Source organism: Halorhabdus tiamatea SARL4B (genome assembly GCF_000470655.1).
GTDB lineage: Archaea > Halobacteriota > Halobacteria > Halobacteriales > Haloarculaceae > Halorhabdus > Halorhabdus tiamatea.
Genome location: NC_021921.1, coordinates 1232908 through 1342814 on the forward strand (window position 1 = coordinate 1232908; position 109907 = coordinate 1342814).

117 protein-coding genes, 1 tRNA gene and 2 pseudogenes (2 of these 120 only partly in view) are annotated in these 109907 nt (G+C 64.1%); 47 read left to right on the forward strand and 73 right to left on the reverse strand.

Annotated features, from left to right (window positions below; genetic code table 11):
* Positions 1–260, forward strand: the final stretch of a protein-coding gene (locus HTIA_RS06160) for a GH36-type glycosyl hydrolase domain-containing protein (RefSeq protein ID WP_008525529.1). Its footprint begins 2188 nt before the window's first position; 260 of the gene's 2448 nt are visible here — the last part of the coding sequence; the start codon falls outside the window, past its left edge; its stop codon occupies positions 258–260.
* A gap of 64 nt (positions 261–324) precedes the next feature.
* Positions 325–2682 (forward strand): GH36-type glycosyl hydrolase domain-containing protein, encoded by a 2358-nt coding sequence (locus HTIA_RS06165; protein ID WP_008525527.1) that lies wholly within the window; start codon positions 325–327, stop codon positions 2680–2682.
* Positions 2683–2704: 22 nt separating this feature from the next.
* Here HTIA_RS06165 and HTIA_RS06170 read toward each other — a convergent pair whose 3' ends face one another.
* From HTIA_RS06170 to HTIA_RS06180, 3 genes are all read right to left on the reverse strand, one after another.
* The gene (locus HTIA_RS06170; protein WP_008525526.1) at positions 2705–3115 is read right to left on the reverse strand and encodes a type II toxin-antitoxin system VapC family toxin; all 411 of its coding nucleotides are present in this window, start codon (positions 3113–3115) and stop codon (positions 2705–2707) included.
* Positions 3112–3333, reverse strand: coding sequence for a DUF7557 family protein (locus tag HTIA_RS06175; protein ID WP_008525525.1), 222 nt, complete (start codon positions 3331–3333; stop codon positions 3112–3114). Before HTIA_RS06175 ends, HTIA_RS06170 begins: the two co-directional genes overlap by 4 nt.
* A 116-nt stretch (positions 3334–3449) precedes the next feature.
* Positions 3450–4172 (reverse strand): hypothetical protein, encoded by a 723-nt coding sequence (locus HTIA_RS06180; RefSeq protein WP_044950975.1) that lies wholly within the window; start codon positions 4170–4172, stop codon positions 3450–3452.
* Between the two features lie 183 nt (positions 4173–4355).
* Here HTIA_RS06180 and HTIA_RS06185 point away from each other — a divergent pair, with 183 nt between their 5' ends.
* On the forward strand, positions 4356–6587 hold the full coding sequence (locus HTIA_RS06185) for a glycoside hydrolase family 3 N-terminal domain-containing protein (protein WP_008525523.1): 2232 nt from the start codon (positions 4356–4358) through the stop codon (positions 6585–6587).
* Between the two features lie 155 nt (positions 6588–6742).
* On the opposite strand, the gene HTIA_RS06190 is transcribed toward HTIA_RS06185, so the two are convergent.
* The 3 genes from HTIA_RS06190 to proB all read right to left on the reverse strand — a co-directional run bounded on the left by HTIA_RS06190 (position 6743) and on the right by proB (position 9610).
* Complete coding sequence (locus HTIA_RS06190) at positions 6743–7204, reverse strand: hypothetical protein (RefSeq protein ID WP_008525522.1); 462 nt, start codon at positions 7202–7204, stop codon at positions 6743–6745.
* A gap of 248 nt (positions 7205–7452) precedes the next feature.
* Positions 7453–8784 (reverse strand): glutamate-5-semialdehyde dehydrogenase, encoded by a 1332-nt coding sequence (locus tag HTIA_RS06195; protein ID WP_008525521.1) that lies wholly within the window; start codon positions 8782–8784, stop codon positions 7453–7455.
* Positions 8777–9610 (reverse strand): glutamate 5-kinase, encoded by an 834-nt coding sequence (proB, locus tag HTIA_RS06200; protein WP_008525520.1) that lies wholly within the window; start codon positions 9608–9610, stop codon positions 8777–8779. Before proB ends, HTIA_RS06195 begins: the two co-directional genes overlap by 8 nt.
* Before the next feature lie 1350 nt (positions 9611–10960).
* Here proB and HTIA_RS06205 point away from each other — a divergent pair.
* Together HTIA_RS06205 and HTIA_RS06210 are read left to right on the forward strand one after the other, a co-directional pair.
* The gene (locus tag HTIA_RS06205) at positions 10961–11686 is read left to right on the forward strand and encodes a hypothetical protein (RefSeq protein ID WP_021029754.1); all 726 of its coding nucleotides are present in this window, start codon (positions 10961–10963) and stop codon (positions 11684–11686) included.
* A 37-nt stretch (positions 11687–11723) separates the two neighbouring features.
* On the forward strand, positions 11724–12005 hold the full coding sequence (locus tag HTIA_RS06210) for a hypothetical protein (RefSeq protein WP_021029753.1): 282 nt from the start codon (positions 11724–11726) through the stop codon (positions 12003–12005).
* Positions 12006–12047: 42 nt separating this feature from the next.
* On the opposite strand, the gene HTIA_RS06215 is transcribed toward HTIA_RS06210, so the two are convergent.
* Positions 12048–12818, reverse strand: coding sequence for a pyrroline-5-carboxylate reductase family protein (locus HTIA_RS06215; protein WP_008525518.1), 771 nt, complete (start codon positions 12816–12818; stop codon positions 12048–12050).
* Positions 12819–12956: 138 nt separating this feature from the next.
* On the opposite strand from HTIA_RS06215, the gene HTIA_RS06220 reads away from it, so the two are divergent.
* Positions 12957–14381: an IS4-like element ISHti4 family transposase gene (locus HTIA_RS06220; protein WP_020935938.1), complete on the forward strand. Its 1425-nt coding sequence runs from the start codon at positions 12957–12959 to the stop codon at positions 14379–14381.
* A gap of 154 nt (positions 14382–14535) precedes the next feature.
* Here the strand turns inward: HTIA_RS06220 and HTIA_RS17120 are convergent, their stop codons facing one another.
* Positions 14536–15810, reverse strand: a complete 1275-nt coding sequence (locus HTIA_RS17120; RefSeq protein WP_020936148.1) for an RNA-guided endonuclease InsQ/TnpB family protein — start codon at positions 15808–15810, stop codon at positions 14536–14538.
* 583 nt (positions 15811–16393) lie between these two features.
* On the opposite strand from HTIA_RS17120, the gene HTIA_RS06230 reads away from it, so the two are divergent.
* A complete protein-coding gene (locus HTIA_RS06230; protein WP_148290935.1) occupies positions 16394–16999 on the forward strand; it encodes a hypothetical protein in 606 nt (201 codons plus the stop codon).
* A 42-nt stretch (positions 17000–17041) separates the two neighbouring features.
* Here HTIA_RS06230 and HTIA_RS06235 read toward each other — a convergent pair whose 3' ends face one another.
* Positions 17042–17719 (reverse strand): TetR/AcrR family transcriptional regulator, encoded by a 678-nt coding sequence (locus HTIA_RS06235; RefSeq protein WP_008527487.1) that lies wholly within the window; start codon positions 17717–17719, stop codon positions 17042–17044.
* 93 nt (positions 17720–17812) lie between these two features.
* On the opposite strand from HTIA_RS06235, the gene HTIA_RS06240 reads away from it, so the two are divergent.
* Complete coding sequence (locus tag HTIA_RS06240) at positions 17813–19768, forward strand: ABC transporter ATP-binding protein (RefSeq protein WP_008527488.1); 1956 nt, start codon at positions 17813–17815, stop codon at positions 19766–19768.
* Positions 19769–19791: 23 nt separating this feature from the next.
* Here HTIA_RS06240 and HTIA_RS06245 read toward each other — a convergent pair whose 3' ends face one another.
* The 4 genes from HTIA_RS06245 to HTIA_RS06255 all read right to left on the reverse strand — a co-directional run bounded on the left by HTIA_RS06245 (position 19792) and on the right by HTIA_RS06255 (position 23165).
* Positions 19792–20145, reverse strand: coding sequence for a DUF7113 family protein (locus HTIA_RS06245; protein WP_008527490.1), 354 nt, complete (start codon positions 20143–20145; stop codon positions 19792–19794).
* Between the two features lie 110 nt (positions 20146–20255).
* Entirely contained in the window at positions 20256–20384 is a 129-nt protein-coding gene (locus HTIA_RS17285; RefSeq protein ID WP_008527491.1) for a hypothetical protein, read from the reverse strand.
* Between the two features lie 115 nt (positions 20385–20499).
* On the reverse strand, positions 20500–21303 hold the full coding sequence (locus tag HTIA_RS06250; RefSeq protein WP_008527492.1) for an endonuclease/exonuclease/phosphatase family protein: 804 nt from the start codon (positions 21301–21303) through the stop codon (positions 20500–20502).
* A gap of 110 nt (positions 21304–21413) precedes the next feature.
* Positions 21414–23165, reverse strand: coding sequence for an MBL fold metallo-hydrolase (locus tag HTIA_RS06255; RefSeq protein WP_008527493.1), 1752 nt, complete (start codon positions 23163–23165; stop codon positions 21414–21416).
* 107 nt (positions 23166–23272) lie between these two features.
* Between HTIA_RS06255 and HTIA_RS06260 the strand changes: the two genes are divergently transcribed.
* Both HTIA_RS06260 and HTIA_RS06265 read left to right on the forward strand, forming a co-directional pair.
* Positions 23273–25084 carry an ATP-binding protein gene (locus HTIA_RS06260; RefSeq protein ID WP_008527494.1) on the forward strand — a complete coding sequence of 604 codons (1812 nt, stop codon included), beginning with the start codon at positions 23273–23275 and terminating at the stop codon, positions 25082–25084.
* 165 nt (positions 25085–25249) lie between these two features.
* Positions 25250–26440 (forward strand): hypothetical protein, encoded by a 1191-nt coding sequence (locus HTIA_RS06265; RefSeq protein ID WP_021029289.1) that lies wholly within the window; start codon positions 25250–25252, stop codon positions 26438–26440.
* 20 nt (positions 26441–26460) lie between these two features.
* Here the strand turns inward: HTIA_RS06265 and HTIA_RS06270 are convergent, their stop codons facing one another.
* Complete coding sequence (locus tag HTIA_RS06270; RefSeq protein WP_044950729.1) at positions 26461–27453, reverse strand: IS5-like element ISHti8 family transposase; 993 nt, start codon at positions 27451–27453, stop codon at positions 26461–26463.
* Between the two features lie 252 nt (positions 27454–27705).
* Between HTIA_RS06270 and HTIA_RS15775 the strand changes: the two genes are divergently transcribed.
* The 6 genes and pseudogenes from HTIA_RS15775 to HTIA_RS06290 all read left to right on the forward strand — a co-directional run bounded on the left by HTIA_RS15775 (position 27706) and on the right by HTIA_RS06290 (position 33380).
* Positions 27706–28773, forward strand: coding sequence for an outer membrane protein assembly factor BamB family protein (locus HTIA_RS15775; RefSeq protein WP_021029292.1), 1068 nt, complete (start codon positions 27706–27708; stop codon positions 28771–28773).
* Complete coding sequence (locus HTIA_RS17410) at positions 28770–29285, forward strand: VWA domain-containing protein (protein WP_079980313.1); 516 nt, start codon at positions 28770–28772, stop codon at positions 29283–29285. The genes HTIA_RS15775 and HTIA_RS17410 overlap by 4 nt, the downstream gene beginning before the upstream one ends.
* 37 nt (positions 29286–29322) lie before the next feature.
* Positions 29323–30632: pseudogene (locus HTIA_RS06275) on the forward strand (RNA-guided endonuclease InsQ/TnpB family protein).
* A 469-nt stretch (positions 30633–31101) separates the two neighbouring features.
* Positions 31102–31242 (forward strand): annotated as a pseudogene (locus tag HTIA_RS17125) (outer membrane protein assembly factor BamB family protein); the annotation flags it as partial.
* Between the two features lie 58 nt (positions 31243–31300).
* Positions 31301–32893, forward strand: coding sequence for an FG-GAP repeat protein (locus tag HTIA_RS15790; RefSeq protein WP_242401909.1), 1593 nt, complete (start codon positions 31301–31303; stop codon positions 32891–32893).
* A 58-nt stretch (positions 32894–32951) separates the two neighbouring features.
* A complete protein-coding gene (locus HTIA_RS06290) occupies positions 32952–33380 on the forward strand; it encodes a universal stress protein (RefSeq protein WP_008523623.1) in 429 nt (142 codons plus the stop codon).
* A gap of 22 nt (positions 33381–33402) precedes the next feature.
* Here HTIA_RS06290 and HTIA_RS06295 read toward each other — a convergent pair whose 3' ends face one another.
* Both HTIA_RS06295 and HTIA_RS06300 read right to left on the reverse strand, forming a co-directional pair.
* Positions 33403–34767 carry a phosphopentomutase/phosphoglucosamine mutase gene (locus HTIA_RS06295; RefSeq protein ID WP_020936154.1) on the reverse strand — a complete coding sequence of 455 codons (1365 nt, stop codon included), beginning with the start codon at positions 34765–34767 and terminating at the stop codon, positions 33403–33405.
* A 10-nt stretch (positions 34768–34777) separates the two neighbouring features.
* On the reverse strand, positions 34778–35602 hold the full coding sequence (locus HTIA_RS06300) for a nucleoside phosphorylase (RefSeq protein ID WP_008523622.1): 825 nt from the start codon (positions 35600–35602) through the stop codon (positions 34778–34780).
* 353 nt (positions 35603–35955) lie between these two features.
* On the opposite strand from HTIA_RS06300, the gene HTIA_RS06305 reads away from it, so the two are divergent.
* The 4 genes from HTIA_RS06305 (at position 35956) to HTIA_RS06320 (ending at position 41024) form a co-directional block, all read left to right on the forward strand.
* Positions 35956–37068, forward strand: a complete 1113-nt coding sequence (locus HTIA_RS06305; RefSeq protein ID WP_020936156.1) for a BMP family lipoprotein — start codon at positions 35956–35958, stop codon at positions 37066–37068.
* Between the two features lie 41 nt (positions 37069–37109).
* Complete coding sequence (locus HTIA_RS06310) at positions 37110–38699, forward strand: ABC transporter ATP-binding protein (protein WP_020936157.1); 1590 nt, start codon at positions 37110–37112, stop codon at positions 38697–38699.
* Entirely contained in the window at positions 38696–39913 is a 1218-nt protein-coding gene (locus HTIA_RS06315; RefSeq protein WP_008523619.1) for an ABC transporter permease, read from the forward strand. Before HTIA_RS06310 ends, HTIA_RS06315 begins: the two co-directional genes overlap by 4 nt.
* A 127-nt stretch (positions 39914–40040) precedes the next feature.
* Positions 40041–41024 carry an ABC transporter permease gene (locus HTIA_RS06320; RefSeq protein WP_148290979.1) on the forward strand — a complete coding sequence of 328 codons (984 nt, stop codon included), beginning with the start codon at positions 40041–40043 and terminating at the stop codon, positions 41022–41024.
* A gap of 140 nt (positions 41025–41164) precedes the next feature.
* Here the strand turns inward: HTIA_RS06320 and cdd are convergent, their stop codons facing one another.
* Positions 41165–41563, reverse strand: coding sequence for a cytidine deaminase (cdd, locus tag HTIA_RS06325; protein WP_008528655.1), 399 nt, complete (start codon positions 41561–41563; stop codon positions 41165–41167).
* Positions 41564–41657: 94 nt separating this feature from the next.
* Between cdd and HTIA_RS06330 the strand changes: the two genes are divergently transcribed.
* Positions 41658–43112, forward strand: coding sequence for a methyl-accepting chemotaxis protein (locus HTIA_RS06330; protein WP_049816593.1), 1455 nt, complete (start codon positions 41658–41660; stop codon positions 43110–43112).
* Between the two features lie 156 nt (positions 43113–43268).
* Here HTIA_RS06330 and HTIA_RS06335 read toward each other — a convergent pair whose 3' ends face one another.
* Positions 43269–43463, reverse strand: coding sequence for a XapX domain-containing protein (locus tag HTIA_RS06335; protein WP_008528648.1), 195 nt, complete (start codon positions 43461–43463; stop codon positions 43269–43271).
* A 235-nt stretch (positions 43464–43698) separates the two neighbouring features.
* Positions 43699–44424: a nucleoside phosphorylase gene (locus HTIA_RS06340; RefSeq protein WP_008528647.1), complete on the reverse strand. Its 726-nt coding sequence runs from the start codon at positions 44422–44424 to the stop codon at positions 43699–43701.
* A gap of 397 nt (positions 44425–44821) precedes the next feature.
* Between HTIA_RS06340 and HTIA_RS06345 the strand changes: the two genes are divergently transcribed.
* Positions 44822–46162, forward strand: a complete 1341-nt coding sequence (locus HTIA_RS06345) for an IS200/IS605 family transposase (RefSeq protein ID WP_020936160.1) — start codon at positions 44822–44824, stop codon at positions 46160–46162.
* A 151-nt stretch (positions 46163–46313) separates the two neighbouring features.
* On the opposite strand, the gene mtnP is transcribed toward HTIA_RS06345, so the two are convergent.
* Complete coding sequence (mtnP, locus tag HTIA_RS06350; protein ID WP_008526305.1) at positions 46314–47177, reverse strand: S-methyl-5'-thioadenosine phosphorylase; 864 nt, start codon at positions 47175–47177, stop codon at positions 46314–46316.
* Positions 47178–47300: 123 nt separating this feature from the next.
* Here mtnP and HTIA_RS06355 point away from each other — a divergent pair, with 123 nt between their 5' ends.
* Positions 47301–48245 carry a ribose 1,5-bisphosphate isomerase gene (locus HTIA_RS06355; protein WP_008526304.1) on the forward strand — a complete coding sequence of 315 codons (945 nt, stop codon included), beginning with the start codon at positions 47301–47303 and terminating at the stop codon, positions 48243–48245.
* Between the two features lie 68 nt (positions 48246–48313).
* Complete coding sequence (gene deoC, locus HTIA_RS06360; protein ID WP_008526303.1) at positions 48314–48955, forward strand: deoxyribose-phosphate aldolase; 642 nt, start codon at positions 48314–48316, stop codon at positions 48953–48955.
* Positions 48956–49129: 174 nt separating this feature from the next.
* On the opposite strand, the gene HTIA_RS06365 is transcribed toward deoC, so the two are convergent.
* Positions 49130–50257, reverse strand: coding sequence for a KaiC domain-containing protein (locus HTIA_RS06365; protein ID WP_008526302.1), 1128 nt, complete (start codon positions 50255–50257; stop codon positions 49130–49132).
* Positions 50258–50373: 116 nt separating this feature from the next.
* Here HTIA_RS06365 and HTIA_RS06370 point away from each other — a divergent pair, with 116 nt between their 5' ends.
* Positions 50374–51249: an NAD(+)/NADH kinase gene (locus HTIA_RS06370; RefSeq protein WP_008526301.1), complete on the forward strand. Its 876-nt coding sequence runs from the start codon at positions 50374–50376 to the stop codon at positions 51247–51249.
* Positions 51250–51287: 38 nt separating this feature from the next.
* Here the strand turns inward: HTIA_RS06370 and HTIA_RS06375 are convergent, their stop codons facing one another.
* The 3 genes from HTIA_RS06375 to HTIA_RS06385 form a co-directional block, all read right to left on the reverse strand.
* Complete coding sequence (locus tag HTIA_RS06375; protein WP_008526299.1) at positions 51288–51596, reverse strand: hypothetical protein; 309 nt, start codon at positions 51594–51596, stop codon at positions 51288–51290.
* 84 nt (positions 51597–51680) lie between these two features.
* Positions 51681–51869, reverse strand: a complete 189-nt coding sequence (locus HTIA_RS06380) for a hypothetical protein (RefSeq protein WP_008526298.1) — start codon at positions 51867–51869, stop codon at positions 51681–51683.
* Between the two features lie 83 nt (positions 51870–51952).
* Positions 51953–52177, reverse strand: coding sequence for a DUF7573 domain-containing protein (locus tag HTIA_RS06385; RefSeq protein ID WP_008526296.1), 225 nt, complete (start codon positions 52175–52177; stop codon positions 51953–51955).
* Between the two features lie 119 nt (positions 52178–52296).
* Between HTIA_RS06385 and HTIA_RS06390 the strand changes: the two genes are divergently transcribed.
* A complete protein-coding gene (locus tag HTIA_RS06390; RefSeq protein ID WP_008526295.1) occupies positions 52297–52500 on the forward strand; it encodes a hypothetical protein in 204 nt (67 codons plus the stop codon).
* Between the two features lie 20 nt (positions 52501–52520).
* On the opposite strand, the gene HTIA_RS06395 is transcribed toward HTIA_RS06390, so the two are convergent.
* The 3 genes from HTIA_RS06395 to HTIA_RS06405 form a co-directional block, all read right to left on the reverse strand.
* Positions 52521–53501, reverse strand: a complete 981-nt coding sequence (locus HTIA_RS06395) for a 5,10-methylenetetrahydromethanopterin reductase (RefSeq protein WP_008526292.1) — start codon at positions 53499–53501, stop codon at positions 52521–52523.
* Between the two features lie 105 nt (positions 53502–53606).
* Complete coding sequence (locus HTIA_RS06400) at positions 53607–54362, reverse strand: coenzyme F420-0:L-glutamate ligase (RefSeq protein WP_020936163.1); 756 nt, start codon at positions 54360–54362, stop codon at positions 53607–53609.
* Between the two features lie 88 nt (positions 54363–54450).
* Positions 54451–54957, reverse strand: coding sequence for a metallophosphoesterase family protein (locus HTIA_RS06405; RefSeq protein WP_008526290.1), 507 nt, complete (start codon positions 54955–54957; stop codon positions 54451–54453).
* Positions 54958–55040: 83 nt separating this feature from the next.
* On the opposite strand from HTIA_RS06405, the gene HTIA_RS06410 reads away from it, so the two are divergent.
* From HTIA_RS06410 to HTIA_RS06415, 3 genes are all read left to right on the forward strand, one after another.
* On the forward strand, positions 55041–56297 hold the full coding sequence (locus tag HTIA_RS06410; RefSeq protein WP_008526289.1) for an NUDIX domain-containing protein: 1257 nt from the start codon (positions 55041–55043) through the stop codon (positions 56295–56297).
* Positions 56298–56385: 88 nt separating this feature from the next.
* Positions 56386–56523, forward strand: a complete 138-nt coding sequence (locus tag HTIA_RS16800; protein ID WP_008526288.1) for a hypothetical protein — start codon at positions 56386–56388, stop codon at positions 56521–56523.
* A gap of 207 nt (positions 56524–56730) precedes the next feature.
* Positions 56731–58257 (forward strand): glycoside hydrolase family 43 protein, encoded by a 1527-nt coding sequence (locus HTIA_RS06415; RefSeq protein ID WP_008526287.1) that lies wholly within the window; start codon positions 56731–56733, stop codon positions 58255–58257.
* A gap of 27 nt (positions 58258–58284) precedes the next feature.
* On the opposite strand, the gene HTIA_RS06420 is transcribed toward HTIA_RS06415, so the two are convergent.
* The 8 genes from HTIA_RS06420 to HTIA_RS06455 form a co-directional block, all read right to left on the reverse strand.
* Positions 58285–58608: a rhodanese-like domain-containing protein gene (locus HTIA_RS06420; RefSeq protein ID WP_008526286.1), complete on the reverse strand. Its 324-nt coding sequence runs from the start codon at positions 58606–58608 to the stop codon at positions 58285–58287.
* Positions 58609–58713: 105 nt separating this feature from the next.
* Positions 58714–59259 carry an NUDIX hydrolase gene (locus HTIA_RS06425; RefSeq protein WP_008526284.1) on the reverse strand — a complete coding sequence of 182 codons (546 nt, stop codon included), beginning with the start codon at positions 59257–59259 and terminating at the stop codon, positions 58714–58716.
* A gap of 76 nt (positions 59260–59335) precedes the next feature.
* Entirely contained in the window at positions 59336–59728 is a 393-nt protein-coding gene (locus HTIA_RS06430; protein WP_008526282.1) for a hypothetical protein, read from the reverse strand.
* Complete coding sequence (locus HTIA_RS06435; protein ID WP_008526280.1) at positions 59729–60208, reverse strand: DUF5809 family protein; 480 nt, start codon at positions 60206–60208, stop codon at positions 59729–59731.
* 24 nt (positions 60209–60232) lie between these two features.
* Complete coding sequence (locus tag HTIA_RS15565; RefSeq protein ID WP_008526278.1) at positions 60233–60715, reverse strand: DUF5810 domain-containing protein; 483 nt, start codon at positions 60713–60715, stop codon at positions 60233–60235.
* A 60-nt stretch (positions 60716–60775) separates the two neighbouring features.
* Positions 60776–61261, reverse strand: coding sequence for a ribosomal protein S18-alanine N-acetyltransferase (rimI, locus tag HTIA_RS06445; protein ID WP_008526277.1), 486 nt, complete (start codon positions 61259–61261; stop codon positions 60776–60778).
* A gap of 223 nt (positions 61262–61484) precedes the next feature.
* A complete protein-coding gene (locus HTIA_RS06450) occupies positions 61485–61730 on the reverse strand; it encodes a DUF7533 family protein (RefSeq protein WP_008526276.1) in 246 nt (81 codons plus the stop codon).
* Positions 61731–61753: 23 nt separating this feature from the next.
* Positions 61754–62797 (reverse strand): PrsW family intramembrane metalloprotease, encoded by a 1044-nt coding sequence (locus HTIA_RS06455; RefSeq protein ID WP_008526275.1) that lies wholly within the window; start codon positions 62795–62797, stop codon positions 61754–61756.
* A 121-nt stretch (positions 62798–62918) separates the two neighbouring features.
* Between HTIA_RS06455 and pdxT the strand changes: the two genes are divergently transcribed.
* The 4 genes from pdxT (at position 62919) to hisE (ending at position 66461) form a co-directional block, all read left to right on the forward strand.
* Positions 62919–63512 carry a pyridoxal 5'-phosphate synthase glutaminase subunit PdxT gene (gene pdxT / locus HTIA_RS06460; RefSeq protein ID WP_021029304.1) on the forward strand — a complete coding sequence of 198 codons (594 nt, stop codon included), beginning with the start codon at positions 62919–62921 and terminating at the stop codon, positions 63510–63512.
* A gap of 116 nt (positions 63513–63628) precedes the next feature.
* Entirely contained in the window at positions 63629–65098 is a 1470-nt protein-coding gene (locus tag HTIA_RS06465; protein ID WP_008526273.1) for a cytochrome ubiquinol oxidase subunit I, read from the forward strand.
* A complete protein-coding gene (locus HTIA_RS06470) occupies positions 65091–66095 on the forward strand; it encodes a cytochrome d ubiquinol oxidase subunit II (RefSeq protein ID WP_008526272.1) in 1005 nt (334 codons plus the stop codon). Before HTIA_RS06465 ends, HTIA_RS06470 begins: the two co-directional genes overlap by 8 nt.
* 75 nt (positions 66096–66170) lie before the next feature.
* Positions 66171–66461 carry a phosphoribosyl-ATP diphosphatase gene (gene hisE / locus HTIA_RS06475; RefSeq protein ID WP_020936167.1) on the forward strand — a complete coding sequence of 97 codons (291 nt, stop codon included), beginning with the start codon at positions 66171–66173 and terminating at the stop codon, positions 66459–66461.
* 278 nt (positions 66462–66739) lie between these two features.
* Here hisE and HTIA_RS06480 read toward each other — a convergent pair whose 3' ends face one another.
* The 7 genes from HTIA_RS06480 to HTIA_RS06510 form a co-directional block, all read right to left on the reverse strand.
* A complete protein-coding gene (locus HTIA_RS06480) occupies positions 66740–67429 on the reverse strand; it encodes a nucleotidyltransferase domain-containing protein (RefSeq protein WP_008526269.1) in 690 nt (229 codons plus the stop codon).
* 183 nt (positions 67430–67612) lie between these two features.
* Complete coding sequence (gene msrA, locus HTIA_RS06485) at positions 67613–68140, reverse strand: peptide-methionine (S)-S-oxide reductase MsrA (protein ID WP_008526268.1); 528 nt, start codon at positions 68138–68140, stop codon at positions 67613–67615.
* A 108-nt stretch (positions 68141–68248) separates the two neighbouring features.
* Positions 68249–69301: an NAD(P)/FAD-dependent oxidoreductase gene (locus tag HTIA_RS06490; RefSeq protein WP_008526266.1), complete on the reverse strand. Its 1053-nt coding sequence runs from the start codon at positions 69299–69301 to the stop codon at positions 68249–68251.
* 90 nt (positions 69302–69391) lie between these two features.
* Entirely contained in the window at positions 69392–70081 is a 690-nt protein-coding gene (locus tag HTIA_RS06495; RefSeq protein WP_008526264.1) for a DUF1641 domain-containing protein, read from the reverse strand.
* 1 nt (position 70082) lies between these two features.
* Entirely contained in the window at positions 70083–71225 is a 1143-nt protein-coding gene (locus HTIA_RS06500) for an NAD(P)/FAD-dependent oxidoreductase (RefSeq protein ID WP_008526263.1), read from the reverse strand.
* Positions 71222–71461, reverse strand: coding sequence for a sulfurtransferase TusA family protein (locus HTIA_RS06505; RefSeq protein ID WP_008526262.1), 240 nt, complete (start codon positions 71459–71461; stop codon positions 71222–71224). The genes HTIA_RS06500 and HTIA_RS06505 overlap by 4 nt, the downstream gene beginning before the upstream one ends.
* A 10-nt stretch (positions 71462–71471) precedes the next feature.
* Positions 71472–71873: a DsrE/DsrF/DrsH-like family protein gene (locus HTIA_RS06510; protein WP_008526261.1), complete on the reverse strand. Its 402-nt coding sequence runs from the start codon at positions 71871–71873 to the stop codon at positions 71472–71474.
* Positions 71874–72023: 150 nt separating this feature from the next.
* Between HTIA_RS06510 and HTIA_RS06515 the strand changes: the two genes are divergently transcribed.
* Complete coding sequence (locus tag HTIA_RS06515; RefSeq protein ID WP_008526260.1) at positions 72024–72599, forward strand: magnesium transporter; 576 nt, start codon at positions 72024–72026, stop codon at positions 72597–72599.
* A gap of 45 nt (positions 72600–72644) precedes the next feature.
* Positions 72645–73163 (forward strand): magnesium transporter, encoded by a 519-nt coding sequence (locus HTIA_RS06520; RefSeq protein ID WP_021029302.1) that lies wholly within the window; start codon positions 72645–72647, stop codon positions 73161–73163.
* 13 nt (positions 73164–73176) lie between these two features.
* Here the strand turns inward: HTIA_RS06520 and HTIA_RS06525 are convergent, their stop codons facing one another.
* From HTIA_RS06525 to HTIA_RS06535, 3 genes are all read right to left on the reverse strand, one after another.
* Positions 73177–73797 carry an HAD family hydrolase gene (locus HTIA_RS06525; protein WP_008526258.1) on the reverse strand — a complete coding sequence of 207 codons (621 nt, stop codon included), beginning with the start codon at positions 73795–73797 and terminating at the stop codon, positions 73177–73179.
* 186 nt (positions 73798–73983) lie between these two features.
* The gene (locus tag HTIA_RS06530) at positions 73984–74754 is read right to left on the reverse strand and encodes a 23S rRNA (uridine(2552)-2'-O)-methyltransferase (RefSeq protein WP_008526257.1); all 771 of its coding nucleotides are present in this window, start codon (positions 74752–74754) and stop codon (positions 73984–73986) included.
* A gap of 171 nt (positions 74755–74925) precedes the next feature.
* Entirely contained in the window at positions 74926–76197 is a 1272-nt protein-coding gene (locus HTIA_RS06535; RefSeq protein WP_008526256.1) for a tRNA(Ile)(2)-agmatinylcytidine synthase, read from the reverse strand.
* 180 nt (positions 76198–76377) lie between these two features.
* Between HTIA_RS06535 and HTIA_RS06540 the strand changes: the two genes are divergently transcribed.
* The 3 genes from HTIA_RS06540 to HTIA_RS06550 all read left to right on the forward strand — a co-directional run bounded on the left by HTIA_RS06540 (position 76378) and on the right by HTIA_RS06550 (position 79670).
* Positions 76378–77337, forward strand: a complete 960-nt coding sequence (locus tag HTIA_RS06540) for a transcriptional regulator (protein WP_008526254.1) — start codon at positions 76378–76380, stop codon at positions 77335–77337.
* Between the two features lie 75 nt (positions 77338–77412).
* Positions 77413–78789, forward strand: coding sequence for a UDP-N-acetyl glucosamine 2-epimerase (locus HTIA_RS06545; protein ID WP_008526253.1), 1377 nt, complete (start codon positions 77413–77415; stop codon positions 78787–78789).
* Between the two features lie 86 nt (positions 78790–78875).
* A complete protein-coding gene (locus HTIA_RS06550; RefSeq protein ID WP_008526251.1) occupies positions 78876–79670 on the forward strand; it encodes an HpcH/HpaI aldolase family protein in 795 nt (264 codons plus the stop codon).
* A 42-nt stretch (positions 79671–79712) separates the two neighbouring features.
* Here HTIA_RS06550 and HTIA_RS06555 read toward each other — a convergent pair whose 3' ends face one another.
* The 10 genes from HTIA_RS06555 to HTIA_RS06600 form a co-directional block, all read right to left on the reverse strand.
* Complete coding sequence (locus tag HTIA_RS06555) at positions 79713–79967, reverse strand: glutaredoxin family protein (protein ID WP_008526250.1); 255 nt, start codon at positions 79965–79967, stop codon at positions 79713–79715.
* A gap of 92 nt (positions 79968–80059) precedes the next feature.
* Entirely contained in the window at positions 80060–81502 is a 1443-nt protein-coding gene (locus tag HTIA_RS06560) for an NCS2 family permease (RefSeq protein ID WP_008526249.1), read from the reverse strand.
* Positions 81503–81570: 68 nt separating this feature from the next.
* Complete coding sequence (locus tag HTIA_RS06565) at positions 81571–82317, reverse strand: phosphoribosyltransferase family protein (protein ID WP_008526248.1); 747 nt, start codon at positions 82315–82317, stop codon at positions 81571–81573.
* Positions 82318–82472: 155 nt separating this feature from the next.
* Positions 82473–83006, reverse strand: coding sequence for an orotate phosphoribosyltransferase (gene pyrE / locus HTIA_RS06570; protein ID WP_008526247.1), 534 nt, complete (start codon positions 83004–83006; stop codon positions 82473–82475).
* A gap of 75 nt (positions 83007–83081) precedes the next feature.
* Positions 83082–83657: a PH domain-containing protein gene (locus HTIA_RS06575; RefSeq protein ID WP_008526246.1), complete on the reverse strand. Its 576-nt coding sequence runs from the start codon at positions 83655–83657 to the stop codon at positions 83082–83084.
* A gap of 50 nt (positions 83658–83707) precedes the next feature.
* Complete coding sequence (locus HTIA_RS06580; protein WP_008526245.1) at positions 83708–84874, reverse strand: DUF7118 family protein; 1167 nt, start codon at positions 84872–84874, stop codon at positions 83708–83710.
* 7 nt (positions 84875–84881) lie between these two features.
* Entirely contained in the window at positions 84882–85271 is a 390-nt protein-coding gene (gene hisI / locus HTIA_RS06585; RefSeq protein WP_021029301.1) for a phosphoribosyl-AMP cyclohydrolase, read from the reverse strand.
* Positions 85272–85358: 87 nt separating this feature from the next.
* Positions 85359–86384 (reverse strand): A24 family peptidase, encoded by a 1026-nt coding sequence (locus HTIA_RS06590; protein ID WP_020936173.1) that lies wholly within the window; start codon positions 86382–86384, stop codon positions 85359–85361.
* 111 nt (positions 86385–86495) lie between these two features.
* Entirely contained in the window at positions 86496–86885 is a 390-nt protein-coding gene (gene fer / locus HTIA_RS06595; protein ID WP_008526239.1) for a ferredoxin Fer, read from the reverse strand.
* 417 nt (positions 86886–87302) lie between these two features.
* Positions 87303–87384, reverse strand: a tRNA-Ser gene (locus HTIA_RS06600).
* A gap of 230 nt (positions 87385–87614) precedes the next feature.
* Here HTIA_RS06600 and HTIA_RS06605 point away from each other — a divergent pair.
* On the forward strand, positions 87615–88865 hold the full coding sequence (locus HTIA_RS06605) for a hypothetical protein (protein ID WP_008526237.1): 1251 nt from the start codon (positions 87615–87617) through the stop codon (positions 88863–88865).
* A 101-nt stretch (positions 88866–88966) separates the two neighbouring features.
* On the opposite strand, the gene HTIA_RS06610 is transcribed toward HTIA_RS06605, so the two are convergent.
* Positions 88967–89344, reverse strand: a complete 378-nt coding sequence (locus HTIA_RS06610) for a Rid family detoxifying hydrolase (protein ID WP_008526235.1) — start codon at positions 89342–89344, stop codon at positions 88967–88969.
* Positions 89345–89427: 83 nt separating this feature from the next.
* On the opposite strand from HTIA_RS06610, the gene HTIA_RS06615 reads away from it, so the two are divergent.
* On the forward strand, positions 89428–89718 hold the full coding sequence (locus HTIA_RS06615; protein WP_008526233.1) for a hypothetical protein: 291 nt from the start codon (positions 89428–89430) through the stop codon (positions 89716–89718).
* An 11-nt stretch (positions 89719–89729) separates the two neighbouring features.
* Here the strand turns inward: HTIA_RS06615 and hisH are convergent, their stop codons facing one another.
* The 5 genes from hisH to HTIA_RS06640 form a co-directional block, all read right to left on the reverse strand.
* Positions 89730–90380, reverse strand: a complete 651-nt coding sequence (gene hisH / locus HTIA_RS06620) for an imidazole glycerol phosphate synthase subunit HisH (RefSeq protein ID WP_008526231.1) — start codon at positions 90378–90380, stop codon at positions 89730–89732.
* A 67-nt stretch (positions 90381–90447) separates the two neighbouring features.
* On the reverse strand, positions 90448–91173 hold the full coding sequence (locus HTIA_RS06625) for a hypothetical protein (protein WP_008526229.1): 726 nt from the start codon (positions 91171–91173) through the stop codon (positions 90448–90450).
* Positions 91174–91323: 150 nt separating this feature from the next.
* Positions 91324–91908, reverse strand: coding sequence for a uracil-DNA glycosylase (locus HTIA_RS06630; protein WP_008526227.1), 585 nt, complete (start codon positions 91906–91908; stop codon positions 91324–91326).
* A gap of 35 nt (positions 91909–91943) precedes the next feature.
* Positions 91944–92507, reverse strand: a complete 564-nt coding sequence (locus tag HTIA_RS06635) for an endonuclease dU (RefSeq protein ID WP_008526225.1) — start codon at positions 92505–92507, stop codon at positions 91944–91946.
* Position 92508: 1 nt separating this feature from the next.
* Positions 92509–92688: a DUF5786 family protein gene (locus tag HTIA_RS06640; protein ID WP_008526224.1), complete on the reverse strand. Its 180-nt coding sequence runs from the start codon at positions 92686–92688 to the stop codon at positions 92509–92511.
* Positions 92689–92786: 98 nt separating this feature from the next.
* Between HTIA_RS06640 and HTIA_RS06645 the strand changes: the two genes are divergently transcribed.
* Positions 92787–93392, forward strand: coding sequence for an MBL fold metallo-hydrolase (locus HTIA_RS06645; protein ID WP_008526223.1), 606 nt, complete (start codon positions 92787–92789; stop codon positions 93390–93392).
* 16 nt (positions 93393–93408) lie between these two features.
* On the opposite strand, the gene hepT is transcribed toward HTIA_RS06645, so the two are convergent.
* Together hepT and HTIA_RS06655 are read right to left on the reverse strand one after the other, a co-directional pair.
* Entirely contained in the window at positions 93409–93837 is a 429-nt protein-coding gene (hepT, locus tag HTIA_RS06650; protein ID WP_008526222.1) for a type VII toxin-antitoxin system HepT family RNase toxin, read from the reverse strand.
* Complete coding sequence (locus HTIA_RS06655) at positions 93830–94261, reverse strand: nucleotidyltransferase domain-containing protein (protein ID WP_008526221.1); 432 nt, start codon at positions 94259–94261, stop codon at positions 93830–93832. Before HTIA_RS06655 ends, hepT begins: the two co-directional genes overlap by 8 nt.
* Before the next feature lie 224 nt (positions 94262–94485).
* Here HTIA_RS06655 and serS point away from each other — a divergent pair, with 224 nt between their 5' ends.
* The gene (gene serS, locus HTIA_RS06660) at positions 94486–95841 is read left to right on the forward strand and encodes a serine--tRNA ligase (protein ID WP_008526220.1); all 1356 of its coding nucleotides are present in this window, start codon (positions 94486–94488) and stop codon (positions 95839–95841) included.
* A 24-nt stretch (positions 95842–95865) separates the two neighbouring features.
* On the opposite strand, the gene HTIA_RS06665 is transcribed toward serS, so the two are convergent.
* The 7 genes from HTIA_RS06665 to HTIA_RS06695 all read right to left on the reverse strand — a co-directional run bounded on the left by HTIA_RS06665 (position 95866) and on the right by HTIA_RS06695 (position 102134).
* On the reverse strand, positions 95866–96231 hold the full coding sequence (locus tag HTIA_RS06665; protein ID WP_008526218.1) for a ferredoxin: 366 nt from the start codon (positions 96229–96231) through the stop codon (positions 95866–95868).
* A gap of 1 nt (position 96232) precedes the next feature.
* Entirely contained in the window at positions 96233–97249 is a 1017-nt protein-coding gene (locus tag HTIA_RS06670) for an anthranilate phosphoribosyltransferase (RefSeq protein ID WP_044950995.1), read from the reverse strand.
* Positions 97250–97284: 35 nt separating this feature from the next.
* Positions 97285–98121, reverse strand: coding sequence for a uroporphyrinogen-III C-methyltransferase (cobA, locus tag HTIA_RS06675; protein WP_008526215.1), 837 nt, complete (start codon positions 98119–98121; stop codon positions 97285–97287).
* Positions 98121–99635: a CbiX/SirB N-terminal domain-containing protein gene (locus tag HTIA_RS06680; protein ID WP_008526213.1), complete on the reverse strand. Its 1515-nt coding sequence runs from the start codon at positions 99633–99635 to the stop codon at positions 98121–98123. The genes cobA and HTIA_RS06680 overlap by 1 nt, the downstream gene beginning before the upstream one ends.
* Entirely contained in the window at positions 99632–99922 is a 291-nt protein-coding gene (locus HTIA_RS06685; RefSeq protein ID WP_008526211.1) for a DUF6360 family protein, read from the reverse strand. The genes HTIA_RS06680 and HTIA_RS06685 overlap by 4 nt, the downstream gene beginning before the upstream one ends.
* 1 nt (position 99923) lies before the next feature.
* A complete protein-coding gene (locus tag HTIA_RS06690) occupies positions 99924–101699 on the reverse strand; it encodes a nitrite/sulfite reductase (protein ID WP_008526209.1) in 1776 nt (591 codons plus the stop codon).
* A 126-nt stretch (positions 101700–101825) separates the two neighbouring features.
* Complete coding sequence (locus tag HTIA_RS06695; RefSeq protein ID WP_008526207.1) at positions 101826–102134, reverse strand: hypothetical protein; 309 nt, start codon at positions 102132–102134, stop codon at positions 101826–101828.
* A gap of 225 nt (positions 102135–102359) precedes the next feature.
* Between HTIA_RS06695 and HTIA_RS16805 the strand changes: the two genes are divergently transcribed.
* Together HTIA_RS16805 and HTIA_RS06700 are read left to right on the forward strand one after the other, a co-directional pair.
* Positions 102360–102512, forward strand: a complete 153-nt coding sequence (locus HTIA_RS16805) for a hypothetical protein (protein WP_008526205.1) — start codon at positions 102360–102362, stop codon at positions 102510–102512.
* Between the two features lie 24 nt (positions 102513–102536).
* A complete protein-coding gene (locus HTIA_RS06700; protein WP_008526204.1) occupies positions 102537–103187 on the forward strand; it encodes a precorrin-2 dehydrogenase/sirohydrochlorin ferrochelatase family protein in 651 nt (216 codons plus the stop codon).
* Positions 103188–103212: 25 nt separating this feature from the next.
* Here the strand turns inward: HTIA_RS06700 and HTIA_RS06705 are convergent, their stop codons facing one another.
* Positions 103213–105822, reverse strand: a complete 2610-nt coding sequence (locus HTIA_RS06705; protein WP_020936179.1) for a heavy metal translocating P-type ATPase — start codon at positions 105820–105822, stop codon at positions 103213–103215.
* A 93-nt stretch (positions 105823–105915) separates the two neighbouring features.
* Entirely contained in the window at positions 105916–106506 is a 591-nt protein-coding gene (locus HTIA_RS06710; RefSeq protein ID WP_008526201.1) for an AsnC family transcriptional regulator, read from the reverse strand.
* Between the two features lie 133 nt (positions 106507–106639).
* On the opposite strand from HTIA_RS06710, the gene HTIA_RS06715 reads away from it, so the two are divergent.
* A complete protein-coding gene (locus tag HTIA_RS06715) occupies positions 106640–106837 on the forward strand; it encodes a heavy-metal-associated domain-containing protein (protein WP_008526200.1) in 198 nt (65 codons plus the stop codon).
* Positions 106838–107093: 256 nt separating this feature from the next.
* Here the strand turns inward: HTIA_RS06715 and HTIA_RS06720 are convergent, their stop codons facing one another.
* A complete protein-coding gene (locus tag HTIA_RS06720; protein WP_008526199.1) occupies positions 107094–108065 on the reverse strand; it encodes a PD-(D/E)XK nuclease family protein in 972 nt (323 codons plus the stop codon).
* A 184-nt stretch (positions 108066–108249) separates the two neighbouring features.
* Here HTIA_RS06720 and HTIA_RS06725 point away from each other — a divergent pair, with 184 nt between their 5' ends.
* A complete protein-coding gene (locus HTIA_RS06725; protein WP_008526198.1) occupies positions 108250–109152 on the forward strand; it encodes a Zn-binding domain-containing protein in 903 nt (300 codons plus the stop codon).
* Between the two features lie 22 nt (positions 109153–109174).
* A protein-coding gene (locus HTIA_RS06730) for an SWIM zinc finger family protein (RefSeq protein WP_008526197.1) crosses the window boundary here: on the forward strand, positions 109175–109907 show its 5' portion. The gene runs 68 nt beyond the window's last position; only the first 733 of its 801 coding nucleotides appear in the window; it begins with the start codon at positions 109175–109177; its stop codon lies off the right edge, out of view.

Genomic DNA, 109907 nt, shown 5'->3' on the forward strand with positions numbered 1-109907 from the left:
TCGCGATCACCCAGTACATCCTCGGCGTCCGGCCCGACCACGACGGTCTCGTGGTCGATCCGTCGATCCCGGCCGAGTGGGACGAGTTCTCGGTCCACCGCGAGTTCCGCGGCGCGACCTACGAGATTACTGTCGAGAATCCCGACGGCGTCGAATCGGGCGTCGATCGGGTCGAAATCGACGGCGACACCATCGACAGCCAGACGATCCCCGACCTCGGTGACGGGGAAGTCCACGACGTGCGCGTCGTGATGGGCTGAGCCAGTTGCCCCCTGTTTTGCATCGTTCGCTAACCGAACCCACACCACCAACCCACGACAGACAATGACATACGGACACGTCGACCAGGAGACAGGCGAATACGTCATCGACCGACCCGACACGCCGACGCCGTGGATCAACTACCTCGGCGAGGGCGTCTACGGCGGCATCGTCTCGAACACCGGTGGCGGGTACAGCTTCTACAAAGATCCGAAGAACCAGCGCGTGACGCGCTACCGGTACAACGCCGTGCCGGACGACCAGCCCGGCCGGTACGTCTACCTGCAGGATCGGGAGAGCGGTGAGTACTGGTCGCCGACCTGGCAGCCAGTCAAGGACGAGCTCGCCGACTACGAGTGTCGCCACGGGCCGGGCTACACCACGATCGAGAGCGTCTACGACGACATTGCGGCCGAGATGACGTATTTCGTCCCGCTCGGCGAGGACTGCGAGCTGTGGGTGCTGGACATCGAAAACGAGGGTGAAGAGACTCGCACCCTCGGCGCGTTCTCCTACGTCGAGTTCTCGTTCCCGGACGCCGCGGCCGACCAGATGAACCTCGACTGGACGGGCCAGATCATGCGTTCCCGCGTCGACGAGGACGCCGGCGTCATCGAGGCGTACTCCTCGGCCGAGGAGATCAGCTACACCCACGCCACCAGCGCCGAGGTCGCGGGCTTCGACACCCAGCGTCGCGAGTTCGTCGGCCAGTACGGAACGCTGGAGGAACCCGCGGTGCTGGATGCCGGTGCGGCCACGGACTCGACGGCCACCCACGACAACGTCATCGGCTCGTTCGAGCACGACATCGAACTCGACCCGGGCGAGCGCGAACGGATCGTCTTCCTGACCGCGCCGGAGCGCGACGACGATCTCATCGAGAAGTACGAGGACCCGTCGGTCGTCGACGAGGAACTCGACGCCCTCCAAGCGGAGTGGGACGAGTACCTCTCGACGTTGCAGGTCGAGACTCCTGACGAGGAGATGAACACGATGCTCAACGTCTGGAACCCGGTGCAGTGTCGCTCGACGCTTTACTGGTCCCGAACGGCCTCGCGCTACCAGGCCGGGTTGGGCCGCGGGATGGGCACCCGCGATTCGAGTCAGGACACCCTCTCGATCGTCCACGCCGTGCCCGAGCAGGTCCGGGAGACCCTGGAGAGCCTCTGGGAGATCCAGTTCCCCGACGGGCACGCCTGGCACCAGTTCTACCCACTCAGCGGCGAGGGAGACGCCGGTCTGGCCAAGGAAGACCCGTCCAAGCCGCAGTGGTTCTCCGACGACCACCTCTTTCTGGTCCTCGGGACGGTCCAGTATCTCAAGGAGACCGGCGACGACGACTTCCTCGAAGCGGAGATCCCCTTCGAGGACGGCTCGACGGGCACCGTGCGCGAGCACATCGAGCGCGCCATCGCGTTCACCGACGAGCACCGGGGCAAACACGGCCTCCCGCGGATGGGCTACGCCGACTGGAACGACTCGCTGAACCCCGACGACGGCAGTGGCGAGGCCGCGAGCGTCATGGTCGCCATGATGTACTGCCGGGTTCTCCGGGAAGTCGCTGATCTCTATGAGTTCCTCGGCGACGAAGACCTGGCAGCCGAACGTCGCACCCAGCGTGCCGAGGAGATCGGCCGCATCGACGACCACGCCTGGGACGGCGCGTGGTACACCCGCGCCTACGACGACGACGGCGACGTCATCGGGTCGGCCAGTGAGGACTACCAGCAGATCTCGTTGAACACCCAGACCTGGGCGGTGCTGGGCGGCGTCGACGACGAGCGCGCCGAGCGGGCGATGGAATCGGCTCACGAGCGTCTGAACACGAAATATGGCTTCGCGCTGCTCGACCCACCCTGGGAGGGTGAAGGCACGATCGACCGGATCGGCGGAACGACGACCTACCCACCCGGAGCCAAGGAGAACGGCGGCATCTTCTGTCACGCCCACACGTGGTCGGTCGTCGCCGCCGGCCTGCTGGGCGACGGCGAACGCGCCCACCAGTACTACCGGCAGCTGAACCCGATGACACACGAGGACGAAGCAGAACTGCGGCGGACGGAGCCATACGTGTACGTCCAGAACGTTCTCGGCCCCGCCCACGAGGACTTCGGTGTCGCGAAGAACTCCTGGCTCACGGGCACGGCCTCCTGGGCGTACGTCGGCGCGACGCAGTACCTGCTTGGCATCCGGCCGACCTTCGACGGCCTCGTGATCGACCCGACGATCCCGGCCGAATGGGACGGCTTCGAGATGACCCGCGAGTTCCGCGGCGCGACCTACGAGATCACGGTGGAAAATCCCGAGGGCGTGGAGAGTGGGGTTGAAAGTGTCGAGGTCGACGGCGAGGTGATCGTGGGCGATGTGGTGCCTGCATTCGAGGACGGCACGAGCCACGAGGTTCGGGTCGAAATGGGTTGAAACTGCGAGTTCCGTCTCCGGATCAAGAATCCGTCACCACCACGTCGAGGTCGACGAGATCGTACAGCGGTGGCTTGTCGAAGTCCGTGGCATTGTGCGTGACGAACGTGCCACCCGCAGCGTGGGCGGTCGCGAGATTGAGCAGATCGGCGGGATCCAGCCGGATCCCCTGTGCGCGAAGCTGTTCGTCGAGATACGCGGCTTCGAGGGCACAATCGTCGGTGAAATCCAGCACGCGATCGAACTGCTCGTCGAGGACGCGCTGGGTCCTGAGCATCTCCGTCCGGCCCGACCCGGCCTTGTAGGACTCCCAGGCGACGACGGCGGGGATCGTCCACTCCTCTCTGCGGTACTGCCCGAGGTGTGACAGGATCGCCTCGTCCGGATCGCGGCCGGCGATCTTCGCGAGGACGTCACGATCGAGAACGATCATCGCCGATGGGACAGTGACTCGTTTAATTCGTCGTGAGCCGCCCGCATCTCCGCTTCCAATGCCCCGTCCTCGTCGAGGAAGGCGAGACTGCCAGCTATCTCTTCGATGTCCTTCTCCCGGCGGCTCAGCCGATCCAGTAGTTCGTCGAAGGACTCGTCGTCACGCTTCAGGGCACGCAGGCGTTCCTTGACCTCGTCGGAAACGCGAATCGTACTCATATGTATACGGTGTGTACGAGGGTGAATAGGTGTTACGCCGGTCAGAGAGCGTCACAGATCCAACCGGATCGACGAAGCGTTTGTCCCAACGAGTGTGCCAGGCCACCGCCAGCAGGTCAGAACGGAAAACCTCCGTATCGCAGGTAGACCATGTCGAGGATCAACAAAAGCTGGAACAGCCCCTGCACACCACCGAGCATCGCGTTCTGTTTGCCGATCGCGGCGATGACGCCGGAGTCCGGACTCGCCGACGTCATCTCCCGGTAGATCCGCAACTCGCCGGGCATCAGGAACCCGAAACCCTGGACCGAGAGGATCGTCACGATCGCCAGCGCGACCGCGATCGCGGGCTCGATCGCCGGGAGATCACCGATCGTCGTTGCGACCCAGGCGAGCGAACCGACGGTCGCGATGCCGAAGGGGACCTGCCAGCGCCAGTCCCGCCAGGCGTCGAGTCGCCAGCCCAACAGCAGGAGGATCGGAATCAGGTTCGCCGCGGTGAACACCGCGAGCCAGCCCTCGCGGTCGGCCAGATAGCCCAGTTCGAGCGCGAGGGCGATCCCCGAGGCGATGGTCACCGTCGCCAGCGACGGGAGGAGAAAGGCGGTTTTGGGCGTGAGTCGCTGGAACACCGCCGCGCTCTCTTCCTCGTCGAGGCCGCCGATCACCGGCCCGAGCACCGCGCCGATGAACACGTCGATGCCCGTCCAGAGGACGCCCGCCATCACGTGGACGTAGGTGTGCCCCTGAAGCGATGCGACTGTGAGCGCGTAGCCCAGCGCCGCCAGCGGGATCGCGACCACCGCGACTGCAAACGCCGGATTCGCCCGTTGTGCCATGCCTGCGATGGTCTCCCGTACCGTCGTTGCCATACGGGACGGCGAACCGGCGACCTGATGTTAATGGTACGTCTCCCTGCAACGGAGACCGGTTCTCGCGTTGCCGGACGGACCGGACCCCCGCCGTGATGGGACGCTTCCCACCAATCTTTTCTCCCGTGACGACGCGTCTTCTGGGAGACAATGGCCCAGGACGACCCACCCTATCGCCGGACCGACCAGCCGACGGAACGCCGCGTCGAAGACCTGCTCTCCCGGATGACACTCGAAGAGAAAGCCGGGCAAGTGGTCGGAACCTGGGCCGGAGAGCGTGGCGAGACGCACGATATTCCCGCGGTCAGGAATGGGATCGTCGAGCACGGCTTCGGGAGCGTCGCCGCCTTCGGCTGGGCAGGGGCAGCGGTTTCGGAGCCGCGCGAGGTTGTCGAGGCCGTCAACGACCTCCAGGGGACGGCGATCGAGGAGACCCGGCTCGGCATCCCGCTACTCGTCAACGTCGATGCCGTCCACGGCCACGCCTACGTCGAGGACGCGACTGTGTTCCCGAACGGGCTAGGCGCGGCGGCGACCTGGGACCCGGCGCTGATCGAACGCTCCGCAGCCGCGACGGCGCGGGAAGTTCGCGCCACGGGCGCACACCAGAACTACGCGCCGACGTGCGACGTCGCACGGGAGCCACGCTGGGGCCGCGTCCAGGAGACCCACGGCGAGAGCCCGCGACTCGCCGCCGACTTCGCTGGGGCGAAGGTACGCGGTCTCCAGGGGGAAGAGATCGACGACCCCGAGTCGGTCCTCGCGACGGCCAAGCACTTCCCCGCCTACAGCGATCCCGAGCGCGGCCAGGACGGCGCACCGGTCGAAGTCTCCGAGTGCGTCCTGAGGAACACGTTCTTACCCCCGTTCGAGGCCGCGATCGACGCGGGCGTCGAGTCGGTCATGCCGGCCTACAGTGCGACGAACGGCGAACCGGCCCATAGCTCCCGGTACTTGCTGACCGAACGACTCCGGGACGAACTCGGGTTCGACGGTCACGTCGTCGCCGACTGGAGCGGGGTCAAGCAACTCCACCAGTCCCACGGCGTAACCACGGGCTGGCGCGAGTCCGTCCGTCGCACTCGCGAAGCGGGCCTGGACGTGGGATCGGTCGATCACACAGTCCACGTCGAGAAACTCGTCGAACTCGTCGAAGACGGACAACTCGACGAGGCGATTCTCGACGACAGCGTCCGACGAGTCCTCCGGGTAAAATTCGAGCTGGGGCTGTTCGAAGACCCGTACGTCGATGTCGAGGAGACTGTCTCGACGCTGGGCTGCGACGAGCACCGTGAACTCGCCCGAAAGACCGCCCGGCAGTCGATGACACTGCTCGAAAACGACGGGATCCTCCCCCTATCTGGCGACGAGACGGTCTTCGTCGGCGGGCCCAACGCCGACGATCTCGTCCACCAGGTCGGTGGGTGGAGCCACCACGAGGCTGACGGGCTGGCAGGAGTCACTGTCCGGGAAGCCATCGAGGCGCGGGCGGCAGGCGAGGTGCTCTACGAGCAGGGAGCGACGCTCACCGAGGAGCGAGACGTCGATGACGCAGTCGAGAAAGCCAGTCAGGCGGACGTCGCCGTCCTGGGACTCGGTGAAGGCTGGTACATCCACGAGTTCGGCCCCCAGGACATGCTCGGCACTGACACCGGGGAGTGGCCGACGCGCTCGGAGTTGCGCCTCCCACCAGCCCAGCGACGGCTGGCCGAGGAGATCCACGAAACCGGGACGCCAGTTGTCGGCGTCCTCCTCACTGGCCGGCCGCTGATCGTCGACTGGCTGGCCGACCACGCCGACGCCCTGCTGCTGGCGTACTTCCCTGGCACGGAAGGCGGCCAGGCCGTCGCGGAGACGCTGTTCGGCGATTGCGATCCCGGCGGGCGACTCCCGATCTCGATCGCCCGGTCGCACGGCGATCTCCCACAACTGCACGATCACGCCCGCCATCCACTCACGCTCGGCGCGGACGAACATCCAGATTCCTACGACCCGCTGTATCCGTTCGGCCACGGGCTGAACTATACGACGTTCGAACGTCGCGATCTCGAACTCGACGAGACGACCGTCAGACCTGACGGGACGGTCTCCGTCGCGATGACCGTCGAGAACGTCGGCTCGCGACCGGGCGAGGACGTGATCCAGGTCTACGGTGGACAGAAGACGCCATCCAGAGTGCGTCCCGAACGGGAGCTGGTCGGCTACGATCGCGTCGCACTCGATCCCGGCGAAGCGAGGACCATCGAGGTCGAGATCCCCGTCGAGCACTTCGGATTCTACAAACCAGGGGAGGGCCACGTCGTGGAGTCTGATACGTACGCCGTGACGGTCGCGGACATGGAAGCAGCGTTCACGGTCGAAAGAGTGGGTAACCGAGATTGAAACGAACCAGCGGCGACCCGGAGACGTGGATCTGGCCGTCGAATGCGAGGTCCGCGGTCCAGAAGATAGGGTTTCAGCCGACATCGCCGTGCTGGTACCGGGTTACCCAGAACGATACAGTTCGGTTTCGTGATTGTCCACTGTAGGAGTTGCAATCACTCGGCTATCTCCCAGTGGGTTCGACCGACGGTTATGACCCACCGTAGTGTGTACCCGAGAACGAAGGCAGGGACGGCAAAAACGATCGCCTCCACGGCGATGTACGTCAACATGTCGAGCCGAAAGAGACACGCGACCGCGTCGAGAAGTGAGCCATCGGGGTCTCGGAAGACTGCCCAGTCCGCTTGATATCCGAGCAGCGACATGTGGGTGATAAGCCAGCCGAAGACGAGTCCAGCGCGATAGTATCCGATCAGTAGTGCGCCTATCACCCCAGCGAGTGCCCCATATGGATGAATGAGTATGACCCCAGATCCGGTAGGATAGATGCCGAATGCATAGGCGGCGAACGTGAAAGCGAATGCACCACAAGCCAGCAAAAGGAGGCTGAGATACTCGCGAAGACCCGTCTGATCAGTTCCAAACAGGATGGCAAGCAGTTTGGGGATCAAATTCATGATGGGAAAATGTTTCCCCAGAATGCTAAAGTAACTATTGGAAGAGCTCCGTTTTCGGGGCGACCGACCACAAATCCAATAATGCGGCCGCGCAGTGAGGATCCGGTGTCGATCGTACTACAGAAGTCCGGTGCTCGTCCTAGACTGTGACGAACTCACGGCCGACTCTGCGTTTCTGCGATTCCGACCCGCCCTACCAGGAGGCGAAGCGGCCGTCACCCCCGAAAAGACACTGCGCTACCGACGCCTTACCATTCGCCGTCGAACCCCTCGTGGGAGAAGGGGAGCGCGTCCTCGCCGGCGTAGGAGGCAACCAGGTGGCCGTCGCCTTCGAGGTAGTACTTGTAGGTCGTCAGCCCATCCAGGCCGACGGGCCCGCGGGCGTGGATCTTCCCCGTCGAGATGCCGACCTCCGCGCCCAGGCCGTAGCGATACCCGTCCGCGAAGCGCGTCGAGGCGTTGTGGAAGACGCTCGCGGCGTCGACGCCCGTCATGAATGTCCGGGCCTTGGCGTCGTCCTCGGTCAGGATCGACTCGGTGTGTTTCGAGCCGTTTTCGTTGACGTGGTCGATGGCGTCCACCAGCGAATCGACGACCTTGATCGAGAGGATCAGGTCGCCGTATTCGGTGCGCCAGTCCTCGTCGGTCGCTTCGTTTACATCGACATCCGCGTCAACGAGAATCTCCCGGGTGCGCTCGTCGCCACGCAACTCGACGCCGGCCGCGGCATAGCGATCGGCCATCTCGGGCAGGAAGTCCTCGGCGACGGCCTCGTGGACCAGCAGCGTCTCGACGGCGTTGCAGACCGCGGGGTACTGGACTTTCGCGTCGAAGGCGACGTCCTCGGCCTCCGCGAGGTCGGCCTCGCTGTCGACGAAGACGTGACAGACGCCCTCAGTGTGGCCCAGGACGGGGATCTGGGTGTTGTCCTGGACGTAGCTGACGAACGCCGAGGAGCCACGGGGCATCAGCAGGTCGATGTGTTCGTCCATTTCGAGGACGGTGTCGACGGCCTCGCGCGCCTCGATCAACTGGACCCAGCCCTCGGGGATGGCGTCGATCTCCTGAGCAGCCTCGCGGATGAGCTCGAAGAGTTCGCGGTTGGACTCGCTGGCCTCGCTGCCGCCTTTGAGGATGACCGCGTTGCCCGACTTCAGCGCGAGGGCGGCGATCTGGACCAAGGCGTCGGGCCGGGACTCGAAGACTGTCCCGATCACGCCGATGGGGACCGCGACCTTGTAGAGGTCCAGGTCGTCGTCGAGGTGGCGCGCTTCGAGGGTCTCGCCGAGGGGGTCGTCCATCGCCGCGACGCTCTCGACCATCTCGACGATGGAGTCGACCTTCGCGTCGTCGACCTTCAGGCGGTCGACTAAGGCCTGGGTGTACTCGCCGGCTTCGAGCAGCTCCTCGGCCGCTTCGACGTCCTCGTCGTTGACCGCGATGACGTCCTCGCGGTGGTCGTCGATAGCGTCGGCGATCGCTTCCAAGGCGGCGCTCCGGTCGGCGGCCTCGACGTTCGCGAGTTCGAGGGCCGCGCTCTCGGCGGCCTCGACCTTGGTTTCGGTATCCGTATCAGTCATCGTATGCTCCATTGACAGGCAAGAATATTGTGCCCACCGGTTCGGCCTCGGCGATGCGCTCGAGGACGTCCGGTTCGGCCGAGCCGGCGATCACCGCCGGGATCCCGTGCTCGTTGGCCGTCCGTGCGCCCTCGACTTTGGTCGTGATCCCGCCGAACCCCTCGGTCGTGCTCTGGGCGACGATCTCCTGGATCGCCCCGTAGTTGCTCCCGACGGCCTCGATCTTCGTGGCGTCAGGGTCGTCCTTGGGGTTGCCCGTGTAGACGCCGTCGACGTCGGTCAGCGTCACCAGCAGATCGGCGTCGATCCCGACCGCGATCGAGGACGAAAGCATGTCGTTGTCGCCGATCTGGATCTCCTCGATCGCGACGGCGTCGTTCTCGTTGACGATCGGAACGACCCCCCACGAGAGGAGCGTCTCGACGGTGTTGTGGAAGTTGGTGAACCGCTCGGGATCGTCGAGATCGGCCTGGGTGACGAGGATCTGGGCGACCTTCCGGTCGTAGCGCTCGAAACTTTCGGTGTACCGGCGCATCAGGTGGCTCTGTCCGACGGTCGAGAGCGCCTGGGACGCCTCGACCGTGTCGGTCTCGGCGTCGACGCGCCCCCGGCCGGCCCCGATCGCGGCCGAGGAGACCAGCAACACCTCCTTGCCGTGATCCAGCAGGTCGGCCACGTCGTCGACGAGTTTGTCGAGTTTCTCGTCGTCGAGGTTCGAGTCGGCGTCGGTCAGGGAGTTCGTCCCCGCCTTGACGACGACGCGCTCGGCGTCGGCAGCGAGTTCGCGCGTCCGCTCGATCTCGGCGGGGTCGACGGCGTCACTCATCGTCGACCTCGCTGGTGATCTCCACAGAATGACGCTCGATGGTTGCAGTGGTCAGTGCCATCCCGTGTGTTGGATGTCCGCGTACGGTGGCGACCGATGGGAGTACCGGATCTCATTGTAGTGGGTGAAATGGGCGACGGACAAACCTACTACGGTTCGCAACGAGTTGCCAGTCAGTACGCTACAACACCCTCCAGCGTTGGGTATCGTTTACCGCCCTAGCGGAGACTATTGTTGATGGGACGCACTCTTACGATTCTGGTTTATCAGGGCGAAACGTGAATTGTGCCAGAGAGACGTTCAAATCAGGGCTCGTCGGTTGCCTGCAGAATGTGGTGCCGTCATCAACAATAGTCTTCAAGATAACTTTCTCTATTGCATTTCCTAAAACCATAATATATATATATATATATACTTCGTAGTGAAAATCCATTTTGGACGCAAGTATGACTGATTCGAACCCATCGCGGCGATCCGTATTGAAGTCAATCAGTACAGGCACGGCTATGCTTGGTACCTCCGGCCTAGTTGCCGGAAAGCCAAACAATGGGAAAGGGCATGGGTCAGGTAACGGAAATAAGAAGAAGGAGCTAGATGATAAGGAACTAGAACGAATTGCCATTGAGACGGCCGCGAACCCAGTTCGGCCAGTTATCGCCTTCACAACCACGGTGTTTGGCGACGGACTAGAACTCTATGTCGCCAAGGGAATCGAAGATCCAAGCGAGGTTCCCAAATCAATAACTCGGTTAACCAATTCAGAAGCAGGGGTCCATGGACCCTCTTGGGAGTCGCCCTCTCGGCTTCGTTACTCCCAGGATGGCCAGACCCTTGAGCGGACATCGATGGGTGCTTCGCAGGGCGGTGGAAATGTGAAAGTCGTCCACGACAACCCGTTGCCAGTTCGTCAAGACCAGGCCACAATCTTAAGTGGCTTCGTCTTCTGCTCGAATCTTCCGTTCGTTACGGACTATTGTATCCGGCTGGACGGTTCAGATTCGGGTCACTCACCCCAGTGTGCCAGTCACAGTCCACCCACGATGACCCACGGCCACTTCGCAATTTATCAGAAGGGCAACTATCGAAGCGGTATCAACATTTGGGTTGGACATAACGGTAACTGCTTTTGGGTCGGCGAAGAACACTATACAGAGTGGTGTACTCGAATCTGTGGCCCCGAAGGAGGAACTCCAAACCTCTCAGACTTGAAAAACGCCTTCGAAGAGGCGATAAATCGAGCTGCCAATGCGGCTGGCATCGCGATCCCAGGGATAGTCGTGACAGCGTTGGCGTATTACTTAGCAGCGAGTACGCTCGCGCCACCAACGGGCGTCCCAGGCGTGTGATCGTATGAATATCGCTCCGGACGAAGCGCAGCCGAGCCACATATTGGTGTTCGGACCGATCGAAGAGACGAGTACCGAAATCGCTGTCGCGAATGCGGCCCTACAGCCGGCGCTGGATCGAGGCGTCGAAGCCTCGGTCCGCCTAAATGGCGAGCAGCTATCGACCGCGTATCCGGAGCACTTCGGCGTCTTCGAGGGCTGTTGTGACCGCGAGAGCGAGGGGCTGTATCACTGTTCGCTAGACGCATGTTCGGATCCGCTTGCTGGGCTACTGTCGATCGAAACCTGGCATCGGTTCGTCGCGATCGAGTCGCTCCGTATCGATGGGCCGTCGTGGTCGCTGTGGTACGTCCCCGACCACCGAACGTTCGAGCTGTTCGGCGGTGAAGATATCGCGACAGCGATCCGAACGGCGATCGAAGAGCAGCCGGCAGCGCTCCTCGCAGCCAGCGAACACATATCCTGGACGCAGGAAGGCCACCGATATGCGCTTGAGCTACCGTCACTGTGCGTCGAAAACCGGTGTTACGCGCTCTCAAAACTGCAGAAGATAGACATCGACCGTGAGACACAGTCGATCACCCTCTCGTGGGACGATTCGAACGGACTCGTCGGCCGCGTAATCGGACACCTGCGGACGTCCCCGCCGAAGCACCTCTCGATCGCGGATACGGAAACGTTCGAGCGAGTTGCCGGATACTTTGAACAACTTCGCTCGGCATGGGAGTGATCTAACATATTAATAGATTCGGGAAATAAAGAGGCATATGGACTATAGAGTATCAAATGGGGTTGTCATTGGACTCTCCGTGGCCATTATCGGGTGGACCCTCCTGTGGCTTCAGCAACCAATATTCGGAATTGCAGTCGTCTCTGGTTTGACGACGTCATATACCACATGGCGACACGAAAAGCCCGGAGAGGCAGGGTTGCTCATAGCCCTCTGGAATTTGATTGCGGTTGCTGCTTGGACAGCCAATCTACTATTCATCGCCGGATCAGTCGTCATAGCGGGAATTGTCTACTTCGCGTGGACAGTGAGAAAATAGGTGAGTAGTGTACAACGTCAGTGAGTCCACAGGATATCGCACTCACTCATCGCCGATTTCTGCAGTGATCTCCGCCGACCGTTCTTCCGTGGCCGCCACTGCCTCGCCGAGGACGTCCGCGACGTCGCTGTCCCACAGCACCTCCATGCCCTCGATCGTCGTCCCGCCCTCCGTCGCGACGGCATCGATCATTTCTTCGACACTCTCGTCGCTCTTGAGAACGATCTCGGCCGCCCCTTTGAACGTCTGGGCGGCGAGTGCGGCGGCGTCATCCGAGTCGAGGCCACCGTCAACTCCGGCGTCTTGCATCGCGCCGATCAGATGGAAGACGAACGCCGGCCCGCTGCCGTTGATCGCCGTCGCGAGGTCCATCTGGCCCTCCTCGATCGTGACGACAGTCCCCAGATCGTCGAGCACTGTCGCGACGTCGCCCGTGGGTTCGGGCGTGACTGCGGCGGCCATCTCGCCGTACTCGGCGGCGAGGTTCGGCATCATCCGGACGACGGCAGCGTCGGTCTTCGATTCGAGCATCGGCGTCGAGACGCCCGCGGCGACGGACACGACGGTCTGGTCGGCGTCGAGTTCCAGGTCTTCGAGTACGTCGCCGACGGCGTCCGGCCCGACCGCCAGCACGACGATCGGCGCTCCTGTCGCCGCTTCGAGGGCAGTGGTCGTCTCGTCGGCGACGCCCGCCAGGTCTTCGAGTGCCGATTCGTCGACGTCGCAGGCCGTCACCCGGTGGCCGGCCGACGAGAGCCCACGGACGAGTGCCCCGCCCATGTGTCCGCAGCCGAGAACGCTGACGTGAACCATTGGTTGGTTCCGTCTCCGAGGCGTTCGGATTTACCAACTGCGATATTGGGCGGGTGGGGACAGTCAGCTACCCACCGCTGAAGCGCTGTCTCTTACCCACAAGTCCTAATCGAGGAGCTGACGAACCAAGACTGGTAGATGGGACGCCGCTCACGGAGTTGGAAGCCAGAACTCGATGAGGATGGACAGCTGTGTGACATGGATGTTTCCGGGTGGATTCGAGCGGAGTTTCGGTCAGCTGAGTTTGGAGACAAGCGCCTGACTGACCGATTGGTTCAACTTGGGGATGAACTCGGCAGCTCACCTGCCGAGTCCATCCCCGCTGCCTGCGGAGACTGGGCCTCCACAAAAGCTACATACCGATTTTGCGATAATGACAGTGTGGACCCCAACGAGGTTCTCTCTGCTCACAAGCAGCAACAGCAATCAAGAGTGAGTCGGTCAGACGAACTCTTGATTGTCTCCGATACCACCGAACTCGTGTTTCCGAGACATCCCTCCAAAGAGGGCCTCGGCGACATTGGCAATTCTGAAATGGATCTCGAAGGCGTCAAGCTACACTCCACGATCGGAATCAATCCACGCACCCATCGGATGACTGGAGTCATCGATCAGCAGGCGCTGATCGAGGACCAGCAGGCTGGTGAGAAGTACGATGCCAACGGCAAAGCAGAGCCGATTCAACTTGACAATGAGCATGAGAAGTGGAGCCGTGGCGACAGGCAAGCCAGAGACTGGCTTGCCGACGATATCCGCCCGCTGTTCATTCATGACCGAGGCGCAGATTCATTCGCGTTCTACGAAGAAGTCACCGGAGAGATGGAAAGTGCTGGCTTTATCGTCCGAGCGAATCAAAACCGGCGGATTTGGACTGATGATGGTGAACCTGAAAAACTCTTTGACTGGAGCAGCGACCTTGCCGAGCAAGGTCGCAAAACAATCGAGATTCAACAGGGAGGTGGGCGCGAAGCGAGAACGGTGGAGTTGTCGATAGCCACTGGAACGTGTGAGTTGCGCGCACCAAGGAATAATCCTGAGCAAGAGGGTTCAATCGAGGCGAATGTCGTGAGAGTCGACGAGGTCGGTGAAAATGACGACCCGATTCAGTGGGTGTTGCTCACCACTGAATCGGTCGAAGAGTTTGAAGAGACACTGACACTCATCGACTATTACGGCCTCCGCTGGCGAATTGAAGACTGGCATAAAGTGCTCAAGAGTGGCTGTAACATCGAAGAACGGCAACTGCAGACTTGGGAGCGGATGGAAGTTCTGTTGAGCATGTATTCAGTAATCGCGTGGAAAGTTCTGGAGTTACGAGAACTTGCCCGTGGTGATAGTTCAGTATCTCCGGCGGTCCTGCTGAGTGAGGCAGAGTGCACAATTCTGGAAACGAAATTTCCAGAATTGAGCGACCAAGATGGAAAATCATACGCAGTGAGCGTCGCTAAACTCGGCGGTTATCTTGATCGTGGTTCAGATCCGCCACCAGGGTGGGAGACGATGTGGAAAGGACTCCAGAAGCTACGCATGTGGGCTGAAGGATACGAACTCGGTGCTGAATGAGCGCGCTTCGCGGCTCATTCAGCGGAACCCGTCGAAATAACGAGTTCAACTGAGCTTTTCACGCGGCTTCATCGAGACCTCTCTAATCTTGGGCAGATACTGATAGAGATTTGATTGATTTCTTCTTCTCATGCCTGATCTGGTTGAACTTACGCTATAGTATCGAGTTATGGGTAAGAGACAGCGCTGAAGCGGTGGGCTTGTCGGTGGACTCCCGTTCAAACTCCAAGCTGGAGTGGACGTTGGACACGTCGCTCACGTTCAATGTCCCCGACTTCAGGGCAAGCTGACCGTTGCCCAACCCACCGGGACGTTTGCCCGATGGTAAAGCTAACAGACGGAGGCCGACGTTTTTCGCCGCGTTGTAGTCGCCGTCTACTTCGTACCCACACTCGTTGCACGCGAACCAGCCCGTTGCGCCGTCGCGGTTCGTACTGGACTGGTGGCCGCACTTCGAGCAGGTCTGCGAAGAAAAGGCAGGGTTGACCGACTCAACGCGGATACCGTACTCGGCGGCCTTGTACGCAATTTGCTCTTGAAGTTCGCGGAACGCCCAGTTGTGCATCTGCCGCTTCAGGCGCTCGTTGTGGGCGTCCATTCGCTCGCGGATGTGGGTCAAGTCTTCGACGGCGATGTACGAACAGTCGTGGCGCAGGGCTTCCTCCACGATTCCACGCGAGATGTTGTGCAGGCGGTTCAGGACGAAGCGGTTTTCCCGTCCCGACAGTCGCCGTAACGCCTGCCGAGCGGAACGGGTGCCTTTGTCCTGAAGGCTCCGTCTCACGCGGAAATAGTGGTTCTGCCCCCACAGCAGTTCACCACCGTCGAAGAACCGTCCCGTGCTGGTCACGGCGACGTTCTTCAGGTTCAAGTCCACACCAAGCACACGGTCGCCATCACGCTGGTCTACCTCCTTCTGAATGACGATGTGGAGGTAGAACGTATCCTCGTCGGGACGGTAGTGGAGCGTCCCCATCCGCTTCTCGTAGTCGTCGTCTTCGAGGTACGACCGCTGGTACTCGCCAAGCACGAAGGCGGCTTCGACGCGCCCGTTGACCGTCGAGAGCGTGGCGTACTCGTCTTTGATGGTTAGCGTGCGCTTGTCGTAGACTGCGGATGGTTCATCGAACGAGGGGAGTGGGCGGCTGTTGCCCTTTTCCCACTCCGTGACGGTGCTTTTCATCGCTTCGACGGCCTTCGAGTAGGCCCGCACCACGAGGTTTGCGGGGAGGTCGGTTTCGTCCCGGAGGTCGTGGTACACTTCGTCGTGGATGGTGGACTTGTTGAGAATCAGGTCGCCGTCGTCGCCTTTACCGTGGTCGATAGTGTAGTTGGCGGCGGTGTTGAACTGCTGGATGGTCTGCTGGAGGTCGTCGCGCCGCTCCTCGGGCACATCGAGTTTGACGGGAACGGTGCGTTTGACCTCCATCACACTCTCACATACGGACGCCTTGTTTATATATTCTGTGTCAGCGTTGGGGAGTCAGCCCTGCCATCGTCGGTGGTTTGCCCCACGGAGCTTACGCGCTTCCTCCCACCCGTGAACGGGTGGGCTTCCGCGCTGTACCGCTGTGATCTGGCCCGTCTGTGGGGGTGGCTTCGCCTGGTCGAGCCAACTCATACTGCCGGCTGTAACAGACTGAAGGAATTCGCCACCCCGGTGTGGCGAATATCTTTACGAACTTACAGCCGGCAGTATCAGCGCTGGTCTCGAACGCCCGCAGTCCGGACAGACTGTTCAGGGCCGGGACGGTCGTATTCGACGGTGTCGATCCTGCCGAAACCAGTTTGTGACAGATCGCTGCGTCGTGGGAAGGCCTCCGGCGGCTTTTTACAAAGAGCCGGAGAACATGGGGTCCATGAGAGTGCGTCGTGGTCTTCGACTCAGCGTGATCGGATCTCTGCTCCTCGTGATGATCGTCGGGGCGGCCGGCGTTGGGGCGGCACAATCAGCCACGTCATCGGCGGAATCGGAGATACAGTCGACAATGGTGGCGTCCGGTTCCGATGGCATGGTGGTACCAGCCCAACCGGAGGAGTGGGTCGGCCCAACCCGCCCCACGGCACAGATCGAAGAACCGATTGCAGACGAAGATGAGAACGAAGCGGATACCGAAGACGAAACTGAGGGGGGGAGCATGCTCCTCGGCGAGTGGTGGGGTCTCGGTGGCGAAGCGAACGAGGCACCGTATATCGGTCTCGTCGAGATCGGTGTCGTGATACTGACACTCGGACTTGGCGGCTACATGCTCGGCAAACGAACATCGCTCGTGCCGATTCAGTACCGTCGGTATCTGTTGCCAGCACACGAGTGGTCGATGCTGCTCGGGACAGTGCTGACGGTGCCACACTTCCTCGCCGTCGAGGAGTGGGAAGGGCTGGGGCTCGCCGTCGGCGTGTTGCTCGCTGTCGAAGTCGTCAGTGGCGTCTACGGGCGACACCTCCATCGACACGTGATCCGCCTCGGCCGCGGGGACGAATCCCCGTCGATTTTCGGTGCCGTCATCGAGACGTCCAACGAAACCCTCTTCTCACGGTGGCGATGGATCCACCGATCGCTCACGGTCGTCACCGCCATCGTCCTCGTGGCTCACATCGTGACGGCCATCGGTGATTAGGGCGCACGCACCTGAGAAGAGTCGGCGATCGAATCCCCATCCTCATCCGGCGTACTCGGCGACGTCCCGATCCGCGACGAGCAGATCCGTCGCGACGAACTCGGCGATGGCGTCGCGCATCCGCCGGGTGGCGTCCTCGGCACCGAGGGTAACCTGATAGGTCCGGGCACCGACCATGGCGGTGTAGATCGCCTCACCGACGCGCTCGGGGTCGACGTCGCGAAACACGCCCGCCTCGATCCCGTCGGCGAGAATTTCGGCGACGGTTTCGACGTTGCGTTCGTAGTGCGAACGGAGTTTCTCGCGGAACTGGGGGTGGTGAACGGCCTGGACGCGCAGTTCGATAATCGCCAGGGCAAACGTCTGGCGGTCAGACTCGCCCGGTTCGATAACGAACCGATCGACGTACTCTTCGAGACGGGGGAGGGGGTCCTCGGTCTCCGTCTCGGCCAACCGATCCCCGATCCACCCCACCATCTGCTCGACGAACGCGAGCAGCAGGTCCTCCTTCGTGTCGTAGTGATAGTGCAACAGCGACCGGCTCTTGTCGAATTCGTCCGCGATGTCCTGCATCGTCAGGTTGGCGTAGCCGTGCTCACACAGCGCGCGATAGGTCGCACCCATGATCGCGTCCTGCGTGTCGGAAGCGGCGTCGCCCTCCCCAGCGCGGTTCCCGGGGTCATCCTCAGTGCTGTTCCCGGCGTCACCCTCCGTGTCCATGTTCCCCCGGTCGAGGGGCAATCGGTAAAACCTTCCCAAATCCTGACTGACGCGACAGTCAGGCTTTTGTGCACTCCTACGTTACCAGGGGCCATGTCCTGGGGCTTTTCGGGTGGCAACGACGACGCGGACACCTTCGAACACCTCCGGGAGGGTGTCGACCGCCCGATGTGGCGGCTCCTCAGCAGCTATGGCCGGGGGTACGTCCCGGAGTTCGTCCTGGGCGGGGTCGCGAGTGTCGTCGCGCGATTTCTCGAACTCATCCCGGCACTGGTCCTCGGGGTCGCGATCGACGCGCTGTTCGTGCCGACCCGTGATTTTTCGCTCCCGCTCGTCCCACAATCGGTCATTCCGGGGGACGAGCCAGGGCAGTTCTGGTTCGCCGTCGGGCTCGTCGGGGCCGTCTACATACTCACGGCTGCGCTGAACTGGATCAACGGATGGGCGTGGAACCGCTTCGCCCAACACCTCCAACACGAGGTCCGGGTTGACACCTACGACGTCGTCCAGCGGATGCGCATGGGCTTTTTCGACGACAAACAGACCGGCGAGGTCATGTCGATCCTCAACAACGACGTCAACCAACTCGAGAGTTTCCTCACCAACGACCTCAACGCCGGCATCCGGATCTCCGTGCTCGTCGTCGGTGTCGCGAGCGTGATGGTCTGGCTCAACTGGCAACTCGCCGTCGTCGCGCTACTGTCGGTGCCGGTGCTCGCATTCGCGAGTTACCTCTTCGTCCAGCGCATCGGCCCCAAGTACGGCCGCGTCCGGCGGTCGGTCGGGGCGCTCAACTCCCGACTCGAGAACAACATCGGCGGGATCGAGGTCGTCAAGTCCTACGGCCGGGAGTCCTTCGAGCGCGACCGCGTCGAGGAGGCCTCTGAGGAGTACCTCGATGCCAACTGGGACGCGATTACGACCCGGATCAAGTTCTTCCCGACGCTGCGGATCATCACCGGAATGGGGTACGTGTTCACGTTCCTCGTCGGTGGCTACTGGCTGCTCTTTGGCCCGCCACAGGTCGGCCTCGCCGGGACGACCGTCGGGTTCACGGGCGGGATGACGCTTGGCGTGCTCACGCCGATGTTGCTGTACGCCCGGCGGTTCCTCTGGCCGATGCGTCAGTTCGGCAACGTGGTCAACAACTACCGCTACGCCTTCGCCGCGGCCGAACGCATCGTCGGCCTCATGGACTACCCGGGCACCGTCGACGATCCTGACGACGCGATCGGCCTCGATGGCGTCGACGGGCAAGTCGATTACGAGGACGTGACCTTCCGATATGTCGGAACCGACGAGCCATCAGTCGACGACGTGAGCTTCAGCGCCGAATCAGGGGACTTCGTCGGCCTCGTCGGGCCGACCGGCGCGGGCAAGACCACACTGCTCAAGCTCCTGGTGCGGCTGTACGACCCTGCGGACGGGACGATCCGCGTCGACGGCCACGACGTGCGGGACGTCTCACTCGCGAGCCTCCGGGCGCACGTGGGCTACGTCAGCCAGGAGCCGTACCTCTTCCACGGCACCGTCGCCGAGAACGTCGCCTACGGCATCGACGCCGGCGACGACGAGATCCGCGAGGCGCTCTCGATGGCCGGGGCCATGGAGTTCGTGTCCGAGTTGCCAGAGGGTATCGACACGATGGTCGGCGAGCGCGGCGTGAAGCTCTCGGGCGGGCAGCGCCAGCGCGTCGCCATCGCCAGGGCGATCCTCGAGGATCCGGAGATCCTGATCCTCGACGAGGCGACCTCCCACGTCGACAACGAGACCGAGGTCCTGATCCAGCGCTCCCTGGAGACGCTGACGGCCGATCGGACGACCTTCGCGATCGCCCACCGGCTCTCGACGGTCCGGGACGCCGACACGATCCTCGTCATGGACGAGGGGCGAGTCGTCGAGCGTGGGGCACACGAGGACCTGCTCGCGGCGGACGGGCTCTACGCCAACCTCTGGAGCGTTCAGGTCGGCGAGATGGAGGCCCTCCCCGAGGAGTTCATCGAGCGCACGGCCGAGCGCGAGCGAGCGGGGACTGGCGACGACGACTGAGACGAGCTATCGCCGGTCGACACCTACTCGCCGGTGGCCGACTCCGCAGGAACGACCGTCTCGTGTTCGATCTCGACGGCCGATTCCGCGAGACCGAGACGGCCGAACTGGGTTCGGACGTGCTCCTCGGCGGCCGCGATTGCCCGGTCGCGATCGGCGAACCCGCGCGGCGCGGGCGACTCGAAGGCCACGTTGATCGCGTCGCCGTCGACGTGCTGGACGGTTCCGCCGCTCTCGACCGCGTAGAAGGCATCACACACCCAGACGAACGGCGCGTCGGCGTCAGGCGCACCCTCGTAGCTCGGAGGCTCCTCGCCAGGTTCGTACAGCGTCCCCGTCAGCGCCGTCCCGCCGGCCCGTCCACGGATGAGTCGCATACGGAGTGTTGGTGACCGGCAAGTAAAAACAAGTCGGCCGGCGGGAGGAGAAACGACACCGTCGCAGAAAGGCAGTCTCTGTCGTCCAGCGCGATCGGGTACCGCGCTCGTCAGTGCTCGAGGAACACGAGGTGGTCATGTTCATCCTCGTGGACGCGCTTTGCATGTTCGGCCATGTCGCGCTTGGGCATCGGTCGTTCCCACTCGCAGTCCTGGCAGACAGCCACGTACTCGGCCATACCGATACTACTGGTCCCACCAGTATAATTCTGGTTTCAATCCTTGACAGCCGCCCATGGCTGACTCCCACTTTTCGGTTTCTGTGACCCCTCCCGTCAGGCGCGATTCGATCCGCTACCCCTCACCCGGACCGAGTTCGACCAGCACCGGCAGATGATCGGAGGGGAACCGACCGTCGTCGTAGACATCGCTGCAGACGCCGTGGGCTCCGACGGACACGTCGGGCGTCGTGAAGACGTGGTCGATCTTGCGATTCGGCACCAGGTTCTCGAAGTCCGTCACGGAGGTCGGCGGGCCGTGTGCGGGTTCGGACGATCGATCGCGCTCGTCACTGAGGGCGAGCGGGCTGTCCTCGCCGGTCAGAATCTCGTAGGGCTCTTCGCCCGCCACGCAGTTGAAATCGCCCGTGAGAACCACGGGGTCGTCCTCTCGCAAGTCCGCGAGCCGGTCGAGCAACAGACGGGCACTCTTCTGGCGTGCGCGCGGGCCGTCGTGCGAGAAGTGTGTGTTGGCGAAAAGGAGGGAATCACCAGTCCGCTGGTCGCGCAGGCGCGCCCAGGTCACGATCCGGGGGTGGCGGGCGTCCCAGCCGACAGAGCCAGGCTCGTCAGGGGTCTCCGAGAGCCAGAAGGTGTCGCTATCAACGCACTCGAACCGGTCGGTCCGGTAGCCGATCGGGGTGTGTTCGCCCTCGCTCTCGCCGTCGACGCGGCCACAGCCGATCCACTCGAAACCAGGGAGAGCGTCGGCGACGTCGACCAGTTGGTGATCGAGTGGTTCCTGGAGGCCGACAACGTCGGGCGCGTGAAACCGGATCGTGCTCGCGACAGCCTCACGACGGTTCGCCCAGCGGTGCTCGCCGTCCTCGGCGTTGTCGTAGCGGACATTGTACGTCATGGCGCGAAGCCACGCGGTCATCGGGAGTGGCTTGGGATGCCAGGGTAAGGACGTTTGGGGTCAGCGTTCCGAGGCGGAGTCTTCGACGTGGGGTCTTCGGAGTAAATAGTCCAGAGAGGCAGTGGATTTCGTCAATCCGACCCGGTTTCATCACTCGCGTCCCGCTCTGGCGCGGTCTGAATGTCGAGTTCGACAAGCTGGCCATGCGTGAGGTCCTCGGCGACTGACTCGTTGGTTAGCCGAAGTAACGTTACCCCGTCTCCCGCATCGACGACAGTCCCAGTGGTTCGGGTCCCGGTGACAGCGTCTTCGATCCGATCCAGTCGATCGAGGACCTCCGCAAACGAGTCGGTGCCGCTCTCGTCGTCAGCCTCTGCCGTGGAACCGTCGGGACACTGCTCGTTCTCGGGACTGTCGGACCGGGACATCTCCTCTGCGGGGTCGGAAACCGACGCACCGTCCGCGAACGCGACGCTCTCGTCCGTGCGTTCCTCGGAGATGGCGACTGGCGACTCCTCGAGGACAGCGGGGTCGAGACCGAGATCCTCGGCCAGCCGAGCTGTATCGATGCCTTCGGCGACCAGATCGACGTCGTCGTGGCGCTCCACCGTCGGTAGCGGGATGTCGGCGGTGTCGAACGATCCGCCGATGTCCGATCCGGCGTCCGTGTATCGTCTGGAGCGAACGCGTCGACGCGTGGCCTCGGTAACCCACGGGGGCCCGGACCAGCCATCGTCGTAGAGAGTGTACTGCGTGGCGTCGTCGGTCGCCCAGACGAAGCTGTCGTACTTGTCCTTGTACTGGTCAGCGACGTAGCCCCGTTGATGCGTGACGACGACGTGGATCGGCTCCAGTGCTTCGACGACTGAATCGACCGTTTCTTCGGTCGGATGATTGCTCAGCTGATAGTCGTGGACCATACAGCCCGCGGACCGCTTCGGGTCGAACGCCCCGCTCGTCACCTGCACGAGCGTCGCCCCCGCGTCGTCCTCGATCGCGTCGAACAGACGTTCGCTGCTTCCAGCAATGGGAACCTCCGGCCCGGCAATCGTGATTCGGCCCGGCCCGAGGACCGCGTCCGGATCCTCGAACGTCGGGACGCATTCGACGCCTGGATGGTCGTACTCCAGGGCCTCCCAGAGGGTTGCCACCCGACCGGCGACTGTCACGGGATGCGTCAGGTCGGTAGCGCCAGCGACGTGCGCCAGCAGGTATGCGAGGTGGACACCGGTCGAACCACTGCTCGTCGTCAGTACCGTCGAGCCGGCGCTCGCTCGCTTGAGGACAGTCCCGACCGCGCCGGTCAGCTGGTCCCGGAAGTCCGTGTTCGTCGCTGCCGTGAGGAGCACCGCGTCGACCGGTAAATCCGTCCCGAGACCCGGATACCCAGCGGCCCGGCGTGTGGTAAAGTCACCCGTTGCGAGCAGATGATGGTGATCGTCGCCGTCGGCGAAGCGCACGACGAACCCGCAGCCACCAGGTGCATGCCCGGCTGGTACGGGATGGATCTGAACGTCGCTCGTGATCGTCGTCCAGTCCGTGATCGGTTCGATCGCCGCCGCCACGTCGCCCGGATTAGCCAGATCTGCGTGTTCGGCGTCGGTGTCGAGTCGCGTCGTGATCGCCGCCGCCGTCTCCGAGGTGGCGTAGATCGGTGCGCCGTCCCGAAGATTCGAGCCGAGCGTCCGGTAGTGGTCGAGGTGAGCGTGCGTCAGCAAGATCGCAGAGAGGTATTCGTCCTCTTCGAGGAGGTCATCGACATCGACTCCCGATCCGGCGTCGACGAGGATGCAAGTCGTCTGGTCGTGAATCTCGTCGTGGAATCTGAGGAGGTGTGATTCTCGACCGTTGTAGGGATTCGCGTGCTGATAACTAACCTGCATCCATCAGTCAAGCGTAGTGTTACACCGCCAACAAAATATAGTTTCGGAGAGATCACGGCCACCAGGGTTGGGAAACAGGTTTGTCCGTCGGCCCACACTGACGTGATATGTCCGACCTCGGGGATTTCACGGAGTTCGACAACGACGCCGGCGAGCAAGCCTCCGAGGGGAGTGACGCCCCCGAACGAGCGACGAGCGACGACTTCGAGCGGGTCGAAACCACGCCGACGGGCGAGGAACGCGGCATCGGCGTCCTCTCGGCCGCGGAGGGCCTGACCATCAGCGAGGACGGCGAGGACACCCGGCTGCGAGCGTACGTCACCGTCGGGAACCGCGCCGACGTCCGGATCGGCACCTATCTCCTCGCGCCCTATCCCGACAGCGCGACCGACGAGCGTCTCTTCTGTCGGATCACCGCCCTCGAATACGCCCGGGAGTTCCGGGCCGACGACGCGACCGAGATCCACGCCCGGCGGGCGATGCGCGCCGAGGGCATCGACGAACAGGACTTCAAGTTCATGGCGACGCTGGAACCCGTCGCCATTCTATATCAGGATGACGGCGAGCTCCAGCGCCGGATGACCGACCGCGTCCCCAAGCCCGAGACGCCCGTCAGCCACGCCGACGAGCGATCGGCGATCAAGACCGGACTGAAGATTCCCGAAGACGGCGTCTTCCTCGGCCACCTCTCGGTCGGGGGCGAGAAGGTCCGAACGGCGGCCCAGCCCCCCACCATCGACTACCGGCTGAAGGACGCCTACGACGCCGGCGACCCGCTGGTCTTCCGGCACACGCTCGTCGCCGGCGGGACGGGATCGGGCAAGACCCACCTCGCGAAGAACGTCCTCCGGCAGTTCCTCGCGTCGGAACGGTCCTACCCCGTCGAGACCGGCAGCGACCGGACAGTCCGGCCCGCCGTCGTGCAGTTCGACCCCCAGGACGAGTACGCTCAGATGCACGACGACGGCGACCTTTCGGCTGACTTCCGGCGGCGATGCGAACGCGAGGGCATCGCGTGTGGCGGTCACGACGATACGGTTGCCTTCGTCCCCGAAGTCGGCGGCGCGACGTACGCCGCCGAGCACCACCGCGCCGAGCAGGTCGCCTTCACCATCCCGTTCTCGTTGGTCTACGACAACCCGTGGCTGATCGCCGGCAGCGGCCTCAACGACAACCAGTACGGGGCGCTGGTGAACGTCCTCCTTCCGCTGTTCCGTGATCAGTACGGCCGCGAAGGGACCTACGACCAGTTCACCTCGTTCCTCGACGATCCCGCGCTGAAGGAGGAACTCGACGAGACCGGCCGGGTCCACGAGGCGACCTACGACGCCGTCCGCCGGCGGGCGCGTGGGTTCGGGAACATCTTCGATCAGGACGCCCGGCCGATTACCGATCTGATCCACGAGTTCGTCCGCCCGGGCGGGCTGACGGTCGTCCCGACCTACCACATCAACGACTCGCGGGCGACCGAGACGGTCGTGCTCGCGCTGTCGTCGCTGCTCGTCGACGAGAAACTCTCGAACGACCCGACGTTCGATCGCATCGGGGAGACGCCGCTGGTCGTCGGCATGGACGAGGCCCACAACTTCCTGACCGACGCCGACAGCGTCCAGGCCCGGAAGGTCATCGGGAAGTTCACCGACGCCGCAAAGCAGGGCCGCAAGGAGCGCCTCGGCCTCTTTCTCATCACCCAGGACCCCCAGGACATCGCCGACCCCGTCTTCAAGCAGATCAACACCACCGTCGTCCTGAATCTCGGCGACGAAGACGCCATCTCGGCGGTGAATATTCCGAGTCATCTGGAGGCGAAAGTCCCCTACATGGAACAGGGCCAGCTGGTGGTCTACTCGCCGGACAATTCCGAGCCCGTCGAGCTGATCGGGCTGCCGGAGTGCGTGACGAGACACGGGCGGGAGTGAGCGCGCAGGGCGGGCGCTACTGGTTGGCCATCCGGACTGCATGCAGCCGACGCCGGTCGGCGAAAACCAGACACGCCTCCCGCTGATGAATGACGACTCGTTATCCACCTCCAATATGATTTTATACCAAAACGTATATTCAATTGGTACGTATATGTGGCAAATATGTCCGCGAGTGGTGGGCGGCGGGAATTGTTCGCGATTGTATTATCAATCCTCATGATCGTCTCGATGTTGCCGGCGGGAACGGTGTCTGCCGAGACGGTTTCCGAAACCGCGGGGAATACAGCGCCGGCTGACACTGTCCCCGAGGTATCCATGGACGGGCCGCCGGTAATACTGAAAGCCCAGGCCATGGAGCGCATCGAGAATTTCTCGGCTCCCTCGAATCAGCTCGAAGCAGCCAAAGAGCGCGCCCGCTCGCGGCTGAACGATTCCTTCGCGTATTACCAGGATCAGACACGCATCGGCGACCAGCACGCGTTCATTCGCGATTCGGAAGTGCTCCGGGCGCTGACTGACTTCGCTGGGACCGACCAAGACGAGCGACTCGATCAGGTCGTCGAGTTGGTGACACGGGCGGACAATCAGTCTGCCCGGCAGGTAATTCGTGACGCTGAGAATGCCTTCACAGCGACTGAAGAGACCCTCGGCCAGGGGAGGACGGATAGCGTCAAGGCTCACATCGATAACGCCCGGCGACAGCTCGACCGTGCCGAGCAGATCCGGGACCGCGCAGAGGACAGATCGGGAGCGCAGTCGATTCGGACGACTGCGCGGGCGGTCCGGACGTACGGCTCGGCGGTCAACCAGGCTCACACTGCCTTGGGAATGATCGATGGCGAGGTCGGTCCGGAGGTGTCGTTGACACGGCGGACGGATCCGATCCGTAATGGAAGCGAACGGGCACAGTATACGCTCGTCGGGAACGTGACGAATCCGACCGGGCTGGACGCCGTGAACGTCACCACGACGGTCAACGACGACCGCACGGTCGATCTCCCGCTTCGCGGTGACTACGCAAACGCCACCTTCGCAAAAACGATCAACCTCACCGACCGTGTGAATACGATCGAAATTACGGCTGGCGAAAGTGACGACGGCCAGGAGGCGGACAATGGCAAGCAGAAGGGCAACAACGGCAACAGTGGTGCGTCGTCCGGACAGAACCAGACGAGCACAGTCGTCCTTCGCTTGGACGGTGACGGCCTACCCGATACCTACGAGGAGAATGTGACGGGTACGGATCCGCTGGATCCCGATAGTGATTCGAGCCTGACTGATGCTGATGACAGCGATGACGGGGTTATCGACGGTATAGAAGACTTCGATGACGACAATCTGGTAGCATACTAGAGCGTGTCATAGAATCCATCTCATAACTTCTCACAGCCCGGTCCGTTTCCTCGCTCGTAGTTGGTGATGGCGACGACGATCCGGAGACACAGCGCAAGAAATACTTCTGTTCGTGCGTGGACGCGGCCTCGGGCGCGGACGTGCCCGAGGCCGCAGTCCTTGACTGCATCGTTGGTTCGTTCGACTCCTGTCCGGTCGTTGTACGTCTCATCTAGGATGGACTGTTTCAGCCGGATGTCCTCGCTATGTTTCTTGATGCGGTCTTCGACTCTGTACTTGATGTCTTTCGGGTCGTCGGTGTTTCGCGGATTGTACGGAGCGATTGGCACGACCCCTGCGGCCAGCAGGAGGTCGTGCCAATCGAGGATGTCGTAGGCGCTGTCTCCAAGCATCCAGATCGGTGTATCGACGGCGAGCGCGTCACGGGTGACGCGCATCGCCGTCTCTTTGTTTGCTTGTTTGGCCTGTGTGAACTCCGCTGCTATCGGGATCTTTGCGCCGGTCGAGACGATCGTACAGCCGAAGCCGTAGTAGTACTCCTCAGCCGTTGGATCGTAGTTCCATGACGCTGCATCGTTGTATTGAATCGCTTCAACGTGTGTCGAATCGATAGAGTACGTGGAGTCGAGCAGGCCGCGGGCGGCGGCCTGCTCGACGAGGCTGTCGAAGACATCGTCGATAACGTGTTCGAGATCAGTGAGAAAGCGATCAACCGTGTCTCTTGATGGCGGTTTGTCGAGCCCGCAATAGTACCAGACGAGGCCGTGCTGAAGTTCTCGTGCAACCGGGCGTGTCCCGTAGACATCCTTGTAGTAGCAGTGCAGAAAGCCGCGAAAGAGGTCTGGTGGCTGATGCACTCGTGTTCGCCCCCTCGAAGCGGGGGCGAACACGTCATACTCCAGCAGAAACTCGAACTCAAGATGCTCGAACAGCGGTACTGTCTCGGTAGCCGCCGCATTCAAGAAGTCGTCTACCGAAGTTACGTCTTGCAGGGTGCTGGCGCTCGTAGACACAGTTCCAACACCCTGCTGCCTTCCCTGAGAATGTTTCTATGACACGCTCATTACACTCAAAGAGTGGGCCAAAGGTGAACTAAATCCGGTACCAACTGATGTTCCGGGAGGTATAGTAGCAGCGGAAGTACAAGCGATTCGAATGTTCGCAGACAAGGTTACTGCCGAGATGCATAATTCGGAGTTGAAAGCTATCGCTGGTGAAGATACAATTGTCATAATGATGGGACCAACTATTGTCAGAGCAAACTGATGACACGATATATCTCACGGCGGGCAGTAATCGCTGGCTGTGTCGGGATCGGAGGGTCACTCGCAGGCTGTTCGGTTATCCAACCGAATACGCCGACTGTCCGCTGGAGATACAATGCGTTGGGTGCAATCGGTTCGCCCGCAATCGGTGACGGGACAGTGTATACCGGCTCAACGCATACGAGTTGCTACGCGATAGATCTCGAAAGCGGCGAGAAAGAGTGGGAGTTCGAATCGTTAGATTCGGGCCTCAACGGCGTGACCGTTCGACAGGACCTCATCATCGGCGGGAATGACCGCGGATCAGTATATGGAATCGGAGTAGACGGGAGAAAACGATGGCAGACGACGCTCGAAGGTGCCGTCCAGTGCCAACAGCCCCTGGTTATTGGGGAAACAGTCCTCATCAATGCGCGAAACGGGACTGTCTATGGCATCGATCTGAAGGATGGTTCGATCAAATGGGAAACACCTGTCGTGGAGTCGATCCCGGATGAATGGGAAGATCTCTCTGCCCGGCCAATATCGGCTGATGGGTTGGCAGTCGTCGCTTCGTACGACGATCGCGTCCGCGCGATCGATCCATCGGATGGTGAGATAAAATGGGACGTAACGTTGAACGGAAACATCGGCACAACCGTTGCCCAGGGTCAAAAGCTCGTTGCGGGATCGACAGACGGCGATGTCGTCGGAATCGATCCGCCTTCGGGCGAGGTGTTGTGGCGAAAATCACTTTCATCCGGAGTCTCCACCGATCCAGCCTGTACAGATGGACAAGCATATGTCCCAACCGCAGATGATGGGTTGTTCGCTCTTGACGTGAACAACGGCAGTACTATCTGGAAGAAAGAGACCCCAGTGCTCGGAGACGTATCCGCAAATGCGGGCCTCGTTGTCTTCGGGACAGCGAACGAACGACGGCTCCAAGCGCTTGGCACGGATGGATCTCCCCGCTGGCAATATAGTGACTCCTTCCGAGCCGGTGTCTCTCCACCACGGATCACGGAAAACGAAGTTATCGTCGCAGGATTTGATGGATATATTCATGTACTTGAATATTCGAAATGAATGCTAAAGTCGGTGGAAAGTGTAGATTCGTCCGGCGAGACGGGTATGGGGGAGGACTACGACGTGCAAACAGCCATTTCGCGTCAAACAGCAACGATTCTCGTGCCCAGTATACGGTGCTCCTCACAGACGGACAAGGTGGGGGCGGAATCACGGAAGCGAACACTGCGGCTGACCGTGGGACAACCATCTATACCATCGGCTTCGGCGATGCAGATGAGGACAAACTACAGCAGATTGCAGATATCACGTCGGGTGGATACTCGTCTGTTGACGATGCCAGTGACTTGCCGGACGTCTTCTCACGTGTTGCGGAGGATATTGGCCCAACGCACTCGGATGACGATGGCTTCTCTGACTCGCTGGAGAATGATGGGATTCCCATTTCGCCATTTATACGCGGAGCAGGCGCAATACCACGGTCTTCAGGCCGTGGATACGCGCCGTCACTTAGTGACATATTCTACCGATATCGACAGCCCCGGATATTCCCCGTCAAACATCGCATTTAATACACTCTGATTCATAATGTGTTATGAAGTTAGTACGATGCTGGAGACAACCCGTACTTACGTCGCACGCATCACGAACCACAGTCAGGTTCGTGACGATCTCGACCAGTGCGGGTTCTCCGCCTCGAAACTGTGGAACGTCGGACGCTACTATATCCAAGGCCGATGGGATGAGGACGATGAGATACCCGACGAAGCCGAACTGAAATCGGAGTTGAAAGACCACGAACGCTACAGTGACCTGCATTCTCAGTCAAGTTCGTTCGAGAGACTTCGTCTCTCGTGATGCCAAAAATCTCCGATTTTTGAGCACAGCGAGTTCTCGAAGAGCTTGCTGAGGCGTTCAACGGGTGGTACAACTCTGACGACGGCAACAACCCGCCGGGCTACCGGAAACGTGGCGACCGACACCCACGCTCCACTGTGACGTGGAAACAAAAAGGCATCAAACACGACGACAAGCACGGTCAACTCCGCCTCTCGAAAGGATGGAACCTGAAAGACGGGAGGTCTGACTTCATCCTCGCGGAGTACGAAACCCGCCCCGACGTACAGGTAGAGAATATCCAGCAAGTACGTGCCGTCTACAACGGCGACCGCTGGGAACTCCACCTCGTCTGTGAGAAACAGATTCCCGTTGAGGACGCTCCCGGTGAACAGACGGCGGGTATTGATCTCGGCATCAGCAACTACCTCGCCATCGACTACGAGAATGGCCCTTCGGAGTTGTATCCGGGGAACGTGCTGAAAGAAGACAAGCACTACTTCACCCGCGAAGAGTACCAGACCGAAGGCGAGCACGGGCCGTCCAAGCGGACATTAAAGGCTCGGCGGAAACTCTCCCGACGCAAAGACCACTTCTTCCACACCCTCTCGAAACACATCGTTCAACGCTGTGTCGAAGAGGGCGTGGCGGAGATAGCAGTTGGAGACCTCAGTGACATCCGCGAAGACGAGAACGGCGACTCGCGGAACTGGGGGCCGTCGGGCAACAAGAAACTCCACGGATGGGCGTTTGACCGCTTCACAAACCTGCTCGAATACAAAGCCGAGGAACACGGCATCCTCGTTGATCGTGTAGACGAGGAGAACACGAGCAAGACCTGTTCGTGTTGCGGACAGATTCGGGATAGCAACCGTGTGGAGCGTGGTCTGTACGTCTGTTCGTCGTGCGAGACGACGATGAACGCGGACGTGAATGGTGCAGTGAACATCCGCAGAAAGATAACTCAGAGTCCCCCGACAGGGGATATGAGTAACGGCTGGTTGGCACAGCCCGGAGTCTTCCTGTTCGACCGCGAGAGCGGACGGTTCACACCGAGAGAACAGGGAGTCTGCAAACCCTAATATCCCAACGCTGAGCAAATCGGAGATTTGCGATGTACGCGAATCTTCGATTCGCTTGACTCGGGATTCCTCCGCCTTCAGGCGGAGGAGGATGTCAACGAGTGAACAGTGATCCAACGGATCCGAACTCCGACGACACTGGACTGAACGACTCGGCGGAGATCGAACGTGGTTCGAATCCACTCATGCGAGAGAACCTCATGGTGTCAGTTAAGTTGCCAAATACTCTCGAAGCGAATGAAACAGGTGACTTCGATGTAGCTGAGCGTCTTAATGATAGACGCCTCCTCGCGTTCGCTGACAAATATGAACCCAGTTCTGATCACTTCAGCAACCCACCAGCATGGTTGAGCAGCTACAATATAGAGTCCGACAGCAAACACGCCTACAATCAGGCGTCTACACGGGTCCAATTTTGCTTCAATGATATGTTGGTGAGGCCCACTGGCAGTTCAACACTGGTGCGTATGTGTTTTCCTCACCAACGATAGCTGACGGAACTGTCTTCGTCGGATCTGGGGACAATAACGTCTACTCGCTGGATGGCGAAACAGGCAAGGAAAACTGGCATTTCGAAACCGGCGGTTGGGTCCGGTCGTCACCGATTGTGGTCGATGGAACAGTGTTCGTGGGGAGTCGAGACTCGAAGGTCTACGCGCTGGAAGCAGATGTCTCTGGTTCGAGCGAGGGATCACGCACAAGGCTGGGGACGCTCAATCATCACGACGACTGGCGGTACGCCGATCAATCGATCGAACCCAAAGAAGAAGACCAAAGACAAGAAGACGGACTGCTCCCCTGGCTCGGTGCTGGTGGAACAGCTGCCGGGCTTGGCGGGGCAGCATACCTTTATCGGCGTCACAAGAGATCAACGGATGGGCATGAATCCACAGAGTAGTCGCAGTGTGTCACGCTATTCTCGGCGCGAAGTTTGCCTCCTCGCATGTTCGACAGCTCTTGCTCCACTCACCGGCTGTGCGTTTTCGCCCCCGACAGCAAGGGACGATCAAAGCGGTATAGAAACGCTCGTCGCTACAGACGGAGAAACCCGTGACAGATTTGGGTATTCACTCGACATCACGAACGACGGACGGACCCTGCTCGTCGGAAGTAATCTCGATACGAACTCGAACGGTCGAATGGCTGGCGGAGTCTACGTGTTTCGTCGTGACCAAGACGGCTGGCACCAATCGGCGAAACTCATGGCAGATGATGGGGATCGCCATGATTGGTTTGGGTCCACTATCTCGATTTCGGATACTGGTGACACCGCACTCGTCGGAGCAGTAGCTGAAGAAGATCCGAATGGAGCAGAAGGGGGCGCTGCCTATGTCTATCAAAAAGAGAATCAAGAGTGGCATCAGCAAAGTAAACTCAGTGCTCCTGACGATGCATTTGACCAGTTCTCTCGATCCCAAATATTGACTTCGAATGGAGACACCGCCTATATTGGGGCACCATTCAAAGAAGATTCGAGTGGTATCGAGGCGGGAGCCGTCTACGAATATTCGCGTGAGCCTGACGGCTGGAATTTGGTAAATACCCTTCCTAATGATAGTTCTCCGATTCGATCATTCGGGTATGCAATGGACGTATCGAAGGGTGGCCAGATCCTCATTGTCTCAAGTATGGTCGTCTCGGATTCAGAAACAGCTGCAGTAAACGTCTTCGAGAAGTCGGGCGGTGAGTGGGTCCGACAGGCCACACTCACTGCCAGCGATAGAGATAGAAACGATTACTTCGGGGAGACTGTCCCCGTCTCGGAGGACGGACAAACCGTTCTCGTCGGTGCGTCGAACGACGAAAATCCAAACGGCGAACACGGTGGTTCGGTCTATCTCTTCGAGAACCAAGATGGTGAGTGGCACCAAGCACAGAAACTCACGCCCGCTGATCCCGGGCAGTACGAACGATTCGGCCTGTCGCTCGCCATGACGAGCGACCCGAAATCAATTCTCATCGGGGCCCCGGGCGAATCGTCCGACACGGGTGAGCAGAGCCGGATTTGCGTCTTCAAGTGGGATGACGACCACTGGCAACAAGATCGTGTCATCTCTGCCCCCGAAAAAGACCCGACCGATCACTTTGGGACCCGAGTCACGGTGTCGGGGGAGACAGGTATTGCTGCCGTGAGTGCTCCGGAAGCGGACGGAAATAAAGAATCGACTGGTGCAGTGTACGTGTCTGATTGTGAGGCATCGAATGAGGCGAGACGATTATCAAGACACCAGTTTCATCACTTAGATCCTGACACGATCTAGATAGAGACACTAGCTAGCATACCGTAAGATTAAGACGGAGGCACTCGAAGACGCAGATATGGGCAAGCGCATTCTGGTGCCGGTCGACGGCAGCGAGCAGGCCCGGGAGGCAGTCGACTTCGCACTCGCGGAGTTCCCGGACGCCGAGATGCACCTGCTGCACGTCATCAACCCGGCCGATGCGGGCTACAGCGTCCAGGCGTCGATGCCGACGTTCTCCGAGGAGTGGTACGACCGCCAGAAGGAACAGGCCGAAAACCTCTTCAGCGAGGTCGAATCCGGGGCGACCGACTTCGCGGGCACTTTTGAGGAGTTCGTCGAGGTCGGCAAGCCCACCCACACGATCGTCCAGCACGCCGAAGAGCACGACGTCGATCAGATCGTGATGGGGAGCCACGGCCGTTCGGGCGTCACACGCATCCTGCTCGGCAGCGTCGCCGAGACCGTCGTCCGGCGCTCGCCCGTCCCGATCACGGTCGTTCGCTGACGCGTCGCGGCTGTTGTCGCTATCAGGCGACGGCGTCGACGGCTTCTTTGACGGTCTCGCGGACCTCTTCGAGCAGCGCCGTCGCGTCGTCGCTCTCGGCGTAGACGCGGATGTACGGCTCGGTGCCACTCGGCCGGACGAGGAACCACGACGCGTCGGGAAGTTCGATCCGGACGCCATACTCCAGGGAGACGTCGCCGTCGGGGAACTGTTCAGGCAGCGCACTTTCTAGGCGTTCCATCGCCGCGTCCTTCGCCTCCTCCGGGCAGTCGACCGGCTTTTTCTCCAGCGGGCGCTCGGTGACGGGTTCGAGCAGCGAATCGAGTCCGTCGGCGGCGATGAGTCGCGTCAGCACGGCGGCGCTCGCGATGCCGTCTGTCCAGATACCCATGTCGGGGTGGATGCACTTCCAGGGTTCGCCCGCGAAGGCGACCGTCGTCTCGTCGTCGCCGGCGTCGAGGACGTCGGCGATGCCCTCGTGGAGCAGGCCAAGCGCGGTCCGTTCGACACGGCCGCCGGCCGCCCGGACTGCCTCGTCGACGCGACCCGAGACGTTCGGCGTTGTCACGACGACGGGGTCCGCGGCGTCGCTCTCCTCGACGAAGTACGACGAGAGCACCGCCAGGATCGTGTCCTCGTGGACGATCGTGCCGTCTTCGTCGACGACGACGATCCGGTCGGCGTCGCCGTCGTGGGCGATCCCGAGGTCGACGGCGTCGCGCTCGCGGACGTACTGGGTCAGATCGGTGATGTTCTCGGGGGTGGGCTTGCTCGGCCGACCCGGGAAGTGGCCGGTGACGTTCGCGTGTAAGGTGTGGACGCTCGCACCGAGTCGCCGGAGGACTTCGGGCGTGCCCAGCGCGGCGACGCCGTTACCGGCGTCGACCGCGATCGTCATGCCGTCGAGTGGGTTACCGTGCTCGCGGGCGTACGCGACGACAGCGTCGAGGTAGGCGTCGAGCGGTTCCTCGCTCGTCTGTCGGCCCCACTCGTCCCAGGTTGCCGGCTCGGCGTCGCTGGCGACCCGTTCCTCGATGCGCTCCTCGTCGGCGGTGGTGTACTCCTCGCCGTCGACGAAGAACTTGATGCCGTTGTCGGGCGAGGGGTTGTGGCTCGCGGTGATCATGACGCCGTGACGGCCGTCGGAAGCAAACCCGAGCGCCGGGGTCGGCAACATGCCAGCCCGCACGACGTCCGCGCCGGCGCTTTCGAGTCCCGCTTCGAGCGCGGCGGCGATGGCGACGCCGGTCTCCCGCCCGTCGCGGGCGATCACGAACTCCTCGCCGTACTTACCGGCCGCGCGGCCGACCGACAGCGCGAGTTCGGGGGTGACTTTCGTCGCGACCGGCCCGCGGATTCCCGTCGTCCCGAATAGATCCTTGCTCATGGTTTCCTCGTTAGTAGTCGAGTTCCAGGCCCGGATGCCAGTGATCGACGCCGGCCTCGGCCTTGATCTGATCCATGCGCGCGAGCAGCTTCGTCGCCAGCGAGGCGACTTCGGAGGCGCGCTGGTCGCTCTCGGTCCGGAACTCGCCGGTCACCCGGTTGGCGTAGACGGCACAGATCGCGCCGGCCCGCAGATCGTAGACGTTGGCGATCGTCAGGATGGCGCTTGCCTCCATCTCGATGTTGGTGACGTTGACCTCCTGGAGGTCCTCGACGAGTGTGTCACTGTCGGGAGCCTCGAAGTCCTCGAAGCCGGGTCGACCCTGACCGGGGTAGAAGCTGTCGGCGCTCAGGGTCGTCCCGAGGTGGTAGTCGTAGTCGAGGCGTTCGGCCGCGGCCACCAGCGCGGAGACGACCTCGTGGTCGGCGGTCGCGGGGTAGTCCTCGCGGACGTACTCCTTGCTGGTGCCCTCCTGGCGGACCGCACCGGTCGTGATGACGAGGTCGCCGACCGAGACTTCCTCGCGGATCGACCCGGTCGAACCCACACGGATGAACGTGTCCGCGCCCACGCGGGCGAGTTCCTCGACGGCGATCGACGCGCCGGGCCCGCCGATCCCGGTCGAGGTCACCGAGATGGGCGTCCCGTCGTACTCGCCGGTGACCGTCCGGTACTCGCGATGGTGGGCCTTCTCCTCTGCGCCGTCCCAGAAGCGAGTGATCTTCTCGATGCGCTCCGGATTCCCCGGGAGCAACACGGTATCGGCCACGTCCTCGGGCGACACGGCGAGGTGATACTGTTCGTCTTCGTTGGGATCCTCACTGTCTCCGGGCATGCTACTACCCTTTTTAAGCTGGAATTTTATATAATATTCGCCATCGGGACGGGGAGCCATCACGAGCCGCCACCCAGTGGCAGGACAAATATAGCCCATAGAGACCACGAATCGCGCAATTTCCTCAGTATCGACAGAGAGAGTCGGCGGTCGACTGTGCCGGCACACCGATCCGTATCGGATCGTAACACGAACAGAGCACGACGCCAGCGATCGGGATTGAGACGATCTAAATACGGTATTATGGCGGTGTAGGGTGGTTCACCCCCGGGGACTCTTTTAAGTGAACAGACGGTATTAAAAAGCGGAAAGCAACATAACTATTATCACTATTCGATCCACAAGCCAAATGTATGCCTCGGAGTTACGACCGGCGATCAGTCATCAAGGGTATCGCTGTCAGTGGACTCGGCGTCTCGCTGGCAGGCTGTTCAGGCGACGGAACCGAGACGACAGAGCCGTCGGGCAACGGTGACGAGAACGGTGACACCGGTGGCGAGCCCCACCAGGTCGGGATGGTGTACTCGACGGGTGGCCTCGGTGACAACTCGTTCAACGACATGGCCCACCAGGGAATCCAGGCGGCTGCAGAACAGTACAACGTCGAGTTCCAGAACGCCGAACCGGAGTCCCCGAGCGAGTTCAGCACGTTCCAGCGGCAGTTCGCGACCTCGTCGAACCCCGAGTACGACCAGATCTTCGCGATCGGGCTCTCCCAGAAGAGTGCCCTCCAGGAAGTCGCGCCGGACTTCCCGGACATGAAGTTCACGTTCATCGACGCGACGACCGAGTTGGACAACGTCGCGAACTACGTCTTCAAGGAACACGAGGGGTCCTTCCAGGCAGGCATTCTGGCCGGTATGCTGACGAGCAAAGAGTTCTCAGCCGGTCCGAGTCAGACGAACACCGACGCGAACACCATCGGGTTCGTCGGTGGGAAGGAGACGAACCTGATCAAGAAGTTCGAAGCCGGCTACCGATTCGGTGCACAGCGAGTCAACGAAGACGTCGAGATCCGCTCGGCGTACGCGGGGGCCTGGAGCGAACCGAGCACGGGCCAGTCGATCGCCAATTCGATGATCGACAACGGCGCGGACGTCCTCTATCACGCCGCAGGCGGGACGGGCGTCGGCGTCCTGCAGGCAGCCTACGAGCGGGGCGTCTTCGGGATCGGTGTCGACGCGCGCCAGTCCGAGACGCTCACTGAATACAACGGGGCGATCCTCGGGAGCATGGTCAAACAGGTCGACGAGGCAGTCGTCGAGTCTGTCGGGAAGGCGATCGACGGCGAGTTCAACGGCGGCGAGACAACTACGCTCGGACTCGCCGAAGAGGGCGTCGCAATGCTTTACGGTACGGAGATCGGCGACCAGATCCCCCAGGAGATCAAAGACGAGATCGAGGCCCAGAGCCAGACGGTCGTCGACGGCGACCTGACGGTGCCGTCCCATCCCGACGACATCTGATCGGCCCCAGTCGCACCGGTTATCGAACCTAATTTGATACGATGGCACAAACGACACAACCACCGGAAGACGATACCGGAGGGAGTACAGACCCGGGTCCGGCGGTCAGGATGGAGAACATCACCAAGCGGTTTCCGGGCGTCGTCGCGAACGACCAGGTGACCCTCGAGGTAGAGCGCGGTTCGGTCCACACGTTACTCGGCGAGAACGGCGCGGGGAAGTCAACGCTGATGAACGTTCTCTACGGGCTCTACCAGCAGGAGGAGGGGACGGTCTACCTCAACGGCGAGGAGATGAACTTCCAGACGCCCCAGGATGCGATCGACGCCGGGATCGGGATGATCCACCAGCACTTCATGCTGGTCGATACGATGACCGTCGCCGAGAACGTCACGCTCGGTAACGAACCACGCAAGTGGAACGGACTCGCCTACGACGCAAAGCGCGCCCGCGAGGCCGTCCGGGAACTGAGTGAGACGTACAACTTCGATCTCGATCCGACCGCCAGGATCGAGGACATCAGCGTCGGGGAGAAACAGCGCGTCGAGATCCTCAAGACGCTGTATCGTGGGGCCGACGTGTTGATCTTCGACGAGCCGACGGCCGTGCTCACCCCACAGGAGGTCGACGAACTGTTCCGGATCGTCGAGGAGTTGACCGAACAAGGCAAGACACTGATCTTCATCACCCACAAGCTCGGCGAGGCGATGGAGATCTCAGACGACATCACCGTCCTCCGGGACGGGGAAAACGTCGGGACAGCCGACCCCGCGACCGCGACGCGGGAAAGTCTCGCGGAACTGATGGTCGGCCGGGAAGTGATGCTCGACGTCGAGAAAGACGACGTCGAGGCCGGCAAGCCGTCGCTCTCGGTCTCCGATCTCGTCGTCGAGGACGACGACGGTGTCCGGCAGGTCGACGAGGTCGATCTGACAGTCCACGAGGGCGAGATCCTCGGGATCGCCGGCGTCGACGGCAACGGCCAGTCACAGCTCGTCGACTCGGTCGTCGGTCTCGAGGTGCCGGACGAGGGCACCGTCGAGCTCTACGGCGAGGACGTGACCGACGTCTCCAGGCGTGAACACATCGCGCGCGGGATGTCCTTCGTGCCCGAGGACCGCCAGGCACGCGGGCTGGTGATGGACTTCGACCTCGTCGAGAACGCGCTGCTGGGCAACCAGTACGACCCGGCATACACGAACGGGCCCCGGGTCGACTGGGGGACGACTCGCGAGCACGCCGAGGACATCATCGACAAGTACGACGTCCGGACGCCGAACGCCGGGACGGCCTCCGAATCGCTCTCCGGCGGGAACCAGCAGAAGTTCATCGTCGGTCGCGAGATCCTTCGGGACTCCGACGTGATCGTCGCCTCGCACCCGACTCGTGGGGTCGACGTCGGGAGCATCGAGTTCATCCACGACCAGATGCTCGAACTTCGCGAGGAGGGCAAAGGCGTCTTGCTCGTCTCCTCGAAACTCGACGAGGTACAGCAACTCTCGGACCGGATCGCCGTCATCTACGAGGGCGAGATCGTCGACGTGGTTGATCCCGACGAAGTGACCGATCGGGACATCGGCCTGCTGATGGCCGGCGAGATGCCTGATGAGTACGGAGGTGAGAGCGAATGAGCGAGCGCCGATATCCCGAACCGATCCAGCGCTTCCTTCGGTTTTTCGTCGGGAACTCGGTCGGCGAACGGATCCTGATCAGCGTCGCCGCGCTGGTGACGGCCGTCATCGTCAGCAGCCTCATCGTCCTCGTCGCCGGGTATCTCTCCGGGGAGGCCTACAACCCACTCGAGATCTTCGCCGTGCTGGTCAACGGGGCCTTCGGCTCACCCTTCGATCTCGACTCGGCCCGGCTGTTCACCGAAGGCTGGTCGCCGATCAACTTCTCGATGGGCACGACCCTGAAGGAGACGACGCTGCTGATCTTCGCCGGCCTCGCTGTCGCCGTCGCGTTCCGGGGCGACCTGTTCAACATCGGCGTCCAGGGCCAGTTGGTCCTGGGTGGGCTCGCGGCCGCGCTCGCGCTGGTCTGGGTCGCACCGTTCGTCCCGGACGGGATCGTCGGGACAGTCCTGTTGGTCCCGTTCGGGCTGCTGGTCGGCGCGATCGTCGGCGGACTCTACGGCGCGATACCGGGGGCGTTGAAGGCTTACTTCGACGCCAACGAGGTGATCACGACGATCATGCTCAACACCATCGCGACCGGGTCGGCGTTCTTCCTCGTCTCGTCGTACTTCGCCGATCCGACGCTCCAGAGTGTCAAGACCCGGTCGATCCCCGAGTTCGCCCGGCTCAACGGAATCGTCTTCCCGCAGGGCGGCCAGTTCTCGCTGGTCGCGCTCGCACTCGCACTCGTCGCGGCCGTCGGGATCTACTACGTCCTGCGATACACGAGCTTCGGGTACGACCTGCGCGTCTCGGGAAAACAGGCGAAAGCAGCGCTGTACGGCGGTGCCAACGCCGAACGGATGGTCGTCTCGACGATGACGCTGTCGGGCGCACTCGGTGGTATCGCCGGGGCGATGTGGTCGATGATGGTCATCGGTGCGTGGCGACAGGGCGTCCCCTCGATCGGCTTCGACGGCATCACCGTCTCGGTGCTCGCCGGGAACAACCCGATCGGCGTCATCCCCGCCAGCCTGCTCTTTGGCGTCCTGAAAGGCGGTTCGAACGCCATCAACTTCCAGCTCGGCGTCCCGCCGGAGCTGGTCGCGGTCCTCCGCGGGATGATCATCCTGTTCATCGCGATGCCGGAGGCGTTCCGGATGCTCGGCAACTGGCTGGGTGTCAAACCGGACCCGGCTGCGGCAACTGGAGGTGACAACAATGAGTAGCGCACCGGCCGCCAGTGGCGGACTCGAAACGATTTACGAGTGGTATGAAAAGGTTGGACGAATCCCGCGACTCGTCATCGGGTCGTTGCTCGTCGCCGCAGTCTTCGGGGCGGTGATCAACGTCACGATGCCGGGAACGCGCGCCTCGACTGTCGTTGGCATCTTCGACACCAGCTTCGTCGAGTCGACACTCCGGATCGCCGTCCCGATCGTCTTCGCGGGGCTTGGCGGTATCTTCGCCGAGAAGAGCGGCGTCATCAACATCGGCCTCGAAGGACTCCTAATCATCTCGGCGTTCACCGCCGTCGCGGTCACTCACCTCGTCTCGGGAGGTTCCGCCGCGTCTCAGTCGACGGTCTGGATCGGCCTGTTTGCCGGCGTGCTCGCGAGTACGCTCCTCGCGCTGGTGTTCGCCGTGCTCGTCATCGAGTTCCGGGCCGACCAGATCATCGCCGGCCTCGCCGTCTGGCTGGTCGGACTCGGCCTCGGGCCGTTCCTCAGCATCGTGATCTGGGGGTCGGTCAACAGCGCGAGCATCTCGACGCTGAACACGGTGACGGTCCCGGGACTGTCGCAAATCCCGGTCCTCGGGCCGATCGTCTTCGACGCCAGCCCGATCGTCATCCTGATGCTCGTGACGATCGTCGCCTCGTGGTTCGTCCTCAACCACACGAGCTTCGGCCGGTGGATCGAGGCCAGCGGGGAGAACCCCTCGGCGCTCGACACCGCCGGCGTCGACGTCCACCGCGTCCGGTACGTCGGTGTCATCCTCTCGGGCGTCCTTTCGGGCTTCGGCGGTGCCGGCCTGGTCGTCGGTCGCGCCGGTCGCTTCATCGGGAGTGGCCAGACGATGATCGCCGGGGACGGGTTCATCGCGATCACGACCTACCTCTTTGGCAACTACAACCCGATCGGGACCGCCGCAGCAGGGATCCTCTTTGCGGGACTGGACGCCCTGCAGATCCGCCTCCAGCAGATCGCGTTCATCCCGGCACCGACCGAGCTGATCCGGCTTGTGCCGTACGTCTCGGTCATCATCGTGCTCGCGTTCGTCGGCTACACGCGGGTTCCGAGCGAGGCCGGCGAACACTACGAGTCCGGAGAAGAGTAGCCGCGTCGTCGTCGTTTCTGTTTTTGCCGTCTCGAGATCATCTACGCCAGGACAGCCGTCCGGCTGGACACTTGACGGCATAGAGAACCGACGTACCAATACCAGTCCACGCTGTCACCGACCAGAAACGTAAGAACGGTTCAGCGGTCCTGGAGGTTCCCGGGCTTCATCGCGTCGGGGAGCAGTCCGCCGAGCGTGTACTCCTTGATTTCTCCGTGGTCTTCGGTGTAAATCTCGAAAGAATCGTCACAGAACTCGGCGAAGGTCTGGCGACACATTCCACAGGGCGTGACGCCGTCGTGCTCGGCCGAGACGACCGCGACCCGCTCGAAATCGGTGTGGCCGTCGCGGATCGCGCCCATGACGGCGAGTTCCTCGGCGTGGAAGCTGTTGGAGTAGTTGACGATCTCGACGTTGAATCCCCGGTAGACCTCGCCGCTCGCCGTCTCGAGGGCCGCACCGACCGGATACTCGGAGTACGGGACGTAGGCCTCTTTGCGAGCCTCGTGGGCTTGCTCGATGAGTGCTTCGGGTTCCATGTGTTGACTGACGGGTGGAGCCCACTATAAAGTACCGCTTTATAAGTCTATGCCCATATAATACTTTTTCCGTGCCAGCGTGCGAAGCTCGCCCATGGAAGACGACGCTACCGGCGCGACAAGCGGACTCGAGATCCGGACAGTACTAAATGCCATGCCGATTCCGGCGTATATACTCGATAGCGACCACACGGTGATCCATTGGAGCGACGGACTGGAGCCGCTGCTGGGCTTGTCCCGGGAGGAAATGCTGGGGACCGACGAGTACTTCGGCCGAGACGAAGACGGAAACCAGATCAAAGTACTCGCAAATCGGGTGATCGAGGACCCCTTTGAAGCAGACAAGCAGGAGCGAACCGAGCGAGTTGACTCGGAGTATACTGACGCTCCGGTCTATGAATCCGTCCACTGGTTGGAAAACGACGCGGGTGAAGAACGGTACATCCGGTTCAATGCGATGCCGATCTTCGAGGACGAGGAGCTCTCGGCGGTCATCCAGCTCTGTCGGGACGAGACCGATCGCCAGCGCAGACAGGAAACAACCGAGGCGCTCGTCGAGGAAGTCATCGAGACGATGGCGGCGTTGAGCAACGGCTCTCTCGGTGCGCGAGCGAGCTTCGAGGAGACCGGTCACGTCCCGGAGCACCTACTGGACATTCTCGAGCAGGTCAACGAGACCGCGAGACGGCTCGAAGACATTGTCGAGCGAGTCGAAACGCAGGCCGCGGATCTAACCGAGTCAGCGACCGAGACCGCCACTGAGGCAGACCACATCACCGACCTCGTCGACGATCAGGCCCGCGAACTCGAGGAGGCAGTGACCGAACTCGAGAACTTCAGCGCCCGGATGGAAGAGGTCGCCGCCAACTCCGACCAGATCGCGACCGCCGCCGACCGGAGCCAGGAGACCGCGGAAGACGGGATCGAGTCCGGGAACCGCGCCCGGGAGAGCGCGTCGGAACTCGCAAACACCGGCGACGAACTCGTCGAGACGGTCGAGGCACTGGAAGACCGGACGGCCGAAATCGAGACGATCGTCGAGGTAATCCAGGACGTCGCCGACCAGACGAACATGCTCGCGTTGAACGCCTCGATCGAGGCTGCTCGCGCCGGCGAGGCTGGGGAAGGGTTCGAGGTCGTCGCCGAGGAGGTCAAGGCCCTGGCCGAAGAGACGGGCGAACACGCCGAAGACATCGCCGATCAGGTCGAGACCGTAGAGGCCCAGACGGACCGAACCGCCGCGGCCATCGAACGCGCCACGGCGGAGATCGACGCGACCGCCAAGGAGGTCGAGGCAGTCCAGGACGCCTTCACCGAGATTGAAACCGAGATCGAGGAGGTCTCCACGGGCATCGCCGAGATCGCCGACGCGAACGACGACCAGGCGGCCGCCATCGAGGAAGTGACGACGACTCTTGAGGGCGTGCGCGATCGCGCACGAGAGGCCAGCGAGGCGAGCCAGTCGATCAACGAACGCACCGACGCCCAGCGGGAGTCGATCGAACGACTCGCAGAACTCGTCGCGGAACTCGACGGCGAGCAAGACTGAGCGTCGTCTCTCAGGACCATCAACCGAACAACTGCGGAGTCTTCTATAGTAATAGCACCCCTATCGGACGGCAGCGAGAACGCAAGCGGAGAAAGCGCCCGACGAACGGTCACTCGAAGGTGAGAACGCACGGCCCGACCGACCAGTCCATGACGATTACAGGCCGAGCGCGTCGAGCAGGTCGATCCCGTACGGGAGGGAACTCATCAGCCGGTACCCCAGGAAGATGCCGACGATCCCCATCACGCCGGCCAGACTCGGCGGAGCCGGGATCGGCACGTCGAAGAACCCGAAGACGATCCCGGTCAGCAGGCCGGTCAGCGTCGCGAGCGCGACCAGCGTGACGTTCATAGTGCCACCCCGGGCGCGGGCCGCGTCTGATTCGAACGCTGGCGGTCCAGCGGGACGGGCTCTGCTGACGAACCGATCCGGGGCTCGCCCGACCAGGCGTCACCTGGCGAGCCGACACGCCCCCGGCGACTGTCGCGTGGCAATGTGCTCATAGACAGGTGGTTTTAGTCGGATTTCACTGATAAATACTGCGATCCATTATAAGGATATTCAGTATATAAAAGAACGGCGGCGTTCAAAGCTGCGTCGCCGCGTCGAGGGCGATCTCGATCGCCCGGCCGATGTTGTTCTTGGCTTTGTCGGGGAGTTCGCGCTTGTCGGTCGCGCCCTTCTGGGTTCCTTCGACGAGGTTGCCGTCGACAGTACAGATCGCACCGGCGCGGATCCCACGGCGGCGAGCGAGCGTGAACAGCGCCGAGGCCTCCATCTCGACGGCGAGGATCCCAGCGTCCTCCCAGTCGGCGACGATCTCCTCGGTCTCGTTGTAGAAGGCGTCGTCGGTGGCGATCGGGCCGACGTGGACGTCCTCGTCGTTTTCCTCGGCCGTCTCGACCAGAGACGTGAGGACGTCGTAATCGGCGACAGCGGGGTATTCGGTCGACTCGTAGCGGTCGCTCGTCCCCTCGTTTTTCGCGGCGGCGGTCGCGACCACCATGTCCCCGATCTCGATGCCGTCCTGAAGACCGCCCGTCGAGCCGACCCGGATGATCGTCTCGACGCCGACGTTTGCGAGTTCCTCGATCGCGATGGCGGCCGAGGGCGCGCCGATCCCGGTCGAGGCGATCGTGAGGTCCGTCCCCTCGTAGGTCGCGTTGAGGACGTTGTACTCGCGGTTCTGGGCGACCTGTTCGACGTCGGTGCAGTAGGTGGCGATCCGGTCGACGCGGTCGGGGTCTCCCGGGAGCAAGGCGATGTCGGCCAGTTGGTCCATCTCGATCTGGAGGTGGGACTGTTTCAGCATGGCATACCCTATCGGAGGGAACGTTAAAATACTATCTTGATTCAGCGAGAGAATCCCGCCCTTCCCGCGAAGGACGAGCGTTCCGACGCTCAGTCGGAACCGAGGACTGAGTCGTTCGAAAATCAGAGATTTTCGTGATCACGAGAGACGAAGTCTCTCGGACGACAGGGCGGGAGTGAATCGCGTAAGTTCTGGTGAGAGCCGCCGTGTTACTGCTGGTCTTGAGTCTCTAACGTGTCGAGTCCGGCTTCTAACAACTCTGTATAGGCTTCTGATAGCGACAGGTCACGTTCTTCCGCGAAGTCTTTGATACGTCCCTGTAACGTGTGAGTTATTTCTACGTTTGGTCGCATAGTCCAACAGTCTTTTATGCACGACGACCTAACAATCTGTCGTCGTGAAGCGCACCAACACGTTCGCCGTGCGACCGCTCACTGACGACGATGAGCGGGTGCTACGCGACCTGTTGGACGCTTCCGCCGCTCTCTGGAACGAGATTAATTACCAGCGCCTCATGCGCTACAACGACGAGGACGGCTTCGAGGGCGACGTATGGGACGCCGATACCGGCGCTCTCGAAGGCAAATACAAAGGCGTTCTCGGCGCGTCCACCGCTCAAACTGTCCGGCGAGCAAACACCGAAGCGTGGCGCGGGTTCTTCAACACGAAGAACAAGTACCACGACGAGTCGAACACGTCGGTCACGGAACACCCGGAACCGCCGGGCTTCCGTGGCAATGAAGACGACGGACGTGTCCTCAAAGGCGTCGTCCGAAAGGATGCCTACACCGTCGAATGGGGCGACCGCTCTCGGCTTGAGATGGTTGTCGGCAAAGAACTCCGTGACAGGCACAACAGCCCGAAAAGCCGTCTCCGGTTGGAAATCGTTGGCGACCCGAACTGGCCTGACTACGAAGACCAAGGCCGACTAGAACTGTGGTACGACGAGACTGATAGCACTTTCAGAGCTTCGCAACCCGTGACGGTTTCTGCCGATACACGGGACACTCCACTGGCCGACGAAAAGGCCGCTCTGGACATTGGTGCAAACAATCTCGTCGCCTGTACCACCACGACTGGCGAGCAATACCTGTACGAAGGCCGTGAGTTGTTCCAGCGATTCCGTGAGACGACACGAGAAATCGCCCGGTTACAGTCCAAGCTCAAAGAAAACAGGTACACTAGCAAGCGTATCCGGCGGCTGTACCGAAAGCGAACCCGTCGCCGCGACCACGCCCAAGAAGCACTGTGTCGTGATCTGCTCGAACGACTGTACGCCGAGGGCGTGGACACGGTGTATGTCGGTGGCTTGACTGACGTACTCGAAACGCACTGGTCGGTCAAGGTGAACGCGAAGACCCACAACTTTTGGGCGTTCAAGCAATTCACCGAGCGACTGGCGTGTACCGCTGAAGAATACGGCATCTCGGTGGAAGTTCGGTCGGAAGCGTGGACCAGCCAAGAGTGCCCACAGTGTGGCGGCACAGACCGAACGACACGGCATCAGGACACGCTCACCTGTCAGTGTGGGTTCGAGGGGCACGCCGACCTTACGGCTTCAGAAACGTTCCTCAAGCGGCACACCACGAAAGAAGTCAGGCCGATGGCACGGCCCGTGCGGTTCGAGTGGGACGACCACAACTGGTCGGAGTCACCACGCTCTCACCGTCCCAAAGAACAGCGCACAGACCCGAGTACCGTCCACCCGGGCGGGAATGTTGCTTCCGGCGAGTCGTAGACCGGCTGAGACTCTCACGGAGGAAACCCCGTCGTCGTCGGGCAAGGCCCGACTGCCTGAGGGATCTTTGATCCCTCTCTGTTCACGACGGGGAGGATGTCATGTCCTCCCACGAAAGCGGCCGAATTACCGTGGAGAGATCGGACCGCGATCAGCGGTCGACGTACGCCGAGACGAGGGGCTCGACCCGTCGGAACGTCTCTTCGGGGATGGCGTCGGCGTCGGTGTTGATCGTCCCCTCGAGAGCAGTGTGACACTCGCAGGTGTGCTCGTCCGGCAGCGTCTCGACGGCGTGCTGGACAGCCTCCTTGATGACGGCCTCGTTTGCGGCCGCGTTCTCGAGCACTCCCTCGAGTGAAACCTCGGCGTCGTCCTTCCAGACGTCCCAGTCAGTGACGCCGGCGATCGTCGCGTAGCTGAGTTCGGCCTCGCGGGCGAGTTTCGCCTCCGGAATGGCTGTCATCCCGACGACGTCCCAGCCCTGGTCCCGGAAGAACTCGCTCTCTGCGCGCGTCGAGTACTGCGGTCCTTCGATGCAGACGTACGTCCCGCCGCGCCGGGCGGTCGTCTCGGTGGCTTCGTCGACGGCGTCGGCGAGGTGGCTCGCGAGATCGGGACAGAACGGCTCGGCGAAGCCCTGGTGGACGACGATGCCGTCGCCAAAGAAAGTGAACCCACGGTGGCGCGTCCGGTCAAACAGCTGGTCTGGCACGACGATCGTCTGTGGCGGGATGTCGGCGTCGAGACTCCCGACGGCGTTCGTCGCGATGACGTGAGAGACACCGAGGTCCTTCAGCGCGTAGATGTTCGCGCGGTAGGGAACCTCGGTCGGCGAGTATTCGTGGTTCTCGCCGTGACGTGGGACGAACGCAATCTCGCGGTCGGTACCGGCGAGCGTCCCGATCGTGATCGGGGCGCTCGGGTCGCCGTAGGGCGTCTCGACGTCGATCGTACGCGTCTCTTCGAGCGGGAGCGCGTCGTAGATACCGCTGCCTCCGATGAAGCCGATCGGCATGGCCCTGTATACCGCCACCAGTCCTAAAGACGTGGTGGTCGACTCCCCGGACGACCGGCCAGGCAGAGCCCTCCCGCCCGAAACCCAGCGGATTCTTAACGGGTGCGGGACTACGTTCGGCCAATGACCCATCAGCGAGTCCGCACAGTCTCGGAACAGATCGAGAACCGGGACATCCGTGGGACCGCGACCATCGCCCGCGAGACGGCTCAGGCGATCGAGGTCGCGGCGGACGACGCCGAGGCCGAAACGCCGGCCGAATTCCGCGAGACCATCCGGGTGGCCGCCCGAACGCTTCACGAGGCCCGGCCGGACGACGACAGCCTCTCGAACGCGCTCAGATATCTCTTCAAACGCATGGACGGTGAGACAGTCGCGACTCTCCAGGAGTCAGTGACGAGCGCTGCCCGGCGATTCCAGGAGAACATCGACCGGGCGCGCGAGACGCTCGGCCAGATCGGGGCCCGTCGGTTGCAGGACGGCGATACAGTCATGGTTCACTCCCACTCGGCGGACGCGCTGGCGACGATCGAGCACGCCCTCGAAGCCGGCAAGGAGATCGACGCGATCGTCAAGGAGACACGCCCCCGGAAACAGGGTCACATCGCCGCCCAGCAACTCCAGGAGTGGGGCGTCCCGACGACCCTGATCGTCGACAGCGCGGCACGGCGGTACCTCGACGAGACCGACCAGGTCGTCGTCGGAGCGGACAGCATCGCCGCCGACGGGTCGGTCGTCAACCGGATCGGGACCAGCGATCTGGCGGTCATCGCCCGCGAACGCGGCGTCCCGGTCACCGTCGCCGCCCAGACGGTGCGTCTCCATCCGGACTCGCTGACGGGTCACAGCGCCGGTATCGAAAATCGCCCCGAACGCGAGGTTCTGGACGACGCCACGCGCAAGCAGATCGGCGAGGTCAGCGTCGAGAACCCGGCCTTCGACGTGACGCCCGCCCGGTACGTCGACGCCATCGTCACCGAACGCGGCCAGTATCCACCCGAGAGCGTCGTCACGCTAATGAGAGAACTCTACGGCGGGTCGGCCAGAGACCCCTGGCTCGAGGAGTGACGCCAGGCGGCTCCGGAGCGACTGCGTGGCGGGCCTTTTATATGCGATGCACTATTTAATATACGCCTATGGACGACGTCCTCCAGCGGATCGAACACACGGTACTCGGCCCCGAAACGACACCGGCAGACGTCGAGGCTGTCCTCGACGACGCCAGCGAATACGGCCTGCGCGCGTGCATCCCGCCGTGCTATCTCGAATTGGCGGGCGAGTATGCCCCCGACGTCGAGGTGTCGACTGTAATCGGGTTCCCGCACGGCAATCACACCACGGCGGCCAAGGTCGCGGAGGCCGAGGACGCCGTCGACGCCGGCGCGGACGAACTCGACATGGTGATGAACGTCGGACTCCTCAAGGCGGGCGAGGACGAGGCCGTCCGCGAGGACATCGAACGCGTGGTCGCAGCCACGGTGAAGCCGGTGAAGGTCATCATCGAGACGCCGCTTTTGACCGACGAGGAGAAGCACCGCGCCAGTCAGCTGGTCGCCGACGCGGGCGCTGACTTCGTGAAGACGGCAACGGGCTTTGGCGGCGGCGGTGCCACGGTCCCCGACGTCGAACTCATGAGCGAGTACGCCCCCGTGAAAGCCAGCGGCGGCGTCGGCTCCTGGGCGGACGCCGAAGCGATGTTCGACGCCGGCGCGGAGCGCATCGGTGCCTCGAGTGGCGACGTGATCGCCGAGGAGTACCTCGAACAGAACGAGCACTAACACTCCCCCTCCACAGGACGATAACTAGTCGGCCACGCTAGCATCGTCGAGCAAAGCGAGACGTTCACTGCGCACGAGCATCGCGAGTGCGCAGGTAGTTTTTCCCCAAGTTTTTGCGACGAGCGGTTCGATCGCGACGGGTAGAGCGATCGAACCCGAGGAGTAAAAAGTGGGTTAGAATATACTGGCCTGCTGATAGACGTCGATGCCGTCGAGCGTGATCGCGTAGGGTTTCGTGGCGCGTGAGTGGTTGGCGTTGCGGATCTTCTGGATCTCGACAGCGAGGCGGGTCTCCTGAGTGTCGCCGCGGACGTACTGGAGAACGAAGACGGCGTCGGTCAGGTACTCGATGATGCCGTGTCTCGAGGCGTAGGGGTTGTCCTCGTTGGCCTCGCTGGTGAACATCGTGGTGACGCCGGCCCCCTTCAGCGAGCGCGTGAAGTCGAAGACCTCCGTCCGGCGGCGGGCCTGATCGTCGTACATCATCTCGAGCAGCGAGACGGAGTCGAGCACGAGTCGGTCGGCACCGAACTCCCGAATGAGCTCGGGGAACTCTCCCCGGATGTTCTCCAGGCTGTTGGCCATCTCGACCGGGTCGAGGTCGACGATCGCGAGTCGGTCCTCGCGTTCGTAGCGATCGAACTCCCAGCCACGTTCGTCGGCGGTGTCGAGGATGCTCTCACGGCTCTGTTCGAGCGTGATGAAGACGACGTTCTCGCCCTGCTCGAGGCCGTGATGGAGAAACTGGAGCCCGAACGTGGTTTTGCCGGTCCCCGGCGACCCGATGACGACCATCAGGTGACGGCTCGGGATCCCGCCCTGGATCATCTGATCGAGCCCCTCGATCCCGAGGTCGATACGAGGGATCACCGACTCGAAGGGCTCTTCGTCGAAATCACCTTCAGACGGGACAGCCGCGTCACCGCCACCACCGGGTTCGCCGGCCGACTGCAGTGCACTCCCGAAGTCCTCGTCGAACAACGACCCCCCACTGTCTGCTGTAGCCGCGTCGGACGCCCCGGCGGCACTCGTGTCTGCCCTGTTCTCGGCCGACGCGTCCGCCTCGCTACTCTGGCCCCCTGGTGGGGCGTCGCTCGCCTCGATTCCCGTCTCACTCGGCTCCGCCTCGAACTCGTCGGTCCCGTCGGAACCGTCGTCCGGAGACTGGAGATCGTCTCCCTCGAACCAGTCGTCGTCGGAATTCTCGGCGGAGGCGTCTGTCGTCTCCGCCGGAGCGTCCTCGCTCGCGTCGTCCTCGGAGAGCGCCCGCTCGAACCAGTCGTCCTCGGCGTCCTCGCTCATGCGCTGGCTCCCGGACTGGTCCCGCCAGTCATGTCCCGGAGTTAGGTACACACCTCAATAACTCTGTCCGTCGGAAATGAGACGATTTTATCAGGGCCGGCGAGCAACGCCGGGGTATGGAACTCGGACTCGTCGGACAGAAGGACAACCCGCGTGCCCGCTCGCTCGTCGAGGCCATCCGGATGGACCTCGCGGACGAAGACGTCTCGATCGTCGTCGACGAGGTGACGGCCGCGGCGCTCGACGACGACCGCCACGACACCTACGGCGGTGTCGCGACGCCCGAGATCGACGCCCCGGCGAGCGTCTCGATCGAGGAGATCGACGAGACGGATCTGATCGTCTCGATCGGCGGCGACGGCACGTTCCTCTATGCCGCACGCGGGGCCAACGGCACCCCGATCATGGGCGTCAACCTCGGCGAGGTCGGCTTCCTGAACGCCGTCTCGCCGAACGACGCGATCGACGTGATCCGCGATGTCGTCGCCGACATCCGCGAAAACGGCGAGACGGAGACGCGAGACCTCCCGCGCCTCCAGGCGAGCGGCGACGGATGGGAACTCCCGCCCGCGCTGAACGAAGTCGTGATCCAGGGGCCCCAGCGCGGGCACGGCAACGGCGTCGGCACGACGGTCCGGGTCGACGACGCGCTGTACACCAGCGGCCACGCCGACGGCGTCTTACTCGCGACGCCGACGGGCAGCACGGCCTACAACCTCAGCGAGGACGGCCCGCTCGTCCACCCTGACGTCCCGGTGTTCGTCGTCACGGAGATGGCCGCCGAGCGCCCGATGCCGCCGCTGGTGGTCGACGAGGGCACCACGATCACCGTCCGCGTCGAGGACGCCGAGTCGGCCTCGGTCGTCAGCGACGGCCGGACCACTCACGAAATCGAACCGCCGACCCAGATCACCGTCGAGCAGGCCGACCAGCCGGTCCACGTCGCCGGCCCACCTCTGGAGTTCTTCACCGCACTCGGCAAGCTCGAGTGAGAACTGTCGAAAGCGTCAGGAGAAATACCGGCCGCCGTTCAAGCTGGCGTCGCCGACCGTTTTGCCGTCGTATACAGCACGGGCCCGGCCAGCAACAGGACCAGCCCGAAAAACTTGTACTGCATGACCGACCCGAGCAGACTCCCGTCGCCAGGCTGCAGCGCACCGCCCGGCGTCACCATCAGAATGAGGCCGAAGGCGATCGCCTGCGAGGCGAGTACCTTTCGCGATCGCAGCGCCAGCGCAGCTAGAATCGAGAGGCCGAGCACCAACAGCAGGACGTCCCCCACGTTGTAGTTGAGGAGGATCGTGTCGACGAGTTGGATCGGCACCAGTGTCCCGGTCATTGCCGAACACTCGCCCCGACGCGGGCTTGAACGTTCCGCTACCACTCGTTTTGGCCGCCTCCGCGTCGCGTGGGGCCTGCCGGCCTAGATCCCGGTCATATCGAGGTGGCGGACCCAGCCGTACCACACGACGAACATCGTCGCGAGATACCCGCCGCCCCAGACGACCATCCCGGCCGTGCCGTAGCCCGCGCTCGTCAGCGCGTAATCGGCCAGCCCGAAGCCGACGACGCCGCCGACCAGAATCGCCATGAAGAGGAGTCTCCGGTCCATTCGATCAGGGACACCTCGGTCCGCCACCCGCCTGAATCTCACGGTCCCGGCAGTCGACACGAAGCGTCGGCCGGCACGGCGGTTCACCAGTCCGTACACTCCTCACACACGAGACTGCCGTCCTGTTGCCACCGGCGATCGACCGTGCGACCGCAAGACGCACACTCGGCTCCGTCTGGAACGAACTCGTAGGTCGTCGTCGCCGGTTCGACGGACTCCTCGGCCGATTCGCCGGCAGGTTCGGTCTCGGTCGCTGGCTCCCCGTCCTTGTCGCCGAGAAACTCCTCGAGGGACGCGTCGTCGCCCATACCGGAGCGAGTCCGTCGACACCTTTAGCCCTGACGCCGGCCAGGTTGTGCCGGACGAACGCAACCCGAGAGATCGCCGCCGCCCAAGCATCCAAGTAGCGGGCCTGCGAACTGCTCCCATGATCACACTGTCCATCGTCTCGTTTCTGGAGCGACTCCTCGGTAGCATCGGCGAGATGCCGTTTCGATTCGCCGACGTCGTGACACACGATCCGATCAGCGCCGTCCTGGTCGGAATCGGCGCACTCGTGATGACGCTCACGCTCGGGACCGGCGCGTACCTGACCCTCGGCGCAGTCGTCGATTTCGTCACGCCGTCGTAGCGCCGAGAGCAACGCTGTCCTTACTCCGCCGTCGCCGTTTCGAGCGCCTCGGCCGCCAGATCGATCGCCGTCTCCAGGTCCGGCCCGAGCGGCGACGCGACGACGAAGCTGTCGACGTACGCCATTGCCGCCTCGATCCGATCGGCGACTGTCGCTTTCGACCCGGCGATCGCGAAGGCGTCGATCATCGCCGGCGTGACCGCCTCGAAGGCCGTCTCGAAGTCTCCACGCTCGATGGCGTCGCCGATCCGCCCCGCGCGGTCGTGATCCAGGTCGTGTCGGTCGAGGACCGGCGGCGCGGTGCTCCCGACGATGAACGCCACCGGCGGTCGGGCGGCCTCTCTGGCGCGATCTTCGTCCTCGGCGACGCTGACGCTCGCGTAGGCGGCGATGTCGAAGTCACCACGGTCGTCGGGTCGCTCGGCCCGTCCCTCCGCGATCCGGTCGGCCGACCACGAGAGGTCCGCCGGGTGGGCGGCGTTGACGAGCACGCCGTCTGCGTGTTTCCCGCTCATCCGCAGCATGTGAGGGCCCTGTGCGCCGACGTAGACGGGGATCTCCCCCACCTCGTAGTTCAGGCTCGCGTCCCGGGCGACGAACTGGCCGTCGTGATCGACGGTCTCGCCGGCCCAGAGCCGCTGGGCGACTTTGAACGTCTCCAGGACCCGGCGCAGGGGCGAGTCGCGCTCGACGCCGAGGTTGGCGAGCGTCGAGGCGTCGCCGGCCCCGATCCCGAAGACGCCCCGGCCGTCGCTGGACTCGTCGAGTGTGGCCATCCGCGAGGCGAGTCTAACGGGATGGGTCTCGTAGGGGTTGACGACACCCGGGCCGAGTCGGGCCGTCTCCGTCCCGGCCGCGATCGACGACAGCGTCTGGAACGGATCGCGGTTGTTGTAGTGATTGCTCGCGAAGATGGTGTCGAAGCCGGCGCGTTCGGCGCGCTCGGCCAGTCGCCGTACCGTTTCGACCGGCTGCTCGGGCGTGAGTTCGATGGCTTTCATGGTGGTGTGTGCTGTGTCAGTCGCGGGATTCGGACCGCCGCTGTCGGCCTGTTTCCGGAGTTCATCGTTCGATCACTCGGGGTCGTTTCGTTCGGCATCGTTCGATCACTCGGAGTGATACTCGAAGTCGGCGAGTGCCTGCCGGACGAGATCGCCGTCCCGATCCCGGAACAGGTGGTCGTGGCCGTCGTGGTCGCCGAACTCCCAGTCGCGCACGACCGCCACGGGCCGGCCGTCGTCGCCCTCGCCCGTGACGAGGTTGGTCGCCGCCGCGAGTTCGTCGACGACGGCCTCGACGGTCGCCGTGAGTTCGCGGCCCTCGCGGTCGTGTTCGCCCCGCCAGTCCCGCATCGCCGGGAGGCCGGCCCACCCGATCGCGACGCCGCGCTGGCCCTGCCGAAAGGGCCGACCCGAGGTATCGGTCACGACGACGGGAACCCCGAGCGCGTCGGACAGGCGGCGCGCGCTCGCCGAGGGGTCCTCGGGCAACAGGAGCAGGTCCGCGCCGGGGACGTTCGAGCGGTCGATTCCGGCATTGACGGTGATATGCCCGAAACGGGTCACCGCCAGGATGAACGGGGCCGCCATGACGAGTTCCTCGCTCTCCTCGATGACCGCCTGGGCGAAGCGCGGATCCTTGCGCTCGCCGGCGATTTCACCGATCTGATCCGCGATGTCGCGGGCGTGCTCGCCGGCCTCGAAGTCCGACAGATCCGCCCCCCTCCCTTCGGCCTTCGAGACGACCGTGCTGGCGACCGTGAGGACGTCACCCTCACGCAGGTCGACGCGCTCGTCGATCAGTGTCGCCAGGTCGTCACCCGGTTCGATCTCCGGGATATCGGGGACCGCGAAGACCTCCATACCCCGAGTCGGCCCGGAGCCGCCAAAAGTCGCCCGGTAGCGTCGCGTTCGTCCGGCGTCGAAAGTCGAAGCGAGCCGCGGAGAGACCCTACGCGATTTCGGACTCGCGGTGGACAGTCACCGAGAGGTCGCCGTCGCTGGCCGTCGCCGTCAGCATCGTGGCCTCGCTGGCCGGCGACGCGCCCGTAACGCTGCCGGGATTGAGCAGCCGAACGCCGTCGACCGTCGTATCCAGGCACTCGTGGGTGTGACCCGCGACGCCGACGGTCGGCCCCTCGCTCCCCTCCTCTGCGACGATCCCGGCGACTCGCTGCTCGTAGTTGTGTCGCGATCCAGTACCGTGGGTCACGACGAACTCGACGCCGCCGAGTGAGACGGTCTCGACGTCTGGCAGGCCGAGCGCACGCGGGTCCATGTTCCCGGCGACGGCGGTGAGCCGGCTCGCCGCGGCCCGGACGTCCGCGAGCGCGGCCGATGAGTCGAAGTCCCCGGCGTGGATAACGTGGTCGGCCGTGCGAACGCGTTCGAGCGCCCAGTCGGGGATCGCCGGTTCACGGGAGGGAACGTGTGAATCGCTGATGATCGCAACGTCCATACTGGTGAAAAAACCTCGATCGGTTTTCCGTTGTCGGCTCGCCGCCCCCTCGCTTCATTGAGTAGGGGGGCATACGTCCCGACATGGACGAGGTACACGTCGTCACCTGCTTCCTTCGGAACCACGGCGAGGTTCTCCTCCTGCGTCGGAGCGACGCCGTCGGCTCGTACGCAGGACAGTGGGGGGCCGTCTCCGGACACGCCGAGGGTGATCCCGACGCAATGGCCCGAGAAGAGATCGCCGAGGAGACTGGACTCGCCGACGCCGTGACCCTTCGGCGGGGCGGTGCTCCCTTCGACGTCGTGGATGCCGAACGGGGGGCGCGGTGGATCGTCCACCCCTTCCTCTTCGAGGTGGACGATCGGACGGTCGAACCCAACGACGAGACGGCCGAGTACGAGTGGGTCCATCCGACGGCGATCCTCCGCCGGGAGACCGTCCCGGATCTCTGGGCGTCATACGACCGGGTTCGGCCGACCGTCGAGGCCGTCCGCGAGGATCGCGACCACGGGTCGGCGTGGCTGTCGATCCGGGCGCTAGAGATCCTCCGCGACGAAGCGGGCGTCCGGACGTGGGGAGAGGGGAGTGGCGGGTGGGACGCCGTGGCCGCGATCGCCCGCGATCTTCGGGACGCCCGCCCCTCGATGCCCGTCGTCGCAAACCGGGTAAATCGGGTGATGGCGCGAGCGGATCGGTCGCCGGCGGCTGTCGAGCACATCGCTCGCGAGGGGCTCGAAGCCGCCTTCGCGGCCGACGGCGGGGCGGCCGAACACGCTGCCGAGTTGCTCCCGGATCGGATCGCGACGCTCTCGCGCTCGGGAACGGTCCGGACGGCGATCGAACGCGCCGATCCCGAGGCGGTGCTGGTCGCCCAGTCGCGACCGGGCGGCGAGGGAGTCGGTGTGGCCGAAGAGTTGGCGGGGGAGCGAGACGTGACCATCGCCGCCGACGCCGATCTGGCGTGGGCGATCCACGAGTGGGAATCGGGTGCGGTCATCGTCGGAGCCGACGCGATCCGGCCGGACGGCGGAGTGCTGAACAAGGCCGGGACGCGTTCGGCGGCGCTCGCTGCCGCCCACGAGGGCGTGCCCGTCCTCGTCGCGGCGGCAGCCGACAAGGTGGACGCCGATGGAGAGCGTGAGATCGAATCCGTCGATCCCGGACGAATCTACGACGGGACGGCGGATCTGACCGTCCGATCGCCGCTGTTCGACGTGACGCCGCCGGAGTTGGTCGACGCGATCTGTACGGACCGGGGTGTGCTCGAACCGGAGGATATTGAGGCGGTCGCAGCGGAGCACCGGGCGAACGCCGAGTGGGAAGACCGATTGAATAGTTGAGAGATAGCGACAAGAACAACCCTATCCCAGACCGCCCTGAGAGCGAACCGAACGATTATGACCCGGCATCACGTGTTGGTCAATGAGAATGGCCGCCGAAAGTGATGACTCCGAGCTTCCGAAAGACCTCTCACCCAAGGAAGCCAGGCGATATCTGATCCGATACCTCGGAAAACGGGACCTTGAGGAGCACGAGGAGATCTACGAAGAACTCGCTCACGAGTGACTCCCGTTGGAATTCGATAGACGAGTTTTTCCGGGGGGATAGTCTATTGCCCAATGGTGGCGATGACGAGCAGTTACCCCCACTGAGCCCCTTCTGATGAGACGTTTACCCGAGCCACCATCTCACCACACCGAAGCCGACCCGATCGTCTCTCCGAGCCACAGCAGACCGCAAGGAATTATAACCGACGGCCGAGTGCCCTCCGGCATGCAGTATCACAATCCCGTTCTGCCGGGCATGCATCCCGACCCGACCATCGCGCGCGCCGGCGAGGACTTCTACCTCGCCGTCTCGTCGTTCGAGTACTTCCCCGGTGTCCCGCTGTTTCACAGCACGGACCTGGTCTCCTGGGAGCGGGTCGGGCACTGTCTCACCCGCGACAGCCAACTCGACCTCCGCGGCCGCGAGGCTTCCGACGGCATCTACGCCCCAACCTTGCGCCATCACGACGGCACGTTCTACATGGTCACGACCGACGTCGGTGGTGACGACGGTGGCCACTTCATCGTGACCGCCGACGATCCCGCCGGCGAGTGGTCCGATCCGCTGTACGTCGACGCCGGGGGGATCGACCCCGACCTCTTCTTCGATACGGACGGGACCGCGTACTTTCAGTATACCGACGGCGAGGCGCTCCCGGAATACCGGATCAGACAGGCCGAGATCGACCTCGACACCGGCGAACTCGGCGACGTCCGCCAGCTCTGGCGGGGCATCGAAGGCGGGTTCGCCGAAGCACCGCACATCTACGAACGCGACGGGATCTACTACCTCATCACCGCCGAGGGCGGGACCCACACGGATCACATGGTCACCGTCGGCCGGAGCGACGACCCGACCGGCCCGTTCGAACCCCATCCCGACAACCCAGTGCTCTCCCATCGCGGTCGGCCGATGCACCCACTCAGCGCGATGGGCCACGCCGACATGATCCAGGCCCCGGACGGCTCGTGGTGGATGGTGTTCCTCGGGATCCGCCAGTACGGCCCCAACCCTGGCGTCCACCACCTCGGCCGGGAGACGTTCCTCGCCCCGGTCACCTGGGAGGACGGCTGGCCGATCGTCAACGACGGCGAGCCGATCGACCCCGATATGACCGTCGAGTCGCTGCCCGGCGATTCACCCGGCGGGCTGGCGAGTCCGGCCCGACCGTTCGAAACGACCTTCGACGGCGAACTCGACGACAGCTGGCAGTTCCGCCGGAACCCGGACCCGGCGACGTACTCGCTCCCGGGCGAGGGACTGTCGCTCGTGGGAAAGACCGACACTCTCGACGATCCGGCGTCGACGTTCGTCGGCCGCCCGCAGTCCCACTTCGATTGCCGAGCCGAGATCGATCTCGGGTTCGATCCCGACGACGGTGAGGAGGCCGGTCTCGCGCTCGTGATGAACGAGTCCCACCACTACGAGATCGGCGTGGGTCGTGAGGGTGGCGAGACGGTCGCTCGCGTCCGGCTCCGGATCGGCGAGGTTGCTGAGACGGTCGCGTCCATCCCCGCCGCGGGCGAGGACCACCGGCTGGTCGTCGACGTGACGACTGAGGAATACACGTTCCGCTACGACGACGGCGACGGCGAGCCGACCGAACTCGCCACGGCGGCCACACGGTACCTGTCGACGGAAGTCGCGGGCGGGTTCACCGGCGTCTATATCGGTCCGTACGCACTTGGAGCAGGAACAGAAACGGTAACGCCGGCCCAGGTCCGGCGCTTCGCATACGAGCCGGCGGAGTGATCGCCGCCGCGGTGGACGGTCCCGACGTCAGCGACCGTCGCCCATTTTCAGGTCGCCGTCCCACCCGTCGACGCCACACGAGAGACTTTCGACGGGGCCGTCGATCCCTTCGTAGGCAGCAACGAGCCGAGCGGCCTGGATGCTCGCCTGGCCGTGCGCACAGACCGTGACGACGTGAGCAGCGCCGTCGAGGCGGTCGACCTCGTTCGTGAGCGTGGCCAGCGGAACGTTCTCGCTGCCGGGGATGTGACCGCGTTCGAAGGCCGCCGGTGGTCGAACATCCACGATGCGTACGTCCTGCTCGCCGTCCAGCAGCGACTTGAGATCCGCCGCCGAGCACTCGCCGTCCATGGGAGTCCGTCACATATCCATCCTCATAACCGCACCGATCGAGCCTGTATCACACGATCTATCGTCGGTGAAGGGGTCAACAGAAGTGAGACCGCCCGCTGACGATCACAGCAGGCCGTCTTCCCTGGCGAGCAGGATCCCCTCGATGGTCGCGTCGTTGGCCGGGTCGGCTCGCGCCCGGTCGAGCGCGTTCTCGATCGGGACCGTCGTGACTTCGAGGAACTCGTTGTCGTCGAGATCGGTCTCGACGGGTTCGAGTCCCTCGGCGAAGACGATCCCACGCTGGTGGCGCATCGCGCCCGTCGCGACCCAGAAGTCCTCGAGCAGCGAAACGCCGGCGGGGTCGAATCCAGTCTCCTCGCGGAGTTCCCGCGCGCCCGCCTCGGTGTAGGACTCGCCGTCCTCGACGATCCCGGCCGGGAGTTCGAGGCAGTGCTCGCGGATCGCCGGCCGGTACTGCTCGACCATCACGATTTCGCCGTCGACGATCGGAACGACGACGACCGCCGGTGGCAGTGCGGCCCAGTAGTACTTCTTTTCGGTGCCGTCGGGCTGCTCGACCAGATCGTAGCCCCCCTCGTACCAGCCCGTCTGGTACTCGGCGCGCGATTCGAGAATCGGCCAGTCGTGGCCCGCGTGTTCTTCAGTCATTGGCGGTCCGTTTCACTCGGCCCTTGATACGTGCATTGGCTCGGCACACGGCTGGGCCGCGAGCAGTTGGGCCGACCTACCGCTCGACGGTCAGTCGATAGTGGGCGTCCTCGACCCGGACGAACACCGCGCCCGGCCCGTCGACCGCCGCCGTCGATCGCTGCTGAAGCGCGGTGAGTTCGTCGAACGGCGAGTGGGTAAAGGCCTCCTTGAATCCGACGTAGCCCTTCCAGTACGGCGATGAGTGACCCGGTTCCTCGGCAGTGGCGTCGTCGATCGCCGCCGTCGTGTAGGGGTACCGGCGCTCGTCGAGGTCACTCGCGTTGACGGCCGCCTGTTCCTCGACCGGCGTCGCCGTCATGTAGTGGGGATCGCCGGCCTTGATGAAACTCGGGAGTGCGCCAAGGGCGAGCAGGAGGACCACGACGGCCAAAATGGCGAGAGAGGCGAGTTTCGTCCGTCGGCGCATTCAACTCGCCCCCTGGTCGTCGCCACGCCCGGCGGTGTCCGGCTCGTTCCCTCCTGACTCGTCCGTCTCGAGGACGTCCCGGTAGAGCCGCCCGAACGCTTGCCGGCGAAGGGTCCCGATCGCGGCTTCCTCGGCGTCCTGAAACGTCGTCGCGACGATCGTCTCGGCGAATCCCGGCGCGTGCCAGACGACGCCCTCGACGTGTTCGCTGCCGGTCTGGACGACCTCGCCGTCGTGGTCGTCACAGAACGCGTCGAACTCCTCGTGGGTGCCGACGTGGACGGCAAGGAGCGAGGCGAATACCGCATTCTGGGCGGTCAGGACGACGTCGTCGGTGACGCGGCGGTCGTACGCCGCGCCGTCGAGATCCATCGCCCGCGCGACCTCCCGAACGACGACGTCGGCCGTCGAGGCGAGATCGTCGTAGCGCTGTCGGGCCTCGGCGGGCGTCTCGGGTGCGAGCAGCCCCTCGGTGTGCATACAGCCGGGTTCGGGACGCGGCCACTATTCCGTTTCGCCCGCGTCAGCGTCGGCCGACTCCTCCTGGGCACGCTCGCGACGGACGCGGGTCATCTCGTAGGCTTCTCGAAGAGCGTTCTTCGCGTCTGCGTCGAGAGTTGGATCGGATCGTGCCGTCGGACCGTCACCGAAATCGTCGAAGGTCACACCCGGGTCGTGGTCGTCGATCGTATCCGGACCGCCGCCAGCCAGGTCGCCGGGCCGGTCGACGTCGCCTGCGAACTCGCCGTCTCCGTTTCGCTGGCTCGTATGTTCGTGTCCCACAGATTCCGAGAGGTCGACCGCCGTCGCGTGTTCGACGACGAGCGCGGCGAGGCCCTCGTCGTCCTCCTGATCCCACCCCGGGGCGTGTTCTTCGAGCCAGGCCTCGTGGTCGTCGTCACCCAGCAACGCAGTGAACGCCAGGTGATTCGCCAGGTGTCTGGCGTCGACCTGGGGGGCCTCACACACCGGACACGCGTATCCCATACGTCGAGACACGCTCTCGGGAGTGAAAGGTGTTCGCCGAGCGTTCCACCCGAGAAGAGACTACGGTGAGCGAACCATCACCAGCGCGGTCTCGCCGTCGTTGTAGTAGCCGGGGATCGTCCGACGGTGAACGAACCCCTCACTCCGGTAGAGGTGTCTGGCCGCGGCGTTGCTCTCCCGGACTTCGAGTTTGATTGTGGCAATGGCGCTGGCTCCGAGCGCAAGGATTGCACGCTGGAGCAACAGCCGGCCGACGCCGCCGTTCCGACGGTCAGGGTGGACGGCGATATCTTTGACGTGGCCGAGCGGTCGGCCGTCGTTGGGGATCGCGTCCGCGACGACGTAGCCGATCACCGGCCTGGCTGCCGGGGACGTCTGCTCGACGGCGACGAGAAACGCCGGGGCGTCGAGAAAGCGCTCGAAGGCACTCCTCGGCCAGGGCTGGGGAAACGACTGGCGTTCGATCTCCACCACGCCGAGGAGATCCTTCCGGGTCGCAGGTCGAACGAGGGGCCCGGCCCCCCGTTCGGACGCGACGGTCGTCACAGTCGCCGATAGAAGCCCCGAACACATACGCGTGGCGACCCGAAATCACCCGAGGACACAAGATTCATAGCAACGCATCGGTTACCCCCGAACGCACCCAATTCGGGTGCCACCCCACCCCCCATTCCCCCACTTTCGGCGCGTTCGGCCGGTTTTTCGGCCGTTCGTGCTCTCCGGCGGCCTATCGAGGCGGCCGGATCGCTTTTGACCTCGTGGAGATGCCTCACGTATCGTCTGAGTCCTCGACAGTGACGAGCGCACCGACGAGTCGACTCGCGACCCGCTGGGGAATCTCCCCCGGTGTGATGACGTACCGTTCGATCGCGAGGATGAGACCGACGATGCCCAGGAACGCGATCCCGCCGACGTGGTTACCCCGAATCAGGAAATCGACACCGAGCAGGGCAATCGGTGCGACGACGACCGCTGTGCCGACCCGACTCAGCGTCTCGATAATGCCAGCCGCCATGGTCGACGGTACGTGCCGACGAGTCAAAGGCTGTCCGGTCGGTCGCGTCGATTCGAGGGGTCGAACTCGGCGAGATCGGGTTCGAACGAACGGCTCCTCCGTGCACGGGCTCGATGGTACGTCTGCCGATACGTCCGAAGTTTCCGGACGAGGACGTACCCGAACAGACCGTCGTAGACGATCACGAACCCGACGAAAGCGAGAAACGGCGAGACGCCGAGTCCGGTTGCGAGCACCGACGGGAGCGCAGAGACGGCCGCGTTGTACGTCGCGTGGACGAACGCAGCGATCATCAGCCCCTTGACGACGATGGGGCCAGCCTGGTCGGGGTTGAACTTCGCCAGCCCGAGGTAATAGCCCGCGAACGCCGAGTAGATGACGTGGCCCGGTCCAGCCAGCGCCCGCACGGTGACGACGCTCCCGCCGGCGGCGAAGACGCCCATCCCGACGTCACCAGTCGCTTGCGTGATGTACAGCGCGTTCTCGATGGTGGCAAAGCCGAGGCCGGCGAGGGCCCCGTAGACGGCCCCGTCGACGACGGCATCGAAGCGGGCGTCCCTGAAGGCGTACAGTCGGACAGCCAGGAGTTTGACTCCCTCCTCGACCGGGCCGACGATAACGTAGAAGAAGAGTAACAGGCCAAGCGCCTCGACGCCGACGACGTCGGCGAACACGAACGCGGCGGGGGCGAACATGGCGTTGATGACGGCCGCGAAGCCGGCAAAGAGAACGCCGAGGAGAAACGTCGCGACGAGCAACGAGAGGGGCTCTCGGCTCGTGACGTCGGCCCGCCAGACGTAGCCAGCCAGCCCCACAGCGGGCACAACCGACAGGACGGTGACCGTTCCGACGACAGGGTCCGTGATCGCGCCGAGTCCGCCGAGGACGAACTGCGAGACGAGGATCGAGACCGCGAGGAGAACGATGGTCACCCGGCCGAGGGTGAGCGCACTCGCGTGTACGGCCACGGCGAGCCGATCGAGCGGCCCACGGACCTCCCAGTCGGCGACGTCGTACAGATCCAGCGAGCCGTCGGCGGCGGCCTCGATCGGATCGCGCTGTGGCATGGTCGCCTCTGTGTGGGCCCGACTCAAGGATGTGTCGCCAGTCTGGATCGACGTGCCGGAGAGCCTCGGGGCCGCGTCTCGGAAGAGAGCGTTTTTCGTCCTCGGACTGCTACACCGAGACATGACGAGTACCGCCGGCGTGATCGCCGTCCAGGGCGACGTCAGCGAACACGCGAGCGCCCTCAAGGCGGCCGCGAACGCCCACGACGAGACGGTCGAAGTCGTCGAGATACGCGAGTCCGGGATCGTGCCCGAGTGTGACGTCCTGTTGCTCCCCGGCGGAGAGTCGACGACGATCTCCCGGCTGTTACGCGAGGAAGCCATTGCTCCGGAGATCCGCGACCACGTCGCTGCCGGCAAGCCGGTGCTCGCGACTTGTGCCGGGCTGATCGTGGCAGCGCGTGACGCCGGCGACGACCGCGTCGAGACCCTCGACTTGCTCGACGTCACCGTCGAACGCAACGCCTTCGGCCGCCAGAAGGACAGCTTCGAGGCCTCACTCGACGTTGTCGGCCTCGACGAACCCTTCCCTGCCGTGTTCATCCGCGCGCCGGCCATCGGCGAGGTCGGCGACGCCGAGGTGCTCTCGTCGATCGACGGCCGACCGGTCGCCGTCCGGGACGGCCCCGTCGTCGGGACCGCCTTCCACCCGGAACTGACGGGCGACCACCGGATCCACGACCTCGCCTTCTTCGACGCCCGAAATAACCGCTAATATTTGCAGGTTTTTCAACTTCAATTGGCGGACTCGTAAAATACGTTCGCATATTTCCAGTCGCCAGGAGGAACACGCGGACTTATTGACCTGGACTCCGAATCGCGCGCCAACGAATGCAGCCAGCCACTCAACTCCTCGACGGCGCGCTCGGCGTGGGGACGGCGCTGGATGGGACAGTCCTGTTCCTGCCAGTGGATCTCGCGAGCAGGGCCCAGTTCGGGTGGACGATCAGCGTCCACATCCTGTTTGCGGCCCTCTCGATCGGGCTCGCGCCGTTCATCATATACTTCACGTGGAAAGACGTCAGGACCGGCAGCGAACGCTACGCCAGGTTGCGATCGTTCTGGCTGAAAGTCTTCGCCGTCGGGTTCGTGATGGGGACCGTAACGGGAATCCCCATGAGCTTCCAGTTCGGGACGAATTTCCCGGGTTTTTCGGCACTCGCCGGCGAGTTGATCGGCGGGCCGCTGGCCTTCGAGGCGAAGATGGCCTTTTTCCTCGAGGCCGTCTTCCTCGGGATATTGCTGTTCGGCCGCGAGAAGGTGAGCGATCGGACCTATTTCCTCTCGTCGGTCCTGACGGGCTTCGGGGCGTGGCTCTCGGGCTTCTGGATCCTCGTGGTCAACGCCTGGATGCAGACCCCCCAGGGCTACGAGATGATTACCCGAAACGGCATGGAAGTCGCCAAACTGACCGACCCCATCGCCGCGTTCTTCACCCCGCGAATGACGTGGATGTACGTCCACATGATCAACGCGTCGGTGATCTCGGTGGCGCTGCTGGTCGGCGGCGTCGCCGCCTACATCGTCTGGAAGAAACGCGACGCGAAAGCATGGAGCACGGCGCTGAAGATCGCCGTCCTCATCCTGATCGTCGCCGCGCCGCTGCAGGCCGTCCACGGCGACGCCTACGGTCGCCACGTCGAGGACACCCAACCCCAGAAGTTCGCCGCGATGGAGGGTCACTACGAGACGGGGACCGCCGACCTCCACCTCTTTGCGATCCCGACGGACTTCGACGCGTTCATGCACCCCAGCGACGAGAACCTCTTCGCGATCAGTCTCCCGAGAGTCGGTTCGTTCCTCGCGAGTGGGGGAGACTTCGACGCGGTCGTACAGGGGCTCGACGAGTACGAGCAGAACCCGCCGGTCCCGCTCGTGTTCTGGTCGTTCCGACTCATGGTCGGCCTCGGGTTCCTGTTCATCGGGTTGGCCTTCTGGGGCGGGTATCTCGTCTACCGCGACCGATTGACAGCGAGCAGCCGGTACCTGAAGGCGATGATCGCCGCCTCACCGCTCGGGTACGCTGCGTTGCTCACGGGGTGGTACGTCACGGAGATCGGTCGCCAGCCCTGGGTCGTCCAGGACGTGCTCAAGACGGGTGAAGCCGTCTCCTCGACGCTGACCTCGGCGGAGGCGACCGCGAGCCTGCTCGCGTTCGTCGTCATCTACATCGGGTTGATACTGGCTGCGCTGTACACCCTCCGGTGGTTGATCGAGGGCGAACTCGACGAACTCGGCGTCGAGAAGTCCTCGAACGGGCACTGGTACGGCCCGCTTCCGGGGGTGACCAGTGATGATTAAGCCCCTCCTGTTGCCGGTCGAGACCTATCTCGTTCCATCGCTGCCGGAAGTCTGGTTCGGCGTCGTCATGTTCGCGCTGACAATGTACGTGGTCCTCGACGGCTTCGACTTCGGGATCGGGATGCTGTACGCGACCCGCGACGACGAGGCTGATCGGGAGACGATGCTCGCCGCGTTCGGGCCGATCTGGGACGCCAACGAGGTGTGGCTGATCGCCTTCGGGACGATGACCCTCGCCGCGTTCCCGGATGTCTACTCCCGACTGCTGGCGGACAATTACCTGATCGCGCTCGGGTTCGTGCTGGCGCTGCTGTTCCGGGGCCTCGGTCCGGAGATGCGCGAACAGCGCGAGGACGAGTCCTGGAGGCGGGCGTGTGACCGCTCCTTCGTCGGCGGGAGTGTGCTCGCGCCGTTCCTCTTCGGCGTGCTGGCCGGCTCCTGGGTGTTCAGCGTGGGAGCGATCTCGCTGCCCGCGATCCTGACCGGCGTCGGCCTGGTGGCCGTCTCGGCGGTCACCGGCGCGGCCTTTCTGGCTGCGAAGACCGGGCCTGCTCTCGCCGGCGAGATGCGCGACCTCGGCGTCCTCGCGACGCTCGCGTACCTCGGCGGCGTGGTGGTTCTGCTCGCAGTCGTCATCTACACCGACGCCGGCAATGCTGCCGGGACGATCCTCTCGATTCCCGGGATCGCCATCGTCGGGCTCTCCGTGGTCGCGGGCGTGAGTGGGATCGTCCTCGCGCTCCGTGATCGCTATCGGGCGTGGCTCGGGTTCGCGCTCGCCCTCCCCGTGCTGTTGAGTCTACTCGTCGCGCTCCTGCTGTATCCGACGATCTACCCGGCGACCGGCCTCACCGTGAGTGACGCCGTGGTCTCGCCACTCGCGCTCAATCTCACGACCGTCCTCGGGTTCCCCGTCCTCGTCATCGTGCTGTGGTACTTCAAGTTCCTCTATGGCGTCTTCAGCGGGCCGATCGAGGCCGAGGGCTACGGCGCGTAGCGCCCAGATCGTCCGCTGAGACTCCGGGGGACTCGCTTCGACGCGCTTAGGGGCCGGCCCCGCGTGGACTCGGGCATGACCGACCAAGCCATACTCGACGAACTGTTCGCGGTGATCGAGGACCGCAAGGAAACGCTTCCCGAGGACTCCTACACGGCCGACCTGTTCACCCACGAGAAGGGCGAGAACGCCGTCCTGGAGAAGCTGGGCGAGGAGTCGACGGAACTGTTGCTCGCCGCCAAGGACGACGACCGCGAGGAGATTGCCCACGAGAGCGCCGACTTCGTCTATCACCTGCTGGTGCTGCTGGCTATGAAAGGCATGGATCTTAAAGATCTGCGGGCGGCGTTGCGGGAACGGCGGTAGCGAGGCTCGAACGAAGTGAGAGCCTCGTAAAATACGAGCGGGGAACACAGTGACCCGCGAGCAGTGAGGTCGAGCGAAGCGAGACCTCGAAACAAGCGAGCGGGAGGTTTTGATCAGGCTTTTTCGACGAGTGAGTCCTTGCGACCCCGAGGAGTAACCGACACGCCTTGCGGAGCTGCAGGAGCGCAGCGTCCTCGACATCGAGATCCTGTTCGATTTCCCGTGGTGGCCGATCGAACGCGGCTTGCACATCGTCGATGAGCTGTTCGATGCGGGTACTACTCATCGGCGAACACCGCCTTGCGGATGGACTGCAGCTGATCGTCACCGTAGACGGTGAGTCCCTCTTCGAAGACTTCCTGCAGTTTTTCCCTGGCCCGCTTCGCACTCGCGGCCGATTCGACGTACGGCTCGAAGTCGAACCGATCGCCGTCGAAGCGCTGCCCACGGAGGTCGCCGACAACGTCGGTCACGAGCCGTCTCGCCGTCGTTCGATCACCATCGACGACGACGAACAGGTCGATGTCACTCCCTCTGTCGGCGGTCCCCCGGGCGACACTCCCGAAGACGACGATCCCCACCAAACCCTCGATGGCGTCGGCTTCCTCGACCGACTCTCGGACCCGGTGGACGAAGGCTCGCACCGGGGCCTGGAACACAGGCTGTTCGATGGCGAGAATCGGGTCGTCTTTTTGGAGCCGCTCCGGGTCGATGGCGACGTAGTTCCGCTGTGGCGTCTCTCTGATGCGAACGACGCCGATACTGTCGAGGAGATCGACGGCCCGCCAGACGGTCGATCGGGCGGCCCCGGTCACGTCGACGAGCTCGGCGATCGTGAATTCCGTCTCGTGAGCGTCCGCAAGCAGACGGAGTATCTGGTCAGCCGCCCCGATGCGGAAGACGTCGACGTCGCTCCCTAGACGGACATCGATGCAGGCCTTTATTCCTTGTTTTGTATTATCGGACACTATCCGAATTTGTGCAACGACGTATAAATAGATGGCGGCTGTAACCAGCTAAGCCGGAGATAGGAGGTGTAAACGGCGAGCAGAGCGAGACCTCAGATGGGGCGAACGAGACAGGACAGCGAGGGGCGGATTACACGGCTCGCGACCGCCGAAGATCCGTTCCGGTGACGATCGAGTGAAATCTCAGTCTGCCCGGACCATTTCCTCGAACCGTTCACGCACCGTCTCGACCTTCGGCGCGGCGTGCATCTGACAGTAGGCGTCGGATGGATTCTTCTCGAAATAGTCCTGATGTTTCTCCTCGGCACGGTAGAACGTTTCCAGGTCGGTGAGTTCCGTCACGACCTCGTCGTCGTACTCCGCGTCCAGCGCCTCGATGTAGGCGGCGGCCGTCTCGCGCTGGGCATCGTCGTGATAGAGGACGATCGAGCGATACTGCGTGCCCACGTCGGGGCCCTGGCGGTTGAGTTGCGTCGGGTCGTGCGTGGCGAAGAACACCTCCAGCAACTCGTCGTACGTGATCACGTCGGGGTCGTACTCGACCTGCACCACCTCGGCATGGCCGGTGTCGCCCGAACAGACTGCCCGGTAGCTGGGGTTCTCGGCGTGCCCGCCGGCATACCCGGACGTCACCGAGGCGACGCCGTCGAGCTCCTTCATCGCTGCCTCGGTACACCAGAAACACCCGCCGCCGAACGTCGCGAATTCCATACCTTGCGTAGGGTCGCGAGGCGTATCAGGGTGACGAGCGCGGCGAAAGCCGCGGAGACCGAGGCCGGCGAAAGCCGCGGAGAACGTCGATCGGGGTCCGGATCGGCTTCAGTCGTCAGTCTCGGCGACGCCGGCCGCAGGCGTCTCGGCCGGTTCGAGGTCGTCCAGATAGTCGTCGGCGTCCAGGGCGGCCTGGCTGCCCATCCCGGCGGCCGTGACGGCCTGCTGGTAGTGGTAGTCGACGACGTCGCCCGCCCCGAAGACCCCAGGGACGGCCGTCTCGGTCTGGCCGCCGCCGTGGCCGCCCACGGTTCGGATGTAGCCCGTCTCGTCGAGTTCGACGTCGGTGTCTTCGAGATACCCGGTGTTGGGCGTGTGGCCGATCGCGAGGAAGACCGCGCCGACGTCGTGCTCGAAGTGCTCGACTTCCTCGGCCTGCTCGGTGTCCAGTTTCTCTTTTGGGTGGCCGTCCGGATGGCGGATCAGCGAGACGTGATCGATGCCCTCCTCGCGAGAGCCGTGGATCTCGGTCGCCTCGGTGTTGCGCATGATCTCGACGTCGCCCGAATCGACGTGTTCGGTGATCCGGTCGACCCAGTAGTCCTCGGCGCGGAACGCCTCGCGGCGGTGGGCGATGTAGACCGTGTCGGCGAACTTCGTCAGGAAGGAAGCCTCCTCCATGGCGGCGTCGCCCCCGCCGATGACGAGCATGTCCTCGTCGCGGAAGAACGCGCCGTCGCAGGTCGCACACGTCGAGACGCCGTAGCCCATGAGGTCGCCTTCGCCGGGGATGCCGAGCGTGCGCGCGCTCGCCCCGCTGGCGGCGATAAAGGCGTCGCAGGTGTAGACCGTGCCGTCGGACAGTTCGACCCGAAACGGTCGCGTGTCGTCGTCGATCGACTCGACGAAACCCGTCTCGACGTCCGCGCCGAACTGTTTGGCCTGTTCCTTCATTCGGTTGATCAGCTCCGTGCCGTTGATCCCCTCCGGGAAGCCGGGGAAGTTCGCGACGTCGGTCGTCAGCGTGAGCTGGCCGCCGGGTTCGTCGCCCTCCAGGACGAGCGGCTCGTTGTTCGCGCGGCCGGCATAGATCGCAGCCGTCAGCCCCGCGGTCCCCGATCCGGCGATGATGAGTCGACGGTGTTCGATTTCGTCAGTCATGCCCGTGGGTACCGGTGGCGAGCGTTTGTAGCTTGCGCCGCAGGTCAATGTCGCGGGAGACTGTTCGGAGAAACGCTGAACGTGCGGTCGTCAGGCCTCTGGGCGCTCGCGAGTCTGCTGACCGAGCGCCCGGGCGAGCGCGATGATCACGCCCAGCCCGGCCTTGACGTCGGGGTCACGGGTGGCCTTCATCAGGCCGAGGACACCGAGTTCGTCGGGTTCCTCGCTGCTCGCCTCACCGAGGGCCGTCAGCACGTCGTCGAGTCCACGCGCGACGTCCTCGTCGGTCGCCGTGTCGGCGAGTTCGCCCACACGTGTGCCGGTCGAGGCCAGTGACATGATCATCTCGTCGTCGGCCGCGCCCCGAAGCAACGAGGCGAGTTCGGCCATCTCCAGCAGGTCATCGAGGGTGCCCGTCCGCTGGAGTTCGGCGACCTTCTCGACGCCTTCGGCGAGTTCGTCGGCGTTCTCGCCGACCGTCTCGCCCAAGTGGACGGTCTCCTCGGTCGCCATCCCGTCGGCGGCCATCGCGAGGTTCGTCCCCGTACCCGACAGCGACTGGACCATCTCGTCGTCCATCGCCGAGGTCGCGACCGCCGTCGCGTCGAGCAGGTCGTTGACCAGATCGAGTCGGTCGAGGAACCGGGCGACCGCCTCGGGGTTGTCCTCGATCAGCGATTCGAGGTCGGTCGACTGGTCGACCCCAGCGCCTGTCGCGTCGCCCGTCGACTCGGCCGTGTCGTCCGTCGGCTCGTCCGCAGAGTCGCTCACGTCGACCACCTCACATCAGGCCTCTGGCGGTCAGCCAGTAGGCCTCGTTGTAGCCCAGCTTCGCCCAGTGGACGGGCGCAGACGGTTCACGCATCGTCGGTCCGCTCTGGTAGTCGAAGTCGACGAACGTCGCCTCGTCCATTCCGGTCTCGATGAAGCAGATCGTCTTGCCGTCGTAGGCTGCCGTCGGCGTCTCGCCGCGGACGCGGCTCGCGATCCGGTCGGCGATCGTCGTCGACTCGTAGTGGGCGACGCTGCCGGCCTTACTCGTCGGGACGTCCGCGACGTCGCCGATGGCGTAGACGTCCTCGGCGTCTTCGGCTTCGAGCGTGTGGTTGTCGACGGCGACCCAGCCGTCGTCGCCCAGTCCGGCGTCGCTGACGAGCTCACTGCCCTCGTGGGGGACGATCCCGACCAGCAGGTCGTAGTCCATTTCGTTGCCTTCCATGGTCTCTAAGACCTGGTCGTCGGGATCGACCGAGTCGACGTTGAAGAACGTCTCGACGTTGATGTCGCGCTCCTCGAGTTTCGGCGTCGCCCACTCGGCGATCTCTTCGAGGCCGTGGGCGCGCTGGATCGGGTAGGTGTAGGTGATCTCGACGTCCTCACGGAGCCCGCGCTTGCGCAGCCAGTCGTCGGCCATGAAGACGAACTCCAGTGGGGCGGCCGGACACATGTGCGGCACACCGATGACCGACAGGACGAGATGCCCCCCCTCGAAGTCGGCCAGTTCCTCCCGGAGGGCCTGTGCCCCCTCGGGACTGTAGAAGTGGTGACCGCCTTCGGCGAGACCCGGCACCTTCTCGGGCGCGAGGTTCGCCCCCGTCGCGAGCACGAGATGGTCGTAGGTGAGGTCGTCGCCGTCGTCCAGGGCGACTGTCTTCCCGTCGGTATCGAGTTCGGTCACGCGGCCGTCCCGGAAGTCCGCCCGGCGATCGAGGAGGTCCGCGATCGGTCGCTTTGCCTCCTCGACGCTCTTCTTGCCGAAGGGGACGTACAGATAGGCCGGCTTGTAGTACTGGTACTCGCCGTCGTTGATCACCGTGACGGTGACGTCGCCGGCCTCGATTGCCGGGCCGAGCCGTTCGGTCAGCCGATTCGCCATGATGGTTCCGCCGGTCCCACCGCCGACGATGACGATGTCGTCGGTCATGCTGTCTCGACGTAGATCGCCCAGTAGTCGTCTTCCTCCTCGATGCTCAGTAGTTCGTGGCCTGCCTCCTCGAGCCAGTCGGGGACGTCGTTCTTCGAGCCCTCGTCGGTCGTGAGGAGTTCGATGACGGTCCCGGACTCGACGTCTTTGACCTTGCCGATGAGGTCCATCAGCGGGCCGGGGCAGGCTGCGTTGCGCGAGTCTATCTCGACGTCGGGGGTCGGTGTGTCACTCATTTGAATCACCTTAGACGAAGATCACTTGTTTGTCTGTCGCATGGCTCAGGAAGCCGGCGACGCCCAGTGTGTCGTCGAAGATATCGACGTAATCGTCGAGGTCGGTGCCCATGACGTCCATCACCATCTCACAGGCGTAGACCTGAAGCGGGCCGATACCCTTCGCGCGCTCGAGCTGTTCGGTGTACAGCGGCACCTCGTCGCCGTCACCCGCGAGCATCGCTTCGCCGGCCGGGCCGGCGACCTGGAAGTCGCCGTTCTCGATTCGGTCTTTCTCGAAAGCCGAAAGACCGTTCATCGTCACGAACACTTCTACCGGGGTGTCCGAGGACGCCGCGATCGAGCTGATCATACTGACTGCCTGTACGCGCTCTAGTTCGCCGGACGCGAGGACGACTGCATAGCCTGTCATTGGTTTCTCGCTTCGAGATTGGAGACGAGGCTTTATAGTATTTCACATTACTTCCAAGATAGTGGGAACAGGTGATCGGGCCGTCCGTGGCGGCGGGTGGGACTGGCACTTCTCGGTCGTTTTTTGAGGTGGCCGCCCGTGCGTTCGGTCATGACTGTCCGCGAGACCGCCGTCCGGGCTTACAGGGAGGGCCTGCCGGCGCTGTCGGCCAGCCTCGTCGGTGGCCTCCTCGCGGGCGTCGTCCTCGGCGGGATGCGGGCGGAACTGACTGCGATCGATGGGTTACTCGTCCTGGTGCCGGCGTTGCTCGCCACCCGGGGCAACGTCTACGGCTCGCTGGGCGCGCGGATCGCGACGGCACTCCACCAGGGGTTTCTCGAACCTCGCGTGCGTGAAGCCGACGATCGACTCCTTCGAGCAGTGGCAGCGGCGATCGCCAACGGGCTGCTCGCCAGTGTCTTCGCGGCGGTCGTCGCGACGGCGGCACTCACCTGGCTGGCTCGGCCCGCCGCCGGACTCCCGGCCCTCGTGGCTGTCGCCGCCATCTCCGGGTTACTCTCCGGGATCGCGCTGGCGACGACTGTCGTGGTCGTCGTCTTCGCGGGCTTCCGTCGGGGGTACAACCCCGACACGCTGGTCGGCCCGCTGGTGACGACTGCGGGCGATGTCTTCGGAATGGCGGCCCTGCTGATCGCCGCCAGGCTCGTCATCTGGGGGGTGGGGTGACTCGTGGCTCGCACGGCCTGGACGGTCCGGGCGATCACGCGGGCGATGTTGCCCGTCTTGCTCGTGTTGACCACGATCGAGATCGGCAGCGGACTCGTTCTGGAGAGCTTCGAGGCCGAGCTGCTGGCCTATCCGTCGCTGCTGATCCTCGTTCCCGTCACGATCGGGACGGCGGGCAACCTCGGCAGTATCCTCGCTGCCCGGCTCTCGACGGCGTTTCACCTCGGGACGCTCTCCTTCGCCGTCGACGACGATCGATTGCTGGGCAACGCCGTTGCCACGGTCGCGCTCGCGCTGACGGTGTTTCCCGTGATCGGCGTCGGTGCCTGGGGGCTGGGCGTCCTCACTGGCGGCCCCTCGCTCCCGGTGACGACGGTGCTGGCTGTTGCCGTCACCAGCGGCGCGGTGCTGTCGGTGCTGGCCGTCGCGGTGACCGTCGTGGCGACGTACGTCGCCTACCGGCTCGAACTCGACCCCGACGACGTGGTGATCCCCGTCGTCACGAACGTCTGTGACGTGCTGGGGGTGGTGGTGCTGTTCGTCGTCGTGCAGGTGCTGGTGTGAGCGACCGACGGCGTCAAGCCAGCGCCCGCAGTGTCGTCCAGAAGTCCGGCACGTCCTCGCCGCGTTCGACGCGAACCGGGACGAACCCGGCCGCCCGCGCTCCGTCGATGTCCTTGTCGCTATCACCGACCATGACGTACTCCTCGGCGTCGATCGCCTCACGCGCCCGCTCGAACATCGCCGCGTCGGGCTTGTGCGCACCGACGTCGTAGGAGGCGATGACGGTCTCGAAGTAATCGAGCAGGTCGTGGTGTTCGAGTTTCGCGCGCTGGAACGCGGCGACGCCGTCGGTCAGCACACCCAGTTCGTTCTCGGCACCGAGGGCGTCGAGGCTTGCGCGAGCATCGTCGCTGACCTGCGTGCGCTCACACTCGGCCTCCCGGAGGGCGTCGACCAACACGTCCGGATCGGCGTCGGCCTCGATGTCCTCGTGCTCACAGACGGCCGCCATCCCGGCCCGGTAGGGCTCGGGGTCGAGCGCGTCGAAGCGCTCGCCGAACGTCGCAAGGAAGCGCTCGGTTGCGGCGGCCGGATCGGCGACGTACTCGCTCAGAACGCCCTCGACGATATCATCGTATGGCACTTCGAGCGTGAGCAGGGTGCCATCGAGATCGAAGTAGATCGCCGTCGACATGATAGCTTTGGCAAACGGTTCTCATCACGATGCTTCCGTGCTTCGATCTGTCCGGGCCCGACCCAGGGGGTAGATCCACACTGTCCGGGCAGGGGAGAGCCCAGTCAGAATAGTCGAACACCAGGAGAACCCCCTCCCGGAACCGCAGAACGAGAGGTCAACAACCCGTTTCAGAAGACCATAACGTTACTGAACGGGGTGAGCGAACCCGAACTGGGGCTTGACGTCGTCGACGCGGACCGTCACCGTCTCGCCCGCCTCGACGCCGGAGACGAACAGTGTGAATCCCTCGACCTTCGCGATGCCGTCGCCCTCCTCGCCGGTATCGACGATCTCGACCTCGATCTCATCGCCCTCCCGGACTGGCGCGGTCAGGCGGTGTTTGGCGACCAGGTAGAGTTCCGAGGAGGCGTCCCGCGAGGCGTCTGGCCGGACCTCCCGGACGTACTCGAACTCGTCTTCGATGTCTGCTTTTAAGTCCTCCAGGTCACGACCGTCGAAGACCTTCACGACGAGGTCGCCGCCGGCCCCGAGCACGTCCAGCGCGACCTCGAAGGCCTGGCGGGCCAGGTGGACCGAGCGGGCGTGGTCGAGGTCGTACTCGCCGGTGACGTTCGGGGCCATGTCCGAGAGCACGAGGTTGGCCTCGCCAACGGCGTCGGTGATGGCTTCGACCGTCGATTCGTCGGTGATGTCGCCGCGGATCGTCTCGACCGGGACGTCGGTGTCCTCGAGCGGGTCGATGCGCTGGCGGTCGACACCGACGACGCGACCGCCGTCGCCGAGGCGCTCGGCGGCGACCTGGAGCCACCCGCCGGGGGCCGCGCCCAGGTCGACGACGGTCCGCTCCGCGCCAAGCAGGTCGGCCGTCTCGTCGAGTTGCCGGAGTTTGAACGCCGAACGGGCGCGATAGCCCTGCTGTTTCGCCCGGTTGTAGTACTTGTCCTTCCCGCTCATGGGGCACTCACCGGGCTCCGTGTCGTCGTTCGGCGGCCAGTCGCTGGCGAATCTGCGTTCATACACGGAGAGACGCCGTCGAGGCGGAAAGGCACATCGGATGGGGCCGAGGCGGAAAGGAACATCGGATGGGGCCGAGACTGGAACGGGTAGAGCTCGGTCCGCTACCGGTCACCGCTCGGGATGGACGGGTGCGTCGAACCCACCTCTGACGAGTGGTTTGGCGATGTGGCGGCGGGCACACGGCGGCACCTCGTACCACCCCACCTCCAGATCGCGGTCGATCTCCCGCTCGGCTTTCCCGGCGGTCGTCGTGCCACACTCCCGGCAGCGATACCCCTGGTCCCGGCCGGCGCTCTCCATCGTCCGACCGCAGTCGGGGCAGGTCGGCGTGACGCGCTCGGCCCGGACGAGATCCCGGACGGCGAACTTCTCGAGTTTGAGCGTGCCGTCGCCGACTTCGCCACCGACGGTGACGCGATCACCGACCCGGAGCGCGCGAACCCGGTCGCGAAAGCGCTTGGTCGGCTCGAAGGCGGCGCAGGGCAATTCCTCGCCACCTTCGCCGGCGACCGTGAGAAAGACGTGGCCGCCCTCGCGGGTCTCGGGCGGTTCGGTTACGGTTCCGGTCACCCGGTAGGCTCGGCCGTCCCGGACTATTCCGAGCGTCCCCTCGCGCAGGTGGGCGTCGGTCCCCTGGTTGGTGACGAACAGCGAGGTTCGTTCGATCGGTTCGCTCTCGATGCCGGCGGCGACCTCGCGAACAACGGCAGAGGCGTCGCCGCGGATGCCGTGGAGGATCGGACCCGGTGCGTGCGGGACGCAAACGAGTTCGTCCTCGCCGCCGTCGACGGTGTCCCAGGCGGCTGGGTAACCCGCCTCGGCGGCCGCGAAAACGGACTCGGCGTCGACCTCGCGGGGCGTCCCCCGACGCTCGGGTTCGCGATACGAAATGTGCTCGTACGTCCACTCCTCGAAGGCCACCCAGGCCCCGAGTGCGGCGAGCGCGCCGATCAACCCACGGCCGTTGCCCGCCTCCAGAGTGTCGTACCCGAAGCGCTCGATCAACTCGCGGGCGTCGGCGACGTCGTGGAAGTCCCGGACGGCCTCGCGGGCGAACTCGACGACGGCTTCGGGGATCTCTACCGCCGATTCGTCTGTGAGGACGACGCCGGGGTTCGTGCGTGGGTCGTCGGTCTCGGCCAGCGGGAGTTCCGCGCGGACGATTTCTCGGGCAACATCGACGGGGGCATCGGTGTGGATCGACAGGGCGGCGTTGCCCCGGGTCTTGTGCTCGACGGCGGGGTTCAGCCGGACGAGCAGTCGCCGATCGACCGTCCAGTCGTCCGCAGCCGCCAGTCGGTCGGCGATCCGGGCCGCGAGGTACGTGGTGCACATCCCCGCCTCCCGGGAGTCCGTGTCGTCGAGGCCGATGACTGTCACGGTCGAGCGTACCCGACCGGGGAACTAACGGGTTTCGGCTGACGGGGCGAGTCCGCAAGCGCACGTCGGGGCGAGGGCGTCGAGCAACTCTAGTTCAAATGCGAAAAACGGGAGAAGACGCCGTCTTAGACCGGCGGAACGCATTTATAGCAGGATCACATTACATATAGTAGCGAATCTATGTCACGATCGGCACTGGTCGGCAACGTCATCGCCATGCTCGAGGACGCCGGGTTCCTCGTCAGCGACCGGTGTGCGATTCGGCCCAAGAGTTTCGACGTCGCGGCTCGCCGGGGCGAGGACACTATTTTAGTGAAGATCCTCGGCAACATCGACGCCTTCGACGGCGTCACCGGCGCGGAGATGCGACGCCTCGGGGAGTATCTGAACGCGACACCGCTGGTGATCGGCCTCCGGACGCGCGACGAGGAACTCAAACCGGGCGTCGTCTACTTCCGTCACGGCGTCCCCGTCTTCAGCCCGGACACCGCGATGGACTACTTCCTCGAGGGCGTCCCGCCGCTCATCTACGCCGCACCGGGCGGGCTGTACGTCAACATCGACAGCGACGTGCTCGCCGACGCCCGCGAGGAGCGCGACTGGAGTCTGGGCAAACTCGCCAACGAACTCGGCGTCTCCCGACGGACCGTCTCGAAGTACGAGAACGGGATGGACGCAAGCGTCGAGGTGGCCGCCGCACTCGACGACCTCTTCGAGGAGCCACTCACGTCGCCGGTCAACGTCCTCGAGGAGGGCGAAGACGTCCGCGAGGACGACTCGATGCCCGAAGAACCCGAGGTCGATCCCGACGACGAACGGATCGTGACGGTGTTGACCCGCGTCGGGTTCGACGTCCACCCGACCAACCGCGCACCCTTCAAGACCGTCAGCGAGAACGAGGGCGTGGAGGACCGCGTCTTCACGGGCCACTCCGAGCTCAACGAGGCCGCCAGAAAGCGCGCCCGGATCATGGCCTCCGTGGGTCGAGTCACCCGGACCCGATCGGTCTACGTCGTCGAACGCGCGACCAGAGACTCCCTGGAGGGGACGGCGCTCGTCGAGGAGAGCGAGATGGACGACATCGAGGTCGCCGAGGACCTCCGGGAATTGATCCGCGAGCGAGGCGAGGAGCCCGCCTGACACCGCGACAGCCGATTTACTCGGTCGCCAAGACGAACCGGAACGCACTACCCGCTGGTTCTCCCAGAGGGTCGTATGCCCGGCGACCTGACGATCTACGACGACCGCCTCGCCCGCCAGATGGACGCCGGCGGGTTCGTCCTCGCGGTCGTGACGGCGACCAAGCCCGACTTCTACAAACAGGCCCCCGTCGTGACGGCCGCCCGCGAGGCCGGCGTCCCCACGTTCGTCCTCCACACCGGCCAGCACTACGACGACGTCCTCGGCCACGGCCTCGCCGAGTACGGCATCGAGGACCGCGTCGCCGTCGACCTCTCGATCCGCGGCAGCCTCTCGGAGAAGACCGCGCAGGTCCACCGCCGGATCGACGAGTTGACCGACCACCTCGCCGAGAACTGGCCCGATACCACGGTCCTGCCGATCGTTCACGGCGACACCCACGCTGCCGGGATCGTCCCCCAGGCCTGGCTGTTCGCCACCAACCAGGCCGTCGCCCACAACGAGGCCGGCCTTCGGGGAATGTCCCCGGACTTCGAGAATCACGCCGACCCCGAGGCCTTCGTCGAGGCCCAGTGGTCGGGCGAGTGGTCGATCAACCGCGCCGAACCCTTCCCCGAGCAGTACGACACCTTCGTCGGCTCCGCTGGCTCGATCTATCAGTTCGCCCCCGTTTCACTCAACCGCGAACATCTCGAAAACGAGGGCTACCCCGCCGACGTCGACGGCGAGCAGCGCATTCCCGTGGTCGGCAACAGCGTCGTCGACGCCATCGAGATGAAGCGCGACGCCGATCTCGAAGAGAGCATCTTCGACATCTATCCCGTCCTCGAGGAGCGCGACGACTGGATCCGGGTGGACATCCACCGCCGGGCGAACCTGCTTCCCGACCGGTTCGAAGCCATCGTCGAGGGCGTCATCGGCCTGGTCGAGGCCGGCTACAACGTCAACTTCGTCGAGCTGACCGCGACCGAACAGGCCCTCAAAGAGTACGGCTATCGCGAGAAACTGCTCGAACTCGACGAGAATCGGGAGAACTTCCTCTTTACCGGCCTCTGGAAGAAACACGCCCACGTCTACGAGTTTCTCACCTCGGGGCAGTGTTTCGCGGAGTTCACCGACTCCGGCAGCATGCAGGAGGAACTCAACTACATCGACGAGGCGATCTGCCTGACGGCGCGGTTCAACACCGACCGCCCGGAGACGGTCTTCGAGGCGAAGACGAACCTCCTCGTCCCGCCCGTCGACGGCGAGTACGTCACCGAGATGATCGAGTACGTCGCCGAGACCGACGCCGTCCGCGAGGAGATCCAGACCGGGCCGAACCTCTACGGCGGCAACGTCGGCGAGTCGATCGTGGAGTTCCTCCAGGAGAAGCGCGAGGCGTCGACGTTCGACTGGGCCCACGACCGCGTCGGCTTCTCGACGAGCGATCAGGACTTCGAGTACCTCTAAGCGACGGCGGCGATCGACCCCTCGCGACCGTGGATTTGGCCCCGGGTGGCCCCGAACCTTATCCAGTTGGGCCGACATAAATGTGTATGGGAGTCACCCAGCCCACCAACGACCTCGCGGCCACGCTCGATGACGGCGGCGTCGCCCTCGGCGTTCTCGATAGCGCGTACAGCCCCCGGCTCGTGGAGTTCTACGGCGACCTCGGCGTCGACTTCGTCTGGCTGGATCTCGAACACGGCGGCCCGGATCCCTGGGACGGCGGCCGTATCGAGAACCTGTTGCGGGCCGGCGAACGGACTGGCGTGGAGTTGCTCGTCCGACTGCCCGATACCGACCCGACGCTCGTCCGCAAGGCACTGGATCTCGGCGTCCGGAACGTCTTCCTCCCGCGGGTCGAGACCGCGGCGGCGGTCGAGGCGGCGGTGCGATCCGGTCGCTTCCGCTACGACGGCGACCCCGGCGATCGCGGGCTGGCGGCCCCGCGGGCCAGTCGCTGGGGAACGGCTGCCGAGTACGTCACGACCGAGGACGAGCAGACGCTGGTCGGGACGACGATCGAGACCGCGGCCGCCGTCGAGAACATCGACGATATCCTCGCAGTCCCGGAACTCGGCTTCGTGTTCATCGGGCCGTTCGACCTCTCGGTCTCGCTTGGCCACCCCGGCGAGATCGACCATCCGGACGTCCAGGAGGCCGTCGAGACGGTCCGTTCGAAGGCACTCGAGGCGGACGTGCCAGTCGCTGGACTCGGGTTCGGCATGGACGACGTGGCCGAGAAGGCCGAGGCGGGCTACCAGCTCCTCAACCTCGGGAGCACGACCGGTGCACTGAACCAGGTGGTCTCGAAGTGGCTCGAAGACTTCGAGGACGGCCGCTCGTAGGCCGTCGCTCCTGAAGCACTGTGCGAAACGCCCCCGGCGGAATCAGGCGCCGCTACCGTAGGTCTCTTCTAAGTATTCGACGATGTCGTCGCTCTCGGGCATCCCCTCGATCCCGTGGTCCTCGTCGACCAAGACAGGGACGCCCGTCTGGCCGCTGATCTCTTTGACTTCCTCGCGGGCACGCTTGCTCGCTGGAACCTCGTGAGATTCGTATTCGAGGCCGAGGTCCTCAAGTTTCTGCCGGACTTTCGCACAGAACGGACAGCCAGTGAGTTCGTAGAGTTCGATCGTGCTCATCAGTCCTGTACACGACTGGCGACTACAAGAGCGCGACGGTCCCAACGAGGGCTACCGCGAGCTATGACGAAGAGTCGCAGTGCGAACCTCGATCAGAGTGCGCCCTGCAGGACGCCGCCAGTCCGGACGACGAAGTACAGTACGAACGCGCCGGCGAGCACCCACTGCCCGAGACGGACGTCGTCGAACTCGCCCTGTGCAGTCTTCAAAATCGGGAAGGAGACGATCCCGGCCGCGATCCCGTACGCGATCGAGTACGTCAACGGCATCACGATGATGGTCAGCCCCCCGGCCGTCGCGTGAGCGAAGTCGTCCCACTGGATCTCGGTCACGTTCCGGAGCATCAGGACGGCGACGATGACCAGCGCGATGTGGGAGGCGAACTGTGGGACGGCAGTCGCGAGTGGCACGAAGATCAGCGAGACCAGGAACAGCACGCTGATGACGAGGGCAGTCATACCGGTCCGGCCGCCCTCCTCGACGCCGGTCGCGGACTCGACGAACGTCGTCACCGTCGAGGTCCCCAGAATTGCGCCGGCGGTCGTCCCGACGGCGTCGGCCATCAGCGGCTTGTCGATGTCCGGGAAGTTGCCGTCCTCGTCGAGGAAGCCACCGGCCTGGCCGACGCCGACGAGCGTCCCCGCGGTGTCGAAGAAGTCGACGAAGAAGAACGTGAAGACGATCAACGCGAACGCGAACCCGTCGACCTGGCCGAACCCGTCGGCGAACGCCCCGACGAGTGGCGAAATGTCGTACTGCGCGCCGGTGAAGTTCGCGGGCACGAACGCCCCGCTCTGGACGAAGTTGCCGGCCAAGATTCCCGTATCGACGACCCCGGCGAACGTCAGGGCGATCCCGGCGAGCGTCGTCGTGACGATGCCGAGGATGATCGAGCCACGGATCCCCCGAGCGTACAGCCCGAAGGTGAAAAACAGGCCCAGGACCGACAGGACGGCGACGGGACTCTGGGCGACCTCCCCGAGCGTGACCAGCGTCGCCGGGTCGTCGACGACGATCCCCATCGCCTGCAACCCGATGATCGCGAGGAACAGTCCGATCCCGGTGCCGACCCCCCGTTTGACCGGTTCCGGAAACAGTCTGATGACGTACTTGCGCGCGCCGACCAGCGTGAGGAGGACGAAGACGATCCCCTCGACGAAGATCGCAGCCAGCGCCGTCTGCCACGGCACGCCCAGCACGCCCACGACAGTGATCGAGAAGAAGGCGTTCAACCCGAGTCCGGGTGCCAACCCGAACGGGAGATTGGCATAGAACGCCATCACGAGCAGGGCAACGATCGACGCCAGGATCGTGATGACCGCGAGCATCTGAAAGACCTGATCCGGCGTGTACCCCGGGATGGCGATGCCACCGGGAACGTTGTCCTCCGGATACGCCGTCAGAATGTCGGCGTTGACGACCACGATGTAACTCATCGCGAGGAACGTCGTGATCCCCGCGAGGATCTCGGTCTGGAGGTCCGTCCCGTGCTCCTCGAATCCAAAGTACTCGGCGAGTGTGTCTGTTACCGCCATGTGTCTACCACATTCGACTACCTTGCACAGAAGCGACTTAATGTTTTATAAACTTCCGGAATTGGTATTCACGTTCGTGGATACCCTTCCGGCTCGCCGGCGTCCGAAAGCGTCGTGAACGCGACGACAGGAGCGTCAGTCGACTGCCGGACCGAAGCGAGTCCGTCCTCGCCGACGGCGATCAGCGTGAAGACGCCGGAGACCGTCGCGCCGGCACGATCGGCGAGTTCGAGGAGGAGTGCCTGGGTGTTGCCAGAGCGGACGAAGTCGTCGACCAGCAGGACGTCGTCACCGTCTTCGAGCGCACTCGCGGGCAACGAGTAGGTGATCTCGATCCCGGGAGTGAGTCGCTGGCGCGCCTCTACGAACTCGGAGACGCCGGTCTCGCGGGACTTCTTGGCGTAAGCGACCGGAACGTCGAAGTGGCGCGCCATCGCGCCCGCGATCGTGATCCCGTCGGTTGCAGCGGTAAGGACGACGTCGGGACGCTCGAGTTCGAAGGTCTCGGCGGCGACGCCGGCGACCAGATCCAGCAGCGACTGGTCGAAGACGACGGCCGTATTGTCGACGTACCCCTCCTCGTCACGGTCGATCCGGGACTCGATCTCGGCGGCGAGTGTCTCCCGGCCCAGGTCGTCGACGATCTCCCGGGCGCGCTCGACACCCGGCAGGACGTGGCCGTTGACGTACCGATTGAGGTCACTCGCCGACAGGCCGGTCACGTCGGCAAGTTCGTCGTACGTCCGACGGGACTTGAGCCGTCGAAGAACCGAGACAGCCCGCAACTGGAGGGTAGTCTTCTCGAGGCGCTTCATGACTCCCACGTGTCACGACACGACCGTGAATATTTCGAAAGCGGTGACAGAGGATATATACAGTATCGCGGAATCGGTCGGCGCGATCGGCGGTACTCAGTCGGCAGAATCGGTCGGCGCGATCGGCAGCACTCAGTCGGCGCAATTGGCCGCGATCAGTCGGCGCGATCGGCGTCCGCGAGCAGTTCCTCGGCAGTCACCAGCGACTGGAGTTCGATATCGTGTTCGGCCAGGTTCTCGCGGGCCCCCTCCTGTCGGTCGACGACCACGAGAACGCGATCGACGACCGCACCGGCCTCCCGAAGGGCCGCCACGGCGTCGATTGCGCTCTGGCCGGTCGTGGCGATATCCTCCAGGACGACGACTTCCTCACCCTCGTCGAGTTCGCCCTCGATCAAGTTGGCCGTTCCGTAGTCCTTCTGTCGTTTGCGGACGATCACGTAGGGCGTGTCGGTCTCGGCGCTGGTGACGGCCACCAGCGGGACCGCGCCCAGCGCGACGCCGGCGAGTTTCGTCCCGTCGAGTCGAGCGGCGAACTCCTCGGCGATCAAGCGGAGGCAAGTGGGGTCAGTCTCGAAGACGTACTTGTCGACGTAGTAGTCACTCGTGCCGCCGTGGGAGAGTTCGAACTCGCCGTAGCGGACGGCGTCGGCGTCACGGAGCGCGTCGATGAGTTCCTGGGAAGCCATATCGGCGTCTGCGTTGCGGTCGGGGTAATAGCCATCGGAATCCGACGCTGTCTGCTCGAGTGGAACGGGAAGCCGTCACTCGAGTTGCTGACGGATGGCCCTGACTTCTTCGAGAAGTGCGTCCAGGGTCGCTTCGTCGGGCCTCCCGGTCGTCGGTTCACCAGTCCGTTCGTACTCGTCCCCGCCCTCTCGGACGGATTCGAGGATCTGTTCGCGAAGATCTTCGTAGTCGGCGACACCCTGGATCGTGAGTTCAGCGGTGCTCTGTGCGCCCTGGCCCGCGGTCTGGATGGCGACGCTGCCGACGCCAAAGCGCCTGGTGATCGGTCCCTGTTTCGTCTCGGCGTTCGTGATCCGCGAGTAGGGGACGGTCGACTGGCTGTGCCACCAGACGCCACCACGGGACTCGATCTCGTCGTCGGTCAGCCGGAACCCGACCGAACGAGCGTACGCGCCTGCCCACCACCAGAAGAACGCGAGGAGGCCTATCGTGAGCGCAGTCAGCCCGGCAGGAACGAACCAGGGGGCGTCCTCGACGAGGAGGGTCACGACGATCGGAATTCCCATCGTCACCACCAGCGAGCCGACGAGATACGTCCGATAGAGCGAAGCCAGTGCGTCGGGACCGAACCACTCGTGTCGCTGTCGCATACCGTCCGCCAGAACTGCCAACCGCTTAATACTACCCTGTCGTGCCCTGTTCAGCGCTCGGGATATTTCTCGAGGGCCGCTTCGAGGTGATCCCGCTCGTCCCGAAGCGCCGAAAGTTCGGCCTCGACGTCGCCGCGTTCGAGGCGTTCGCGCTCCGCGTCGGTGAGCTGCTCGCGGGCCCGGACACTCTCGCGTAACCGCTCGTAGTCGGCCGTCCGCGGCAGTGCTCGGACGGCCCGGAGTTTCGCCACGACGTCTTCGGGGGCGATCCGACTCACGACGGCGATCAGTTCTCGGCACCGCCACCACAGCGTCTCGGCGGCCGGCGGCGGCCAGGAGATCTCGAGTGGCCCAGAGTCGAGCCGTCGCAGATACGTCTGATGGGTCGCGACGTTGCGCTTGAGTCGTCTGGCCGCTGGGACGTAGTGTTCGAGCTTCGAGACCGAATAGTCGGCGTACTCGAGCAGGGTCGGGATCGTCTCGGTCCCGGCCTCGCTGTCGACCACGTAGGCGACCAGATCCGGCGGCGGCGGGCGATACTCGACCAGCGGGTAGGCCGTCGTCGTCTCGACGAAATCGAGCAGCTCGCGGGCAGAGTCCTCGCGCTTGCGGCGGTCGAACGCCTCGGCGATGGCCCGATTGTAGGCCTCGATCGGCTCGCGTACGTTCTCGACCGGGGCGTCCAGATCGGCGTCACCGAGCGCGACCAGATCCTCGAGTTCGTCGACACGCCCGTCGAGTTCGCGCCGGCGAACCGCGACGTCGTGGCGGGCCTCGCGGTAGCGTTCGCGCGTCCGCTCACGTTCCTCGATGCGCTCGACGAGATCGGCAATCGGGTCGAGCGCCTGCCGGGCCGTCTCGAAATCCGAACTCTTCAGCCACTTCTGGTGCATCGTCTCGTCGACCGTCTCGAAGGCCTCGCGATGATCGACGTCGTCCGGGAGATTCTCGACGAAGCGGGCGATCTCCTCCTGGAACTCGATGAACGCCTCCATGTCGACGTCCGTCTCGCCGTCGCTGGTTGCCCGGGCCTCGTAGCGATCCAGCAGACCGGTCATCTCCTCGTAGTGCTCCCGGAGTTCTTCGAGGCGCGCCTCACCCGCCGCCTCGACGCGCTCGAGGGCCTGTTCGTGTGCCGTCGCCGCCCGTTCGAGGGTCGTCACGAGTGCCTCGGCGGACGGCTCGTCCGCATCCGGTTCAGGCGATTGCGTACTCATTCGTCGATCAGTCGTAGACATTGTCGGGATCGAACACCCGTTCGCTGACGACCTCGCCGTCGATCGTGCGGTAGAAACACGACCGGAAGCCGGTGTGACAGGCACCGCCCTCCTGGTCGATCAGATAGAGCAATGCGTCACCGTCGCAGTCGACCCGGACCTCCTCGACGTGCTGGACGTTGCCGCTCGTCCCGCCCTTCTGCCAGAGTTCCCCGCGACTCCGCGAGTAGTAATGTGCCAGGCCAGTCTCGCGTGTTCGTTCGAGGGCCTCCCGGGTCACGTACGCGAGCATGAGCACCTCGCCGGACTCGGCGTCCTGGGCGACCGCCGGGAGGTACTCGTTGTCCTCGAAATCGAGATCGACGTCGGGGACGTCGTGGGCGTCAGTGGCAGTCATACCCGGGAAGACGGTGTCTCCGCGCATAGGCCTTTTGTCACGAGCGACGGTTGCCGACCGACCACGAAATCAAAGAACCGACCTCGATCAACTCAGCGGGGCGATCCCGACGAGATCGAGCACCCAGAGCAAGACGTCGCCGACGAGCAGGCTCACCACCAGCCCGCCGAACATTGGCACCAGAAACGGAATCCCGGGGGTGATCCAGACGGTGTCACTCTCGGCGAGGACGTCGAGTCCCTCGCGTAACTCCGCCGGCGTGGTTCCGTAGGCAGAATGGTCGATGTCGTCGAAAAAGGCGTCTGCTCCCCAGGGATCGGCAAGCTCGCCGCCATCAGATTGTGGCGTCGACTCGTCGGTATCGCCGAACGGCCCCACACCGTCCGGCGGGATCGACCCATCGCCGGGGTCGTTGGGCTCCCCGGGGATCGACGCCGGATCGCGATAGGATTCGGGATCGGCCCGGAGTGAAGCGAGTGAGAGGCCACGCCAGGTGAGGTACATCCGGAGCGCGTCCAGATCGAGGCCGCGGCGGGTGAACCCCTCGGGCGTCTCCAGCAGTCGGCCGTACTCCTCGAGTGTCTGCTCGGCTGGAATGGGGCGACCGATGACCATCGCCTTCGCGACGTGCCCCCTGAGGGCGTTCCTGACCGCGAGCGCGACGGGATAGGCCAGCCCCACGAGGACGGCGTTCGAGAGGATCGTCAGCGCGAAGACCCCCAACGATGGGCGGATCGCCGGCAGGGCCATGTCCGCGAGGAGATACGTCGGATAGGTCGGAAAGAGGATCGCGAGGACGATCAACGCCTTCGCGTCGGCCCCGCCGAACCCACCCATCCACCAGAAGGCGTACGCGAGCGGAACCAGCAACCCGAGGCTGAACGCGACCTGGAAGACGAACAGGGCCGGCGTCGGTGCAATGATGCGTGGATCGACGACCAGTCCGTCGGTCCAGACCAGCCACGCGTCCCAGGCGAGCAGCAGAACGCCGAAGACAGCCAGCGGGAGCCACGTACGATTCGGGACCCGGCGCGTGCGGACGTCCCGCCAGGCCACCCATCCGAAGACGGGCACCACCACCAGTCGCAAGAGGTCGGGAAGCGTGGCGTTCACACCGCAAGCCACACCGAGGGGCGTGTTAGCCCTTGCGGATTGCTATGGAAGCGAGAGGCGACGCTCGACCCGGAATCCGGGCCAGCGCGCGAACAGAGCGGCGAGGCAGAATTATATGACGCGGTTCTGGAGGTAATCCAGGTGCTTGGCGTTGTAAACTATCTTGACGTCCTCTTCGGTAGGGGTACCGACACAGGTCAGGCGGACGCCCTTGTCCTCGACCTCCTCGTCGGAGAGGATCTGCTGCATGTCCATGTCGATGTCACCCTCCTTGACGATCGAGGCGCAGTTCGCACAGGCACCGGCGCGACACGAGAACGGCCAGTCGTAGCCCTGGGCCTCGGCGGCCTCGAGAATGTACTCGCCTTCAGCGACGTCGATCGTTCCGTAATCCCCTTCGTCGAGGCCGGCGTCGCCGGCCTTCTCGAAGAGGTCGTCGTCGTCCATGTCCCAGCCGTGATCGTCCAGCACTTCGTAGTTGAGGTATTCTACAGTGGGCATCAAGACCACGGTACACACGCCTGACTGTTAACTTTGCTGTTCGGAATAGATCTTCCGGATATAATTTCCGGTTTCTGAGCGAATCGAGAACGCGCTACGCGGTTCTCGGCGATGTGTTCGCGGCTCTCACGGGTCGCTCCGTTCTCACGGGTCGCTTCGCTTCCCGTTCGAAAAGCCGTGACGCTCGCGCCTCGGTCTCCCCGTTCACTACTTCGGCGACCCTCACAGAGTTCGGGCCGTCCACGCCAGGACTGGGATTTGAACAGGTGCGAGACGTTCCGGGGTGCTCACTCACGTCCGTTCGTTGCGCTCCCGGGGCTGCGACTCGCGTGCTCAAATCCCAGCGAAGACGCACAGCCGCTCACGGGGGCCGAGAACACGCTACGCGGTTCTCGGCGATGTGTTCGCGGCAGAAGACGCCAGGACTGGGATTTGAACCCAGAATCCCGAAAGGGAACACGCTTTCCAGGCGTGCGCCTTACCGTTCGGCCATCCTGGCTCGTGTCTACTGATGAGTGACGGTGCGGTTAAGCGTTTTCGCTCTCGATCGACATCGCGAGAAATTGTAAAACAAATATAATATGTCCGCTACCCAAACGAACTCGACAAACGAATCGATAGCCGGCAAAATACCTGAAGCGACTCCAACGAATCAGTCGAAAAGAATCAATAATCTCGGAAATCAGTACATTTATCTTCTGAGAGTCGTTTGACTCTATAGAGCGGGCCGTGGGTGAAACTGACACACAAGCGAACGACGACACCGTCTCGAAAAACGGGGTGACGGTGACGCGGTCGCTACGGGAGCGGGGTGACGGCGTGCTGGGATCGATCGAGATCCGATCGGAGCGGGCGGAGTCAGTCCTGGTTCACGTCGTCGAGGAATTTCCGGCACACCTCCCGGTCAGGAGGGCGACGTTCGAACCGGGAAGTGAACCAGCGGAGGGAACGATCACGGACGAATACGTTTCGATCAGACACGAAGTGGTGGAGGACTCGTGTCAGATTCGGTACGGCGTCGTCGTGTCCGGACCAGTCGATGATCTCGAGTGGGGGCCACCGCGGATTCTATCGGTCAGAGACGCGGATGCCGACCCTGAACCGGGTCGAGCGGCCGCGATGGGCATCGATCACGCCGAGACATCTGAGTCAGATCCGGACAGACCAGCCCGGTTCGAGCAGGACAACATCGAGCGTGGCGACGAAGACCACGTGAGGCCATCCATCCAGGCCGATCCGTCGCGGACGGACCCGGAGCCGACCGCGCCAGCGACTGACGACGCGGACGCGTCAGATCGGGAATCGAACGAGCGGGAAGAACCATCCCAGAAGGGGAGTACCGATCGGGAAGCGACACCGACAACGGCGGGACGGTCTCCGTCGCCATCACCAGACCGGACGGTGGCAACCGAAGGTGCCGAGCCAGGCGGGGATACCGCACGGGATATCGAGGTACGACTGGATCACCTCAGCGCCCGTGTCGCGGAGTTCGAGGCGTACGCGACAGCGCTCGAACCGATCGTCTCCGAGCACGGGAGCGGGACCGACATCGTCGACGCATTCGACCGGCGAATCGAGGAGATCGATAGTCGCGTCGACACACTCGAGGGGCGGGTGACGGGAATGAGTGAGGAACATACCGAGGCGGTCGAGAAGATACACGACGCCATCGATCGAGTCGAAGGACGGACGGACGACGTCGAGGAGACGCTCACGCGGATCGATGGAGATCTCGCCCAGCAACGTGAGAACCTCTCAACGCTGGAGGAGACGCTTGAGTCCGTCGAGGCCGAACTGGGGACACTCGATACGGAGGGCGCGGAGGTTCAGTCGAACGTCGCCACCCTCGAGCGGACCGTCACCGACGTCTCCCGGGAGGTCGCGGCGTTGAACACGCAACTCGAAGCGTTCCGTGACGAGTTGGCCGAGCTACGCGCCTTTCGGGACTCTCTCGCGGAGATCACCACGTTCGAGGAGTGATCCTGGCGTCGTTCGTGACGGCACCCAGCCAGCGTCACGGCCGAACAACTCACGATCCTGACGTTCCGATCCCGAACGGCTCACAGTAACTGTTGGCACGATCACGTCGTCGCGATCGCTTCGATCTCGACGCCGACGCCTTTCGGCAGCGCGGCGACCTCGACGGCGCTTCGGGCGGGCGGCTCTTGGTCGAAGAACGTCTCGTAGGCCGCGTCCATCGCCTCGAAGTCCTCGATATCGTCGACGTAGACAGTCACTTTCAGGACGTCGTCCATGCTCGCGCCCGCCTCCGCTAAGACTGCCTCGACGTTGTCCAGTGCCTGCTGGGTCTGGACGTCGATGTCGGCGTGGTCGAGGAGGTCGCCGTCCGGCGTCAACGGGATCTGTCCCGCCGTGAACACCAGGTCGTCGGTCGCGGTCGCCTGACTGTACGCGCCGACCGCCGCGGGGGCCGCCTCGGTCTCGATTGTCCGCTTCATAGCGACAACTCCGGCTGGAACCGGTATAAAACCGCTGCCGGGGACGGCCCGGGCTTGATGGGGCTGGCCGGCGAGGAGCCGGTATGGACACACGCTTGCGGTACGGATACGGCGTCGTCCTGCTCGGCCTCGGAAACGTCGCCGTTGGGGCGACCCAGTTGGCGGTCGGCGGCCAGACGACGGTAGTGATCGCGATGGAACTGGTCATCGGCGCGCTGCTGTTCGGCTTCGGATACGGCGTCGTCTCTGACCCCGATCGAATCGATCCCGAACAGCTCTCCCCGTGGGTGATTACTGCCGTCGGCTACGTCGGGATCACGCTCGGCGTGGCCATGCTCGCGTGGTCGGCGCTCGTGGTCGTGAACGCGCTGTAAGCGGCGCGGCGCTACTGCTCGGCGCAGTACGCGACGAAGTTCCGCAGAATCCGGAGGCCGGTCTCGCCGGACTTCTCGGGGTGAAACTGCGTCCCGACGACGTTGCCGGCCTCGTTGGCGACGACGCTCGCGAAGCGCTCGCCGTAATCGGTCGTCGCAGCGACGGCAGCCGTATCGTCCGGCTCGGCGTAGTAAGAGTGAACGAAGTAAGCGTGTTCGCCGTCGACACCCGCAACCAGCGGGTGATCGCGCTCGACGTCGAGTTCGTTCCAGCCCATGTGGGGGACTTTCCGGTCGCCGTCGAAGCGGACGTTCGTCCCGGGGATCAGATCGAGCCCCTCGACGTCACCCTCGCCGGCGTGTTCGGCCTCCTCGCTCGTAGTGAGGAGCATCTGCATGCCGAGACAGATGCCAAGCAGCGGCCGACCGTCCGCAGCCGCCTCGACGAGCGCGTCCCTGAACGGGCCGGCGTTTTCCATCCCCTCGCTGAACGCGCCGACGCCGGGGAGGACGATCCCGTCGGCGTCTTCGAGTGCTGCTGGATCGTCGGAGATCGTCACGGTCGCGCCCGCGCGTTCGAGTCCACGCGTGACGCTCCGGAGGTTCCCCAGTCCGTAGTCGACGACGACGACCTCGACGTCACCCGACTCGTGTTCGGTCATACGACACGCTTGGGCAGTGGCGACCTTGGCGCTTTCCGTTCGCCGAATGTTTCCACGGAGAGGAGCATCAGTCTCCGAGCACGGACGTGAGGTTCGGATCGCGATACGGCGACCGCCCGAGCACCGCGCCGTGGAGGTCCTGCTCGTCGAGTTGGGCGTCGAGGACACGTTCGAGCCGGTTGACGGCCGTCGTGTCCAGGTCGTAGACCTCGAGCAACCGCTGAAAGTGCGACTCGTCAGTGATCGAGGAGAAGAGGTCGTATAAGGACGCCATCTCGTCGGGCGAGAGCGCGGCGAGTCGCTCCTCGTCGTCCAGCCCGAGGAACCGCCGGCGTTCGGCGTCGACCACATGGCGGATGACCACCAGCGCGACCTTCGGGATGGCTCGCTGGCTCCCGAAGGCCGTCAGGTCGATCCCGGTCACGATCCCGAGGACGCGATCGCGCTCCCAGGGCGTCAGATCGAGGGCGTTACACAGCGCCTGAGTGATGCGAGCTTTGTCGAGGCGGTGCATCCGCTCGGCGTGACCCTGCATGGCCGGATGTTGCTCGTCGTGAAGCCGACGGATTCGCTCCCCGGGGTCGTCCTCGGGGTTCTCGGCGCGCCCGATCCGGGTCGCTCCCGGCGTGATCACGTCCCACTGCCGGGTCGTGGCGTCCCGCGTGGCTTCCGCCCGCGACAGCGTCCCGTCCCCCGGTTTCGTCGAGACTTCGCGATCCTCGCGCCACTCCCGGCGCTCGCGGCCGGCCGGTTCCCGAATGCGATCGTCCCCCTGCTCGCCAGCGTCGTCCATTACCCCAACAGTCGGCGCTACGGACAGTTGAATCCACTGGCTCGGGACAGTCCCGCGGGAAAGACGTCGAAATTGGTCCGCCAGAAATCCCGTCTATATATTCACCTTGTAACCAGAGGCACTTAAAGCGAGTCGGCGATCGGCCGTCGGTCAGAAATCACCCAGTTCGGCCTGGCCGCCGTCGCCCGTCAGGTCGGCGGCCTGCTGGATCGTCCGCTCGAAGGTCTCGCGCTGACTCCGGTCGTAGAGCGTCGCGGCCGGGTGGACACAGACGAGGACCCGCCGTCGTGTGCCGTCGATCTCGATCTCCTCGATCGAACCGGCCTCGCCGGTGACGGCTAGTTCTCGGCCCAACAGATGTTCGCCCGGCACCTTCCCGAGCGTGACGATCACCGCGGGATCGACCAGGTCGATCTCCCGGTCGAGGTAGGGCCGACAGTTCGATCGCTCCTCGGCAGTCGGATCGCGGTTCTCGGGCGGTCGACACCGCACGCAGTTGGTGATCCGGACGTCCGCCCGCGAGAGGCCGGCGTCCCGCAGCGCGTCGTCGAGGACCGTCCCGCTGCGGCCGACGAAGGGTTCACCCTGCTGATCCTCGCGCTCGCCCGGGGCTTCGCCGACGAAGAGGAGATCGGCGTCGTCTGGGCCGACGCCGTCGACGATCCGCGACCGGGAGGCGACGAGGTCCGAACACTGCTTGCAGCCCTCGACCGAGAGTCCGTCCATGTGCTCCATGCCCGAGCCTGCGGGCCGAGCCCGCAAAAACGTCGTTATCGCTTGGCGGAATCGAACGCCCCATCGGCGGCGCGGGCGGCCAGTCGCGCGACCCGCAACGGTTCGGGTCGGCCTCCCTCCGGCGTGAACGCCCGGACGACTTCGCGAGCCTCGCCCGCGTCACAGCCCACACTCCGGACGAAGACCGTCTCGTCGTCGACCGAGACGCGCTCACGCTCCGGTTGGGCGCGGTACGTATCGAGCCGCCAGGCGAGGGCCTCCCCGGAAAACTCCTCGCGCAACGTCGGTTCCAGTCCCTCGCTCTCCTCGAAGGTGATCGAGAGCACCGGCAGTCCAGTTTCGTCGTGGATTCGGTGGAGGTCGATCACGTTGAACCACGCCGGCGCGATCCCGGCGACGAGGAGAAGCCGGACGTCCGGGCGATCTAGTCGGTCGACCATCTCGACGATGGCGTCGGTCGCGTCGCTTCCGCCCACGGCGCAGGACCCGAAAACGAAGCCGTCGGTGACGCGACTCGCGCGGACGACTGCGCCCGCGAGCGTACTCGAATCACCGGTATAGGACTCGGCGACCCCGAGGGCGCGAACCCCCGATTTCACGTCAGGTGTTCTCCTTGATGTCCGATAGCTGGTCGATCAGTTCGTCGTTCGACGCCGTGAACTCGAACTCGACGTCGCCGTCGTGGGTGTTCTCGGCGGCGTTGACCCCGTCATCGTCGTCAAAATCAGCGTCCAGGTCTTGATTCTCCTGTTCTGATTCGTCGTAGCTCCCAAACCCCATGTCGTCTGTGAATAGGGGGTTCGTGGTGAAAAATCACACGCTACTCGCTCACACCCGCCACCGCCAGACTCAACAGGATACTCCCCCCAGAGACGACCATGGACGTACACAACGTGACGGCCGACGCGGAGACCTTCACCGCGAACGTCTACCTGACGACCGGCGACCGACCGGCGCTCGTCGACGCCGGCGCGATGGACGGCGTCGTCGACGTGATCCGCGAGTACACTGACGAGCTGGACAGCGTCGTGTTGACCCACCAGCACGGCGACCACGTCGCCCAACTCGATGCGGTCCTCGACGCTTTCGACGCCGAGGTGTACGCCTACGCCGACCACCCCCGGCGAACGGAAGCACTCGGCGACGGCGACACCCTCCAGATCGGCGACGAGGACTTCGAGGTCGTCTACACGCCGGGCCACGCCGACGATCACGTCTCGCTGGTCAGCGAGAGCAGCCTGTTTTCGGGCGACGTCGTCGTCCACGACGACGGGGCCTTCGAGGGCGGGAGTTTCGGCCGGACCGACAACCCCGGCCAGTCCCGTGAACGCCTCATCGAGAGCATCCGGGAGCTTCTCGGTCGAATGCCGGAGACCGTCGAGCACATGTACAGCGGCCACGGCGGCGTCTTCCACGGCGACGTCCGGGACATCGTCGAGACGGCGCTGGAACGAGCTGAGAGACGGGAGCCGAAGTACGATTGAGGGGAAGCGCCGACCGTCACTTGCTGTCTCGGACCCACTCGGCGATCTGACGGCTATAGCTATCGTACACGTCGAGGCCGGTCCGGAGCGTTTCGTACACTTCTTCGGGGTCGATGCGCCCGTACTCGTGTGCGAGGACGTTTCTGAACCCGATTGCGGTGACGAGCGTCATCATCGTCTCGTCGTCGATGACGGCGTGCTCGCACAGGATGCGGACGGCCTCTTTGGAAGTGTTCCCGTCGTACGCGAAATCCCGCGTGGCGACGTGCTGGGCCAGATCCGCACTCGCCTGAATCGCATTCTCGAACATGCGTTCGACGGCACGCTGCTCGGTCGTACTCCCGAGAAACTCACGGCGGGACAGCGATTCTCGCTTCTCGATCAACTCGCCGTGGTACTGCTCGATCTGTTCGAGTTTGACCGCGACGACGCGTTCGTCAGCCACGCAGTCCGTCCTCCGCGATCCTGTCGATGACGTCACGCTGGCGGCGACGAAGCGGCTCGCGCTCCTCGGCGAACGTCGCCTCGACGTCCGCTTTGAACCGTTCGAACGCGTCGCGGTCGCCACAGACAAAGCTCCCGTTGACCGCGTCGTTTCTGACGGCTATGGGAAGGGTTTCGATATCGGAGATGTCGACAAAGGGACCCTCCTCACGCTGGAGGGTTCCCGACAGAAAGCACTGCTTCTCGAAACGATCGTGGTCCGATAGTTCGTCCACGAACTTGACTGCGAGGTCGAGATCGGACGTGTCAGTCGACTCCCCAGTGACTCGTGATCCGAACGCCACGACAAACTCGACATCGGAATCAGAGCAGATGGACTCTTCGAAGTCCTCGAACCCCCGTTTCCGGCCATCCTCGACCGCCATATCTTTATGATCGACGTATCGTCACAAAAGAATTCCGGCGAATCGCCCGGTCGAACTGTCTGTGATCCTCCTCGCAGCTATCACCGACCGCGTTTTAAGTACCTCTGGTTACAAGGTAGAGATATAGACGGGGTTTCTCCGGGACGCCGATCGGCGAGCGGGTGCTGTCGCCGGCAGACGGCCAGAGCGATACGGTTTTGAGACGCCACCGAGAAATGGCGTCCATGTTATCACGCCAGTACGTCCGCGAGCACCCCGAGGAGGTTCGAGAGACCCTCGCGGCTCGCGGCGTCGAAGACGTCGATCTCGACGCGATCCTGGAGATCGACGAGGAGTGGCGCGAGCTGAAAGCCCGCGGCGACGACCTGCGACACGACCGCAACGAGGTCTCCTCGAAGATCGGCGAGCTCAAACAAGCAGGTGACGAGGAAGCCGCCCAAGAGGCCATCGAGCGTTCTCAGGAACTCAAAGAGGAACTCCAGGACGTCGAGGAACGCGCCGACGAACTCGAAGCCGAACTCGAAGCGCGACTGCTGGAGATTCCGAACATTCCCCAAGAGGGCGTTCCCGAGGGCGAGGACGAGAGCGACAACGTCGAAACGCGACGGTGGGGCTTCGACGATATGCGGGACCTCCCGGCGGACGTCACACCGCACTACGACCTCGGCGAGGAACTCGACATCCTGGACTTCGACCGCGGGGCGAAAGTCTCGGGTGGCGGCTTCTACTTCCTCAAAGGCGACGCCGCACGCCTCGAACACGCGCTCATCCAGTTCATGCGGGACATCCACCGCGAGCAGGGCTACTCGGAAGTGTTCCCGCCGATCCCGGTCTCGAGTGAATCGATGACCGGCACCGGGCAACTCCCCAAGTTCGCCGACGACGCCTACAAACTCGAAGACGAAGACCTCTGGCTGTGCCCGACGGCGGAGGTTCCGGTGACGAACATGTACCGCGACGAGATCCTGCTCGACGACGACCTCCCGCTGAAACACCAGGCCTACACGCCCAACTTCCGCCAGGAGGCCGGCGAGCACGGCACCGAGACCCGTGGGATCGTCCGCGTCCACCAGTTCAACAAGGTCGAGCTGGTCAACTTCGTCGAACCCGAAGGGAGCGACGACCGCCTCGACGGACTCCTCGAGGAAGCAGAGGAAGTCCTCAAGCGCCTGGAACTCCCCTATCGCGTGCTCGAGCTCTGTACCGGGGATCTGACCTTCGCCTCGGCGAAGACCTACGACATCGAGGTGTGGGCACCGGGCGATGACATGGAAGACGGACCGGCCGAAGGCGGACGGTGGCTCGAAGTCTCTTCAGCCTCGAACTTCGAGGACTTCCAGGCCCGGCGGGCCGGCATCCGGTATCGGCCTGAGCGCCACGAATCCGCGGAGTACCTCCACACACTCAACGCCTCAGGCGTGGCGCTGCCGCGCGTGCTCGTGGCGATCTTGGAGTACTACCAGAACGACGACGGGACGGTGACGGTGCCGGAAGCACTCCGTCCCTATCTCGGTGGCCAGGAACACATCGAGGGCCATGATCCAGTCGGCGAGAGCGCGCTGGGTGCCGGCGAACGCTGATCAGCACGCGACGCCGCGGACGGCTCACCACTCGACGCTGAGTCGCCCGTCGCCGTGGCGATCGGGCGCGATCTCCTCGTCGGTCCGGCGGTCGATGACGTGGATCACGCCGCGGCCCTTCTTCGCGGGACAGCTCTCGGCTGCCCGGACGTGATGGTCCAGGTCGTCCGCCCCGACGTAGTAGGTGCTGGGCCGCGCCAGACCGGTTTCGAGATCCAGTTCCCAATCCGGAGATTCGGCGGCGCACTTCCCGGCACCGAAACACCGGTTGGCCTCGAAGATGATCTTGTACGGCTTGGCCTCAATCGGCGGTCCGTCATCCCCGCCGACGTCGCTTGGCCGGATCACGTCGCCATCGTTGGACGGTTCCAGGCTCTCATCGCCGCCCATCTCAGAACCCCCGTAGCTCGTCGAGCACTCCTGCAGCCGACCCGTCGTCGATGGCGTCGCGGGCAGCATCGAGCCCCGCATCGAGGGTGTCGACGTCGCCGCCGGCGTAGATCCGGACCGCGGCGTTGAGCGCGACGGCGTCGGCCCAATGGTCCGTCCGGTCGCCGGTGAGGACTTCGCGGGTGAGCCGAGCGCTGTCGACCGCCACGTCCTCGACGGCGAGATCGTCGGTCTCGAAGTCCATGCCGTAGGCGGCGGTTTCGATCTCGTCGCTTTCGAGGCCGTCCGCTTGCGTCCACTCGGCGAACTTCGTGTAGCCCGGCCGGATGTCGTCGTAGCCCTCGAGCCCCTGGAACATGATGACGCGGTCGGGATCGTGGACTCGGCTGCGCTCGAACGTCTCGACGACCTTCTTGGCGAAGGAGAGGTGATAGAACGAACCGAGGTGGACGCTCGCACCGGCGGGGTTGGCGAGCGTCTCGACGGTGTTGAGGACGGTTCGGACGCCCATCTGCTCGCGGCGGTCGAAGAGATCGTCGACCGCAGGATTGAACGCCGGCTGATAGTAGAATCCGAAGCCAGTCTCCTCGACCATCGCGGCGGATTTCGCGGGGCGGAGCACGGTCCGCACGCCGAGTTCGTCGAGGACGTGCTTGTAGGCGTCATTCTTCTGGGTCGGCACGCGATCGCCCGAGTGGACGACGACAGGTGTCCCCGCCGCGGCGGCGACAATCCCGGCCGCGACCCCGAGGATCGCCGTGCGCTGCTTGCCGTCGTAGTTCGCGCCGCAGTCGACGGGATCGACGTCGGGGACGCCCGTCTCGACGCGGTCGGCCATCACGTCCACGTAGGCGGCGAGTTCCTCGCTCGTGTTGTGCTTCCAGCGGTTGGCGAGCCAGAACGCGCCGAGCGTCGTGGGATCGGGTTCGTCGTCGAGGATGCGCTCCATCGCCTCGGCCGCCTGCTCGCGAGTCATGTCCTCGGCGGACTTCGTGCCGGAGCCGACCACCTCGGTCATGAGCCGCTGCAGGGGCCACTCGCCGTACCCGGTGCTCACTGTCGGTTCACCTCCGCGAGCCCGTCGGTCGTCCCGGCCAGCGGGGCCTCGGCCACCGCGTCGGCCTCGCCGAGGCAGTGCGCGACCGTCTCGCGGACGTCGACGACGTCGCCGACGATCGTCACGGCAGGCGGTTCGATCCCTACCTCGTCGGCCCGACCCACGATCGTCCCGATCGTCCCCGTGACGACGCGCTCGTCGGGAAGCGTTGCGCGCTCGACCATCGCCACGGGCGTCTCGGCGTCGACGGCACCCGCTCGGAGCGCAGCCACGTTGTCGGGGAGTCGACCCACACCCATCAGGATCACCAGGGTGCCGCCGGCAGCGACGATCCGGGAGAGGGCGTCCCAGTCGAGCGAGGAGTCGGCCTTTGTCGGGTCTTCGTGGCCGGTGACGACGACGAATGCCGAGGCGTGATCGCGGTGGGTCGCCGGGATGCCGGCGACGCCCGGCCCGGCGATAGCGCTCGTGACGCCGGGGACGACCTCGAAGGGGACGCCGTGGGCCGCGAGGTGTTCGGCCTCCTCGCCGCCGCGGGCGAACAGCGTCGGATCGCCACCCTTGAGTCGAACGACGTCCCGGCCGGCCGATGCCTCACACACGAGGCGTTCGTTGATCGCCGCCTGGGGCGTTCGCTGCCCATCGGCACGCTTGCCGACGTTCTCGACGCGGACGGAGTCGGGAATCGATTCGACGACGGCGTTGCCCACGAGGGAATCGTGGAGGACGACGTCGGCCTCGTCGAGTAGGCGGCGGGCTTTCACCGTTAGCAGTTCGGGATCGCCCGGGCCAGCGCCGACGAGAAAGACGGTTCCGTTGGTGTTCATGCTCATCAGTCTGAAATCTGGGTGACGCCGCGTGCCTGCCGGTATCGAGCCCGGTAGCGATTGGCCGACTGGGTCAGATCGCCCGGCGGTACGTCGGCGTCGGGGTGGTCGGTTCGCGGTTCGTCAGTGGTGTCGGCCGCCAGGACCTCCCGGGCCGCGGCGATCAGGAACGAACACGGCTCCCGGCAAGGGAGTTCGCTCGTCGCGACATCGGTCGACTGGGTTGACGCCCCGTCACCGTCCCACTCGCGGCGCTTGGCGCAGTTGCCACACACGGCGGTCGTCAGATCGTCGAGCTCCCCGCTCGAAAGGGCCGAGACCCCGGCGTACATGCCGGTCTGGCGAGCGGCGACGTCCCGGAAGGAGATGGGTTCAGGATCGTCGACCCACGTCTCGATGCTGGCCGGATACACCGCCGCGACGGCACGTAGGAGTTCCCGCGGGTTCAGATCCGGGAGCACCCACCCCGTCGGGAGCGAACGCTCGCCGGCGAACGGCCGGAATCGGTCGTCGTCGGTACGGACGAACCACCGGAACGTCTCGGGATCCTGCTCGGTGAGGGTCGCCCGGGACGCGTCACGATCCGCCCGATGACGGAGTTCGTAGGTGTCCTCCGTGACAGTCACAAGGAGGTCGCCCCACGTCCGGGATCGGCGACCGTCTTCGGCGGGAGCAGCGGCGATCCACGAGAGAAATTTCTCGGCGGCGTCTGGCCGCACCGGGTGTTCCCGCTCGACAGTGCGCTCCAGGTCGGCCCCGGCGTCGCCGGCTCGTTCGAGAATGACGTCGGGCACGAGCCGGTCAGTCCCGACGGCGGAGGTATACCAGATCCGGCGACCGTCGACGCTTCCGGGAACTGGATACCCGGATCGGGGGTCGTCGGTGATCCCCAGCAACTCAGGGATCTCGTCGCGCGTGTGAAAGCCGTCGGCGACGAACAGCGGGACGACGGCGATATCGTCGGCCTCGAATGCATCGAGGATGTCTTCGACAGCCGGCGCTTCGTCCATGAACAACGCGTCGACCTCGGCGAAGTCGGTTTGGGCCCGGAGCGCCTCGACGTGGTCGTAGACGGCCTCGGCGCTTTTTGGGTTCCGATCGGTGCCGTGGCCGACGACCGCGAGCGCGGCCTGCTCCTCGGGGACGCCGTCGAGGTACCGGCGGGCGCGGGCCGCAATGACGTCGGTCATCGCCGGGTGGGTGCCGACGGGATCGGTGTACACCATCTCGGGGGCAGTCGCTTCGCCGGCCAGGTCGTCCATTCCGAGGTCGAACTCCCGGGGGAGCACCTGGTCGACGAAGTAGCCCTGGCTGACGAACAGCGGGACGACGTAGGCCCGCTCGGCGTCGATCGTCCGCAGGACGTCCCGAAAGCTGGGGGACTCCTTCCAGAAGGCCGTCCGGACCTGGTCGAAACACCCGCGGTCGCGGATGGCCTCGGTGTGGGACAGCGTTGGAAGCGCGGAGTCGGAGTTGCGGTGGGAGCCGTGGGCCGCGACGACGAGTGCCTGCCCGGTCATGGCTCGTCCACCTGGCTTGCCTCGATGCGTTCGGCTGCTTGCTCTAGCTCGCTCGCGAGTTCCCGAGCCTCCGCGGCCGAGAGCGTCACGCGGTCGGCGTGGGCCGGCACCGAATCGAGGGCGACGTTGTCGAGTTCGAGTTCGAGCGTGACGTCCGCGGGATCCTCGCGGGCCGTCCGCACGTTCAGCGTGGCGAAGGCCGCCTCCGCGAAGCCGTGGCCCTCCACGCGCCCCTCGAGGAGGTCGAACGTCGTGAAGGCGTTGACCTTCAGCACGCGATCAGCCATGTCAATCGTCCGTCGGGAGGGGTTCGCCGCTGGCGTTCGTCGGTGCGGGCGAGGCGCTCATGTCACTCTCGTCGGCGTAGGGATACCACGTCAGCTTCGTGTTGCCGAGATACGGGTCCTCGTAACTCGTCTCTTCGGGCTCGGCGAGGCCGGTAAGTTCGTCCTCCTCGCGGTCGGTGACGAACTCCCGGAAGGACTCCTGGCCCTCACGGTTGGCCTCGTAAACCTCGAGCAGGTTGGCGATATAGCCCGGGATCTCGTCAGCGGGGACGCGCATCTCCACCCAGTCGGCGAACTGCGGGTTCTCGCCGAGGCCGCCGCCCAGTCCGACGTCGAAGGCCTCGACGGCCCCGCCGTCCTTGCGGGTCTTCATCCCGCGGAGGCTGATATCGGCGATCTGAGGCTGGGCACACGAGGCCGTACACCCCGAGAGGTGGATGTGGAAGTCCGAAACACCCTCAGGAACTGGAACGTTCTCTTTGAGCCACCGAGCGTACCGCACCATCCGGTTTTTCGTCTCGACGATCGACAGCGAGCAGTACTCGGTCCCCGTACACGCGATCGAGCCGCGCATGAACGGATGGGGATCGGGCGAGTAGTCCTCGAGGACCGACTCCGCGAGGAAGTCATCGAGGTCGTCATCGGCGATATCGCCGACGATGACGTTCTGGCGCTGGGTCAGGCCGATCATCTCGGAGTCGTACTCCTCGGCCAGGTCCGCGAGTTCGATGACGTCCGCGGCGGCCATCCGCCCGACGAGCACGGAGAGCCCGACGAAATGCTGGCCGTCGGCCTGGTCGTGGACGCCGACGTAGTCGCCCGGCGCGTCCGACCGCCCGGCGTTGTAGTCGTACTCCTCGCGGAGGCCCTGGCCCGCGGTCGGAAGGTCGTACTCGACGTACTCCTCCTGGAGGACCGAGCGGATCTTCTCGGTGCCCCACTCGTCGACGAGGAACTTCATCCGGGCGTTGAACCGGTCTTCGCGGTCGCCGTAGTCCCGGAAGAGCCCGGAGAGCCCGGCCGCGACCTCGGCAGCGTTCTCGGGCCGGCAGAAGACGTCGATGCTGCGGGCGAGGCGGGGCTCTTTTCGTGCCAGGCCGCCGCCGACGTTGACGTTGAAGCCAGCGACCTCCTCACTGTCGATTTCCTTGACCGCCGGCTCGAAGGCGAGGTCGTTGATGTCGCCCTGGCCGGCACCGCGACGGTCGCCGGTGACGGCGACCTTCCACTTCCGGGGGAGGTTCGTATAGAGATCGTTGCCCTTGAAGCGGTCGTGGAGGTCCTGGACGATGGGCCAGACGTCGATGAGTTCGTCGGCGTCCCGGCCGGCGACCGGCGAGCCGACGATGTTGCGCCAGGAATCGCCACACGCCTGGATCGTGGAGAGACCCACAGCTTCGAGTTCGTCGAAGATGTCGGGGACGTCCTCGATCTTGATCCAGTGAAGCTGGATCGACTGCCTGGTCGTGAAGTCAGCGTAGGCGTCGCCGAACTCGGGGTTCTCGACGGGGCCGGTGGCGTACTCGCGGGCCACCTCGCCGACGGTCCGGAGTTGTTCGGGCGTCAGCCGGCCCATCGGCGTCCCGATGCGCATCATGAAGTAGCTCTCCTGGCCCTTCCGCTGGTGGTACAGCCCCCACCATTTGAAGCGCTCGAACCACGCGTCGCGTTCGTCTTCCGGGATGGTATCGAACCCCTCGGCGGCGAACCGTTCGAGGTGCTCGCGTATCTCCAACCCGTAGGTTTCGTCCTTCCACCGTTCGACCTTCGAGGGCATGTCAACCACGAAGAGAGCCGGGCATATACCCGCGACCACCTCGTCAACCTTCCCCGGCTCTCCGGGAGCCTGACAATACTTGCAGCTATGTGTGAGACGTCACGCCGACGTCGTGACCAACCACCCTCAAGCCGGGCAGTGGACGCTCTCGGGAACCACCGGTCTGAACTCGCCGGTCTCGGGGTCGACGCGCCCGAGCGTGAGCCAGTCGGTCACGCCGCTTTCCCCACACTGGATACATTGGCCGGCGATGCGCGCCTCGACGTTCCCGCCGTCGACGCCGACCTCGACGAAGCCCTCGGCGAGAAAATCGGTGAGGCGACAGGTGCAAAATTCCCCGCCAGCGAGCCGCCAGAGGTCGCTGACGTTGACCTCGCGCGTATCGTTGACGCTGACCCAGGCCCCGTCGTCGAGCTGGTGGACGTCGGTGGTCATGGCCGGAGTTGTCCCCTGCCAGCGGTAAGCCCGTCGGCACCTGCGGCGATTGCCGCTCGTCACAGACTCAGGTCGACGTCAGGGGGACAGATTCGCCGGACTGCACCGCCTTCTATCGTCGATCACTGTTCGAGTGGATCAGCAAATACTGCCGCATTACTGGAGAACTGGTAGCGATTACGCCTGAACACGGCCTTATCAAGACGTGGGGACTACGGGCCGTCGATGACCGAGACTGCCGAGACGGCGACCGGAGCGCCGGAACGTGACGACGAGCGAGCGAACCAAGACCACCTCGCAGACGTCGAGGTCGGGGCCGGCTGTACGGAGATCTGGGAACACCTGAGTGAGGGACGTGCCGGTGCCAGCGACGACTGACCGCTCTGCTTCGACCGACCACACGTGATTCCACTGCTACACGACTTCAGCGACGCCCGCGTTCTCGTCTTCGGCGGCGGACCTGTCGGCGCACGGAAGGCCCGCCGGTTCGACCGCGAAGCCGAGGTCGTCGTCGTGGCTCCCGAATTCGCGGACGCCGACTTCGGCGACGCGACGCTCGAGTGTGCCAGCCCCGACCCGGCGGCGGTGCCGGACTGGCTCGACCGGATCGAACCGGCGCTCGTCGTCGCCGCGACTGACGAGACGGCCGTGAACGCGGCCGTCGAGACCGCTGCCGAGGAGCGAGGAATGCTCGTCAACCGGGCGGATCACGCGGGCGACCGAGCGCCGGGGAACGTGATTCTCCCGGCAATCGCCCGCGACGATCCCGTCGTCGTCGGAATCTCGACACAGGGGCACGCTCCGGCAGTGAGTGGCGTCCTGCGCGAGGAGATCGAAACGGAGATCGGCGGGGCCGGCGCGCTTGCGACCTTCGTCGGCGACCGTCGCGAGCGCTTCGCCGAACGTGGCATCGACGGCCCTCACCGACGCGACGCCCTCAAAGCGATCGCGAGGTCTGAACGTATCCGCGCGCTCGTCGCCGACGGAAAAACCGACATGGCACGCGAGGTCGCCGAGGAGTTGCTCACAGACATCCAGAACGAGACGGACTAGCGGCGAAACGGAGCGAGGTGGCCCGTCACCGGAGCCGACCGAAGATCCGGTAGTCCCGATCGGGCGTGTACCGCCTGAACAGCAGACTGTTCGTCAGCACGGAGACGCTAGAGAAGGCCATCGCCGCCGCGGCCAGCACGGGTTGGAGTAACCCGAGTGAGGCCAGTGGAATCATCGCGGTGTTGTATCCCAGTGCCCACAGCAGGTTCTGCTTGATCTTCTGCAGGGTTGCATCGGAGATCCGGATGGCCTTGACGACGTCCCCGGGGTCAGAGCGCATCAGCGTGACGTCCGCCGCCTCGATCGCGACATCGGTCCCAGAGCCGATGGCCGTCCCGACGTGGGCCACGGCGAGTGCCGGCGCGTCGTTGACGCCGTCGCCGACCATCATCGCCTTCCGCCCATCACGTTGGATCGCTTCGACAGCATCGGACTTCTCGTCGGGGAGTACCTCCGCGCGGACGTTCTCGGGGTCGATGCCGACCGCCTCGGCGACGGCGCGGGCCGTCCGCTCGTTGTCGCCGGTGATCATCATGACGTCGACGCCACGCTCGCGGAGTGCAGCGACGGCCTCTTTCGCGCCCTGCTTTACCGTATCGGCGTCGGCGACGACACCCGCGAGAGCGCCGTCGATGGCCACCAGCATCGCAGTCTTGCCCTCGCGTTCGAGGCGCTCCATCGTCTCTTCTGCCGGTGACGGGTCGATCCCCTCGTCTGCGAGCAGCTTGCGATTCCCGACCAGAACGTCGCTGTCACCCACGGTAGCCCGGATCCCGTGCCCCGGAACGTTCTCGAAATTCTCGGGTTCGGGGACGTCCAGCCCGCGCTGCTGGGCACCGTCGACGATCGCGCGTGCGAGGGGGTGTTCGCTACCGCTCTCGGCCGCCGCCGCGAGTCGGAGGATATCGTCCTCGGAGTGGCGCTCACGTTCGGTCACGACGCCGCCGTCGGCGGCCGCACCGCCGGTTCCGCGCGGGTTTCCTTCGTCGTCGAGGGCCACCACGTCGGTGAGTTCCATCTCACCCTCGGTGAGCGTCCCCGTCTTGTCGAAGACGACCGTGTCGACGTCCCTCGCACGTTCCAGAATGTCGCCGCCCTTGAACAGGACGCCGTGCTGTGCCCCGATCGTCGTCCCGACCATCGTCGCCGCGGGCGTCGCCAGTCCGAGCGCGCAGGGACAGGCGATCAACACCGCCGAGGCGAAGACGATGACGGCGAACTCGAAGACCGAGACACCCCCGCCCACGATTTCCGGTCCGCCAGCGACGGGCCCCCACAGCGGGAGCCAGTCGACGAAGCCCGCGAGCGTCTCGGGGAAGGCGAACCAGACGATTCCCCAGAAGACGGCGTTCGCGATGACCGCCGGCACGAAGTACGCCGAGATTCGATCGGCGAGGTTCTGGATCTCGGGCTGGCGGGACTGGGCCGCCTTGACCGTCTGGACGATCTGCTGGAGGGCGGTGTCCGCGCCGACCTTCGTCGCCTTGACCGTGAGCAAGCCGTTCTCGTTGATCGTCGAGCCGACGACCTCCTCGCCCTCACTTTTCTCGACGGGGACCGACTCGCCGGTCACCATCGACTCGTCGACGGCCGACTGGCCATCGACCACGACGCCGTCGGTCGGGATCTGCTCGCCCGGTCGGACTTTCATCAGATCGCCGGCCTGAACGTCTTCCAGTGGAACCTCTCGTTCGGTCCCGTCCGGGCCGATGAGCGTCGCCGTCTCGGCTTCCATCTCTAGGAGCTTCCGGAGTGCCTCGCCGGCCTGGCCCTTCGAGCGCGCTTCGAGATAATTTCCGAGCGTGATGAACACCAAGATGAGCGCGGCGGTATCGAAGTAGACCTCGCCTGCGATCAGGCCGGAAAGCACCGCGACGGAGTAGACGTAGGCTGTCGAGGACCCCAGCGCGATGAGCACGTCCATGTTGGCCCGGCGGTTGTTGACCAGGGCGTTGTAGGAGTTCCGATAGAACGGCCAGCCAAGCAACGCCTGGACGGGCGTCGCGAGCGCGAACTCGACCCAGCCCAGCCGGACCCCGACGAGTGCCTCGACGCCGGCGACGATGCCGCCGCCGAGGACGAGTTTGTCGGCCATGAAGAGCAACATCGGTGCCGAGAGCAGCGCCCCGAACAGCGTCAGCCGGAGTTGCTTGCGGATCTCCTCGTCCCGTGCCGCGTCGCGGGCGTCCGCCCCGGCGTCCCCGGCGTCGTCGTCCTCGCGAACCGGCGAGTAGCCCGCGGCCTCGATGGCGTCGTAGAGGTCCGCTCGGGATGCCTCGGCAGGGTTGTAGGTGACCTGGGCCTCGTCGGTCGCGTAGTTGACCTCCGCCTCGATGACGCCCGGCGTGTCTTCGAGTGCGGTCGCGTTGGCCTCCGCACAGTTCGCACACGACATGTCCGAGATGGCAACGGTGACAGTCTCGGACACTGCGCCGTAGCCGGCTGATTCGACCGCGTCGTAGATCTCGCCGAGTGTCACTACCTCCGGATCGTACTCGACTGAGCCCTCGTCGGTGGCGAAGTTGGCGCTGGCCGCCGTGACGCCGTCGAGGGATTCGAGGGTGTCCTGGATCGTCCCCGAACAGTTCGCACAGGACATCCCCGTGATATCGAGATGGATTGTTCGTGTAGCCATGATATGTATCCCTACGGGTTCACGCTTTAGGCACCTTTCCGCTTTGAGACACCGACCGAAACCCCATCGGAACTTTCGATTCCAAAGCCCGTCTCAGGCCCCCTCTTCGAGTCGCCGATACCGAGTCTCGAAGCGATCCAGACAGGACGGACAACAGAAGTGATAGATCTCGCCGTCGATCCGGGCCGTCTCGCCCTCGCTGTCGACCGTGTTGCCACACTCCACGCAGGTGAGGGCGAACTCCAGCCCCTCGACCGACGGCGTCCACTCGAAGTCGTCGACCAGTGTCACGGCGTACCCCTCGACGTCGACGTCCGAAAGGAGCCCCGCTACCCACGAGCGGACGTTGCGCGCTTCGGCGCGCGCGTAGAACCAGACGTCACCCTCTGCCGTGACGAAAACGTGTTCGACGCCGTCGCTACCGCGCACACGTTCACGAACGGTCTCCACTGACTCCGCCGGGAGTGCAACCTGCACCAGGACAGGGACGCCCGCGCGAAGCTGCGCCCGGTCGACGTCGATGGTGAACTGTTCGATGATGCCTGCGTCCTGTAATCGCGTGACACGATCGGAGACGGCCGGCCCGGACAGATCGACCGCCTCGCCGATTTCGCTGAACGGCCGGCGAGCGTCCTCGGCCAGCATCGAAAGGATCTCTAAGTCGGTCTCGTCGAGATCGTGCATATCGTCACTACTCACTCGGCAAACAATACAGTTTCCCGGACGAGACTTCGGAAAGTGCGGTTCAGAAAGTCGCGTGAGGCTAGAATCGAAGCAAGAACGTACAAAGAGTGGGCTCCCCTAGGACGATTCGGATATGACCCAGACGATCACCGTCGAAGGAATGTCGTGTGAGCACTGCGAGCAAACCGTCGAGGAAGCGCTCGAAAACGTCGACGGCGTGACCGCCGCGACAGCCGACCGGGAAACCGACTCGGCAACTATCGAGGGGACGGCAGAACCAGCCGCGCTGGTCAATGCCGTCTCGGAAGCAGGCTACGACGCCGCAGCGTGACGACAGACGACCGCGAATCACGTTCTGCGCCCGAGAACAGAGCGTGTCGGTTGACTCCTGTTTTTCCCGATTCCGTTTGTCGTCTCGACGCCACCACAATGGGCGATCGATGAGGTATGAACACAAGCCAAGGGCCAGCTATTAGGCAGCCTTTTATATATTAGAATAGCTTACTTCGGGTTAATATTGCCCATTTTCGGCCCCAGGTTCTTTCTAACGCCCAAACAGCGTCCAGAGGTTGAAACACCAATCGAAGCTATCCCTGCATCTGTGTTCCAGTACTGAAACTGGTGAGGTCGTCGATACGCTCTTCGAGGGCTTCGATTTCTTGCCGTAGTTCGTCTGATTCTGCATCGTCGCTTGCCGCCAGTCGGTCTTTCAGCCCTTGGAGACGTGATTCCTTGACATCGTTATCGACTTCGGCTTTCCGGATGTACTCGCTTTCGGAAATCTCGTAAAGATCCGACTCAGCTAGTTCAGTCACATCCAGTGCCTCAGCCACCTTACTCGAATCGAGGCTCATCACGCGCTCACGTTCAATCCCAGCGTCTTCCAATAGATCGATCACGTCGTCTTCGTCTTTGAGCGAACGATTGCGACGTGACGTTCGCTGAACCGACCCGTACTGGCCGTGGACCGGTTGGTCGTGATGCAGACGGTCAAGTAACACATCAGCCACATCCTGCCGGAACTCGTTTGCGTTCCGCTGGACATCCGAACAGAGTGTGTAGATGTTCACTATGGCGTCCGTCTCAAGTTCGCTGAGATCTGTTACGTCATGTCGTTCTAGCGCGTCGATGAGGAGCAAGGCATCGGAGTAGACATCCAGTCCATCGGGTTCGACACGGGTATCCTCCCCTGAAACTGTGTCGCCGTCAACGAGTTGCGTCTCTGTCTGGCCCTCTGTTTCGACAATGACTCCTCTATCGCCGTCGGTTTCGAAGCGCGGATGCAGGCTCAGGACCGCTGGATACGGATCGGCATCGGCCGGCAGCCGGTCGAGTTCGAACTCGCCATGCGAATCTTGAATCCGCCGATAAAGTGTCTCGAACTGCTCGCGCTTGAGTGGGTGACGCTCACCGGACTCGTCGAACGTAATGATGACACGATGCTCCTGTACGTCTGTGATTCGAAATCGGTCGTGAGACAGCGGCGTAATGAGTTCAGCCCCTTCGGAGAGGTCATCGAGTTCGTCAATGAGCGTGTGCCAACTGACGCTGAATGGCATAGGAAGGAGTACGGCGGCTTTGGGAAAAGTGTTCAGGACACGAGTCTATATCACTATATGCGATTGCGTACGTAGTAGGGTATCGTGGACGAGTTCGTCGACTGGGTCCGGAACCGCGAGTACTACACTGACCAGATACAGTTCCAGCGAGAGGTATCTGCCCGCCGTCCCGAGACACGGCCCTGTGAGATGGCGACGCACGGCCAGCGGGCGGACGATCAATCCCTACCAGCGAGGGCTACGCACGATCACCGACCGTACTGTCGTCCTCAAAGTTCGGGGCAGCCAGTCCGACGAACTCGGAGAGTTACCACTTGACGCCGCGCTTCGAGATGTCCATCCGGGCGCAATCTACCATCATCAGGGCCAGAGCTACGAGGTGCAGTCGCTTGACCTCGACCGGGACGTGGCGTGGCTCGCGCCGACAAAGAGCGACCATCAGACCCGCGTCCAATTCGAAGAATCGATGACAATCGAGGAGGACATCACCACCAAACCGTTGGCGACCCGCGAGGATGTCACCGTCCACTTCGCGGAGGTGGCCCGTCGAAAGCAGGTAACCGGCTTCCAGCGACGCGACCACCGGACGGGCGAGATTGTCAGCGACGAATCACTCGACCTGCCCGAGACGACGCTGTCGACCCGTGCGCTGTATCTGACACTCCCGCCGGGCGTCGAAGGACTCATGCAAACGATGTCCGGCTCCTTAGAGGGGGGTCTCCACGCCGTCCAGCATGCCCTCGTCGCCACGTTCCCACTCGTGATTCTCTGTGACCGCCGTGACGTTGGCAGTGTCTCGACGACCGACCATCCACAGGTGGAGACGAGTGCGCTGTTCATCTATGACGGCTACCACGGTGGCGTCGGGCTGGCCCGGAACGGATACGATCAGATTGAGGACCTCCTCCAGCACACGTGGGGATTGCTCGCCGACTGTGGCTGTGCGGACGGCTGTCCGGCCTGTATCCAGTCACCTCACTGCGGTCGGGCGAACGAACCGTTGGATAAACGCCTCGCAGTAACACTCACGATGGCGCTTGCCGACCCAAACTGGCAGGGCGATACTGTCGAACAGAACTCAAATTAGCCCCGCCCGCGAACGACGGAACATGAACGTCGACGAAGAGGCCATCCGAAAACGGAGCACGGACGCCGTGTTCGAGCGGGGCGAAACGTACCGCAAGGAGGGACGTATTCAACGGCTTGACCGATTCGACGATCTCGTTACCGCGGCCGTCAGTGGATCGAAACTGTACGACGTGACAATCGAGTTCGGTGGGCGCAACTTCAGCACGAACTGCACCTGTCCGTACGACGGGAGCGGCGACTGCAAACACGTCGTTGCCGTGTTATTGGATATCGCCGCTGGCCCGCCAGATGACGAGAGCGAGGGCGTCGAGGGAGTTCTTGAGGACGTGTCGGCCGACGACTTGGGTGGCTTTGTCCGCGATGCACTTGCCGAAGACCCAGAGTTGCGCGAGCAGTTTCTCGCACAGTTCGGTGACGACCACAAGTCAGTTGGTGAGTACCGTGAGGAAATCGCCCACCTGTTCGAACAGCACGCTGACCCCGGCGTGTACGACGCGATTGACTTCTCCCGGTTTTTCGAGATTGCCGAGCAGTACCGTGATCGGGACCGATACCTAGCCGCCGCGACGGTGTATCGGGCTGTATTCGAGGAAGTCGACGAGAAATCGAATTGGATTGACGGGGCCTACGACCACTACGCGAAAATCATCCAGAGAGCTATCGATGGCTACGCCGACTGTGTCTTAGCGACTGATCCAAGTCCCGAAGAGTTCGATACATACGCGGGCGTACTGGAAGCACGAGCGTCGACAG

What these genes read in the sequence shown, in the direction of transcription:
- HTIA_RS06705 (WP_020936179.1), bottom strand. Translation starts at nt 105,822, where the DNA reads ATGGCTACACGAACAATCCATCTCGATATCACGGGGATGTCCTGTGCG.
- HTIA_RS16805 (WP_008526205.1), top strand. Translation starts at nt 102,360, where the DNA reads ATGACCGAGACTGCCGAGACGGCGACCGGAGCGCCGGAACGTGACGAC.
- HTIA_RS06295 (WP_020936154.1), bottom strand. Translation starts at nt 34,767, where the DNA reads ATGAGCAAGGATCTATTCGGGACGACGGGAATCCGCGGGCCGGTCGCG.
- HTIA_RS06565 (WP_008526248.1), bottom strand. Translation starts at nt 82,317, where the DNA reads ATGAAGCGCCTCGAGAAGACTACCCTCCAGTTGCGGGCTGTCTCGGTT.
- HTIA_RS06190 (WP_008525522.1), bottom strand. Translation starts at nt 7,204, where the DNA reads ATGAATTTGATCCCCAAACTGCTTGCCATCCTGTTTGGAACTGATCAG.
- msrA (WP_008526268.1), bottom strand. Translation starts at nt 68,140, where the DNA reads ATGGAATTCGCGACGTTCGGCGGCGGGTGTTTCTGGTGTACCGAGGCA.
- HTIA_RS06245 (WP_008527490.1), bottom strand. Translation starts at nt 20,145, where the DNA reads ATGCGACTCATCCGTGGACGGGCCGGCGGGACGGCGCTGACGGGGACG.
- HTIA_RS06420 (WP_008526286.1), bottom strand. Translation starts at nt 58,608, where the DNA reads ATGGACGGCGAGTGCTCGGCGGCGGATCTCAAGTCGCTGCTGGACGGC.
- HTIA_RS06410 (WP_008526289.1), top strand. Translation starts at nt 55,041, where the DNA reads ATGGACGAGGTACACGTCGTCACCTGCTTCCTTCGGAACCACGGCGAG.
- HTIA_RS06195 (WP_008525521.1), bottom strand. Translation starts at nt 8,784, where the DNA reads ATGACTGATACGGATACCGAAACCAAGGTCGAGGCCGCCGAGAGCGCG.
- HTIA_RS06430 (WP_008526282.1), bottom strand. Translation starts at nt 59,728, where the DNA reads ATGCGCCGACGGACGAAACTCGCCTCTCTCGCCATTTTGGCCGTCGTG.
- cdd (WP_008528655.1), bottom strand. Translation starts at nt 41,563, where the DNA reads ATGGAACCCGAAGCACTCATCGAGCAAGCCCACGAGGCTCGCAAAGAG.
- HTIA_RS17285 (WP_008527491.1), bottom strand. Translation starts at nt 20,384, where the DNA reads ATGGCCGAGTACGTGGCTGTCTGCCAGGACTGCGAGTGGGAACGACCG.
- HTIA_RS06330 (WP_049816593.1), top strand. Translation starts at nt 41,658, where the DNA reads ATGGAAGACGACGCTACCGGCGCGACAAGCGGACTCGAGATCCGGACA.
- HTIA_RS16800 (WP_008526288.1), top strand. Translation starts at nt 56,386, where the DNA reads ATGGCCGCCGAAAGTGATGACTCCGAGCTTCCGAAAGACCTCTCACCC.
- HTIA_RS06550 (WP_008526251.1), top strand. Translation starts at nt 78,876, where the DNA reads ATGGGAGTCACCCAGCCCACCAACGACCTCGCGGCCACGCTCGATGAC.
- deoC (WP_008526303.1), top strand. Translation starts at nt 48,314, where the DNA reads ATGGACGACGTCCTCCAGCGGATCGAACACACGGTACTCGGCCCCGAA.
- cobA (WP_008526215.1), bottom strand. Translation starts at nt 98,121, where the DNA reads ATGAGCATGAACACCAACGGAACCGTCTTTCTCGTCGGCGCTGGCCCG.
- HTIA_RS06560 (WP_008526249.1), bottom strand. Translation starts at nt 81,502, where the DNA reads ATGGCGGTAACAGACACACTCGCCGAGTACTTTGGATTCGAGGAGCAC.
- HTIA_RS06470 (WP_008526272.1), top strand. Translation starts at nt 65,091, where the DNA reads ATGATTAAGCCCCTCCTGTTGCCGGTCGAGACCTATCTCGTTCCATCG.
- HTIA_RS06515 (WP_008526260.1), top strand. Translation starts at nt 72,024, where the DNA reads ATGACTGTCCGCGAGACCGCCGTCCGGGCTTACAGGGAGGGCCTGCCG.
- HTIA_RS06715 (WP_008526200.1), top strand. Translation starts at nt 106,640, where the DNA reads ATGACCCAGACGATCACCGTCGAAGGAATGTCGTGTGAGCACTGCGAG.
- HTIA_RS06665 (WP_008526218.1), bottom strand. Translation starts at nt 96,231, where the DNA reads ATGGGCGGCGATGAGAGCCTGGAACCGTCCAACGATGGCGACGTGATC.
- HTIA_RS06465 (WP_008526273.1), top strand. Translation starts at nt 63,629, where the DNA reads ATGCAGCCAGCCACTCAACTCCTCGACGGCGCGCTCGGCGTGGGGACG.
- HTIA_RS06545 (WP_008526253.1), top strand. Translation starts at nt 77,413, where the DNA reads ATGCCCGGCGACCTGACGATCTACGACGACCGCCTCGCCCGCCAGATG.
- HTIA_RS06355 (WP_008526304.1), top strand. Translation starts at nt 47,301, where the DNA reads ATGACCCATCAGCGAGTCCGCACAGTCTCGGAACAGATCGAGAACCGG.
- HTIA_RS06510 (WP_008526261.1), bottom strand. Translation starts at nt 71,873, where the DNA reads ATGACAGGCTATGCAGTCGTCCTCGCGTCCGGCGAACTAGAGCGCGTA.
- HTIA_RS06400 (WP_020936163.1), bottom strand. Translation starts at nt 54,362, where the DNA reads ATGGAGGTCTTCGCGGTCCCCGATATCCCGGAGATCGAACCGGGTGAC.
- HTIA_RS17410 (WP_079980313.1), top strand. Translation starts at nt 28,770, where the DNA reads ATGAATGCTAAAGTCGGTGGAAAGTGTAGATTCGTCCGGCGAGACGGG.
- HTIA_RS06555 (WP_008526250.1), bottom strand. Translation starts at nt 79,967, where the DNA reads ATGAGCACGATCGAACTCTACGAACTCACTGGCTGTCCGTTCTGTGCG.
- HTIA_RS06180 (WP_044950975.1), bottom strand. Translation starts at nt 4,172, where the DNA reads ATGGCACAACGGGCGAATCCGGCGTTTGCAGTCGCGGTGGTCGCGATC.
- HTIA_RS06455 (WP_008526275.1), bottom strand. Translation starts at nt 62,797, where the DNA reads ATGCCACAGCGCGATCCGATCGAGGCCGCCGCCGACGGCTCGCTGGAT.
- HTIA_RS06380 (WP_008526298.1), bottom strand. Translation starts at nt 51,869, where the DNA reads ATGGACCGGAGACTCCTCTTCATGGCGATTCTGGTCGGCGGCGTCGTC.
- HTIA_RS06370 (WP_008526301.1), top strand. Translation starts at nt 50,374, where the DNA reads ATGGAACTCGGACTCGTCGGACAGAAGGACAACCCGCGTGCCCGCTCG.
- HTIA_RS06540 (WP_008526254.1), top strand. Translation starts at nt 76,378, where the DNA reads ATGTCACGATCGGCACTGGTCGGCAACGTCATCGCCATGCTCGAGGAC.
- HTIA_RS06405 (WP_008526290.1), bottom strand. Translation starts at nt 54,957, where the DNA reads ATGGACGTTGCGATCATCAGCGATTCACACGTTCCCTCCCGTGAACCG.
- HTIA_RS06365 (WP_008526302.1), bottom strand. Translation starts at nt 50,257, where the DNA reads ATGAGCGAGGACGCCGAGGACGACTGGTTCGAGCGGGCGCTCTCCGAG.
- HTIA_RS06175 (WP_008525525.1), bottom strand. Translation starts at nt 3,333, where the DNA reads ATGAGTACGATTCGCGTTTCCGACGAGGTCAAGGAACGCCTGCGTGCC.
- pyrE (WP_008526247.1), bottom strand. Translation starts at nt 83,006, where the DNA reads ATGGCTTCCCAGGAACTCATCGACGCGCTCCGTGACGCCGACGCCGTC.
- HTIA_RS06640 (WP_008526224.1), bottom strand. Translation starts at nt 92,688, where the DNA reads ATGGGGTTTGGGAGCTACGACGAATCAGAACAGGAGAATCAAGACCTG.
- HTIA_RS06300 (WP_008523622.1), bottom strand. Translation starts at nt 35,602, where the DNA reads ATGCCCGGAGACAGTGAGGATCCCAACGAAGACGAACAGTATCACCTC.
- HTIA_RS06525 (WP_008526258.1), bottom strand. Translation starts at nt 73,797, where the DNA reads ATGTCGACGGCGATCTACTTCGATCTCGATGGCACCCTGCTCACGCTC.
- HTIA_RS06695 (WP_008526207.1), bottom strand. Translation starts at nt 102,134, where the DNA reads ATGACCACCGACGTCCACCAGCTCGACGACGGGGCCTGGGTCAGCGTC.
- pdxT (WP_021029304.1), top strand. Translation starts at nt 62,919, where the DNA reads ATGACGAGTACCGCCGGCGTGATCGCCGTCCAGGGCGACGTCAGCGAA.
- HTIA_RS06580 (WP_008526245.1), bottom strand. Translation starts at nt 84,874, where the DNA reads ATGAGTACGCAATCGCCTGAACCGGATGCGGACGAGCCGTCCGCCGAG.
- HTIA_RS06185 (WP_008525523.1), top strand. Translation starts at nt 4,356, where the DNA reads ATGGCCCAGGACGACCCACCCTATCGCCGGACCGACCAGCCGACGGAA.
- fer (WP_008526239.1), bottom strand. Translation starts at nt 86,885, where the DNA reads ATGCCCACTGTAGAATACCTCAACTACGAAGTGCTGGACGATCACGGC.
- HTIA_RS06335 (WP_008528648.1), bottom strand. Translation starts at nt 43,463, where the DNA reads ATGAACGTCACGCTGGTCGCGCTCGCGACGCTGACCGGCCTGCTGACC.
- HTIA_RS15790 (WP_242401909.1), top strand. Translation starts at nt 31,301, where the DNA reads ATGTCTCTGGTTCGAGCGAGGGATCACGCACAAGGCTGGGGACGCTCA.
- serS (WP_008526220.1), top strand. Translation starts at nt 94,486, where the DNA reads ATGTTATCACGCCAGTACGTCCGCGAGCACCCCGAGGAGGTTCGAGAG.
- HTIA_RS06265 (WP_021029289.1), top strand. Translation starts at nt 25,250, where the DNA reads ATGTCCGCGAGTGGTGGGCGGCGGGAATTGTTCGCGATTGTATTATCA.
- HTIA_RS06210 (WP_021029753.1), top strand. Translation starts at nt 11,724, where the DNA reads ATGGACTATAGAGTATCAAATGGGGTTGTCATTGGACTCTCCGTGGCC.
- HTIA_RS06305 (WP_020936156.1), top strand. Translation starts at nt 35,956, where the DNA reads ATGCCTCGGAGTTACGACCGGCGATCAGTCATCAAGGGTATCGCTGTC.
- HTIA_RS06170 (WP_008525526.1), bottom strand. Translation starts at nt 3,115, where the DNA reads ATGATCGTTCTCGATCGTGACGTCCTCGCGAAGATCGCCGGCCGCGAT.
- HTIA_RS06395 (WP_008526292.1), bottom strand. Translation starts at nt 53,501, where the DNA reads ATGAAAGCCATCGAACTCACGCCCGAGCAGCCGGTCGAAACGGTACGG.
- HTIA_RS06320 (WP_148290979.1), top strand. Translation starts at nt 40,041, where the DNA reads ATGCCGGGAACGCGCGCCTCGACTGTCGTTGGCATCTTCGACACCAGC.
- HTIA_RS06670 (WP_044950995.1), bottom strand. Translation starts at nt 97,249, where the DNA reads ATGACCGAGGTGGTCGGCTCCGGCACGAAGTCCGCCGAGGACATGACT.
- HTIA_RS06315 (WP_008523619.1), top strand. Translation starts at nt 38,696, where the DNA reads ATGAGCGAGCGCCGATATCCCGAACCGATCCAGCGCTTCCTTCGGTTT.
- HTIA_RS06690 (WP_008526209.1), bottom strand. Translation starts at nt 101,699, where the DNA reads ATGCCCTCGAAGGTCGAACGGTGGAAGGACGAAACCTACGGGTTGGAG.
- HTIA_RS06500 (WP_008526263.1), bottom strand. Translation starts at nt 71,225, where the DNA reads ATGACCGACGACATCGTCATCGTCGGCGGTGGGACCGGCGGAACCATC.
- HTIA_RS06415 (WP_008526287.1), top strand. Translation starts at nt 56,731, where the DNA reads ATGCAGTATCACAATCCCGTTCTGCCGGGCATGCATCCCGACCCGACC.
- HTIA_RS06255 (WP_008527493.1), bottom strand. Translation starts at nt 23,165, where the DNA reads ATGCAGGTTAGTTATCAGCACGCGAATCCCTACAACGGTCGAGAATCA.
- HTIA_RS06610 (WP_008526235.1), bottom strand. Translation starts at nt 89,344, where the DNA reads ATGAAGCGGACAATCGAGACCGAGGCGGCCCCCGCGGCGGTCGGCGCG.
- HTIA_RS06710 (WP_008526201.1), bottom strand. Translation starts at nt 106,506, where the DNA reads ATGCACGATCTCGACGAGACCGACTTAGAGATCCTTTCGATGCTGGCC.
- hisH (WP_008526231.1), bottom strand. Translation starts at nt 90,380, where the DNA reads ATGACCGAACACGAGTCGGGTGACGTCGAGGTCGTCGTCGTCGACTAC.
- HTIA_RS06685 (WP_008526211.1), bottom strand. Translation starts at nt 99,922, where the DNA reads ATGGCTGATCGCGTGCTGAAGGTCAACGCCTTCACGACGTTCGACCTC.
- HTIA_RS06235 (WP_008527487.1), bottom strand. Translation starts at nt 17,719, where the DNA reads ATGGACACGGAGGGTGACGCCGGGAACAGCACTGAGGATGACCCCGGG.
- HTIA_RS06680 (WP_008526213.1), bottom strand. Translation starts at nt 99,635, where the DNA reads ATGACCGGGCAGGCACTCGTCGTCGCGGCCCACGGCTCCCACCGCAAC.
- HTIA_RS06490 (WP_008526266.1), bottom strand. Translation starts at nt 69,301, where the DNA reads ATGACTGACGAAATCGAACACCGTCGACTCATCATCGCCGGATCGGGG.
- HTIA_RS06615 (WP_008526233.1), top strand. Translation starts at nt 89,428, where the DNA reads ATGGACACACGCTTGCGGTACGGATACGGCGTCGTCCTGCTCGGCCTC.
- hisI (WP_021029301.1), bottom strand. Translation starts at nt 85,271, where the DNA reads ATGACTGCCACTGACGCCCACGACGTCCCCGACGTCGATCTCGATTTC.
- HTIA_RS06530 (WP_008526257.1), bottom strand. Translation starts at nt 74,754, where the DNA reads ATGAGCGGGAAGGACAAGTACTACAACCGGGCGAAACAGCAGGGCTAT.
- HTIA_RS06340 (WP_008528647.1), bottom strand. Translation starts at nt 44,424, where the DNA reads ATGCTGAAACAGTCCCACCTCCAGATCGAGATGGACCAACTGGCCGAC.
- HTIA_RS06215 (WP_008525518.1), bottom strand. Translation starts at nt 12,818, where the DNA reads ATGGTTCACGTCAGCGTTCTCGGCTGCGGACACATGGGCGGGGCACTC.
- HTIA_RS06310 (WP_020936157.1), top strand. Translation starts at nt 37,110, where the DNA reads ATGGCACAAACGACACAACCACCGGAAGACGATACCGGAGGGAGTACA.
- proB (WP_008525520.1), bottom strand. Translation starts at nt 9,610, where the DNA reads ATGAGTGACGCCGTCGACCCCGCCGAGATCGAGCGGACGCGCGAACTC.
- HTIA_RS06250 (WP_008527492.1), bottom strand. Translation starts at nt 21,303, where the DNA reads ATGACCGCGTGGCTTCGCGCCATGACGTACAATGTCCGCTACGACAAC.
- HTIA_RS06220 (WP_020935938.1), top strand. Translation starts at nt 12,957, where the DNA reads ATGGGACGCCGCTCACGGAGTTGGAAGCCAGAACTCGATGAGGATGGA.
- HTIA_RS06260 (WP_008527494.1), top strand. Translation starts at nt 23,273, where the DNA reads ATGTCCGACCTCGGGGATTTCACGGAGTTCGACAACGACGCCGGCGAG.
- HTIA_RS06720 (WP_008526199.1), bottom strand. Translation starts at nt 108,065, where the DNA reads ATGCCATTCAGCGTCAGTTGGCACACGCTCATTGACGAACTCGATGAC.
- HTIA_RS06645 (WP_008526223.1), top strand. Translation starts at nt 92,787, where the DNA reads ATGGACGTACACAACGTGACGGCCGACGCGGAGACCTTCACCGCGAAC.
- HTIA_RS06630 (WP_008526227.1), bottom strand. Translation starts at nt 91,908, where the DNA reads ATGGAGCACATGGACGGACTCTCGGTCGAGGGCTGCAAGCAGTGTTCG.
- HTIA_RS15565 (WP_008526278.1), bottom strand. Translation starts at nt 60,715, where the DNA reads ATGGGATACGCGTGTCCGGTGTGTGAGGCCCCCCAGGTCGACGCCAGA.
- HTIA_RS06390 (WP_008526295.1), top strand. Translation starts at nt 52,297, where the DNA reads ATGATCACACTGTCCATCGTCTCGTTTCTGGAGCGACTCCTCGGTAGC.
- HTIA_RS06375 (WP_008526299.1), bottom strand. Translation starts at nt 51,596, where the DNA reads ATGACCGGGACACTGGTGCCGATCCAACTCGTCGACACGATCCTCCTC.
- HTIA_RS06240 (WP_008527488.1), top strand. Translation starts at nt 17,813, where the DNA reads ATGTCCTGGGGCTTTTCGGGTGGCAACGACGACGCGGACACCTTCGAA.
- HTIA_RS15775 (WP_021029292.1), top strand. Translation starts at nt 27,706, where the DNA reads ATGACACGATATATCTCACGGCGGGCAGTAATCGCTGGCTGTGTCGGG.
- HTIA_RS06450 (WP_008526276.1), bottom strand. Translation starts at nt 61,730, where the DNA reads ATGGCGGCTGGCATTATCGAGACGCTGAGTCGGGTCGGCACAGCGGTC.
- HTIA_RS06205 (WP_021029754.1), top strand. Translation starts at nt 10,961, where the DNA reads ATGAATATCGCTCCGGACGAAGCGCAGCCGAGCCACATATTGGTGTTC.
- HTIA_RS06230 (WP_148290935.1), top strand. Translation starts at nt 16,394, where the DNA reads ATGGTGGTACCAGCCCAACCGGAGGAGTGGGTCGGCCCAACCCGCCCC.
- HTIA_RS06385 (WP_008526296.1), bottom strand. Translation starts at nt 52,177, where the DNA reads ATGGGCGACGACGCGTCCCTCGAGGAGTTTCTCGGCGACAAGGACGGG.
- HTIA_RS06575 (WP_008526246.1), bottom strand. Translation starts at nt 83,657, where the DNA reads ATGCGACAGCGACACGAGTGGTTCGGTCCCGACGCACTGGCTTCGCTC.
- hisE (WP_020936167.1), top strand. Translation starts at nt 66,171, where the DNA reads ATGACCGACCAAGCCATACTCGACGAACTGTTCGCGGTGATCGAGGAC.
- HTIA_RS06165 (WP_008525527.1), top strand. Translation starts at nt 325, where the DNA reads ATGACATACGGACACGTCGACCAGGAGACAGGCGAATACGTCATCGAC.
- mtnP (WP_008526305.1), bottom strand. Translation starts at nt 47,177, where the DNA reads ATGCCGATCGGCTTCATCGGAGGCAGCGGTATCTACGACGCGCTCCCG.
- HTIA_RS06655 (WP_008526221.1), bottom strand. Translation starts at nt 94,261, where the DNA reads ATGGCGGTCGAGGATGGCCGGAAACGGGGGTTCGAGGACTTCGAAGAG.
- HTIA_RS06425 (WP_008526284.1), bottom strand. Translation starts at nt 59,259, where the DNA reads ATGACTGAAGAACACGCGGGCCACGACTGGCCGATTCTCGAATCGCGC.
- HTIA_RS06625 (WP_008526229.1), bottom strand. Translation starts at nt 91,173, where the DNA reads ATGGACGACGCTGGCGAGCAGGGGGACGATCGCATTCGGGAACCGGCC.
- HTIA_RS06290 (WP_008523623.1), top strand. Translation starts at nt 32,952, where the DNA reads ATGGGCAAGCGCATTCTGGTGCCGGTCGACGGCAGCGAGCAGGCCCGG.
- HTIA_RS06520 (WP_021029302.1), top strand. Translation starts at nt 72,645, where the DNA reads ATGTTGCCCGTCTTGCTCGTGTTGACCACGATCGAGATCGGCAGCGGA.
- HTIA_RS06435 (WP_008526280.1), bottom strand. Translation starts at nt 60,208, where the DNA reads ATGCACACCGAGGGGCTGCTCGCACCCGAGACGCCCGCCGAGGCCCGA.
- HTIA_RS06505 (WP_008526262.1), bottom strand. Translation starts at nt 71,461, where the DNA reads ATGAGTGACACACCGACCCCCGACGTCGAGATAGACTCGCGCAACGCA.
- HTIA_RS17120 (WP_020936148.1), bottom strand. Translation starts at nt 15,810, where the DNA reads ATGGAGGTCAAACGCACCGTTCCCGTCAAACTCGATGTGCCCGAGGAG.